This window comes from Proteus genomosp. 6, assembly GCF_040139785.1.
Lineage (GTDB): Bacteria > Pseudomonadota > Gammaproteobacteria > Enterobacterales > Enterobacteriaceae > Proteus.
Genome location: NZ_JBEEVJ010000011.1, coordinates 1 through 115343 on the forward strand (window position 1 = coordinate 1; position 115343 = coordinate 115343).

Below are 115343 nucleotides of genomic sequence, written 5' to 3' on the forward strand. Positions count from 1 at the left end.
GAGCGGGAAACGAGACTCGAACTCGCGACCCCAACCTTGGCAAGGTTGTGCTCTACCAACTGAGCTATTCCCGCATTACCGAACTTGCTGATTTACTTATTTATTTCTGTAAACCGTTGTGCCTTTCGATGCGTTGCATTCTACTGATTTCCTGAATCTAGTCAACACTATATTTGCATCTTTTTGACTGTTCGGTGAATTTTCAGTCATTTCGATCAACCTTCGCGCAAATCTGACCACGCAGCGCTCAAATATTGAAACATTGACCAGAAAGTCAGCACTGTTGCGATATATAATAAAGCGAATCCAAACCATTCTGCTTCAACAGTAGGACGCCATAATAACACAACAAGCGATCCCATTTGTGCGGTCGTCTTCACTTTTCCTATCCAAGAAACTGCAACACTGTTACGTTTCCCTAATTCAGCCATCCATTCTCTTAATGAAGAAATAATAATTTCACGAGCAATCATTGTTGCTGCAGGTAAGGTTATCCACCACTCATGATAGTACTCAGTAATTAAAACAAGTGCTGTTGCAACCATTACTTTATCCGCTACTGGATCAAGAAAAGCTCCGAAGCGGGTAGTTTGTTTCCATCTACGTGCTAAAAAACCATCAAACCAGTCTGTTGCAGCTGCTACCATAAAAATAATAGCGCAAACTAATGGAGCATCTTTGAATGGTAAATAAAACACCAAAACAAAGAATGGGATTAGAGCGACACGAAATAGAGTTAGCCAAGTTGGGATATTTAGTTGCATAGCGTTCTACACGACCTAGAAAAGTGAGAGTTATTAATATGGTGCATCAATACACTTAGTGTTTCAACGCATTAAAAATTTTTTCTGCTAATGCCGTCGAAATTGTGGGGACTTTTGCAATTTCTTCAACACTTGCATCTCGTAAAGCTTGTAGCCCTCCCATATATTTCAACAACATTTGACGACGTTTGGGCCCTACGCCTTCAATAGACTCCAGCGAACTGGTATTTTTTACTTTTGCTCTACGTTGACGATGTCCCGTTATTGCATGACGATGGGATTCATCACGAATATGTTGGATCAAATGTAACGCAGGTGAATCAGAAGGTAACGCCATTCCTTCACCTTCAGGCACAAAAAACAAAGTTTCAAGCCCTGCTTTACGATCACTTCCTTTTGCGACACCAATTAATTTCGGGTGTGATTTGTCCCAATCAACATTAAGAGAATCAAATACCTCTATTGCTTGTGCTAATTGCCCTTTACCACCATCGATAAAGATAACATCTGGAACCTTACTGTCTTCTAATGATTTACCATAACGTCGAGTAAGCACTTGATTCATCGCCGCATAATCATCACCAGGAGTAATACCACTAATATTATAGCGCCTATATTCAGATTTTAATGGGCCATTCATGTCAAATACTACACATGAAGCCACAGTTTGCTCTCCCATAGTGTGACTAATATCAAAACATTCCATTCGTTTTATCTCTTTCATATCAAGAAGAGACATCAAAGAGGTATAACGCTGTGAAATTGTCGATTGCTCGACTTGTTTTGAAGCCAATGCCGTTGCCGCATTTGTTCTAGCTAATTTCAAATAGCGCGCCCTATCACCACGCGGTTTTGTTTGAATTTGAATTTTTCGACCTGCAATTGAAGATATAGATTCAGAAAGAATGGCTTTATCTTCTAAATCAAAATCGAGCAAAATTTCACTTGGTAAAGTACGAATTGCACTGCCTTGTAAATAAAATTGACCAATAAAAGTCTGAACAACTTCATCGATTGAGGTATTTGCAGGAACTTTAGGAAAATAACTCCGACTACCTAACACTTTACCTTGACGGAAAAAGAGAACATAAACACAAGCAATCGCACCATTAAAAGCAACACTGATCACATCAAGATCATCCCCAATATTGGCAACAAATTGTTTTTCTGTTACTTGCCTTACCGCTTGAATTTGATCACGAATGCGAGCGGCCTCTTCAAAACGTAATTCTTGGCTAGCTCCTTCCATACGTTTAACCAATCCATCAATAACTTGCGTATCATCACCTGAAAGAAAAAGTCGCACATAATTAACTTGTTGGGCATATTCTTCATCAGAAACATAACCTTTTACGCAAGGTGCAAGGCAACGCCCAATTTGATATTGCAAACAAGGTCTTGAACGATTGCGATAAACACTGTCTTCGCATTGACGAATAGGAAACAATTTTTGCATTAATGCTAAGGTTTCTCTCACTGCAAAGGAGTTAGGAAAAGGTCCAAAATATTCCCCTTTCGCATGTTTTGCGCCACGGTAGCTAGCAAGTCTGGGGTGTTTATCACCGCTTAAATAGATATAAGGATAGGATTTATCATCTCGCAACAACACATTATAGCGAGGCTGATAACGCTGAATGTAGCTGTGTTCAAGCAATAAAGCTTCCGTTTCTGTATGGGTGATCGTGACATCAATATTTGCAATGCACTTCACTAAAGCTTCAGTTTTACGGCTATTTACCTGTGTACGAAAATAGCTTGAAAGCCTTTTTTTCAGATCTTTAGCTTTGCCGACATAGATTACTGTGTCTGTTGCATCATACATCCGATACACACCTGGTTTATCTGTGACTCGGCTTAAGAATGCTTTGGCGTCAAATTTGTCTTCCACTTTGTAAATGACTCTCTATCTCAATTAACCCATAACGTATTGCTATATGTGTTAATTCTACATCACCTGAAATTTTAAGTTTACTAAACATTCGGTAACGATAGCTATTTACTGTTTTTGTATTAATATTCAACTCACTTGCGATTTGTGTGATTTTCTTCCCTCTAATGATCATCGACATAATCTGCAATTCTCGTTCAGACAGATGATGTAAAGGATTTAATTCTTGCTGTAATTTTGTTAGTGCGATTTCCATCGCTAACTCTTGGCTTATATACCGTTGACCGATACAAACCTGTCGGATAGCTTGCAGAATATTTTCACAAGAAGTATCAGCTACAATAAAACCTTCAATACCCAATTGAAGAAGTGTTATTGATAATATTGAATCTGTTTTTGGTGAAATAACAATAATTTTAATTGATAAAGATGATCGCTTTATTCTTTTTATAGAATCAATTAATGAGACTGAAGGTGCTGAATAAATAATAATAAGATTAACTGAAAATTGTCGGCAATAACGAAATGCATCATTTTCATTATTCACCACCTTTCGGATATTAATTTTTTTAATCTGGCTAAGAAGTGTTTTTATTCCCAAGCTAAATATTTCAACTCGACTTATTATCAATGTATTTATCAATAACTTTTTCCTTTTAAATTACACCATAACAAAGAACATTAAATCAATTCTTCACAGGCGTGAATACAAACATCATACTATAATAAGAAAATAGCAACCCAGCGCTTCCTTTATATTACATTAATATTTATTTAATGAAATAAAATAATAAAAAAGACTCATGTAGAAAAGAGTCTTTAAAAAATCAAAAAATATAAAAAACTAATAAATGAAATTTTATTTATTGAACATGTTCATAATATCTTGTTCTGTTAGCATGGGTGTTTTTTCTACAAAATTATAATAATTAGGTTTGCTATCTATATAAATTTGCATTGTCAGTTTACTTTCTTTTGCATCGGGGAATAATCCTGCTGATACATAGTAAGTATGGGTTTCTTTTAGATGATAAAAAAGATGAGAACCACAATGCTTACAAAATGCTCGTTCTCCCCATAAAGATGAATCATAACGTGTTATATTTTCTTCACCTTCAATCTTCAAATCTGATTTACAATCAATTGAAAAACCAGGGCCACCATTCCAACGCAAACACATACTGCAATGACAAACGCTGAGTGCAGAGATATCTTGCGCTGTCGATAGCTTAACCTTGCCACATAAACATTGACCTTGATGCATTGATACTCTCCTCTTCTTTAGATCATGAAATCATGCATTAATCACTTAAGATTATATGCATGATTTAATTTCAAAGATCAATAAAACGCACATGTAAAAAACGTCTATACTTTTGTATTTTCTCTTTGCTTTTTAGGTGGCAATGGTGAGAAATACCCAATTAATAAAATCAGTATTGCAACACCAATGAAGGCCAATGCTCTGAGCAACCCACTACTTAATGATGTATCAATTAGGAAAAGTTTAGCGATAACTACGGCCAACAGTACGCCACCAATAAACCATTGTGAACGTAACTTCTTACGTGTCGCCATCACCATAGTCACTAACGCAGTAATTGCCCAAATAATGGCTAATACTGTTTGGATAACTTTGGAATTAATTATTGCATAACTCGACCAATCAATATCTGTTGCAAAGACTAGTCCTCTTAATAAAATACCGTTTGCCCACCAGAAAATCATAGCTGGAATAATGTAATTAAATATAATCAAGTTATTTTTCAATAATATTTTATATTTAGGTGACTGTTTTATTACTAATATAAATTTATAGCCAACCCATATTCCAATAACTCCCATTAGATCCATTAAGTTAAATAATGGAATAAATTTAACTCCACTTTCAGTGCCGTCATTAAAGTTTGCAAAGATTAAAGAAAGTGCCAGTAAACCTAAAACAGGAAAAGTGACTACCCAATAAGCATTTTGGTACTCTTTTATCCAATCAACTTTCATTGCTAGTATATAGCTTATTGCAATAAATAAACTTATAACAAAAATTACGCTTGCAAAATGTAAACTCACATAAAGGTACGTAACATCCATTAACCAAATAATTTCAGTAAATAAGAATAGAACAATAAAGATAAGGTGCATACTGTGGATCAATGCTTTATTTATCCTTTGTTTCGGCAATAACGTATTTACCTTAAGCAAGTAAAAACCACTCGCAAAAACTGCTATCCAGATAATCGCACTTAACCAATTATCAATTAACGAGCCTGCAAGATAGATGTACACCAACATAATAAGCGCTGACATCGGCCATAATAAAATAGAACAACTAGCCAACTCAGAAAATTGGGCTTTCTTCCCAGCAAAGAACATGCCCCAACAGCTAATAAGAATAAAAGCAAAGGTAATGGATTTTACTTCTGGAGAAAGCCAATGTTCGCCATATTCTTGTAGAAGTAAAACGCTATATCCCCAACTTACAGCAGAAATAAATAGTGTTACATATCCAATAGTTCGATTATCAAGATTAATAAATTGTGCTCGATACCACAGTACTGCGACGGCAAATACAACGATGACTTGTGTTACAAGCATTAGCCAATCGCCTAGCGAGATAACAGGCATGTTAAATAATAAAACAGAGGAAACCGCAACTAAAATAGTCCCTGCAATCGCAGGTTTCTTTTGCTGCTGTAAAACAGAAAATGCGAGGATCATTACCCCTTCAATTGCCCATACAATCGATGTCCATTCAGCAGAGAATGCAAATGGTACGGCTAAAGTAGCAAAGGTGACAGATAGCATAAAGAAGGCAATTGCCAGTAATTTGCCCTCTTCACGATAACGCTTAAGTGCAAACCAACTTAGTGCGAAATAAGCTAATCCATAAAGTGATGAAGCAATAGCAACACCATATGGCCATTCAGAAGCTAATCGATGTTGGAAGATAAAACCAATTAATGGCGTACCAAATAGTAATGTGGCATCAAAAGGAATATTAAGTTTCAGTTTATTTTTTAATGTTGAAAGTTCCGTTGCAACACCAAAAATCAACCAATTTGCAATTAAAAATAGCTGGCAAGGTAAATAATCAGCATGAGTGTAATTTGGTATTGCCCATATAAAAGCAATACCAAAAGTAAATGCAAAACCAATAAGATTTAATAAACGCCAAACTTGCCAATGGCTGATAATAAGAATACCAATTGAAAGAATAAGATAATAGCTAAACAATGCAACATAATTGCCACTACCCGTAGACAATAATACAGGTGCTAAATAACCACCAAGTGAAGCTAATATAGCTAAACTAATAGCCCGATGAATAACTGCCAAACTTACACTAACCAAACAGATAAACACCATAATAGCGAGAGCAATGCTAATAGGAATAAAATCATAAATTTTAGTCGCAGCAAAAATAGTAATGTAAAACCCACCAATGCCGCCACCTTGCAAAATTAATGCATATATCAGGTTTTTCTTTCTAAGCCACCAGCCAATACCTAATAACGCTAAGCATCCTGTTCCCGCCATCATTAAACGTGTTGATGCTGAGACAAGCTCATTCTCAATACTATATTTAAGTAAATAAGACAGACCAAAAAAGAGTAATAACATCCCTATTTTAGCCAGCGGATTTCCTGTTACTACCCAATTCCAAATAAGCCCCAAGATCGATTTCTGTTGACGTTTTGGACGAGGGTTTAAATTAGGTCTATATTGCGATGCAGGTCTATTTGCTTGAGGTGTAGCATTTCCTAAATTACCTGTTTCAGATCCTGCAAGGCTTGCACTTGCCATATTAGCTCTATTTTCGGCAAGCAGATCTGATGTTGATTTAACAGATGTTTGTTTTGCCTCTTGTTGGTAATGATGGGCAAAACGACTTGTTGCTATCTTAGGTTGATAAGGCTCAGCTCCTTTAGGTGTAGGGGCTGTTGATATTTCTGGCTGATCAGGTTGTTTGTTTTCAAAGTTAATATTATTAACCATAGAAGATTGAACAATTGGATTTTCTTCTTTAGGAGAAACTTTATTAAATGCTGTTTCTTGTGATGCTTGTGCATATTGAGATACAGGCGCGTCTTTATTTTCCGCCTGATTTTTCACATGTTCTGTTGTGTTAATAGGTTCAACTGTTTTAGGTTGATAAGTTGAAGCAGTTGAAATCGTTGATTGAGGCTCTTTTTTTATATCACAAGAGAAATCCTTAACTTCGCTTTTCTGAGCGTCAAGCTCTGTGCGAATATCCGCAGCGTTATCTTTACTTAATAACTTAAATAATTTCTCTTGTTGTTTAGTAAGTTTTTCTTCAAGCTGTTTAATTCGATGTAACAATGAGTTGCTATTTGTATAAGCGTGATATTGCCAATACAAAGATACCACGACAAATATTGTAACGATAAGCACCAAAAAGTCATCCATAAACCTAATCCTTTTGCGTTAAGCATCACATGCTTTTAATCTCTTAACCTTAGTTATACTTTAATTTTCACAGATTTATCTTAGTTTATTCCTAAATAACCTATTTCGAGAACTCTTGATTTAAACCTAGCACATAATTTCGAAAAAAAGGTATGATCGGCAACCTATCTTAATCTTCCATTTATATCGCAAAACACACTCATAATATGAAATTAAATGACGAATTAACTAATGCTATCGCTTCTGTAACAGAAGCCGCAGCTATTGCAGCAATGCCTTGGATTGGAAAACAAAATAAAAATGCAGCAGATGATGCTGCTGTCAGTGCTATGCGTGAACGTTTGAATAACCTGAATATCAATGGTGAAATAGTCATTGGTGAAGGTGAAATAGATGAAGCACCTATGCTCTATATTGGCGAAAAAGTAGGTAATGGGAAAGGCGATAAAATAGAAATCGCGGTTGATCCAATTGACGGTACTCGCATGGTCGCTACGGGTGAAAATAATTCCCTAGCCATTTTAGCCGCAGGCTTTGAAGGCAGTTTTTTACAAGCTCCCGACATGTATATGGAAAAATTAATTGTGGGTAAGCAAGCTGCTGGTGTGATTGATCTTAACCATTGCCTTGAATATAACCTTGATGCGATTGCACAAACATTAAATAAATCTATTGAGCAGTTAACTCTCGCTATTTTAGATAAACCGCGTCACCACGATATTATTAACGATCTACGCGCTAAAGGTATTAATGTTATTACACTACCTGATGGTGATGTTCTAGCCTCTTTATATGCCACAATGCCTAATAACAGTATTGATGTTATGTATGGTATTGGTGGAGCACCTGAAGGCGTAATTAGTGCAGCTATCGCTAAGGCATTAGGTGGTGATATGCAAGCACGTTTAATTACTCGTGATATTGCAAAAGGAAATAGTGCAGAAAATAGAGAATATGCCGTTTCTGAAATTGCTCGTTGTCATAAAATGGGTACTGATGTAAATATTAAATTGTCATTAGACACATTAGTACGTAACCAAGATGTTATGTTTGCCGCAACCGCGATTACCAAAGGTGATTTCTTATCTGGTGTTAATCAACAAGCTCAATATCTACAAACACATTCTTTAGTAATTAATGGTTCAACACACTCATTACGTTATATTGAAAATTATCATTTACGTTAATGCTTAAATTTGTCTTCGTTTCCTTGAGACACAAAAAAGCGGCACCTTATTAAGATGCCGCTAAATTTACTTCAAGGGGTATATTTATTGTTATTTATTCACTTCAGATTTAAGCCAACAAATTGGCTGGATTCTCAACACATAATTTTTTGATAATAGATTTATCAATGCCACGTTGAGCCAATAATGAAAGGAATACATTAGGAACAAATCCCCAGCCATTCCCCCCATTTTTCGCCCACATCTGTTTTAAAAACACATCATGGCTTAATACAATTTGGCTACCATAACCTCGTTCAATTAAAGTTGCGACAGCTTCTACGGTATCCATAACACTTGGTGCCGCACCCTCTTTAGGGAAAGAGATATCCAGACCAATCATATCAAATTCAAGCCAAACACCGCGATCTAACATTTTGCATTGATAATCAATATCTTTACCTGATGGATCAGAATGTGCCAATGAAATCTTAGCGGGATTACATCCCATTTCTGTTAATAGAATATCTAAAACTTCATCACCACGACGTTGCCAACCTGGCATATGAATATTCATCGAAGCATGAGGATTACTGTTTTGTGCAATAGCGGCGGCACGTAGGCTATTTTTCTCACCATCTGTAAAGAATGGAGAAACACCAATTTCACCAATCATACCTGCACGAATATCAGTACCATCAATACCTACATTCAATTCATCATCAATGATTTTTGCCATTGCATCAATATCATCAGCCAGCCGTTCTCCTTCAAACTTTTCAATATAAAGTCCTGAAGAAGCTACAACATTAATACCTGTTATTTCTGCAACTTGTCTTAGTTTTCTAATATCACGTCCAATGGATGAAGAGCCTGTTGCATCAACAATTGTTCTTCCACCTAACTCTTTGAAGTTATTTAATTCAAAAATAACATCTTCGATTGGTTTTTTATCCATATTATCGCAACAACAATATGGATCGTATTTAAGTCCCCACTGAATATCTGCACTCACTTTTTTATCAACTAACACATGCGAGAATTCATAAAAAGGTTCATCAACAACACCTGAGAGATCATTAAAGAGGTGTTCATGGGGCAATGTTAGCCCCATATCTTCTTTTTTCACGGGGCCAGTTACGGTTTGAATATAACCTTTCATTACGATACTCCTACGCTTTTGCTGACTTAGTCGCTCTGAATTCAGGAATTGTTGTTACAATTGCACCCACTAACGCAAATAATGTACCGATGATTGTCACTAAATAAACGGTATTGCCCAATGAAGGTAATAACAAGTCAATTAATACAGAACCTAACAATTGACCCGCTGTTGAAGCAACACCTAACATCAGTAAGCCTAAACCACGTACTAAAATAGCCATTAATGCGATAGACATAAGCCCTAAAGGACCACCTAAATACATCCACCAAGTACCGGGTAATTCAAGAGTGATATGACCTAATGCCATACGAACAATAAGAGCAATCGTTAAAACAGTGAAGCCAACAATAAAGTTCCAAGTGATAGACACCATCATAGAACCTGTTGCTTCTGCAACTTTTGAGTTACCTGCTGGCTGCCAACCGGCTAATAAACCCGCAAGGAAAGGTAAGATTGCTAAATAAATAAATGAGGTTGAGTGCCATTGCGGAGAAACTACAAATAAAGTCGCAACAACAGCTAACACAGCTCCTAATACACGATATGGTGTGAAATATTTTTTCTCATCAACACCAACACCAAAGCGGTCACATAATAAGCCTGATAATAAAAGTGCTGAAATTAATGCTGTTTGGAATGTTGCAATCCCTAATGCACTCGCAGAAGCCCCTTCAGAGAAAACAACCATTGCACCACAAAGACCCGCAAACCAGTTCCATAATGGAATTTTGCGCGTTTTAATTAAACTAGGGATTGAAGCAAATTGCTGGCGATACTGTTTTTTCGACATAATGATAAAAAACATCACCACTAAACCACTGGCAAAAGAGATAACTGCACTGGCGTTACCATCTTTTAAAACATGCCCTAACTGCCCATTCACCGCAGACTGCATTGGTGATAGCATACCTGCTAACACAGTTGCTAACATCAGCAATGGTGTTGATAAATTTTTTGTACTCATAAGATGTTCCTTTTGGATTATTGGCTATGAGTGATTTCTTTTTTTATTTTTCAAGTAATCGGTTTTTTATTAGCGCAGAGCAGCAACTCTGCGCTTTTTTACTTTTTATGACAGTTATTCTTAATTCAAATTAACGAGCGATTTGTTTAAGAATGTTGACCCACATATCGGCATAATGCGGCCATGCTAAAAATTCTTTACTTCCCCAGTGAGGAGAACAGTCACTCATAAAGCAGCCTGTTTTTCCTTTTTCAAACTGACCAAATACCAGTAATGGATCTTCGCCAATATTTAATACAGTTTCTGTATTCTCTTTAGCTGAAACTTTGTTATAGCCAAGGAACATTGGCCATTCACCAAAACCTTTTACGGATGCATGCTCTGCATTAACCGCACTTGCAAATACACCTTCTGGCGCTTCAACACGATCGTCGCCATCCAGCATTTCAACAGGCAGAACTTCTGCAAGTAATGTATTTTTGTAGTTTGCTTTAGCTTCAATACCCATAAATGACAAGTAACCACCAATCATTAATAAACCACCGCCATTAACCACAAACTCTTTAATTAACCCTAATGCGTTAGGGATAACTTTCATGTTATAGAAAGTATCGTTTTGCAGAAGGAACGTATTTGCACCAATATCACTAATAACAATGACATCGTATTTAGCTAATGCTTCAGCCGTTTGAGGGAATGCAACCTGAACGGTATGAGCTGGCATATAATCAACTTCAACACCCTTTTCTCTTAAGCAACTTAATAAGAACGTTGAACCTTCTTCATATTTGCTGGAAGTGAAACTGTCGTAGCCTTTGGAGTGGATCATATGAATGTGCCATGACTCACCAATAAATAAGATTTTCATTTTTATTCCTCTTTCAAAAAAGATTATTTATTCAGGGGATTGGGTGACAATCTGTGAATATGTTGTTTGATTGATGCGATGCATGACATTAATATCTTCAGGCATTTCTGAAGCATTACTCGTCTCAACAGCTAATGATGAAAAAGCTGATGCATAGCGTAACGCATAAGAAAACTGCTTTCCTTTTGCCAATGAGGCAGCGAGTGCTCCATTAAAAGCATCACCTGCCCCTGCTGTATTTTTTACAACTGCCGGATATGCCGGCGAATAAATATACTTATATCCGTCATAAGCTAACGAACCTTTACTACCCAGCGTAATAACCACCTTATTTACGCCTTGCTGATAAATAGAAACTGCAGCATTTTTTGCAGATTCTAAATCAAGTACTTCTATCCCAGATAATAAACTTGCTTCCGTTTCATTAGGTGTTAAAACATCTATCATTGGAAGTAATTCATTAACTATTTTGTTATAAGGTGCTGGGTTAAGAATAATAGGAATATTATTTTCGTTTCCAATAGCAATAATTTCTTTTAATGCTTCAATATTCGTTTCTAATTGAATTAAAATTATATCCGCGTCAATAATTTTATCTTTCTGTATTTTTACTTCATCAGCAGAAATATCCATATTAGAACCCGAGTAAATAGAAATAATATTCTCTCCACTCTCCTCCGATACAAAAATAGACGCTGTTCCTGTTTGATAATTTTCAGTTTGATATATCGTTGACGTTTTTATTCTTGATGACGATATAAAATTAACTGCATAATCACTAAATTGATCAGTACCTATCTTCGTAATAAAATGTACTTGTGCATCAGCATAACTCGCCGCCAATGCTTGGTTACAGCCTTTACCTCCTGGTGAGAAGATAAATTTATTCGATAATAAGGATTCCCCGGCTTCTGGCAATCTAGGAAGATAACTAATCATATCAACATTAAATGAGCCCAGTACGCACACCTTATTTATTGCAGTCTTGTTTGCTAAATCGTTTTTATCAATTTGATCATTACATTCTAGAAATTGTATAATTTCTTTCTTAGCGACTTTATCTAATGTCTCAAATTCTATAAAAGCACCACCATGGCATCTTTTTATAATTCCTTTTTCTGCTAGTGTATTTAAATCTGATCGTATTGTTTCTTTGGTAACATCAAGTTCTTTGGCCAAAACAGAAACTTTTACTGCACCATTACCTTTAATCAGATTAATTATTTTTTTATGACGTTCTGCTTTCATTTAATGTTACCTCTATGGCAACAACTTTAGTTTATTAGTTGTTATGGGATTGTGATTACAATCATATGTTATTTATTAAAAGCAAAAAAAAGCAGAAATACAAAAATAAAAAACAAAAAGAAACAGAAATAAACAATGATAATCGTAAGATTATTTAATAAGTAAATTTAGAATTTATTTATTTTTCAGACAAAGTAAATCTACATATAACGTCATTCCAATCTATTTACCATAAATAAATTTAATTTTATAAATAAGGCATTACAGAAAAATAATTTTATATTTCTGTAAAATATCCGTAATAATGCTTAAATAAAATACAATCTAATTGAATCGAGCAATGCATTAATTATTTTTATCATCGCGGATTTTTAAAACGCATTTGCCATAAAGAAATTCTAATCATTAAATACCAAAGAAAACGATACCCTTTTACCAAAGAACATAAATCACTTAAGTAATGCAAAAGTAATGCTTAAAACATCTTCTATTTTTGTCTTTTCATTTTTGTGATCGAGATATCATTCAATACGTTTACAACACCCTTTTCATAAATAAAATATTGATTATTTATTTCAATCTTTCATTTTATGCACCATTTTTACAGAGAGCTGGCTATTTATCTTTGTCTATATTGCACATCGATTGGTCAAGCTTTGATCTAATTTTGTAAATAAGGAAGGCTTTCTATACGTTTTATCCATTGTTTATAATAATTATTTATATTGTTGAACATCTTTTAATCGGATAATAAATCATAAAAACAAAAATTATTGATACTTAACACCGAAAACAACGCAGTTAAAGTGATTTAATTCTAGCTGTTTTTGTAAAACAACCTTTTCATCAGAAACATTCTGACATACTTCTTTTCTGGTACTTACCTCGTTTCATGCCTAACTTTATTACTAACAGGAAAAACATCAGTGTTCATAGACAAGAAGTACAACGTAAAATAAGGATATATTAATGAAAATAAAATCACTTATCGCAATCTCATTATTAAGCGCTAGTTTTTCTCTTTTTGCCGCAGAGAGTTCGACATCAACTGCCAATATTCAAACTCAAGGAGTTATTCAGGCTCAAAAAGAACTGAATGACTATGAGAAAGTCATGATAGAAAAAGTTTGGATAACGACTGATGCTATCGATGAAAAAGGAAATAAAACTGTGGCCGATAATCCTCAAGTCAGCAACTATTTTGGACTTGCTGAGTATTACCCTAATGGCACTTTTATTATGTTTACACCGGAAGGTAAACAGAAAATGCAAGGTGATTGGTCAATGTCAGATGATGGCAAAATACGTACCTTAGTTGCCAAAGATACTGAGGGTAAAACATTATTCACCCGAGATGTAGAAAATATCACGGTTAAAAATGATGAATATACCTATCGTATTTATCCAAATGCTGATGATCGTAATACCTATTTCGATATTATCCATCACGTTAAAAAATAAATTTAGTACGTTGTTTTACCTGCAAATTAATCCTACTCAATAAGTAAAAAGGGTTACTTATAAAAATAAGTAACCCTCACTTTACTTTATAACCGACTTATCATTTCGCCGAAATAATCGGATAATTAAAGTATGGTCTGAGATTGCCCTTCAATCCAATAAATCACTTCATGCGCTTCTTCTGGTGTTGGTACTTCCAATTTACTCAACATGCGTTCCATTACTTTAACTGGCACGGCTTCGTTTCTTGCATTATTTTGCCTCTGCCACTGCACATAAGGGACTTCAATATAAACCAATCTAATTTTCGCATTATAACGATAAAACAAAGAGATAAGTTGATCTCGCATTTTTCTTGTAATATTGGTGGCATTCCAAACAAAAGGTTTATGCTCTCGTAAATAAAGACGGGCTTGTTCTTTTGCTTGCTGTACTATCCAACCATTAGCATCTCTGTTATCAGGCTTAATATTATGCTGACGACGGAGATCATCTAAACTCACAATCGGAAGATCTGCACAATGTTGGCGAATAAAAGTATCTTTTCCCATACCTGGTAATCCACATAACACCGTAACTTCACTTCCTTTTTCAGGGTAAGGCTCATAATTGCAATCCGTACTATTTTCTGTATAAAAATAGTGAAAGCGAGCATCATCTGAAGGAAATGGAGCAACCTTACGCCAACAATTTAGCTCTTCACAATAAAGCGCAAATAACACAATTTTATCAAAAAGGGCTTGTTTATCTTCACAATCTCGCCCTAAAACATCAGCTTTAGCTAATAATGCCAACAAATAGCAATCTACTCTTAATGATGCAGCAAGCAGCGCTTTTTTAGGATCAGGCTTATCCATCACCCACAACGGCAGCCCATGAAAGCGAACTAAAGCCGCGATCTGCTCTCTATCAGCAAAGCTTAAAGGTACTTTTTCATACAGAAAAAGACGTGTTGTTAATTCCCCTTTACGTGCATGACCCGGTGAAACAATACGCCCCTCTTCTTCGCGTGTTGTAGATCGTTTTTCCACATCATGAAGTAGTGCCGAGATCCATAAAATTTGCTGTTCTCTTTCAGTTAAAGTCTTATATTCTGGCAATGATTTAACTGAATTGATTACTCTTTGTGTATGTATCGCCACATCACCTTCTGCATGATGAATAGGATCTTGCATAACACCAGCCATATCACTAATTTCGTCATACAATCCACAGAGATGTTCCCATGACATTTCAGTGTGTAATTTCTTATGAAGCATCATTGAGACTCCTGTGTTTTTTCCCAAATTAAAGAGGCTCGTCGCCAATTTTTTTTCCAATGAACATCTGTTTTAACGTGATCTTTTCTAACATATTTAAAAACACGATGTGAAAAATCATCTAAAGAAAATGATTGTGCATCTCGTGTAACAATACCTTCCATTGGGCTTGGTTTTTGCGTTAAAACATCATGTGATTGAAAGAAACTTGCCTGTTTCGCTTGTGAAACAATCATATTTTCAAAATCAGTTTTATCCTGACATTTAGGCAGTTTAATTTCTGGCACAGTTGGAAAATCAAACAGAGAAGCATAAAACTGCACTTCTTCCCAACTTAGCCATTTATCTTTATAACGAACCGCAAACACATAAAAATATTCTTCTAGGTGTGCATATTCAATAGAATGAATGGCATATAGATTCTCGCCGAAAATATCTAACTCACCTAAATCATTTTTCATCAATTGCCAACGTTGGCGCAATTGAGATGTCCACGCTGATTGTGTTGGGGTTGCATGCGAGCGTGCAAAAACACCCATTTTATTCAGGCAATTATTTTCTCCATCCAGTTTTTCTGTATGGATAAGTTGTTTTATCTTGCAAATATCCTGCCACCATTGTGCATTTATACGATCGTCGTTTGTTGTGCCTGGTGAAAAAGGATAGTGATAAGTTCTATCATATTTTTGTGATTGATTATTCATTATTTAATACTCATCAAGTAACAGAAGTCCTACCAAATTTAAAAAGAAATTCAGTAAGTTGATTTTTCTGTATTGCACTATTCCTTCAGTGCCTTAATGTGTATTACATAACAACGACCTAAATAATCAAAAGAGAGGGGAAAATAAATTTAGACAGATATTACCTATAACTTTCCAAAAGAGCTAGACAATTAATATACATTTTTATTTGTATTTTTTCTAATTAGTCTTACGCTTGAAATAACTTAAAGATAAATATCACTGTGGATATGGAAAAATATTTTCAGAGTTAATCAGATTTTCAGGAAAAATAAGTGGATTATCTGAAATAAATGGCATATCTAATTTTCGACTACCCGTGGAAATAGAAACCCCAGCTTTTAACCATGCAGTAGCAACTAGCTCAGTGCAATAAACACCCTGTCCTGGGTAAATACTAAATTTTTCACCAACTCGTTCTAATGCAGTTTGCACCGCAATATTTCTAGCTTCTTCACTTCCTTTCACTTGGTAAAAACGAACTGAATTCGGCTTTGCTCGACTAATGAAAAATTCAAGACTATCCACAGTAACGCCATCTTTTATATTGCTATGTTCACTGGGTGTAGAATGGATCACTTGAACACCGTAATCAGAGATCCACAGCAAACCTACATGGCTAAACCCACTTTTATCAACTTGTTTAATTATCTCACTAATAACTTCATCCCCATCCCGAAAGACTAAATCACCATTTTTTAAGTCATGAGGCAAAGCGAGTGCATAAAATGCACCCGCTAAGAATAAAGCTACAATATTAAATATGCGAACAATCACTTGAAAGCAACTTTCCATTTACCATCAACATTAATCATTTCTTGTGCTTTTGTTTTTTCTACACCATCTTTTAAGACAGTTTTTAATGTCACTATTGCGCTCTTTTTATCTTCGCTATATTCAACACTAACAATTTCAACCTTGCTTAAACCACCCTGCTCTTTAACTTGTTTCCCTGTTTCCGCAACAATCATCTTAAACTTGCTATTAAATTGCTCTGCTCTTGGATCTTTTTCCATTTCGCCTAAGTGGATTAATGATACTGCTTTATCTCCATTTCCTTCTGCAATTGCTTCAACGAATGCAACGGCAGCCTGTCCTGGATCATCTGTTTTATCACCACAAGCTGATAACACCATAACTGTAAATATTAAAAACAGAGAACCCACAATTTTCTTTAACATAATTCGCCATCACCATAAAAGTTATTTTAACTAAAAGAAATCTTATATAAAATATTTCCTATATTAAGATATAAGACAGTAAATGCATTATTTAAAATTAATTCAATAAAGAGAGATAACTTACCTTTCCTACCAATAAATTATACGTGATAAAAGTAAGTTTAGGCATATTTTTATATCATTCACTATTTTCAGATAGAGATTAAATGAAACTAAATTAGTTTTGCCGCATATCATAAAAAGAGTAATTTTAATTTGCACAAGAAACCTACTCGTTACATAATGAAAATATCTTATATATTTACCCTTTATAATCAATAAATAAAGAAAAAACATCTCTACTTTAGCTTTTTGCTTTCTTTTTAAGAATATAATTAGGAGCAAATATTAATAATATTGAGTATTAATATTTTTTCGATAACATTAGAATAAAATTATTCTCTATTTATTGTCGAAACTACTTTAATATTTGCTAAATATAATACTTTTTGCCTTAATTTATCTAATTAACAAGCATCATTTAAACTAATATCTCATGAGAAATATCAATTTAATATTACAAATAACAATATTACAACAATTAAGTAGACTAAAAAACAATTCTATTTGTTTTCACAATATATCACAGCGTATTATTGCCTAATATTTAGGTCATTTGCTTATAACACATTGCAAAAAAACACAAATAAACACTAGAAAAATTGTGATCGCATACACTTTTTTGCATCATTAATGCTATTTAAGACAAATAGAAACTGCTTTTTTATCAACAAATAGGTAATCTAGCGGTCTGATTTTGATGACCAAACATGAATAGTTAAAAGGATATTTTATGTTTACTTCACAGCTCATGCTGGTCGGTTATGTGTTGTTGGTAAGTCCTTGTGGAAATGATTCTTGTGATGCAGTTCCTGTTACAGAAACAATTTATACTAAAGATGAATGCACAACACGACTTAACTACTTAAAACAAAAAAGACCTGACCTTATTATTTTCTGTGGAGAAGTCTTGAGAGATCCTGAAGTTACTGATGAAAACCCTTACCTCACCCCACCAGATAGTGCAGACGACGTTTTCAAAATTAAGTAACTAATCTATTCCTAGTTTTATAATTAAGATAAAATACAATTTAATTTGTTTTCTTTTTACGATATACTCTTTGTACTTGAATATGTAAGGACACGTATTAGGAGTCACTAATGTCTATTGCGAAACGTACCAAAGATAAACGCATTGCGTTAGGTTTAACACAATCAGAACTTGCTACTTTAGCGAGTACGACACAGCAATCCATAGAACAGCTAGAAAGTGGTAAAACTAAACGCCCCCGTTTTTTACCTGAATTAGCAAAAGCATTAAATTGTGATTTGGCTTGGCTACTCGAAGGTGAAGAACAACCCAATGCAACTTCTGAAATTCCACCAGAGAATGAATGGCAACCGGTGAGTGAATGGGACAGTAATACCCCTTTAGGTGCCGATGAAGTGGAAATTCCCTATTTTAAAAGTATCGAACTCGCGGCGGGTGACGGTTGTTGTACTAACGAAGATCATAATGGATATAAATTGAGATTTTCAAAAAGCACATTACGCCGTTATGGCGCATCTTCTCAAAACGTTATTTGCTTTTCTGTTTATGGCGATAGTATGTCACCTGTTATTCCCAATGGCTCAACAGTCACTGTCGATACAGGTAACACACGTATTGTTGATGGTGGCATTTATGCTATCGAACAAGATGCCTTGTTTAGAATAAAACTGCTCTATCGTCAACCGGGCGGTAAATTGATTATACGTAGTTATAATAAAGACGAATTTCCTGATGAATCAGCAGAAACTGATTCTGTAAAAATTATGGGGCGTATTATCCATTGGTCAGTAATGGCTTGGTAATCAATAAGCAAAGCAACAATTTCATAGTATAGAATTTTCAGTAACAACTTGTCCTTTAGACAATAAAACCGTTTTATCTGCTAGCGCTCTGATTTCACGAGGCTCATGAGTAACCATGATCATCGTTATTTCCTTAGATTTTAAGGAATCAATTAAATCCCAAAGCTGATAACGTGTTTCCCAATCCAAACTCGAAAAAGGTTCGTCCAGTAGTAACAGTTTGGGTTGGCTAATAAGCGCTCTTGCCAATGCAACGCGTTGTTGCTCCCCTCCTGAAATTTGATGAGGATAACGTGTAGCGAGATGTGCAATTCCCATTTGCTCTAATATCGCCTTTTCTCTCTCCTTGCTTCGTTTCTGTTTTGCACCATATTGTGCTAACCATAAATTTTGTGTCACAGTCATAAACGGAAATAAATAAAGCCGTTGATTTAAATATCGACAAGAGCGTAACCATACTGGTTGTTCATTTATATTTTTATCTGCAAGGTAGATATCACCAGTGTATGAAGTATATCCAGCAATCGCATTTAAAAGCGTTGTTTTACCACTTCCAGATGTACCACTTATTCCTAAACATGTTCCTTTTTCTACGTCCAACGAAATATCTTTTAATATACCCGTTGTTAATGAACGAATTTCTAACATGATCTTTTCCTTTCTCGCTGTAAACGATGTAATGCAAATAACAAAGTAATCGCGATAGCGATAAGAACAAGCGCACAACCTATTGCCAGAGTAAAGTCTCCGCTGGCAATATTTAAATAAATTGCCATAGGCAACGTTTCTGTTTTTAACCTTGTTGCACCAGCTAACATTAACGTTGCGCCAAATTCACCTAAAGCTCTAGAAAATGCAATGATGCTTCCACTCATTAAAGCTGGCCAACACAGTGGTATTTCAATCAAGAAAAATGTTTTTGTTGGCGTTAATCCTAAATTTTGTGCCGTTTGAATATAAGCAGGATCGACAGACTTAAAAGCAGAGAGACTATTTCTCATAATAATCGCGCTTGCGACATAAGTTTGAGCAATAATAATACCCAATGGTGAAAAAAGAGAGCGAGATAATTCAGGAAAAACGCCTGTTAAAGGGCCCTGATTTCCTAACAATAATAATAATCCGATACCGATAACTAATGGAGGAGTAACCAAAGGCAAATCTAATAACGCATCAATAAAACGATGTCCTTTAAAAGGAATTCTTGCCATTGCCCATGCGGCAGGTACACCTAGGATAATTGCTAGACATAAAGAAGTTAACGCTGTACTGAGCGACATGCCAATAGCAAAATGGAATTCAGGATCGGTAATAACTTGCCTCAATTCAACATAAGAAAGTTGGCATATCAATGCAATTAGCGATCCTAAGATCAGAAATAACAATAAAAAAAGTGGAATTAATGCCCATCGAAACACGTTATTTCCTTTTTAAGATAGATATTTATTTTGCTGTAATAATGAAAAAAGCCACCAGTGAGTTGGTGGCGAAAAAACACAATTTATGTGAGAAAAAATCTATGGTTTCGAAATTACAGGAAGAAAACCATAATCAGTAAAAGCCTTTATCCCTTCAGCACGAGTAAAATAATCAGCAAGTAATTGTGCTTCTTTCGGATTTGCTGATGTTTTTAAAACAGCAAGTGTTGCCACTTCTTCTGGGCTACCTTCAGGAACTGGAAGCAAAACGAGTTTATCTTGATTTTTCATTGCATCTGCATACCCAATAATGGCGGCATCCACTTCCCCATTGAGTAAATACATAAGCAATTGTTTAATGGTTGCAGTGCGTACAACAACTTTATCACGTAGTTTATCGCCTTGACCTGATGCATCAATAAGTTGCTCGCCACTTTTTCCTAATGCGATAGCTTTAGCATCACCCATACCTAGTTTTAATGAACTATTCGCAAGATCTTCTAGTGTTTTAATATCACCCACTTTATCTTTACGCACAGCAATAACTGGAATATGGCGAACAATAGAATATTGATTAACTACTTGTCCTTCTTTATTTAACTTTTCCACGTAATCTTGTGAACCGGGAAAAAATAAATCCCCCTGCTTAGTTAAATTAAAGCGTGTTAGTATTTGACCTGAACCGCCATATTCAATAGTAACTTTATTTCCTGTCTCTTTTTCAAATACACTCACAACTTGCTCTACTGGTTGTTTTAATCCAGCGCCTGCATAAAGATGAAGCTCTGCTGCAAATGTATTATGGCAAATTAATCCTAATGCTAGCCCTAAACCAGCAAGAAATTGGCGTTTCATAAAAGTGGTGATCCCGACTATCGTTATATAATTTTTTATATAATGAATGATATAAGTATTTAAGGCAAGAGGCTCATATAAAAAAAGATAAAAATGTTAACAACTTATCATTTTTATCTTTTTCTTTATATGTAAGCTTTACAAAATAGACTGATCAAAACAAATGCTTCAAACACTTTATTTTTATCAGAAATAAGTAAAGCTTAAATAGTGGTTTGCCAACAAATCCTCGCTTTCACGAGGATTTTATTACTAATTGTCTAGCTCTAATAATGCCAGCGCTGTGACTTCATCAATCACAATATCAGTGGCGTAACCTCCTTTTATCGCCCCTATTGTCGCCTGAATATTTTCCACACCACCAGCAATAAAAAGTCTCTGTGTTATTTGTCTTAACTGAGCAAGGCTTATTCCCATTATTCTAAGGTCAATATCAGAAACCAAAGGATTGCCTTGCGCATCATAAAAACGTCCACAAATTACGCCAACAGCACCCAAATCACGATATTGAGCCATTTCACTGCTCGTTAAAACCCCCGTTGTAACCAAAGGATTATCATCTAATGTATTACCCACAACAAAAAGGGCTTTATTACACTGATTTAGCGCTGAAAAATTACGCCTAATAATAGGTTCAGCTTGAAGTTCCATTGCTAGGCGCGCACTAGAAACCACCGCAGGCACATGCAAATTAATACTGCACCCTGACAACTTGTTTGCGATTAACGCGGCTGCTTCTGTTGTTTTAAAATCAGGCTGTGGCGCTACTGCACCTATCATTTGTAGTACGGTGATATTTTTTAATGACTTGGGTGGAAGATAATTACCCAATTTATAAATTGTTCGTCCCCAAGCAACACCTAAAATATCATCGTCATTAATTATCTGAGAAAGATACATTGCTCCTGCTTTCGCTAATCTTTCTCTATTCATATTTAAAGTGTGTTGCGATTTATTCTTTTCTTCATCAGGTAAAATAAGCACATTATTAAGATCGAATTTTGCTTTTATTCTGATGGCATAATCAATCGTAGAAAATACTGATGAATCCAAGTTAATATTTACGAATCCTTTTTCTCTAGCTAGATGCAAATATTTCACGACGGTGACTCGAGAAACACCCATAATATTTGCAACTTCACTTTGGCTGAGTCCGTCTTGATAGTAAAGCCACGCAGCATAGAGAACGGGATCATTATCAAATAAACTCGCGTTTTTTAGCGAATTATTATCCATTTTAAACCCCACAAATTTTTATAAATCTTATGACTAATTAGTTTATTTTATATTAGAGATATTATTGAAGGTAAAAATGCCTTTAGCAAAATTAAGCCTTATAACACAAATAGATAGATTTCATTAATCTAATAATAATATCGGCACCCTGATATTTTTCTTTACTACAAGAACCTTATAATACGTAAAAAGCCCTTAATAATGCCGTAAACATTTCATATCGAGAAAGTTTTTTTTGAAAAAACTGTTTTATTTCGCTAAAAATAAAAATATTAGCTTTAAGTTTTAAAAAGTTTTATTTTGATAAAATTAAAATCACCAAACCTTATTGTTGCTATGAAAGATCGAATTAATTTTAAAAGGAAAAACAATGATAATTGCATACTCAACCGCACCAAATGAAACAATCGCTAATGAAATTGCTCACCACCTCATCAATGCAAAACTTGCTGCTTGTGTGAATTTAATACCTCACGTAAAGTCTATTTATCATTGGAATAATGAAATTGTTGAAGATAATGAAATACTTATGATGATAAAATCCGAAAAAAGTAAACAGCAAAACTTAATTGATACTCTTATCGAAATACATCCTTATGATACTCCTGAAGTAATTATAATACCGATTGAAAATGGTTTTAAAGGTTATCTTAATTGGATCTATACCTCCTTGAATTAAAATAACGTTAAATTTTTAACGAGATCTCTTTTCTAATTCTCTTTTTCAAAAAAATGATAATTAATTGTAAATTAAAGCATCTTATATCATCTCAATTATGAGACAAATAACTCGATGTTAATATTAAGCTAAATTTCTTATTTTTAATCATGACAAGTGTTTTAAATACACTTTATAAGTGTAAATATTTTAATTTCAACTGATGATAATCTAGATACTTAATTAAATTTCGAATATAAAAATATTTATTTTATTAATCTGAATATTTTTAAAAAAAGGGAAAATATAGGCAGAATAGCCTTTAATGCTAAATTAATAAGGTTACCAATATCTTATTCTATTTATTCTCTGCTATAATAAATAGGCTTTCTCTAAATTACATGCAAAAAGGAGTGAGTTGTGAAAACAAACAGAGTCGCAAGACGTATTTTAGGTTTACCTTATAATTTGAGTCGGTCTAAAAAGAAAGTGCGTTTTTCCATTATTGCCTCTGCAAACGCAGAAAATATGCCTGCTGAGTTAAAAAATACAGCTAAAATCTGTTTAAAACAGGATTTTAGAAAGAACGCAGAGCACAAGCGTATATATATGAAGTTAACAGATGCTTACCCAGAGTATCTTGCAACTAATTAATATTTTTATATATCAACGCTATTTAATAAATATTTTTACATTTAGTTTGTATACTTAAAATATTTAAAATAGCATATCCCTTACATTACGTAAGGGATATTAGTTTTCTAGGCTAGTTTATTTTTCTATTAGTTATAAAGCTCTTTTCTTATATTTATAAGAGCAACTTCTGCAATTGAAGGCTCAATTTTTTCAGGCAACAGGCTTAATTGAAATGCTCTCTTAATAGTCTTAATAAGAATTTCACTGCGCTCTAATAATTCATTATAACTAAACTGACCTGCCTTAATTACTAATAATTCATCTCTGTTATCACACCAAACCTTCACTTTACCTTCTTGTGCAATCCCTAATGCAATATAGAGTAATCTAAAGGTATGCATCATATTCTTGCTATCATAACTTCTGCCATGATCGATGTTTTGTTGGTAACGAACATCATTACGTTGCTCAACCCACTGCCAATATTCATGATATTGCTTGCGATATGCACTATAACCTTCTTTATTAAAGCTAAGATAACCTTCTAGTTTTGCTGTTTTAGAAATACTACTTAGCAATACATCATTAGCATTTTCTTTTTTTATTATTCCTTGATAAGGCACTTTATCACCATAATAAATTGCATAAGTATCTTGAGCATGAGTAAGTTTTGCTAACCCAACATTCTCTTGTTTCCAACGTCGATTTTCTAACCAAGTATTGATTAATGTTGTTTTTCCATCTTCAATGACATAACAAAAATCAAGAATAGTTTTTAATTTTTTTTCGACCGGATTTACTATTTTTTTGTTTAGTCCCTGAGCTTTCTTAATCTGCCCTTGTGCATAGCGCACAAATGTTTGAACACAAGTTTTAGACAAAAACCATTCTGGTTTTATCAATGACATTAAAGGATGTCGATAAGTAACCATCTGTTCGGGTGAATTAAGTAACTCTAAAATATTAGGATTAGATGCACACAATAGTTCTATAAATCGTCCAAGTTCATAATAGACTATATCATTGGTTTCATTACTTACTTGTGGTGTGTATTCCAACCCATAAAAAAGATCTTTAGGAAGATAAAAGACACCTTTAATATCTGTATCTGATGTTTCCGTTGCAAGATTATGTGAACGACTTCCAGCAATACTTTCAAATAAAAGGTAAGGTTTTATATCTTCAATAGTCAGTTTCATCTAATTTTTTCCTAAACCAATTATTTAAAATATTATTATCGGGTACTGTTCTCTTGGTTAATTGAACATTTGTCTCTTGCCATAAAAAGATCACTAGATGTTGCATTGCATCTGTTGGCACCCAAGTAAAATGTTCATCTTTATCTGATTTAAATTCTACTAGTTCTTTGATGGCTTTTTGTTCTTCGATAGTTAAAATTTTTATCAGCTTATCCAATTCCATAGGCGGAATGCTACTCATTTTCACTGTCCAATAAGCGGATAAAAGAGAGCGTAACATATAGAACCATTTTTTTAATTTTATTGGCTCTGCACTAATCTCATTTTTAGCGTTATTTTCAGGACAATATCCACTCACAACTTTAGCAATTCCTCTGTAATGATGAACAATCACTTTTGGTTGATAATAGAGTTCTGCAAGCTCAAATAACTCTTTTTGAACATTAGGATATTGTTGATAAATTATTGGCGATTGGAGCCACTCTAATAATATACAATTCGATTTGCGTAATAAGTGTAGAGCTTTGGTAATATCCCAAGCGCCTACATCAAACCAACTATTTTCTATCCATTCGAAGGTTTCTTTAGGTTTATCAATAGAAAGATAAGCATTACGAGGCCGTATAAAAATACCCCGAACATCATAATCACTATCTGTTGAGGCAAATCCCCAAGCTCGACTACCACTTTCTGCAACATAAAGTAATTTAACTTGATGCTCTTGCTCTATTTGCGGTAATTTTTTTAATATCTCATTATGCATGATATCCTTATCTCCTATTTTATTAAATTACAACATCATGTAGATGCTCTTGTTTATAATTCGAGTATTAAACAATAATAACGAAGTTAAAAAAAAGTGATCAATTCAATGTAACTAATAATGGATTTTTCTATGAATAACAATAAATTTAAAAGCATTGCTGAAATTAGAAAAGATAACCTGATTTATATTATTGAACGCTACTACAACGGCAAACAAAAATTACTGGCTAATGCATTAGGTGTAGCCCCAAGTATGATCTCCCGTTACCTATCACCAAAAAATTTAAAAAGTCATCGTGAACTCACCGATCCTATGTCACGTAAAATTGAGTATGTGACTAGAATTAGTAAATATTGGATGGATATAGACCATTTAAAAGAAGGTCATACAGAGCCAGAAAAAGAAGAATACATTCCGACCGAGATCGGAAAAATACTCTCAGATAACATCACAACATTTATGTTAAACGATGGAATAAAATCAAGAGTTAAACTCTCTGTTGATTCGGGTCTTGCACAATCAACGGTTAACCGCATTATTAATTGTGAAGCCAGTGCCACCGCTGAAAGTATTGATGCTATTGCTAAGGCAATGGGGCGTCAGGCTTACGAATTATTAATCCCTAAGAATGATAAAGGCGCTATTTATTACGATAGAAAAGCCTATTCTAAATTACCTTTAAGTGAACAAATATCAATTCAAAACTTTATTGAATTTATTATTTATAAAAATAATCCTACAACTAGTGAATAGATATATATAAAAAAAAGCCACCAGTAACTTACTGATGGCTATTAGTTTTTTAACCTTTATCAACTATTGCTGACAAACGGTATTTTATTCCCACTCAATTGTTGCTGGTGGTTTACCGCTGATATCATAAACAACACGAGAGATACCACTAACTTCATTGATAATGCGGTTAGAAACACGACCTAAGAAGTCATATGGTAAATGTGCCCAATGTGCTGTCATAAAGTCCACAGTTTCAACTGCACGTAATGAAACAACCCAGTCATATTTACGACCGTCACCCATAACGCCCACTGAACGCACAGGTAAGAACACGGTAAATGCTTGGCTTACTTTGTTATATAAGTCAGCTTTATGCAATTCTTCAATAAAGATAGCATCAGCACGACGCAGTAAATCACAATACTCTTTTTTGATTTCACCTAATACACGAACCCCTAAACCAGGACCTGGGAATGGATGACGATAAAGCATGTCGTAAGGTAAGCCTAACTCTAGACCAATTTTACGAACTTCATCTTTAAATAGTTCTTTTAATGGCTCAACTAAACCCAGTTTCATATCATCAGGTAAACCACCCACATTATGGTGTGATTTAATCACATGAGCTTTACCTGTTGCAGATGCGGCAGATTCAATCACATCTGGGTAAATAGTACCTTGCGCTAACCATTTAACTTGTGGCTGTTTAACCGCTTCTTCATCAAAGATTTCAATGAATGTGTGACCAATGATTTTACGCTTTTTCTCAGGATCGTTTTCGCCCTTCAACGCAGTTAAGAAACGTTCTTCTGCTTCAACATGGATAATATTTAGGTCAAATTTACCTTTAAACATTTCCATGACTTGTTCTGCTTCATTCAGACGCAATAAGCCGTTATCAACAAATACACATGTTAAACGTTTACCAATCGCACGGTTTAACAATAATGCAGTCACTGAAGAATCAACACCACCTGATAATGCTAAAATAACGTGATCATCACCAATTTGCTCTTTTAAACGAGCAACAGTGTCTTCAATAATTGCAGCAGAAGTCCACAGAGCATCACAACCACAGATATCTAAAACGAAACGTTTTAAAATCACTAAACCTTGATGGGTGTGTGTAACTTCTGGATGGAATTGAACACCATAAAAACGTTTCTCTTCATTCGCCATAATAGCAAATGGGCAAGTTTCAGTGCTGGCTACTGTTACAAAGTCTGATGGAATAGCAGTAACTTTGTCACCGTGGCTCATCCACACATCTAATAGTGGTTTGCCATCTTCGCTAACTGAATCTTGAATATCATTGAACAGAGCACAAGTTTCACGAATTTCAACTTGTGAATAACCAAATTCACGCTCACCAGAAACTTCGACGTCGCCACCTAATTGCATTGACATCGTTTGCATACCATAACAAATTCCTAATACAGGAACGCCTGCATTAAATACGTATTCTGGCGCTCGAGGGCTGTTGTCTTCAGTAGTACTTTCAGGGCCACCAGACAGAATAATACCATTAGGATTAAATTCACGAATTTGTTCTTCTGTAACATCCCATGCCCAGAGTTCACAATAAACGCCGATTTCACGGATACGACGAGCAATAAGCTGCGTATACTGTGAACCGAAATCAAGGATAAGAATGCGATGATTATGGATATTTGCTGTCATTTGTGGTGAATTCCAAAACAGATAAAGTCATAAAGTTGAAAGGCTTGCTAATTTATAATCAAAACAAGCCTTTCTCGGAATAAATTACATACCTAAGCGATAGTTAGGTGATTCTTTCGTGATGGTCACATCATGGACATGGCTTTCTTGAATACCGGCACCACTGATACGAACAAATTCAGCTTTAGTATTCAATTCTTTAATTGTTGCGCAGCCTGTTAAGCCCATGCATGAGCGTAAACCACCCATTTGTTGGTGAACGATAGTTTTTAATAAACCTTTATAAGCAACACGACCTTCGATACCTTCTGGTACTAATTTGTCTGCTGCATTGTCAGTTTGGAAGTAACGATCTGATGAACCTTTAGACATCGCACCTAATGAGCCCATGCCACGATAGGATTTATAAGAACGGCCTTGGAATAGTTCGATTTCGCCCGGAGATTCTTCAGTACCTGCAAACATTGAACCAACCATCACGCAAGCTGCACCTGCTGCTAATGCTTTTGCGATATCGCCAGAGAAACGAATACCACCATCTGCAATAACAGGAATGTTACGATCTTTCAGTGCTTCAACTGCATCTGCAATAGCGGTAATTTGTGGTACACCAACACCAGTTACGATACGTGTTGTACAAATTGAACCAGGACCAATACCAACTTTAACCGCACTTACACCTGCATCTGCCAGTGCTAAAGCACCTTCTGCGGTTGCAACGTTGCCACCAATGATAGGGAGATTTGGATACAATGCACGAGTATCACGAATGCGCTGTAATACGCCTTCAGAATGACCGTGAGAAGAGTCAATAAGTAAAACGTCAACGCCAGCGGCAACTAATGCTGCTACACGCTCTTCGTTACCTGCACCTGCACCAACAGCAGCACCTACACGTAAACGACCGTGTTCATCTTTACATGCGTTTGGTTTACGTTCTGCTTTTTTGAAATCTTTTACAGTGATCATACCTTTCAGATGGAAGTTGTTATCAACCACTAAGGCTTTCTCTACACGTTTTTCATGCATTCTTTGCATGACAACATCTCGTGCTTCGCCTTCTTGTACTGTCACTAAGCGCTCTTTTGGTGTCATTACCGCAGTAACTGGTTGGTCTAAATCAGTAACAAAACGAACATCACGACCAGTAATAATACCCACTAATTCGTTGTCATTAGTCACAACTGGGTAACCCGCAAAGCCATTGCGTTCAGTCATTGCTTGAACTTCACGTAAAGAAGTTTCTGGTGTTACGGTGATAGGATCAGTGACAACACCACTTTCATGTTTTTTCACACGACGAACTTCTTCAGCTTGGCGTTCGATAGACATGTTTTTGTGGATAAAACCAATTCCACCTTCTTGAGCTAATGCGATAGCTAAAGGCGCTTCAGTCACAGTATCCATTGCAGCAGACAGCATAGGAACATTTAGGCGGATTGTTTCAGTCAGTTGAGTAGACAAGTCGGCAGTATTAGGAAGAACAGTGGAGTGTGCAGGAACTAACAAAACATCATCAAATGTAAGTGCTTCTTTTTTAATTCGTAACATAGCAATATCTCACCAAGGCGGCTTTTAGGAAATAGAAAATATTGCCGCGGAATTATACACACCGTAATCGGTTGCTTCTAGCTTTTTTTCAAAATTTTTATTGATCCTGCCACTAACTTAGGTAGTATCAATCAATTAAGTCTTTGTTTTAAAATTTGATCTGGCTCACATGACACTACCGATAAACAATAATATTTTTACTGTTAGCCGTCTAAATAAGACCGTTCGCCAGTTATTAGAAATGGAAATGGGTCGCATTTGGATCAGCGCTGAAATTTCCAATTTTACTCAACCTTCTTCTGGTCACTGGTATTTTACGTTAAAGGATACGAATGCCCAAATCAGAGCGGCGATGTTTCGTGGGCAAAATACTAAAGTTACTTTTCGCCCTCAGCATGGTCAGCAAGTTTTAGTTCGCGCAACAATTACATTGTATGAGCCACGAGGCGATTACCAATTGATTGTTGAGAGTATGCAACCTTCTGGTGACGGGCTATTACAACAACAATTTGAGCTATTAAAACAAAAACTCAGTGCGGAGGGGTTATTTGATGCAATTCATAAAAAACCCCTGCCATCTCCCGCTAAACAAATTGGTGTTATCACTTCATCAACCGGAGCAGCACTACACGACATCTTAAATATTCTTCGTCGTCGTGATCCTTCTTTGCCAGTGCTTATCTACCCAACCGCTGTTCAAGGTGCTGAAGCGCCTATGCAGATTGTTCATGCCATCGAACTTGCTAACCGCCGTAAAGAGTGTGATGTTTTAATTGTTGGTCGTGGTGGCGGTTCGTTAGAAGATCTCTGGGCATTTAATGATGAACGCGTTGCTCGTGCTATTTTTGCCAGTGAAATTCCAATTGTAAGTGCAGTTGGTCATGAAACCGATGTGACCATTGCTGATTTTATTGCCGACCTTAGAGCGCCAACCCCTTCTGCGGCGGCAGAACTCATTAGTCGTAACAAACTTGAGCTATTGCGCCAACTACAATCACAGCAACAACGCCTTGAAATGGCGATGGATTACTATTTAGCGAAAAAATTACGCGCAATAACACAGCTCCATCATCGTTTACAGCAACAGCATCCTCATTTACGTCTTGCTCGTCAGCAAAATGTATTAGCTTCCACACAACAGCGTTTAGTCACTAGTTTTCAGCGGCTATTGCAAGCCAAGCAACATCAACAAACACAACTACAAAAACGCCTTAATTACCAAGAGCCTAGTTCACAAATTCAAGCATTACTTCGCCAACAACAGCAGTTGATTTACCGTATGAGAGAAAGTATTTCACTACAGTTATCTCGTCAACGTGAACAATTCGCTATTAGTTGCTCTCGTTTAGAAAGTGTGAGTCCTCTCGCAACACTTTCTCGCGGTTACAGTATTAGCGAAACAGAGTCTGGAGAAGTGCTGAAAAATACCAAACAAGTGAAAATTGGCGATCCGTTGAAAACACGCGTTGAAGATGGTTGGATCACCAGTGAAGTAGTTAAAACACAAAAGATAAGAGCTAAACGTAAAACAACACCTAAAAGTGACGATTAACTTAAATATTATTGTTTAGTGAAACCGTGATACAAAAAACGGCACCAATCTTCCTTTGATGCCGTTTTTTATTATTTATACTTTAAAATAATCATTACGTTACATTAAAAACGTACTTCTCCTGCAAAAAGATAACTTCTGCCACGGGCAGTTTGTGTATTTGCACTCGGATCTTGCATAATCGGCGCTGAATTACTTCTATCAAGCGCATTAGAATAGTTTTTATTCATTAAATTATGCACGGCAAATTTTAAAGAAATATTTTTATTAATTCTGTAATTACTATAAACGTCGACAACCGTTGGGATATCATCTTGCTGTACCATTGGTACTTTACCTGTATCGTAATCTACCCCTTCTGGTGAGGATTTACGTGCTTTTCCCGTTATTTGGATCACAGTGCCTAGTTCTAATGACTGGTCATCAAAGAAGCGAACACCAGTATCAATAGTGGCATAATATTTAGGTAATTCAGAAGCGGGCGTTTGCCCAAAGTCTGTACTGGCAATCGAAGTCGGCTGTGAAGTTCGTTGATCACTGTATGAAAGGTTAGTGTAAAACACCCCTGCGTCATAATTTGCTTGTAGCTCATAACCACGTAAAGTCACAGGATCAAGGCTATTGGTGTACAAGAAAATATTCCCATCGTATTCTATCCCCGCGTAATCCTCGCCAGTTAAAGAACCGTCATTTTTACAACGCACCCCACCTTTACATACCAAATAAGAATCACTGGAAATGTAGTCTTTGATTTTTGTGTGATACCACAATCCTTTAAATCGTAAACTATCACCTTCCATCATTAAATCTGGGTGATAACTATTAAAACCAATTTGGACGGTATCGGCTTTTTCACTTTTTAAAAATGGATTCATTGAAGCACCACCTTCATTGGCAAAAAAGATCTCTTGTGATGTCGGTGCCCTCATGGTGTGTGCATAGCTTACAAAAGGCTGAAATTCAGGAATAATTTCGGCAGAAAACAACATGCCTGGATCCCAATTTCTATCATGGCGACTGAGGTTCATTTCACCTTCGGGGAAACATGCGGCTCGTGGATCACAAGCGGGTTTTCGCCCTTTAATATGATAATCGACATAATTTAAATTAAGGTCGAGAGTATAAATATCATATTCAAATTTCATTTGTGAAAAGAAGCTGGTTAAATCATTTTTTCCTTGAGGTGCAAACGTATTATATTCAACCATATTTTGTGCTTGCCACGGATCAGTAGAAGGTGCAATAACACTGCGTTTGTATTCTGTTGACATTAATTTTGTGCCCAGTGTTAATGCCATATCCAATTCATCATAATTAAAGCGGCTGGTATTTTTAGCGACTAGTGAATCAGATATATTTTTTGCATTTGCTTCACGTAAACTCACAAGAGAATCACCCGCAAACTTTTGCGATGCTTGACTATGGCTAAGCAGAATTTCGCTATCAAATAGATCATTTAATGGTGTATAGCGATATTTTGCATAATAATCTTTAGCATCAATTTTACGGCGATTAAAATCATTGTTATAAAAACGACCACTTAATTCTAATTCATGAGAATCATTTGGTTTTATATTTATTTTGGTAAGTTCTGAGTGTGGTCTTTGATTAAATTCTTTACTTGTAGAAAATTCTTCACTATTAAAGCCAGCGCCATTTTTATAAGACGATTCTATTTTATGTCCACTTAACGCAAGCATTGCACCAACAGAACCATTATCATTAAATAATGAACGCTGCCCTGCAAAAGCAACCATACCGTTATAACCTAAGCCATTTGTACCACCAGCTGCTTTACTTCTGACACCCCAAGTGTGTCCTTGAAATAAAATATCTTCTACACCAATAGTTTTAAAATTAGCACTTCCTGCCAGGGCATTAATACTATTTTCACCGTCTTGTTGACCACGAGAAATATCGATTTGAATAATAAAATTCGGATCGATCATGCTATTAAATTGGTTGTAAGGTTGCGCGCCATGCGCATATTGGCTAGGTGATGTGCTATACATAGTTTGAGTGACACCATCAACCATCATATTAACGCGACCAAAACCACTTAATCCGCGAATATTAACACCAATGCCCGGCTGACTCACATCCATTTGAGTATATGTTCCCGGCGTTGAACGTAATGTTTGTTCAACAGATTCAAGATTATTAATTTCACCAATAGAGCTATAAGCACCCGGTTTTCCCAATGCTTTTTGTTCAGGCGTTTCTTTTTGTGCTGATGAAACTTTTAAGCTACTAAATTGAATCGCTTTATCTGTTTCAGATGCAATGGCAAGATGATTAACACCCGAAAATAAAATAAGAGTGCTAAGTATTTTCCTTGTAAATTTCATAATAAACCTATTCTTTATTTTTATTTAAATAGGCTCACGTTGCTTTATATAAAGTAATTAAACTAGAAAATATTATTATTGTTATGTTTGCTTTAAATAATAGCGCTGTCTCCCTTAAAGAGAGACAGGCTAATTTATTAAACTGATTTACTATTACTGATTATTCTATTTTATATTTTGAGCTTTAAAATAGACTTCAGGCTGTTCTAACATCAGAATAAAGGCATATTCTTTTGCTGTGTCACGTAAACGATTAAAACGCCCTGATTTACCACCATGCCCTGCACTCATATTAGTTTCAAGTAATAGCAGATTATTATCTGTTTTTAATTCACGCAATTTCGCAACCCATTTTGCAGGCTCCCAATATTGCACTTGTGAATCATGTAACCCTGTTGTGACTAATAAATGAGGGTATGCCTTGGCAACCACATTGTCATATGGGCTATACGATTTTAGGCGGAAATAAACGTCTTTATCCGCAGGATTTCCCCATTCTTCATATTCCCCTGTTGTTAAAGGAATTGAAGCATCAAGCATTGTTGTCACAACATCCACAAATGGAACTTGAGATACAACACCTCGATATAATTCAGGTGCCATATTCACAACGGCGCCCATTAATAATCCGCCCGCACTGCCACCCATAGCGTAAACGTGTTTGGGTGCTCCGTAACCTTTGGCAATTAGATATTTAGTGGCATCAATAAAGTCTGTAAAAGTATTAACTTTATGTTCCATTTTACCTTGGTTATACCAGCGTTTACCTAATTCACCGCCACCACGCACATGCACAATGGCATACACAAAGCCTCGGTCTAATAAGCTTAAACGAGGTGAACTAAACGAAGGATCGATGCTACTACCGTAAGAGCCATAGCCATAAATTAAGATAGGATTTTCACCTTTCTTAAATAAGTCTTTGCGATAAACCAATGATACGGGAACTTCAACACCGTCTTGTGCTTTTACCCAGATACGCTCGCTTTCATATAAATTGCGTTCAAAGCCTTTCACTTCTTGCTGTTTAAGCAATTGCTTTTGATGCGTTTGCATATTCCATTGATAAGTTGAAGAAGGCGTTGTCATGGAAGTATAACCAAAGCGAAGCTCTTCGCTATCTGCTTGAGGGTTAAAACCTAGCCATGCCATATAAACAGGATCGTCAAAGGTCACATTTGTCGATTGACCTGTTTTCCAATCAATTTGACGTAATGACACTAGTCCTTGTTTTCTTTCTTCCACAACTAACCAGCGATTAAAGAGATCAAAACCTTCTAAATCGACCTCTTTTTGTGGTGCAATGACGGTTTCCCAAGGCTTATCGATTGATGCCGTTTTATAAAGACCAAACAATTCACTCTCATGATTCGAACGAATATAGAATTCACCATTAAAATGGTCGATATCATATTCACGCCCTTCTTGACGCGCAGAGAATATTACCATTGGTTTTTCTGGCGCATTCGCATCAATTAAACGAGATTCTGAGGTTGTTGAGCTTTCAATAGAGACAAGAATGTAATCTTCAGATTTACTTTTACCCATCCATGTATAAAAGCGATCGTCGTTTTCTTCGAAGATTTTGACATCTTGTTTACGATCAGTGCCATATTGATGGCGATAGATTTGATAAGGCAGTAAGGTTTGCGGATCTTTATCAACATAAAATAGTGTTTTGCTGTCGTTTGCCCACACAAGATTTGCTGAGATATTGGTTAACACATTCTCTTTCCATGTATTATCCGATAAATCTTTATAGGCAACATTATAGTTTCTGCGCCCTTCTTTATCTTCTGCAATAGCGATACGTTTGTTATCTGGGCTGATTGTCAAATCACCTAATTGATAGAATTCGTGCCCTTTAGCACGTTCGTTTCCATCAACGAGAACTTCCCATTCACCTTCGCTATTTACTGGTTTACGCTGATAAATAGGGAAATCTTTACCTTCTTGATAAATAGTACGATAAGTATAGCCATTATAAATATAAGGCACTGATTCATCGTTTTGAGCCATACGGCTCACCATTTCATTAAAGAGCGTTTCTTCGAGCGCCTTGCCTTCTTTCATCACTGATTCAGTATAGGCATTTTCAGCATTCAGATAATCAAGCACGTTAGGATCTTTACGTGAATCATCTCTTAGCCAATAGTAATTATCGGTGCGCGTGTCTCCATGTTCTGTCATCACATGAGGCACTTTATTCGCTTTTGGTGGCATCACTAGTGAGTCCTTCTGATTTTGAGCCAATGCAGGTGTTGCTGAAATTAACAATGCCATGATCACACTCGTTAATTGCAACGTCATCCGTTTTTTTGTTGCGACTAGCATAACGTTTTATTTCCTTTTTGACCTGTCGTTAGAACGTTAGTGTAGAAAACTCAATTGGCATTTCAACCATTATTTTACCTTTCGACAATAACTCAATTGGCGGTATCGGTAAGGGCTCTGCACGTTTGAGTACTCGTTGTGCTTCTCTGTCTAAAGAACGCACGCCACTACTAAGAATTAATTCACTCGATATGACATAACCTTGTTCATCAACAATAAAGCGTACTTTAGAAATCCCTGTTCTACCTTTACTTTTAGCTTCTTCGGGATAGGCTTTATAGCGATTAAGATGCCCTTTTGTTTTAGCTTGCCATAATGCTAATGCGCTTTCTGTGCTATCTGAATCGCTATCATAATTTGCACTAACATCATTAGATTGCTGTTTCGCCGCAGAGCGACTGCTTGATGGTGCTGATTGGCTAGACACATTTTCGCTAATAGTAGGCGCGGGCTTTACCGGAGAGGTTATAGGTGTCACTTTAGCTGTTTGCTCTACATTGACTCTTTTTTTAGGTTTTTCGAGCAAAATATCTGCATTTTCATTCACAATCAGATCAGGCTGTTTTTCAGCAATATCTTGCTCTACCTTTTTTTGACTTGCTACCGCCAATTGTTGATCGACGCCTACAACCTGTTTTTCATCACTGAGTGCTTGTACGTTTTCACTTAAACTCATCATTACAGCTAATTCTGGCTCTTGTATAAGTACCGTATTCTCTTTATTGAAATAAAAATAAGCCATGACAAAAATAGCATGTACACCGAGAGCCAAAATAAATGCTTTAGAACTACAAAGCTGAAATTTTGGCATTTGATCCATACAAGAAGAAATAAGCATATTCGTGTTATCAATAAATTAAGGTAAGGCGACAGGTGTTATCCAAAGATAATCGGCATGAACGGAAGTCACATCACTTCCCTCTTCCGTCATTATCACCACAGTTACTTTTTCATTCGGCGCTAGATCAGCAACGTGTAAAGGTACACCCATTACTTTTGTGGCATGAAAAGAGCCAGCAATTAACAGAGCGGGTGTCGGAGCATCTAATAAACTTTTAGCCATTGCACGATCACGCAATTGCTGAATAACCGTCATTTTTTCTGCTTGTGTTTTATCAAGCTCACCGCCATGAGAAAGCTCAATTGTTTTTTGAATAAGTTGGCGAACAGATGTATCAGTTGAATGCACACCATCAATAATAGGAGGATTTTTATACGCACTAGATATTTCACTGCGATCAATATTTGCCGCTAATAAAGGATAATCAGCGCTTAGCCCTGCTTTAACTATATTGCCATACCATTTCCAAGGCCAACCTGAATTCCATTTTAATGCAGCCATTAGTCGCTCATCTCGTAGATATTCAGATCCTGAATAACGTTTCTTTGTGTTATCCACTAATGATTGCTGGCTTGGCGTTAGCATCTCAAGTAAAACCGCTCCTTGAGGGCGTTTTTTAGGTAGCTCTGTCATTAACCAATATTCAATATCATGATGATAAGCATTGTCATGTTTTTCACCAATAATCACATGTGATTGACTTGCTAATCGTGTTAACAGTGTGTCTGCTGTGATGGATTGCCCAGTCTGAGTATCAATGATGTTTGCTGACTGAATAATTGCCAGATCTACGGTTGATACAGGTTGTTTTTCTATTGAATGACATGCTGAAAGACTTATTAATGAAACTAGTAGTAAGATCCTTTTTGATATTGAGAAAAACATAATCATCCTATTAGTTATATATACCTACTTTAGTTAGACGCATAGGTTAATATTGTTGCTAATAATTATCAATATCATTCTTATATTAATTTGTATTTAACATTATTTGTGCTGATTTGATGAGCATAAAAAACCCCCGATAATCGGTTGTCCAACTATCGGGGGTCACTTCAATAAAAGGCGCTTTATGAATGGAATTATTTAATTAGTAACAATTAATTTTGAGATTGTGCCTGAGCTTCCACAACAGCTAATGCCACCATATTCACGATACGACGTACTGATGCAATTGGCGTCAAGATGTGGGCAGGTTTAGCAACACCCATTAATACTGGTCCTACTGTCACACCATCAGAGCTTGTCACACGCAGCAAGTTATAGCTAATACGTGCAGCTTCCATTGTTGGCATAACTAATAGGTTTGCAGCGCCTTTTAATGGACTATCTGGCATCACATCACGGCGAATAGATTCTACTAATGCTGCATCTGCATGCATTTCACCATCAATCTCTAATTCAGGTGCACGTTGCTTGATTATCTCTAACGCTTTTCTGAGTTTGATTGAAGATGGGCTATCAAATGAACCGAAACTTGAACGAGAAACCAGCGCTGCTTTTGGCTCGATACCAAAGCGACGAATAGTATCAGCAGCCATAATCGTAATATCGGCTAGTTGTTCTGCGGTCGGATCTTCATTAACGTAAGTGTCTGTAATAAAGGTGTTACCACTTGGCAATAGCAGAGCATTCATTGCTCCTGCGGTTTCCATTCCTTCACGTAAGCCAAACACATTTTTGTAGATTTCAAAATGTTCAGAATAACTACCCACAGTACCACAAATCAGGCCATCTGCTTCACCTCGGCGAACCATAATGGCACCAATAAGTGTTGGATTGCCAATCATTGCACGGCGAGCTTGCTCTTGTGATACACCGCGACGTTTCATGATTTGGTGATATTCTTGCCAATACTCTTTGAAACGTGGGTCGTTTTCATTATTCACCACCTCAAAGTCTTTACCAGCTTTAATGTGTAAACCCAATTTCTGAATACGCATTTCAATCACACTAGGACGACCAATTAAAATTGGAGTGGCTAATCCTAATGTTACTAATTCTTGCGTTGCATGCAGTACGCGGTTTTCTTCCCCTTCTGCTAACACAATGCGTTTTTTCTCTTTTTTCGCTTGCGAGAAAATAGGTTTCATAAATAAGTTCGTTTTATAAACAAACTCATTAAGGTGTTCAATATAAGCAGAGAAATCTTCAATTGGACGAGTTGCAACACCTGAATCCATCGCCGCTTTTGCAACTGCTGGCGCAATTTTCACAATCAAACGTGGATCAAACGGTTTCGGAATAATGTATTCAGGACCAAAAGAGAGTTCCTGATCACCATAGGCAGAAGCAACTTCTTCGTTTTGTTCCGCGAGTGCTAATTCTGCAATAGCATGAACACAAGCGAGTTTCATCTCTTCATTAATTGCTGTCGCACCAACGTCTAATGCGCCACGGAAGATGAATGGGAAACACAATACGTTATTAACCTGATTTGGGTAGTCAGAACGCCCTGTACAGATAATCGCATCTGAACGTACAGCTTTTACTAACGGCGGTAAAATTTCAGGTTCTGGGTTTGCAAGCGCGAGAATAAGTGGATCGCGAGCCATTTTCTTGACCATTTCTTGCGTTAATACGCCAGGCCCTGAGCAACCTAAGAAAATATCAGCATTATTAATAACGTCATCTAATGTACGAGTACCGTTATCTTCGATTGCATAAGCAGCTTTGGTTTCTGCCATATTAGCTTCACGTCCACGGTAGATAACCCCTTTAGAGTCACATACAGTGATGTTTTCGCGTGTTAGCCCTAAAGCAACTAATAAGTTCATACAAGCAATAGACGCGGCACCTGCTCCTGATACCACTAATTTTACTTTACTAATTTCTTTTTTAATAATACGCAAGCCATTGAGAATTGCGGCTGTAGAGATAATCGCTGTACCATGCTGATCATCATGGAATACAGGAATGTTCATTTTCTCACGCAGTTTTTTCTCAATATAGAAACACTCTGGTGCTTTAATATCTTCGAGGTTAATACCACCAAATGTTGGCTCTAATGATGCGATAATATCAACGAGTTTGTCAGGATCTGTCTCATTAACTTCAATGTCAAAAACATCAACGCCAGAAAACTTCTTAAACAAAACGCCTTTACCTTCCATCACAGGCTTACCTGCTAAGGCACCGATATTTCCAAGTCCAAGTACCGCAGTACCATTTGAAATCACCGCGACAAGGTTACCTTTGGCTGTGTAGCGATAAGCAGCAAGAGGATCTGCTGCAATTTCTAAACAAGGAGCGGCGACGCCTGGTGAATAAGCTAATGCTAAATCACGTTGGGTTATGAGTGGTTTTGTTGGTGTTACTGTGATTTTGCCAGGTACGGGAAATTCATGAAAATCTAGAGCGCTTTGTTTTAATTTGTCTTCCATCTTCATATCCTTTGTATCAATAGGGTAAGGGCTTCGTTAGTATAATGGTAATGGAGCGTTAAATCATGACGGCTCCGACACTTTTTTCAAATTAGTAAACAAGATTTATTATAAACAATTAATACCTAGTTATAGGTATATTATTAACACTATTTAATTTCACCGGTGTAATAAACTCGAACAGAAAAAAGACAATATTTGTTTATTATTTACCAGATATTAAATTAACATTTAAAATAATTAATTTTTTTATATTGTTTAAAAAAACAATAACTATTTTCACTTTTTGATTATTTTTTAAATAGCCTTATCTCTGCACAACTCATTGTAACTATAAAGATTTTATAGAATTAGATTTTTTGTTAGTCGTTTTGGTTATTTTCTTTTTTACCCGTAACAATAATTGGTGTAATATTGCGAACCGTCAATTTTATTTTCTTATTGTTTTAATAAGATGTCTGATTCTAATTTTTATTCCTCATTTGGAATTTACTTTTTTATTTTCTGCTATTGGAAAGATTACGCACATTATTATTTTTTTTTAGGGAGAGGGGTTATGCCTAGCTACTCAATTATGATAGTGGATGATCACCCTATCATGAGATATGGATTACGGCTATTGTTAGAAAAAGACAAGGACTTTGTCGTAGTAAGCGAAAGTGGCAATGCTCAAGAGGCTGTAACCGCTGCAAAACAGTTAAATCCAGACTTAATTATGATGGATTTAAATCTACAAGGGCGTTCAGGTATCGATATTATTCGAACACTTCGCCGCTCTGGTTTAACATCTTATGTTCTTGTTTTATCCGTTTCTGATTCACGTAATGATGTTTACGCTGCGTTGGATGCTGGCGCAAACGGTTATCTTTTAAAAGAGTGTGAGTTAGACATGCTATTACTTAGCCTACGCAAAGCAGCTGTTGGGCATCCTGTTTATAGTGAGCGAGTGTGGCAATATATTCAACTTAGGCAAAACTATTCTGATCCACTTTCAGCATTGACTAAAAGAGAGTTGGATGTTCTTCATGAAGTGTCTGCTGGAATGAAAAATAAACAAATTGCTGAGAATTTATTTATTTCTGAAGAAACAGTGAAAGTCCACATTCGTAATATTTTAAAGAAACTGCAAGTCACTTCTCGTTTAGCTGCCAGTCTTATTCTTATTAAGCATCAGTACTAAACGCTTTACCCCGACACAAGGTCGGGGTAATCAGAGCTATTATTGAATATTCTGCTTAGTGCTATATTAAATCATCTCTACTCAATAGGAACTGGATAACTTAATACTTTAAAATGGTTATCTGGTAATTTTTCGATATTTAACTGATACAGCTCTCGATTTATTCCATTAATCACAATATCAAGTTCGCTAAAAGCGGATTGTATTTCTTCATTGGTTGCCCATGAAGGAATACCTTTTACACCATAATAAAAATAAATTTTACTTTTGCCTGATCCTATCGGTTGGATCTCTTTAATTTGGCTAATGAACAGGTGACCATAACAGAAGTCTTGATAAGGTTGCCATGCTCTGCGCCCTTTTTCACTGAGATTGAACACCCATTCTTCTCCATTTGCGGTTTGTTCAATCAATCCTGCCTCAACTAATGCATGCATTCTTTCTAGCACCCAAGGTGCATCATCTTCATTGCTGTACACAGGCCATTTCCCTTCGCCCAAACACAATAAATAATCACTGTTAAAAAAAGCCTCTAAGGCTATTTTATACTCATCAACTTTTTGACTGTCATTTTCTTCATCTGCCCAGCTAAAAGAAGAAAGTAAAAGCAATATAAGACTCAGTGAAATACTTTTCATATTCTCTTTTACCAACGGAAATCTTTATTCGTATTTGTATTACTCTACGCTACACAATTCGTTACACTAACGTGACAGTTTAATATCCGATATATTTTATAATGTAAATAGGATTTTTCACTACAACAAAAGCTGTTATTTTGGAATTGTATAACACTCATTCTCATCAATACTAATATTACGTATTGTCATATAAGGAAAATATCATGTCCACGACAAACCTGACATATACCATGTACGGCATAAAAAATTGCGATACAATCAAAAAAGCACGTAAATGGCTAGATGATAATCATGTTCCCTACACGTTTCATGATTACCGCAAAGAGGGTTTGACGGAAGCATTATTACGCACCTTTACAGAAAATTTAGATTGGCAGACACTTGTGAATAAAAGAGGAACAACTTGGCGTCAATTATCTGATGAAGAAAAAAACGCAATCACTGATGTTACCTCTGCAATCTCACTTATGTTAGATAAACCCGCGATCATTAAACGCCCTATTCTTGTGTCATCAGACAACCGCTTTGTTGTTGGTTTTGATGTCAATGATTATTCGTCCTTTACAGGAGCCTAATTTTTATGTCCTGTCCTGTTATTGAGCTTGCACAACAACTGATTTCGCGTCCCTCAATCAGCCCTGATGATCAAGGTTGTCAGCAACTGATTATCGATAGGCTTGCCCCTCTTGGTTTTACGATTGAAAGAATGCCTTTTGGTGAAACTGAAAATCTCTGGGCTTGTCGTGGTGGTGAAGGCGAAACACTAGCTTTTGCTGGTCATACTGATGTTGTACCAACAGGTGATCTTGATTTGTGGGATAACCCGCCTTTTGAACCATCTATTCGTGATGGTATGTTATATGGACGCGGTGCGGCGGATATGAAAGGCTCGCTTGCCGCCATGATTGTCGCTGCTGAACGTTTTGTTCGCTCTTATCCTGATCACCGTGGACGACTAGCCTTTTTAATTACATCGGATGAAGAAGCCAAAGCCGCAGACGGCACAGTTAAAGTCGTACAATCGTTAATGTCACGTGGCGAACGTCTCGACTATTGCCTTGTGGGTGAGCCTTCAAGCCAACATCATTTAGGCGATATGGTAAAAAATGGTCGTCGAGGCTCAATAACAGCAAATTTAATTATTCAAGGTGTGCAAGGTCATGTCGCTTACCCTCACCTTGCAGAAAATCCTATTCATCTTGCCTCCCCTTTTATCCAAGAGCTCGTTAATACTGTTTGGGATGAAGGTAACGAGTTTTTCCCAGCAACCACAATGCAAATTGCTAATATCCATGCAGGTACAGGCAGCAATAATGTGATCCCTGGTGAGCTGTTTATTCAATTTAATTTCCGCTTTAGTACTGCCATTACAGATGAAGAAATTCGCCAACGTACAGAAGCGTTACTACAAAAGCATCAACTTCGCTATCAGTTGGAATGGTCTTTATCTGGTCAGCCTTTTATTACTGGGCAAGGTAAATTACTTGAAGCTGTCCGTTACTCCGTTAAGCATTACACCAATTTAGAGCCAGAGCTTTCCACCAGTGGAGGCACTTCTGATGGTCGATTTATTGCCCAAATGGGCGCGCAAGTTGTCGAATTAGGCCCTGTTAATGCAACAATTCATAAAGTTAATGAGTGTGTTAATGCGGCAGATTTACAACAGCTTAGCCGAATTTATCAGCGGGTTATGGAGCAACTTATTTTATGATAACGCCTTTAATGCTAACTGGCCGTTCTACTGATCATTTAGTCACTTTATCTGGTCAGCATCGCTTACAATTTAATGCCACTAAAGCTTTTTTAGCATTACAACAACAAGCCACAAAAGCAGGCTTTAAATTAATGCCAGCCAGCTCTTTTCGTGATTTTAATCGCCAATTAGCTATATGGAATGGAAAGTTTGAAGGTACTCGTCCTGTTTTAGATGCACAAAGCCAGCCAATAGATATTCATGCATTATCAGATGGTGAGCGCTGTATCGCTATTTTAAAATGGTCAGCATTGCCTGGTGCAAGTCGCCACCATTGGGGCACTGAGATTGATATTTACGATCCTTTTCGTTTACCTGAAGGGCAATCATTACAATTAGAACCTTGGGAATACGAAGATGGTGGCTATTTTGCAGAGCTTAATGAATGGTTAACAGAGAATATGTCAGTGTATGACTTTTATCGCCCTTTTACTCATAAAGAGAGCGATATTGCTTACGAGCCATGGCATATCAGTTATTGGCCTCTTTCCCATGAAGCTTCTCTTGCTTATACACCTGATATTCTAAAATCTGTGTTAGAAGAAGAGAATATTTATGGTAAACAGTGGCTATTAGCTAATCTTGACGAAATATTTGCACGTTACATTGTTTTGCCTGAATAACGTTATTTTTCACATGGGACTTCTTGTTGATCATTAACAGGAAGTCTCCACATAAATATCAACAAACACACTAAGATTATCAGCAATAATATTCTGACCCAAAGCATAGACACTAGCCACAGTGAAATCGCAAAGGTAATTAAGATCACTAAGATAGCTTTAGGTTTCGCCCCTTTAGGCATAGCGTGATAAGTTTGCCAATATCGTAAATAAGGACCAAACCAAGAGCGATAAAGTAACCAATAATGGAAGCGCTTCGATGAACGAGAAAAACACCATGCAGCAAGCAATAAGAAAGGTGTAGTGGGTAACACAGGCAAAATAACACCTAATGTAGCTAATCCAACACATAACCAACCTGCTATAATCAATAATATCCGTTTCATGCTGTGCTTTTCCAACCTATGCTTTATTGTGTTATTTTATAGAGTAAATAAAAAAGATCCTCATTCTCAACAACAATTTTAAAATATAAGGCTTATTTATGCACTGGATTGCTGACTATTGGTGGGTAATTTTAATTCTTTTAGTAGGAATTATCATTAACGCTATTAAAGATATGAACAAAATCGATCCCAAGCAATTTCTTAAAAATAAGCGAAAGTTGCCTCCACATCGTGATTTTAATGATAAATGGGATGATGAAGATGATTGGCCTAAACAAAATCAAAACAAGAAGGATGAGAATAAGTAGCTAACCACTGTTGATAACGCGATGTTAATTGAGGATCTTTTTCAGCCATTAATTGCGCACATTGCTCTCTTAATTGCTTAGTTAAGACTTTTTTTCCTGATAAAGAAAACTCAGCCACACACTGCTCGACTGACTTATTGTCTACAAAAAAAGCCACTAATAACGGGTAGTGTTGCTCATAACCTGCTAAAAAATTAGCAACACTCTCATAAACAGTCAGTGCTGGACGATGAGCAAATGCAAAACCCGCCATCACTAACCAACGGTCTTGTGATGTAGCGATATGATTTGGTATTAAATTATCCGCTAAGCAGAGCTTGGTTTGCTGTTCTATCTGCGGATATTGCAAAGCAAAAGCACGTAAAGACGAGCGTAATAACTGTTCGCCTTTTTCTGTTAGTGGATAAATTGCCATTGCAGCGTAGCATCCACTGCTTGCCTCTTTATGTACCCCTAAGCGCACTATTTGAAAGCCACATTGCATCCAAAACTGTGCTAACACTTCGGTATAACCAAAGCTCACCGAAAGATAATCAATAGTCTGTTTTTGACTCTCTTTTACAATATTAGCAATTAAAGTTGCGGCAATTTTTTGGCGTCGATATTGAGGTAAAACAGCAATGCGGCTAATACGCAATGAGTTCAAACACATTGCATCGGGTGTTAAACCATAAGTTACTAATGATTGAGCAACCAGATTACCTCTTGGCCTACGAGTACCTAGCCAGACATCATAAGCAAGTTCGAAAGGTAATCCTCCTTCTTCGATACACCACACAGCACCCACGATTTTTTTATTGATTGATGCTGACCAATAACGCTGCTTTTGACCATCAAGTAAACGTCGTAGATCAAGTGGCGTTGTTCGATAATGCGCACTGGTAAGTAACTGATAAAAATCATGTAGTTGTAAAATATTGTTATGCCAATTTCCTTGAAGCTGGTGGATATCGACTCCACCTTGTTTCTGACGCTCGAAATCAGACTCAAGCTCATCAAGCAATAACAACTGATTAAGCCAATTTTCTAATGGACAATCTTTAGCCCAACGAATTGGTGTTTGTAATTGATAGGTATGCAAATTAGGAATGTTGTCTCCTAATTTCAGCATAAAACCTCGCCCTGTTCCTTCATAGCCTTGTACTGTGGTTGTCATTAAGACATTAGAGAAATAACCACACAGCATTTTTAGTTGTGCAATAGGCAAAGAAGCAGCCTCATCAATAATCAGCCAATCACTTTGAATTTCGTTATTTATACACAGCGCTAATAAATTATCAGGAGAGTAAAATGAAATAGCTTTATTGGTGTGTGAAGATAAAACATCTGTACTATTTTTAGCAGGTGCACATACCAGTACATTTCCTTGATATTGATCGATAAACATTCCCGCCAGCGCTGACTTTCCTCTGCCTCTTGGTGCAATAACACTCCAAATACCCGATGTCGATAATAGCAAATTATCTAAAATTACTTGCTGTTCTGCGGTTGGTTTACCTTGTGGAAGTGCCCAAGGTTTAGCCATTTCAATCAATTTGGGTAATTGAAATGGCGTTGATTGTTGCCAGACAATTGCTTTGTCATCACCTAAAGTGATGTTTTTTAGCCATGCCATAAAATTTGGTGTTGAAAGCACACCTTGAGCATCATTCCATCGCTGACTATCGTTATCGGTATAACTGTCCCAACGTTCAATATCAGGCAAGCACAAAATCAATACACTACCTGCTTTTAATGTGCCCGTTAACATGGCTAAAGCATCAGTATTAAATCCTTCATTAGCATCAAAAACCGCATGTAGGAACTCACGTCCCAATAGGCGAATAGCTTGTTCAGGTAAAATAGCATGGGGTTGATTGGAAGAAATAGTGACCCAATCACCTTGGCATAATTGAGTAATTTGCTGGATCTGTGCCGTTTGCCATGCTGGTTCACCCGCTAATAGCAGTAACTGGCGTTGCCCTAATTGAGCTAATTTTTGCTGATATTGATGTAAATGAGACAATGGCACAGCTAGGATTTACCGATTAACAATGAAAGAATACCAGCTGCAATTAATGGTCCAACAGGCACACCTCGGAAAAGTGCGACACCAATGACTGTTCCCACTAATAAGCCAGCAACCGTTGAAGGCTGGTTATTCATTAGAGAAACGCCCCGTGCGCCTAACCAAGAAACCGCGATACCTATCGCAATTGCTAGTAATGATTTCCAGTTTAAAAATGAGTTAAGAACTTCTTGCCCTGAAATACGTCCTGTTGCTATGGGTGTCATTACCCCAATGGTCAAAATTAAGATCCCGATAGTCATGCCATATTTTTCAACAACAGGAAAATATTGATTTAGAGGTGTGATTTTAATCACTAGCAAAGCAAGCATTGCTAACGTTACAGTCATATTATGACTAATAATGCCAAGTCCTGCGAGAACCAGCAAAATTAATAGTGAGGGATCAACGTTACTCATGTTTGTTCCTAAGCCTTTCTCTTTATAGCGTTAATTATCTTTTATTTACCGACAAATGGTATTAGTTCAAAGACGAAGAAGCAAATGTATCGCAAGATTTAATACTGCCACTGTTATAGCCTCTCATAAACCAAGTCTTGCGCTGTTCTGCTGTGCCGTGTGTAAAACTATCGGGCACTACATAACCTTGCTGTTGTTTCTGTAACTTGTCATCACCTATCGCTTGCGCCGTTTTGATCGCAGTTAATAAATCGCTTTCATCAATACGACCTTCACCTGCAATAAAATGTCCCCACATTCCAGCAAAACAGTCTGCTTGCAACTCTAATTTTACAGATAAACGATTTGCCTCTGCTTTTGAACGCGCCATTTGTTGTTTTTCACGCATTTGATTAGTGATACCTAATAAATGCTGAACATGGTGCCCTACTTCATGTGAAATAACATAACCTTGAGCAAATTCACCGCCACCACCTAGGCTATGTTTCATTTCATTATAAAAAGAGAGATCGAGATAAATCTTTCTATCCGCGGGACAATAAAAAGGTCCCATTATTTTTGTACCTGTACCGCATTGCGTTGTGGTGCTGTTGGTATATAAAACAAGTTTAGGATAGCTATATTGTTTGCCTGCTTGTGCAAAAATAGTTTGCCAAAAATCTTCTGTACTGGCTAAAACGACGCTACTAAAATCTGCGGCTTCATTATAAAGGGCACTTTGTTGTTCGTTGCGTTGTGGCGATTGGTCGGTTTCACCCGTTAATGAGTTAAAGTCAAATCCCATAAAACTGGCTATCACTAAAACAATAATAACCACAAACCCATATTTAGTGCGTAACAAAAGTGCAATTAATCCTAATGGGAGATTGCCACCGCCTGATGCGGGAGAAGATTGCCCTCTTCTATCTTCAACATTGTCACTTCTTCGGCGATCATTCCAACGCATAACTTATCCCCACATTTTAAATAGACGACTTTAGATTTATTATGAACAAATTTATCACTTGATTTGAGATAATAACAAATAATTGCAATCTCTATTCCCTATTTTTTAAGAGCAAGATAATAGAGACTATCAGAGTAAGCTAGTACCCGTTGTCACAACGAAAAAAATAAGCATCATAAGGAATTAAAACTGCTTTTTTAACGATTTCATCATAGAATTCTTATTTCTTGCCTTTGTATTTTTTCTTCACTAATAAATAGATAATTTAATGACTCGAACTCAACGTTTACTCACTTTATTGCAGATTTTAAAAGAAAATCGCTATCCGATAACGGCAGAGGTATTAGCAGATAAATTACAAATTAGTGTCAGATCTATTTATCGTGATATTGAGTCTTTACGTAATCAAGGTGCAGAAATTACGGGTGAAGCAGGTATAGGTTATCAGCTAAAATCAGGTTTACTCCTACCGCCATTAACCTTTGATATTAATGAACTTGAAGCACTTATTTTAGGTTTACGTTGGGTAGAAAGTAATACAGATAAAGAGTTAAGTCACTCGGCGTTACGGGCAATTAATAAAATCAATGCTGTAATAACAACACAGCATCAAACATTGCTTGAACAAAATACATTGTTTGTTCCCACTAACCGAATTATTGAAGTTGATCATACCATTGCTAAAGATATGCGTTTTAGTTTACGCGAAGAAAAAAAAGCCAAAATAGATTATAAAGATGCTCAAAAACAATTAAGCACTCGAATTATTTGGCCTATTGCTGTGGGTTACTTTCAAGATTCACAAGTGATTGCTGCATGGTGTGAACTACGCCAAAGCTATCGCCATTTTAGGCTCGATAGAATTATCTCTTATGAAGTATTAAGTGAGAATTTGCCTTACCCTAAAAACTATTTACTCTCTCGATGGAAAAAAGAGATCCTCAAAGAGGCTCCTGACAAAAACTGACGCACCGTTTGCGTAATATCTTCCTTGCTGTTCGCTGTTCTTTGTTTAGCTATAGTTTCAGTTTAAACAACTTCATATTAATCAACACAGTAAGGAAACATTATGAGTGAACTTATTCTTTATACTAATACAATGTCTCGCGGTAACACCGTTGAACTTTTCTTAAAAATATTAGATGTGTCTTATCAGCGTGTTGAATTAGAATATGGCGAACCAATGCGCACCCCTGAATATCTTGCTATTAATCCGATGGCAAAAGTTCCTGCATTAGTCGATGGCGAAACCGTTGTTACAGAGACAGCGGCAATTTGTGCTTATTTAGCAGATAAGTTTATTGAAAAAGGATTTGCTCCTGCCCTTAATTCACCTGAGCGTGCTGCTTATTATCGTTGGTTCTTTTTTACAGCAGGCCCTATTGAATCTGCATTTACGGTGAAAGAGCTTGGTATTGAACTTAATGAAGAACAGCAAAAATCATCTGGTTTTGGTTCTTTTGAACGCGCTTTTCATTGCTTAGAAACGGGCTTAGCCAGCGCCAAACCTTATCTTTGTGGTAAAAATCTGACTGCCGCTGATATTTATGTGGGTTATTTCCTTATATTTTTGTGCAAGTATGCGCTTATCCAGCCTACACCTCTGATTAATCAATATATTGATAGCCTTGCGCTTAATAATGAGATTAAACAATTATTAGAAAGCTTAGGATTACGATAAATTTTCTTATTATTAAACATAATTCAATCAAGCTATCTGTATAGTTGCTTAATTATGTTCTTTAATACATTTTCATTTAAAACGTGATATTTAAAACAAAAGGTCAGCTTTTAAGCTGACCTTTTCTAATTACATCTTGTTTAACTTGACGTAATCGTTTGCGTATTTAGTCTAAAGAAACACCGATTCGACGTGCAACTTCTTCGTATGCTTCAATTAATCCGCCTAAGCTTTGACGGAAACGGTCTTTATCCATTTTATCTAAGGTGTTTTTATCCCATAGACGGCTTCCATCAGGAGAGAATTCATCTCCTAATACAACTTTGCCATGAAATAGACCAAACTCAAGTTTAAAATCGACTAAAATAAGTCCTGCTTTATCAAAGAGTTCGCTAAGGACATCGTTTGCTTTATAACTCAAACGTTTCATTTCTGCGAGGTTTTCTTTAGACACCCAACCAAAGGTTTCACAATAAGATTCATTGACCATAGGATCATGACGAGCATCATCTTTCAAGAATAAATCAAAGATTGGTGGATTTAAAAGTGTACCTTCTTCGATACCTAAACGTTTGACTAATGATCCCGCTGCACGATTACGGATAACGCATTCAACAGGTACCATATCGAGTTTTTTTACTAGCACTTCATTATCAGAAAGCAAACGTTCCATCTGCGTTGGGATACCCGCTTCTTCCAGTTTATTCATAATGAAATGGTTAAATTTGTTATTTACCATTCCTTTACGATCAAACTGTTCAATACGTTGGCCATCTAACGCTGATGTATCATTTCTGAATTCAAGGATAAGAAAATCAGAAGATTCAGTGGCGTAGACCGTTTTGGCTTTTCCACGATACAACTCAGCTTTTTTCTGCATCTGACACACTCCAAAGATGTGATAGGTTTAACAAGAAATTTGCTTCCCATACTCTACTCTAGATTAGATAAAAAAGCTTTTAAAACGTGAGTACTATCACTAAAAAATCTCAGCGACAACGCATTGCTCACAACGTTTTTTTGTTGAAAACCACACCATAATTAGAAATCATATTTCAATTAATTCTATTGAATAACTGCGCTAATAACTAAAGTTATCATAATCAATATAAAGAGTGGTTTAGTAAAATTAGGATATATAAAATATAAAAAGTCAGAATAAGAATAATTATAGATTATATCACCTTATTATTTCTATTTTCAGATGATATTCTTAATAGACCTTAGATCTGTTTCAGATTACATCTATTTTGAGTAATCAATAATAAAAAAACCAGATTAATTTCTTTTTATTGAAAATTAATCTGGTTATCAATATTAGCATTAACAAGTTTTAATGACTTATCTCTTATCTATTTTTATATTAAAAAAATTCAGGTTATCTCGTAATAACATAATGCTTAATTAAATAATAAAACAGTAGATCTCATAAGCAAACCAACCTAATAAAGCGCCGGCAGGTAAATCAATTAAGTAATGTTGTTTTGTAAACATGCAAGATAATGCAATAAATAATGGGAATAAGAAAACCCATGGTCCTAAAGTTGCATAAGCAAGACACGCTGTGAGTGTTGCAACAGAAACGTGCATACTTGGGAAGCAGTTTGAGGAATCATCAAAATACTGAACAAACTTAAGAAATTTCTCTGACGCTGTTTTTCCTGGGTTTAAGGTACGCCAATGTACTGGGGTTGCAACAGGGAACACAACAAAGAAAAACATTTGCATAACTAACAAAACAATATAACTAAAAACAATCATAATAAATTGTCTTGAGTCTTGAATGATCCAATTGAGATATAAAATTGCGGGATAATATAAAAAGCTATAGATCCATGACCACCATGGCCAGAAAGGGATCTTTTCATCAATCGGTGAATTAATAATTTTCACTTCTCTCAATGTATATCGTTGAGTAAAAAAATAAAATTGATAAACACCTACAATAAGTATCCCACTTAATATCAAGTGAATAATCATATCACCTGCACTCATAAATACTCCTTCATATAGTCAGAGAATGCTTTGTTATTTTTATTTAAGAATAAGAATTGACGCAATATTGCATAAAATTAAGCGTATTGCATTAAGATTAATATTATTAATAAATTTAAATTAAACCCTATCATTAAAAGAGCATTCAATTAATGATGTTTAATTTAAATTAATACAATTAAGTTAAGATCATAAAAAAGCCGCACAACATATATTGTGCGGCTTCTCATATTTTTAAAGAAGAATACTTATTTTACAGGCTTACTGAAAGCAGCTTTCAGTGCAGCAACCATTTGATCATTTTGTGATTGTGTTAATGGTTTACCTTTATCACTGATAAATTGTAAACTACTGCGGTTATTTAAATCGCCGACTTGTAATTTATAATCCGCTTCTTCAACAGTTGGTCTATCAACACCTAACGCACTCCAGTTTGCACTGCTCATTCCTTTATAGGTTACTTCAATTGAACCTTTAGAACGTGTGCGATCGCCCATCTTCATACCAACACTTTCTAATGCAATAGGTAATCTATCCCAAACCACATCAAATGGTGCACGAACGATGATCACTGGAAGGCCAGCATTATCACTGCCGCTTTGGACATCGATAATACCTTGTATGTTGCTGCTTGCCGTATTTTCGCTTAAATTACGCATACGGTTTAAGCCATCAACCAATTCGTTAAGCATTAAAATATTATAACGCTTCACTTCAGCCGGATCAGTCATTTCAGTTTCGCCTTGGCGTAAACCTTCATTAGTCACTGTTAACGAAATAACATTACCTGACTGAGCAATTACTAAACGCTGACGTGTTTGGAAAGGTACGTTTTCATCAGCACGTAACCATGTGATCCAATCAGTATGGAGCTCTTTTTGTCCAGCATCACTTTTAACAATCGCAATACCTTTCTCTTTTAAGATAGAGCTAACTTGTTCATATAGTGTTGTGTTTTCAGGTGAGTTTGGTAATAGCAAACGGCTGTTATCTGCATTATTTTCACTACGAGAACCACTTAATAGATTCAATGCTTGAGTTGGTGGACGAATATCAAGCGCTAAACCAACAGGTTCAGTTCTTTTAGGGGTTGGAATGTCATATTCCCCATTTTGCAAAGGCAACACCATACCCGCCGGAATCGCTAAATTCTTTAGCCCTGCTGTCTCTAAATAAGACTCATCACCACTGACCTGACGTTTATAGCGCTGATCACTTGAACAGGCTGCCAGTAAGACCACCAGCGACAGACCCGCGACTTTCATAATCTTTGATTTATGCAATAGTGTTGCCATTAAAATTCCCTAAGTTTTACAGTATTCCCGCTGTTAACAGCGCTTTCTCAACAATTTGCTGACCTGATGATGTCAACGGAGTCATAGGTAAGCGCAATGTGGCGTCTTCAATCAATCCAATACGTTGACACGCCCATTTAGCTGGGATTGGATTAGGTTCAACAAATAACTGATGATGTAAGTCCATCAGACGTCGGTTAAGTTCACGCGCTTTCGCAAACTCACCCGCATTTGCTAATCGACATAATTCTACCATCTCTGACGCAGCAACGTTAGCAGTAACCGAAATAACACCCTGACCGCCAAGTTGCATAAAGTCTAATGATGATGCGTCATCACCACTTAATAAGATAAAACTATCATCATTAACCAACTCTTGGATTTGACTAACACGACTTAAGTTCCCTGTCGCCTCTTTAATTGCCACAATATTATCCAACTTGGCTAAACGTGCAACAGTTACAGGCAATAAATCGCATCCAGTACGACCCGGTACATTATACAGGATTTGTGGTAACTCGGTGCTTTCAGAAATCGCTTTAAAGTGCTGATATAACCCTTCTTGTGAAGGTTTATTATAATATGGCGTTACACTTAAACAACCTGCAATACCTTTATTTTCAAACTGTTGTGTAAACCAGACTGCTTCAGATGTTGCATTAGCGCCCGTACCGGCAATGACAGGAATACGCCCATCAGCCATATCTAATGTCATTAAAACGACATCAACATGCTCGTCATGACCTAATGTTGCAGATTCTCCAGTTGTACCGACAGAAACAATTGCAGCACTGCCTGCCTTAACATGATAATCAACTAATTTACGTAAACTAACCCGGTCAACGTTGCCTTTTGCGTCCATTGGTGTCACCAATGCCACCATACTGCCTGTAAAATTAAATTCGTTATTCACCATAATCATTGCTCCGAGATAGACGTATACTCAATGGTACTCATTCATTGCTCTATTGAAAACTACTTAACTCTAGGTTTCTAATGAAATTTGCTAATATTCTTTGATATGAATTAAAGAGATATAATAATTGAAGATAGTGAGCAAGGGATCTTGGCAGAAATCGAAATTTGTGTTTACCTGTTAAGAATAAACTGAAAGTCAAAAGGAACCTTATTTTGCCCATACCTGATAAACATTTTCTCGTCATTACTGCATTAGGTGCTGACCGTCCTGGTATTGTTGATACCATTACACAATTAGTCAGCCAATGCGGATGTAATATCGAGGACAGCCGACTTGCGATGTTTGGTCAAGAGTTTACGTTTATCATGCTACTTTCAGGTGGCTGGAACGCTATTGCACAGTTAGAAGCGTTGTTGCCCATTAAAAGTGCGGAACTGGATTTATTGACCGTAATGAAAAGAACGACCAATGGTGCACCAATTACCTATCCTTCAACAATTGCAGCGAAAGTTGATATTGAAGATGCGCCCGGTATTGTAGAACGCTTTACTAATCTATTTAGCCAACATAATTTTAATCTTGCTGAATTAATATCTAAAACACATCCATCAGAAGATGGCTCACCTGCCCGTTTAGAAATACAGATTACGGCGCATAATCCATTAGATGATCATGGTATTGTTATTAATGAGAAATTTAATCAATTATGTACAGAGCTGAACGCTCAAGGCACAATAAGTATCGTAAATAGTCTGATGATGAAACAGTAAAAAATGGAGAATGACCTAATGAACCCATTAAAAGCCGGTGAAAAGGCGCCTCAATTCAGTCTGCCCGACCAAGATGGAGAAACGATTAATTTATCTGATTTCGCTGGCCAACGTGTGCTCGTTTATTTTTACCCTAAAGCAATGACACCAGGTTGTACAACCCAAGCTTGTGGCTTACGTGATGAAATGGATGCACTAAAAAAAGCCAAAGTTGAAGTATTAGGTATCAGTACAGATAAATCAGAAAAACTTTCCCGTTTCGCTGAAAAAGAGATGTTAAATTTTACGTTGCTTTCAGATGAAGATCATAAGATCGCAGAAGAGTTTGGTATCTGGGGAGAAAAGCAATTTATGGGAAAAACTTACGATGGTATTCATCGTACAACATTCTTAATTGATAAAAATGGTGTTATCGAACACGTATTTGATAACTTTAAAACCAGTAACCACCATCAAGTCGTTCTCGACTATCTCGCTCAACATCCATAATTAATACTTCGAATTGATAAGATAACAGACAGCTTACACTGTCTGTTTTTTTATCTGTTTTTTATTAATATATTCAATGAGGTACTTAGCTTTTCTTTATATTTTGCTCATTCGCAATTTCATCGGGTAATGCATGCAATACTGCTTTTATCAGCGTTGCTAATGGAATAGCAAAGAAAACGCCCCAAAATCCCCACATTCCACCGAATATAATCACTGATAATATAATGACTAACGGGTGCATATTTACGGCTTCAGAATACAGAATTGGTACTAATAAATTACTATCTAATCCTTGAACAACAAGATAAGCGATAAATAACGCCCAGAAATCAGAGCCTAATCCCCACTGCGATAATGCAATCACAATAACTGGGATTGTTGCTAAAACAGCACCAACGTAAGGAACTAAAACAGAAACACCGACAATAACAGCAAGTAATACAGAGTAGCGTAAGTCAAAGAAAGCAAATACAAAATAAGTGAAAATACCCACAATTATCATTTCAGTGACTTTACCGCGAATATAATTGGTAATTTGCTGATTAACTTCAATCCAAACTTGTGCTGCCAATATTCTGTTTTTCGGCAAAACACGACGAACCGCATTAAGCATCTGTTGCTTATCTTTAAGTAAGAAGAAAGTCATTAAAGGAACAAGAATAAGATAAATCGACAGTGTAATAATTCCGATTAACGAAGCTAAAGATACTTTTAATACAGATTCAGCCACCGTTGAGAACTTGCTGCGTAAATTTTCTGCCATCATATCAACGATGCCGGCATCCATTAATGCAGGGAAGCGATCGGGTAATTCATGTGCAAATGCATTGAACTTATTGATCATATTTGGGATATCTGAAATCAGCGTCATCCCTTGTTGCCACACCGTTGGCGCTAAAATCAAAATAACAATGGCACTAATACCGATAAAGAGTGTCAGAATTATCGATACTGCCCATATACGGGCACATCCTAATTTTTCAAGTAAATGAGTTGGCCACTCTAAAAGATAAGCAAGCACAATTGCCACCAATAAAGGAGCAAGTATGCCACTGAAAAAATACAGAATTGAAAAGCCGGCAATCAAAATGACCACAAGGGCGATAACTTGTGGATCAGCAAATCGGCGTTTGTACCATTGAACAAGCAAGTCCAGCATGAAAATAAAGATCCTTTATAATAATCAGAACAATAGAGCTATATGTATTCATTTACATAAGCAATAATCTTTTGACAGATTTTACGTTAGGTTTTGCTATCATACATCATTAATTATTAATTATTCGTTAAGATAGCCATCAGGATACAGTTGTATGAAACTCAGACTTAAAAAACCCTTAGTCGCGCTTCTTGTTTCTGCGTTGCTATCAACATCAGTAGTGCCAGCGAATGCTGCGATTGATATTGAAGACTCTTTACCTGATATGGGAACGACCGCAGGTTCAACATTAAGCATCAATCAAGAAATTGCTATGGGTGATTACTATACTCGCCAACTGCGAAATAGTGCACCATTAGTTTTTGACCCATTACTCTCTAACTATATTAATAATTTGGGACAAAAACTGGTTTCTAACGCCAGCTCAGTCAAAACCCCTTTTCACTTCTACTTAGTTAACAACCCCAATATTAACGCCTTTGCTTATTTTGGAGGAAACATTGTTTTGCATTCTGCCCTCTTTCGATATAGCCAAACAGAAAGTGAATTAGCTTCTGTTATGGCTCACGAAATCACACACGTTACTCAACGACATCTAGCGAGAATGCTTGAAGATCAGGCTAAAACAACACCTCTTGCTCTTGCAGGTGTATTAGGTTCTATTTTGATATTTATGGCAAACCCGAATGCAGGTCTTGCAACCTTTACGGGAAGTATGGCGGGTATGCAGCAAAATATGATCACATTTACACAAATGAACGAGCAAGAAGCAGACCGTATCGGAATACAGACACTCTATCGAGCAGGATTTGATCCCAAAGGGATGCCTGACTTTATGCAAATTCTTGCTGACCAAGTACGATATAGCTCTAAACCGCCTGAAATGTTATTAACGCACCCCTTACCTGATAGCCGTTTATCCGATGCAAGAAGCCGAGCCAGTCAATTTCCTGCTCGGCAGGTTCCACAGTCAGCTGACTTTCTGTTTGCTAAAATGCGTGTATTAACCATGCTGACGAAAAACCCAACATCAGAGAATGCATTACAAACGATACTTGATCAGTTTAAGCAAGGTACTGCTCTTGAAAAGTCAGCCGCAAATTATGCGCTAATACTGCTCTATTCTCGTGATCGCAAATTTGATGACGCAAGAAAATTGCTCACTCCGATGTTAGAAAAAGAACCCAACAATATTTGGCTTATTGATGCCATGACAGATATCGATTTAGAACAAAACCGTGCAGGTGATGCGGTCGCAAGATTACAACTCGCATTAAAGCAAAGGCCCAATAACAATGTCCTTATTGCCAACTTAGCGAACTCATATATGCATAATAAGCAATATAACGAAGCTAATCGCCTACTTTATCGTTATACCTTTGATAACCCAAACGATCCTATTGGCTGGCAATTAATGGCAGAAAATTCAGCCAAACAAGGTGATAGAGCTCATGAATTAGCTGCTTATGCGGAAGATTTAGCACTCAGAGGTGACTTTGAAACAGCGATCCGTTACTTAGGTGATGCAAGCAGACAAGTTAAGCTGGGTAGCAATGATCAAGCTCGCTTTGATGCTCGCATAGACCAATTAAGAAAAATTCAGCAAAGAGACAGCCAATTTAAATAAGGGACAATCATGACCAAAAAAGTGACGATTTATCATAATCCACGCTGTTCAAAAAGCCGTGAAACCTTACATTTACTCGAAGAAATGCAAATAACGCCTAATGTTATTCACTATCTAGATACAGCACCTTCAGTAACGGAGCTTAAAACACTGCTCAAAGCATTAGGTTTTAATGATGCAAGAGAGTTAATGCGCACAAAAGAAGAAATTTATAAAACGCTAAAACTGGCTGATGAAACATCACAAGATGCATTAATTCAAGCAATGCATGAAAACCCTAAACTTATTGAACGCCCTATTGTGGTTGTCGGTAATAAAGCCCGTTTAGGCCGTCCACCAGAGCAAGTAAAAGAACTGTTTATTTAATCTTCAAAATTTAAAGCCCATATTTATGTTCTTACATATATGGGCTTCTCTCTATTTACTTCACTATTAATCCCGCAACCGTTTACTCTCTTTTCTCAATTAATAAATAAATTATTAAATGTTGTTAAATTGTAAACATTACAATTAGCAAAGTGTTTCTTATTTCCACAATAGAAAAAAAACAATCGTTTTATGCTTTCAAAATTTTTCATCTCAACCTCATATTTTTTATGAGTAAGAAATCGCCATTTTTGAAAACTTCTATCGAGATCACACGACATCGTATAAACTCACAATTATAAGAAAAAAATAATCATGTGTTTCATTTATATTGTGACTCAAGTCTCTTTACACAAATGCATTCCTACATATCATGGATATCAGAAAATATGATAGCAGAATTGATAAACAATAAATTCTTGCCAAAATATTTTTTCATTATCATCCAAGAAAGAAATTAACAAAAAACACACATTTAAAACAATACTGCAACACAGCAATAAGCTTTCAATTTGTTATTTACTCTATCTCTTCTTTTATTGTTGTTTTTTTAACTTGATAACAATTAGTCAGTGTGAAACGAAGTTGTAGATGTATATGAAATAAACAACGTTATAGCCAACATTATGGGCAATTAAAACTAACCAATCGCCATTATTGGTGTCGGGTGATTGCTAGGCTAATAGGAAAACAGATGAATATCGTACTTAGATTAAAACTTGTCTCATTCCTCCAGTTCTTTATATGGGGATCTTGGCTTGTAACATTTGCCTCGTATCTCTTTGGAGAGCTGCATTTTAAAGGTAGTGATGTTGGGCTTATTTTCAGTGCTCTTGGACTTGCCTCACTTATCGCACCCGTCATCATGGGATTTATTGCAGATAAAATAAACAACCGCAAATTAGTGTTTATTACCCTGCATATTTTTTCTGCATTAGCATTAGTGTTAATGTCGCAAATGACGACAGTAACCACACTATTTTTTGCAACTTTATTACATTTATTGTTCTTTATGCCAAGTATCTCAATGGCAAACAGCATCATTTTCGAACTGTTAGAACAAAAACATTTAGAGCCTAATAACTATTTCCCTAAAATTCGTGTTTACGGCACTGTTGGTTTTATTGCAGCCATGTGGGTTATTAGCTTCTTAGGTTTAGGTAATAGTTACCACCAGCTCTTCGTTGCAGCGATCGCTTCTATTGTTTTAGCTATATTTGCAATGTTCTTACCTGCAACTAAAGCAGCTGACAAAAATGAAACTAAAGCCGAAGAAGTGGCATTTAGTATCACTAATATCTTGCAAGTATTTAAAAAGAAAAATGTCGTTGTTTTCTTATTCTTCGCAACACTGTTAGGATCTGTACTGCAAATTACCAATACCTTTGGTGTGCCATTCCTACAAGATATCGCACAATCTCCAAATGCAGATGATTCATTCTTTGCACGTTATCCTTCTGTGTTCTTATCTATTTCACAGATTTCAGAAGTCGTATTTATTCTATTTCTGCCACTGTTATTAAAACGTGTAAGAATCGAAACGATCGTTTTATTCAGTATGGTTGCTTGGATCTTACGTTTCGGCTTCTTTGCCTACGGTGACTACACATCACTAGGTCAAATCGTCTTATTGTTATCAATGATTGTGTATGGTTGTGCATTCGACTTCTTTAATATCTCTGGTTCACTGTTCTTAGAAAAAGAGATCCCTTTACAATATCGTTCAACAGCACAAGGTATGTTTATGACCTTAGTGAACGGTTTTGGTACTTATTTAGGTGCAATGTTAAGTGGCTGGGTCATTGATTTATATACCACCAATGGTGCGGTTGATTGGAAATCATTCTGGTTAATCTTCACTGGCTACACGGTTGCAATCACTGCACTTTATCTGATTTTCTTACTGGTTCCTCAGAAGAAAGCCAAAGTAGTAGAAGCAAACTAATTATTTAACCCTCCTCCTTTATTGTTTGTGTCTCTCGCCGCTTGCCTTGTATAAAGACAAGCGGTTTTTTTATCTTGTGTTTTTATTAGAAAAGACAAAAATAGAAAATTCACCCTTAATAAATAACAAATATTTGTTACCTTCAATGGGTGTTGAATTTGAAAAAGAGAGGTAGGATTGAGATTATTCGCCTCACCTAACGAGATGAGTGAGGCTATTTAAAGTTTGAGTATATCTTTCACAAATGGGATGGTCAGTTTACGTTGAGCAACAATAGAAGCGTGATCAAGTTCATCAAGCATTTCAAATAAGGTGCGCATTTTTCTATCTAAACGTTTTAATACAAAACGACCCACATCTTCAGGTAATTCAAACCCACGAAGTTTTGCTCTTAATTGCAGCGCCTGAATTTTTTCTTCGTCACTTAAAGGTTGCAAACGGTAGATTTGCCCCCAATCAAGGCGAGATGCTAAATCAGGAAGTTGTAACTCTATTTGGCGAGGCGGTCTATCCCCTGTAATTAATAAACAGGTTCGTCCATGCTCTAAAACACGGTTATAAAGGTTAAATAAGGCGAGTTCCCACTCTTCATCACCAGCAATACACTGAACATTATCAATACAAACTAAGGATAAATGTTCCATGCCTTCAAGAACATCGGGAACAAAATAGGCACGTTTATCAAGGGGAACATACCCAACAGCATCACCTTTTAATGAAAGCTCAGCACAAGCGGCATGTAATAGATGGCTCTTTCCACCTCCGTCACGGGACCAGAAATAGATATAACTGCCATGAGATTGATGAATGGCGGTTCGAATTGCCGCGACTAACGACGCGTTTTCCCCTGCATAAAAGCTATCGAATGTCTCATCATCGGGCAGAGATAGTGGTAATGATAGCTGTGACGGCGTATTCAGAAGCACCTCACCTGAATAGTTTAATAAACGTGGTGATTCTAACACAAATTCTCACAAGGTCAGAACCAATATTAAAAAAGCACATTGCACTGATTAAGATAACAGCAAGATCACCGAGATAAGCCTATTTTATATACTCCTATCACCTCATTGAAGGGTTTCCTAACTGTACCTCGAGTTATTTAGAGCCAAATCAGAAAGCATTCCGTGTTTAATTAGTTTTACTTTATTATCTGAATTTTAATTTCGCAACATCATTACCAGAAGGTTGCTGATAAATGTCGAGCTTAAAATATTTGGCTGATGCATTTATATACTCAAAAATTTCAGATTGAGTTTCTTCATATTCAACCCAAGTGGTTGCACGAGTAAAACAATATAACTCTACAGGTAGTCCCATTGGTGTAGGTGGCATTGTTCTGATCACTAAATACATATCAGGTCGAACATCACCACGCATTTTTATCCAATTTAGCATGTACTTACGAAATAACTGTAAGTTAGTCACGCCTTTTGTTTCTAACCACTCATTAATATCGCCAATTTCTTCTTCTTTTCCTTCAAGCATCGTTTCTATGCTTTTACGAAGCGGCGCTGTATTTTTTAATTCTAATACTAACTCTTGCGTTGCAAATGAAATCGAAGATTGGTCAATATAAAAACTACGTTTAATCCGACGCCCTCCCGATGAAAACATCGGTTGCCAGTTAGTATATTTTTCGGTCAAAAAGTCTTTGGTTGGAATACGGGAAATTGTATTATCCCAATTACGTACAGTGATCGTATGTAATGCGATATCAATAACCTCACCGCTGATATTACTACTGGGTAATTCAATCCAATCATAAAGCTTTAATACTTTTCCGTTAGAGATAAGAATATTGGCAACAAAAGAGATAAGTGTATGCTGAAAAACAAACATTAACACCGCAGCAATGGCACCAAAGCTTGAGATAATAATAAGTGGTGATTGCTCAGTAAATAACGCAATAATCAGGATAAAAGAGATAATCCAGACCACAATTTTGGCAATTTCAATATAGCCTTTGATGGAATTATTTCGATGCCACGCTTTTTTAGCGTGCCTAATATTGAAGATATCAAGAGCGTTATTAAGCAATGAAGCGATATTGATGATAATAAAGGCGCGAGCAACCGTTTCAAAGATAATATTCATTTCAGCTGAAAAAGACGGTAGTAGCTGATTAATATAGAGAACAAGTGTAACTGCAACAATAGATGCGCTCTTTTTAGCAATATCTTCTATGGTTTCTTCATCTGAAAGCTCAGTAAATAAAAAAAGTAAACGCTTTGCTATTCGGCGGAAAATCATTTTGGCGAGAAACCACACCACCAGCAACACAATAACTAAAAATATTGTGGTAAAAATCTGCTTTGATGTAATGAAATCATAAATTTCAATCAGCTTTTCCATAAATTACGTTATACCTTTTTTGAAACACCCCAACCTTAAAACGAATATCACTTAAATAGCAGATAAAATGCCTATTTCGCATAAGAACAGACCCCCATTGTCTCATTTATTTTATTTAAATAAACATCATGATTGAATTAATCATGCTTTTCTAAGTTTTTAATACTTAAAACATCAAAAATCTTAGTTTTTAATATGACATAAAAATAAAACACAATAAAAAAGGTGGAGATCATCCACCTTTTTTATTAATTTCAGCATATTGCTTTAGATTTACTTAATCGATTACTTTTTGTTTGCTGTACCACTAACCGATTCAATGGTGTTATCTACTAATTCTGTTTCAGGGCGAACAACACTCACTAATTTAAAGATCAAGCTTAAAACAATACCCACGATGGTTGCTAATGCCATGCCTTTTAATTCAGCAGCACCAATTTGAATGGAAGCACCACTCACACCGACAATCAGAATAATGGCAGTTAATATCAAGTTTTGCGGTTTATTATAATCCACTTTTGAATCTAACAAGACACGAATACCTGATGCACCAATAACACCGTAAAGCAGTAATGAAACCCCACCCATAACAGGAACAGGTACAGCAGCGATAGCCGCAGCCAGTTTACCGACACAAGATAATAAGATAGCGAGAATTGCCGCACCACCAATAACCCATGAGCTGTAAACCTTAGTGATAGCCATAACACCAATGTTTTCACCATAAGTGGTATTAGGTGTTGAACCAAAGAAACCCGAAATAATGGTAGAGAAACCGTTTGCGAACATAGAACGATGTAAACCTGGGTTTTTCATTAAATCGCGTTGTACAATATTTGCTGTAACAACAAGGTGCCCAACGTGCTCAGCAATAACAACTAATGCGGCAGGTAGAATAATAAAAATAGCACTCCATTCAAAACGCGGTGAATAGAATGTCGGTAGTGCAAACCAGTTAGCTTCTTTAATTGGTGTAATATCAACAACGCCCAAGAAGAAAGAGAGTGCATAACCTGCTAATACCCCAATAAGAATAGGAATAATAGCAAGGAATCCTCTAAACATCACAGAGCCTAAGATAGTCACACCTAAAGTCACCATAGAAATAAGCAGTGTCTGACTATCAACTGGTGCATCTGCACTTGGTAATAATCCTGCCATTCCCGCAGCGGTTCCTGCTAATTCAAGCCCGATGACGGCAACGATTGCGCCCATTGCCGCAGGCGGGAACATCACATTAATCCAGCCTCGCCCTGCTATTTTGACAATACCAGCAACGATACAAAATAACACACCACAGACGATGAATCCCCCAAGTGCTAATTCATACCCTAAAGGTAACAACAAAAGCACAGGTGAGATAAACGCAAAACTTGAACCTAAATAAGCAGGAATGCGTCCTTTACAAATAAAGAGATAAAGCAGGGTTCCGATCCCGTTAAATAATAATATTGTTGCCGGATTAACTTTAAATAAAATTGGCACAAGTACGGTGGCGCCAAACATTGCAAACAGATGCTGAAGACTCAACGGGATTGTTTGTAATAATGGTGGGCGCTCTTCTACCCCGATTGCACGACGAGTCATGCTTACGACCTCTCTTTAATATGAATGTGAAATTGGTTTGTATATTTCTAACTATAGAACAAGATAATTAGGTTCAAAAAAAAGCCGACTATCAAAGTCGGCTTAATTATTATTTTGTACCAAATATCTTATCACCAGCATCGCCAAGACCTGGAACGATGTACCCGTGCTCATTAAGATGGCTATCAATAGATGCAGTATATAATTCCACATCTGGATGAGCTTCTTCTAATGCCTTAATACCTTCTGGAGCAGCAACCAGTACTAATACTTTAATTGAAGTACAACCCGCATTTTTTAATAAATCAATTGTGGCAATCATAGAGCCGCCTGTTGCTAACATAGGGTCAACAACAAGAGCCATACGCTCTTCAATATTGGATGCTAATTTCTGGAAGTAAGGGACAGGTTTTAATGTTTCTTCATCGCGGTAAACGCCAACTACACTGATTCGGGCACTAGGAATATTTTCTAATACTCCGTCCATCATCCCGATACCTGCACGGAGGATAGGAACTACTGTGATTTTTTTTCCTTTAATCTGTTCTATCTCTACCGAACCACACCAACCTTCTATTGTTACCGTCTCTGTTTCTAAATCGGCGGTAGCTTCATACGTCAGTAGACTGGAAACTTCTGAAGCCAGTTCACGAAAGCGTTTAGTGCTTATATCATGATCTCGCATCAGCCCCAATTTATGTTGAATGAGTGGGTGTTTTACCTCAACGATCTTCATAATTTCTCCTAATGTACGACGCAGCCTGACAAAAAAATCGCGAGATTATACCGCTTTTTTGCCAACATTCCATCGTTTTTCTATTGATATTGATCAAGCGCACAGCTTTTAACCACACCAACATGAATAATTGTGACCTATAAAGAAGATCCTCGCAAACGTTTGCTTTGCCTGTTAGAATAGCGCCCGCACACATTTTTTCTTAACAGCAACTTGCCGTGAGGGCTCTACGTGACTAACAAATCCTCTCTCAGCTATAAAGATGCCGGTGTCGATATTGATGCAGGTAATGCTTTAGTCGATCGTATCAAAGGTGTAGTAAAAGAAACCCGCCGTCCTGAAGTTATGGGGGGTTTAGGTGGCTTTGGCGCACTTTGTGCAATTCCATCTAAATACCGCGAACCTATTTTAGTTTCAGGCACAGATGGCGTAGGAACTAAACTTCGCCTTGCGATGGATTTAAATCGCCATGATGACATCGGGATTGATTTAGTCGCAATGTGTGTCAACGATTTAATTGTTCAAGGTGCAGAACCCCTTTTCTTCCTTGACTACTATGCCACAGGAAAATTAGATGTCGATACCGCAGCACGCGTAGTAACAGGTATTGCAGAAGGTTGTAAGCAATCTGGTTGTGCATTAGTCGGTGGTGAAACTGCTGAAATGCCAGGAATGTATCACGGTAATGATTATGATATCGCAGGCTTTTGTGTCGGCGTGGTTGAAAAATCAGAAATTATCGATGGCAGCAAAGTTAAAGCTGGCGATGCTCTAATCGCTTTAGCATCAAGTGGTCCTCATTCTAATGGTTATTCATTAGTCAGAAAAATTCTTGAAGTCAGCAATACACAAGCTGAAAACACATCCTTAGGCAATAAATCATTAGCTGATCACCTATTAGCCCCTACTCGTATTTATGTAAAGTCACTACTTTCATTAATTGAAAATGTGGATATCCATGCTGTGGCACATATTACAGGTGGCGGATTCTGGGAAAATATTCCTCGTGTATTACCTGAAAATACGCAAGCGCGTATTGATAGTAAAAGCTGGGAATGGCCACTGGTTTTTAAATGGTTACAAGATGCGGGACAAGTCAGCACACATGAAATGTATCGCACCTTTAACTGTGGTGTTGGATTGTTAATTGCCGTTAACCCAAATGACGTTGAAAAAACATTAGCACATCTTGCTGAGTGTGGTGAAAACGCATGGTTAATTGGTGAAATTGCGCCACAAGCTGCGGGTGAAGCACAAGTTATTATTAACTAATGAAAACATGTGAATGAAAAATATTGTCGTCCTCATCTCAGGAAACGGCAGCAACCTACAGGCGATTATTGACGCCTGTAGGGCAAATAAAATCACGGGTAATGTGGTTGCTGTCTTAAGTAATAAAGCTAATGCGTATGGTCTTGAACGGGCAAAACTTGCTGATATTCCAGCATATTTTGTTGATCCAACTCTATATAATGACAGAGCTGATTACGATAAAGCATTAATTGAAAAAATCGATGCTTATCAGCCCGACATTGTGGTTTTAGCCGGTTTTATGCGTATTTTATCGCCTGATTTTGTGACTCATTATCAGCATAAATTATTAAATATTCATCCTTCTTTACTTCCTAAATATCCCGGATTACACACTCATCGCCAAGTTTTAGCGAATAAAGACTCTTTTCATGGCGTTACCGTCCATTTTGTTACAGAAGAACTTGATGGTGGTCCCATGATTATTCAAGCTCGCATTCCTGTTTTACCAGATGATACTGAACAATCATTACAAACAAGAATACAAGCAGAAGAGTATCGTATTTATCCATTAGCGATCGGTTGGTTAGCTGACGAGCGATTAAAAATGCAGAATAATCAAGCCGTTCTCGATGATATTGCGCTTTTCGACAACCTTGATTGACTATTTCGTTTAAGATAAAAAGTCACATTGTGCTACACTGTAGCCCGCGTGACTTTTTTTATGTCACCCTTTTCTCTTTTTATTCAATGCATTCACCGAGGTGCTTATGTCCGGTGGTAAGAAAGTTCCACCTATAAAATTACGTCCTCTCGAACGAGAAGATCTCTCTTTTGTCCATCAACTTGATAATAACGCCAGCGTTATGCGCTATTGGTTTGAAGAGCCTTATGAGGCTTTTATCGAGTTAAGCGACCTTTATGAAAAACATATTCACGACCAAAGTGAACGCCGTTTTATTGCCGAAAGTGACGGCACTAAAGTTGGACTTGTCGAGTTGGTTGAAATTGATTATGTTCACCGTCGTGCTGAATTCCAAATTATCATCGCTCCTGCGCACCAAGGCCATGGATATGCTGCACGCGCGGCGAAACTTGCGATGGATTATGCATTTTCTGTACTTAATTTATACAAACTCTATTTAATCGTCGATAAAGAGAATGCTAAAGCGATTCATATTTATGAAAAGCTTGGCTTTAAAAAAGAAGGTGATTTAATAGATGAGTTTTTTGTTAACGGTGCCTACCGTTCTGCGATTAGAATGTGTACTTTCCAAGCACCTTATTTTGAACAAAAAGCCAAAGAGGCAAAACCCGAGAATTTTGTTAAACCGGGTGCGACTATTAAGCAACACGTCTGATTTATTCAGATATTAAGTTTTAACTTTAACCCTTGTTGGAGTTCAGATGTCCCAGGAACGACTCTATATTGATAAAGAGATCAGTTGGCTTGCGTTTAATGAACGTGTATTACAAGAAGCGGCTGATAAAAGAAACCCGTTAATTGAAAGAGTCAGGTTTCTGGGGATCTATTCAAATAATCTTGATGAGTTTTACAAGGTTCGTTTTGCCGATGTAAAACGCCGTATTTTGATTAATGAAGAACGTGGCTCACGCTCTGCGTCAAGCCATGCTCGTCATCTTATAAAGAAAATTCAATCAAAAGTAGCTAAAGCCGACCAAGAGTTTGATGCTTTATATAATGATTTGTTACTTGAAATGGCGCGAAACCAAATCTTTTTAATTAATGAACGCCAAATCTCGCCTAATCAACAAATCTGGTTACGCCAATATTTTCGTCAAAATTTAAGAAAACACATCACGCCTATTTTAATTAATCCTGAAACAGACTTGGTTGAGTTTCTTAAAGATGACTACACCTATTTAGCGGTTGAAATTGTGCAAGGGCAAATTATTCATTATGCCCTGTTAGAAATTCCGTCAGATAAAGTACCTCGTTTTGTTATTCTGCCGACAGACCAAGGGCGTAGTAAGAAAAAATCCATGATTTTATTGGATAATATTTTACGCTACTGTCTTGATGAGGTGTTTAAAGGCTTCTTTGATTATGACTCATTAAGTGCTTATTCCATGAAAATGACGCGAGATGCAGAATACGATCTTGCAACAGAAATGGAATCAAGTTTACTTGAAATGATGTCATCAACATTAAAACAACGCCTTACCGCAGAGCCTGTCCGTTTTGTTTATCAACGCGATATGCCTGATGAAATGGTGGCGTTGCTGCGCAGTAAATTAGGTTTATCGAACAATGACTCCGTCATTGCTGGTGGTCGTTATCATAATTTTAAAGATTTTATTAACTTCCCAAATGAGGGTAGTAAATTTCTATTAAATAAGCCTATTCCACGTTTACGCCATATTTGGTTTGATAACTTCCGTAATGGCTTTGATGCAATACGTGAGCGTGATGTTTTGCTCTATTATCCTTATCATACCTTTGAGCATGTGTTGGAATTGTTGCGCCAAGCCTCTTTTGACCCAAGTGTTATCTCAATCAAAATCAATATTTACCGTGTTGCTAAAGACTCTCGAATTATTGATTCGATGATCCACGCTGCGCATAACGGCAAACGTGTCACGGTAGTTGTTGAGTTACAAGCACGTTTTGATGAAGCAGCGAATATCCACTGGGCAAAACGCCTGACTGAAGCGGGCGTTCACGTTATTTTCTCTGCACCGGGCTTAAAAATTCACGCGAAGTTATTTATCATTTCACGTTTAGAAAATGGTGAAATCATTCGCTATGCTCATATCGGTACGGGGAACTTTAACGAAAAAACAGCGCGTCTTTATACTGACTATTCACTATTAACGGCTAACACTGAAATTACCAATGAAGTACGTCGCGTTTTTAGCTTTATTGAAAACCCTTATCGCCCTGTCACCTTTGAGCATTTAATGGTTTCGCCACAAAACTCGCGCACCCTTTTAAATCAATTAATCACCAATGAAATTCACAGTGCACAAGCAGGGCATCCTGCGGGTATTACATTAAAAGTGAATAATTTAGTTGATGAAGAATTAGTTAATCGCCTTTATGACGCTTCAGAAGCAGGCGTAAAAGTACGACTGTTAGTTCGAGGAATGTGTTCTTTAGTGCCTAATCAGCCGGGATTTAGTGAAAACATTCAAGTAACCAGTATTGTTGACCGCTTTTTAGAGCATGATCGTGTTTATGTTTTCACCAATAAAGGGGATGAAAAAATCTTTCTCTCCTCTGCCGATTGGATGACGCGAAATCTTGATTATCGCATTGAAGTTGCAGTAGCTTTGCTTGATCCCCAACTTAAACAGCGCGTTCTTGATATACTGGATATTCAATTTAATGACACCGTAAAAGCACGTTATATCGATAAAGATTTAACAAATAGCTATGTTCCTCGTGGAAATAAACGTAAGATCCGTTCCCAGCTTGCTGTCTATGAGTATATTAAATTGTTAGAACAACCCGGTTCACGAGCGTAATTTTATGCCTTTATCACAAGATGACTCTTCACCACGTCCTTTAGAAATTGCGGCTATTGACCTCGGTTCTAATAGTTTTCATATGATAATTGCGCGTGTTGTTAATGGCGCATTACAAGTCTTAAGTCGTTTAAAACAGCGAGTTTATCTTGCTGATGGACTTGATGATGATAACGAATTAAGCGAAGAGGCTATGTTACGTGGGCTCTCCGCCCTTTCCCTTTTTGCTGAAAGGTTACAGGGTTTTCCCGCAGAAAATGTCACCGTCGTGGGAACACACACTTTGCGTGTCGCCACTAATGCGAAAGTCTTTCTTCAACGAGCCAAAGAAGTTATTCCTTATCCTATTGAAATTATTTCAGGGCATGAAGAAGCTCGACTTATTTTTATGGGAGTTGAGCACACTCAATCTGAAAAAGGTCGAAAGCTCGTTATCGATATCGGTGGTGGCTCAACAGAATTGGTTATTGGTGAAAATTTTGAGCCAATTTTAATCGAAAGCCAACGCATGGGTTGTGTCAGTTTTAGTCGTCAATTTTTCCCAGAACAAAAAATTAGCGAATCTGCTTTTCGTAAAGCACGAGAAAAAGCAGCGCGTAAAATGGAAAAAATTGCATGGCAATACAAAATGACTGGCTGGGATGTGGCTTTAGGGGCATCAGGAACAATTAAAGCGGCTCATGAGATCTTAGTTGAGTTTGGTGAAAAAGACGGTGTTATTACTCCAGAACGCCTACTTATGCTCACTAAACAAGTTTTACGATTTAAGAAATTTAAAGATATCGCCCTTCCAGGTTTATCCGATGAACGTAAACATGTTTTTGTGCCAGGTTTGGCGATTTTATGTGGTATTTTTGATTCATTAGGATTAAAAGCCCTACACCTATCTGACGGTGCATTACGTGAAGGTGTGCTTTATGAAATGGAAGGCAGATTTCGCCATCAAGATATCCGCCAGCGCACAGCTAAAAGCCTTGCAGAACACTATAATATCGATAGAGAACAAGCAAAACGTGTTCTTGAAACTATGCAATCTCTTTACGCTCAGTGGGCACAGCAAAATCCTAAGCTAGTTCGCCCTGATTTAGAGGCTATTTTAGTTTGGGCTGTTATGTTACATGAAGTGGGATTAAGTATTAATTTAAGTGGATTACATCGCCATTCTGCTTATATTCTTTCAAATACTGATTTACCTGGCTTTAATCAAGAGCAACAACTGTTATTAACAACTCTCGTTCGCTATCACCGAAAGGGGATCAAGTTAGATGAGTTACCTAAATTTAATCTTTATAAAAAGAAACAGTATTTTCCACTCGTACAAATACTAAGATTAGCAACTTTACTTAATAATCAGCGACAATCGACGACAAAACCTGCATCTTTGCGTTTAGTTACAGATGAAAATCATTGGACGCTTTATTTTCCTGCAAATTATCTTTCTGATAACACATTGATGGAATTGGATTTAGAAAAAGAACAAGAACATTGGCAGTCAGTTCCGGGGTGGAAACTGGATATAAAAGAGGAATCTGCTTAACAATATGATATTATACAGAAAAAGACGCTAGTCAATGCGTCTTTTGTTGCATCTATCATACAACAACTATCACATAACAACATAGGTTTGATTTGTGACGATAATATGAACATCACCAACGCAATATTGTTCAAGATTCATATTTTTTATACGGAGAAGACCGATAATCATCCTAAAATGGAATAATTAGTGTCAATGGTTATCTCCCTCGTAAGAATTAAAAAGGAATAACATGTCTCAACCAGCTATCAACAATGATACTGCGGCTGCCATCAATCCGTATTCACAAAAAGTGGCACACCTGCGTCAGCAAATTTTGAGCATCTTTCTCGAAGATGATCATTTTGTTGAAACCGTTTTAGGTGAAGCAAGTGAAAATGATAGGCTGAGCCACCATGAACTTCATGAAAAAATCACCACTGTTAGAGAATTACTACAAGATCTACACGCGGCAGATATTGCAGATATTCTTGAAGCCCTTCCCTATGACGAACGTCTCGCATTGTGGCATTTGGTTGATAATAATGAACGTGGTGCTGTTTTAGTCGAAGCTTCTGTCGCCGTTTGGGACAGCTTAATTAAAGATATGACTGACCGTGAATTATTACGATCGGTCGCCACATTACATGTGGATGAGCAAGCGTACATCGCAGAGCACTTACCTCGCGATACGATGCGTCGACTTCTTACCTATTTAGAACCAAGTCTGCGTAATAGAATAAGAGAAGTTCTTCAATATCCAAAAGACAGCGTCGGCCAGATGATGGATTTTGAGTTCGTCACTGTGCGAGGTAATGTTACGTTAAAAACGGTACAGCGCTATCTACGCCAACGGGGTTCTATTCCTGAAGCAACGGATAAAATTTTCGTTATTGATAATAAAAATCATCTGTTGGGCGAGCTTCCATTAACCACTGTTTTGACGCAATCTCCTGATAAGCTTGTCTCTGATGTAATGAAAACAGACACCGTGAGCTTTATGCCAGAAGAAAAAGGCGAAGACGCGGCGGGTGCGTTCGAACGTTACGACTTAATTTCTGCGGCTGTTGTTGATAGTAATGGTCTTCTAATGGGGCGATTAACTGTTGAAGATATCGTTGATAACATGCATGAAGAGAGCGATACCAATCTTCGTCGTATGGGTGGTTTGAGCCCAGAAGAAGACGTCTTTGCACCAGTCGGACAAGCGGTTAAAACACGTTGGACTTGGCTTGCTATCAACTTATGTACTGCTTTCGTTGCCTCTCGTGTTATTGGCGTGTTTGAACACACCATTTCCCAATTAGTCGCTTTAGCAACACTGATGCCAATTGTTGCTGGTATTGGGGGAAATACAGGTAATCAGACTATCACAATGATTGTCCGTGCATTAGCTCTACACCAAATTCAAACTGGAAGCTTTTCTTTCTTAATTTTAAGAGAACTTGGTGTTGCCTTTATCAATGGTATTGTGTGGGGAGGGATCATGGGAATTGTCACCTTCCTTCTCTATGGTGACCTTGCAATGGGTGCCGTGATGACAATGGCAATGGTGCTCAACCTGTTAATGGCTGCCATTATGGGCGTATTAATACCAATGACGATGATAAAATTCGGTAAAGATCCTGCCATTGGTTCAAGCGTTATGATAACCGCTATTACGGATACAGGTGGTTTCTTTATCTTCTTAGGTTTAGCAACTATCTTCTTAGTTTAAGACATTTTCTCATTACACTAACGCCACTGATAATAAAATGCAGTGGCGTTTTTTATATCAATCAAACAAATATTAAGCCGTTGTTGATAGGTAATAATAGACAAGCAACAATGCAATAACCAATGAAGTAATAAAAGTCTTTTTAACAGAGGCACTTAATAGATAACTGCCATTTTGATTGGCGTCATTAAGCATGGCTTTTAGTACTAAACCACCACCTAATGCAACGATAGAAAGTGATGCGAACAAAATAATTGCAGCTAAAAGAACAGCACTCATTGAAATAGAGACCATAAATCCTCCGACAGTTCAATTTGACTTACTGATGTAATTATAACCAACAATCACTTTTTTGACGCTTATTTTTGTTTTTATTTCTAATTCGACAATAAAATTCAAAAAAATCACACAATGCATAAAAACACAAAAATATGATTATACACACAAGATTTATTGGCATTGAATTTCAATTTCATTGATATTTTTGAAATTTAAGTTTATCAAAAATATTTTTAACATATAGCAGAATATTCTAGTAATCTATTTTCTATCAGATCATATCTTTCATTATTGATGAGAATAACTTTCTTAATTATCTAATAATTACTTTATTAACGAAAAATAATAAATTAAATTATGACTGAATTTATTATTCAATTTATAATTTAAATCGTAATAAATATATTCAATATAATATCTATTTTATTTGATAATATCGAAATTTCACTTATTAATAAGCATTGTAATATTTTTACAATATATCAACAAAGAAAATAAAATAAGAGTTTAATATTAAGTATCCACAATTAAACCACATAAAAACACAAGAAATGATAATAATAAAGTTCATTTCGTTGTTTTAATTTCATCTATTTACATTATTAAGAGCTTCCTGTTATAACTTAAACCATCATCACAACATTATTCTTTCTCGCATAAATAGCCTATAAATAACCATTCGATGTTATTTATTTTCACCCTATTTTATTCGTTAATTTTCAAAGAATTTACTTGTGATCTTATTACGCATTATTTTTTTATCACGATGATTATTATAGGTTGTAATTATGACATCACAATCACACTCCACTCAGCCGTTGAGTCAACCTACGGCAAGACCATTGAACCGCAACGACTATAAAACGTTGGGTTTATCCTCGCTAGGGGGAACGTTGGAGTTCTATGATTTCGTGATCTTCGTATTCTTTACGAAAACATTGAGCCACTTGTTCTTTCCCGGTGATAACGCCTTTATTGCACAAATGCAGACATTAGGTATTTTTGCTGCTGGTTACCTTGCCCGCCCTTTGGGTGGCATTATTATGGCACACTACGGAGATATTATTGGACGTAAACGCATGTTTACCTTAAGTATCTTCTTAATGGCTGTACCAACATTAGTTATTGGTTTATTACCAACTTATGCCAGTATTGGTGTTGCTGCACCATTATTGTTGTTATTAATGCGCATTATGCAAGGTGCGGCTATTGGTGGTGAAATGCCAGGTGCTTGGGTGTTTATCGCAGAGCACACGCCAAAACAACGTTATGGCTTAGGTGTAGGAACATTAACCTCAGGCATTACAGGCGGTATTTTATTAGGTTCAATCGTGGCAATTATCGTTCAACGTAGCTATACCAGCCAAGAAGTAAATGACTTTGCATGGCGTATACCGTTTATTTTAGGTGGCGTATTCGGTTTGATTTCTGTCTACTTACGTCGCTTCTTACAAGAAACACCTATCTTTAAAGAGATGGCTGCAAAAAAAGCCTTAGCACAAGAAATGCCTGTGGTTTCAGTTATTAAAAATCACAAGCAAGCGTGCTTAATTACTGCTGCATTAACATGGTCTTTATCAACAGCTATTGTTGTCACCATTTTGATGACCCCCGGTGTCATTGTTGAAGGGATCTACAAAATTGATAGAACGACATCATTAGAAGCGAACTGCGTTGCAACATTAACCTTAACCTTAGGTTGCATATTCTGGGGTTGGATTAGTGACAAATTAGGAACACGCGCGTCAATGACATTATCATGGGGTGGTTTGATTGTTACTGCATTCCATTTCTATGGCAGTTTAGATGCAGCAATGTCAGGTTTTCAGTTAGCGTTTAACTATGGTTTGATGGGCTTTTTTGTCGGGGCGATTGCAACTACACCTATCGTTAGCACAAGAGCATTTCCACCATCAATTCGTTTTTCTGGTTTGTCTTTTGCTTACAATATGGCTTATGCCTTATTCGGTGGATTAACGCCGATGTTAACAGGAATATGGTTAGAAAAAACTGCAATGGCAGGTGCATATTATGTTGCAGGCGTATCATTATTAGCTATTGCAGTCGCTTTCTTACCTTTAGCTTATAAAGGTTGGACGGCTGTAAAACCCACCACAAGAGAAAAAGATGTTGCATTGCAGATTGATAAAGTGATCAGTTAGGCCTTTATCAATATCACAAAATCGTTCTACCAGTCCCCTTATACAATACCGCCCTTAATCAGAGCGGTATTTTTTTCTTAAAATTTTATTTTTAAGAGCACAAATTACTGTGTCATTTTACTTAGCATCGGTGCGGTGATCAGCATTAGAACCGCGATAACACCTGTTACAATACCAATTTGTAAGAAGACACTGCTATAAATTTCTAATGAAGCATGAGCACTTTGTACGTCTTCTGGTACTGCCATTAAACTCGCAACTTTACCTGCAATAATTGCAGCGGCTGCCGAAGTTAAGAACCAAGCGCCCATAATAAAGCCCATTAAACGCTGTGGTACAAGTTGAGCAACCATCGCAAGACCTAGGCCAGAAATCATCAGCTCACCAATACTTTGGAAACCATAACTTGCGACCAACCACCATGAAGACACAATACCTGCTTCATTTGCCATGCTAGCACCTAATGGCAGAACTAAGAATGCGGTCGCACTCAAGAACATACCCACAGTGAATTTATATGGCATAGGTAGTTTATCACCCATAAAGTTATATACAGCCGCTAGTAGCGGGCTTGCTAACATGATCCAGAATGGATTAAGTGATTGGAATTGTTCAGGTTCAACGCTGAAACCTAAGATTGAGTGCTCAACGTTATGGATCGCGAAGAAGTTTAAAGAAGTTGGCATTTGATCGTAAAGAACGAAGAATACAACCGCTTCAACCATCAGCAAGAATGCAACAATCATCTTACGGCGAGCCGCACCCTTCATCATGAACGTTTCACGCGCAAAAATCAGGATGATACCTAATGAGATGATTGCTAAAGACCAACTTGCCACTTCATTATTATGTAGCAACCAAGTGGATACAGCGACCAGTGCAACAATACCCACCAGCGTTAATAATAATTTTGAATAGTTAAGCGGTTCAAAGTCAGGTCTAGAACCTTTATCTTTTATCCAACCACGACAAACAACAAAGTTTGCTAGTGTGATCAGCATACCCACAACACTCAGTGCAAATGCAACATCCCAACCATAATTAGCCGCCAACCACGGTGTCGCTAACATGGAGAAGAAAGAACCCACATTGATAGACATGTAGTACATGGTAAATGCACCGTCTAATTGCGGATCGTCTTTCTCATAACAGGTTGCTAATAATGAAGATGGGTTAGCTTTAAATAAACCATTACCTACTGCAATCGTTGCAAGTCCCCAATAAATCACGTCTTTATCGTGATCAGAGAATGCCACCATTGCATAACCAATTGCCAGTACGATTGCACCAAGAATAATAACCCTTTTAGTACCAAGGACTTTATCCCCAAGCCATCCACCGATAGCAACAAAACCATAGACCAACGCGGTAAATGCAGCAAAAACAGTGATAGCTTCCGCTTCACCCATGCCCAGCATTTTAACCAAGTAAACGGCCATGATCCCTTGAAGACCGTAATAGCCGAAACGTTCCCATAACTCGATTGAGAAGATAAGATAAAACGCGCGAGGCTGTTTAAATGCATTCAGGCTCGGTTTTTGTCCATCGTCAGGTGTGTTTGCAGTTGACACTAAAAACCTCTAATTATTCTATTACGCCTTTATATTTAGGCTAATTTTTTACAAAAATTTCGTTATTTAAGACAGAGTTAAAGCTCGGTGAATTTCATACTGGATTGTTATTCTTTGAAAAGAGTTCAACGCAGAGAAAAACAAGGTTGGCATTCTATCACTGGAAAGCATAATTATCTAAGAATTATAACTAACTATTGCGTTTTATCATAGTTACAGGCATTTGTACAAAATAGTTATGCGATTAAAAAAACATCAAACAAAATAACTCACTGATAATCAATAATTTATTTTTCACTTAATTATCCCTATATAAACAATTAAGCTACGCTACTGTTTACCTATATTTTGCTAAATTAGTTCTTATTGAATAACAACGGTAAAATAAGGCCAGTAGCAATTTGTTTTAACTGATTAAAATAACGCCAACAAAACACATTCCTTGACTTAATTTCCATATTTCCTCCATTTTTAACTGTGAAGAAACAGGTAGAATGTCACCATTCCAGATTTTCATTTCAGTATTTCTGATTAGCTAGTTGCCAGTGGGATCACAAAAGTAATGAATAAAAACAAAAATGCTAAAAAAAGAGTTTCTCTCATTATCGCTTTAATCGTCGTAATCGCAGGTGGTTACGCCTATTGGCAATTTAATGCAGCAAAAACAGCGTCGCCCGAAAATAAAGGGACTCAAGCAACAAACACCCAGAGTCGAGGTATATCTGGATCTCGTCGTCCTCCTTTGCCGCCTGTTCAAGTTGCAACATCAACACAAGAAGATGTCCCTCAATTTTTATCTGCTTTAGGTACAGTAAAAGCCACTAACAGCGTGACCGTCACTAGCCGTGTTGAAGGTCAATTAATGGCGCTACATTTCACCGAAGGCCAACAAGTTCAAAAAGGCGATCTCTTAGCTGAAATTGACTCGCGCCCTTTTGAAGTACAATTAGCCCAAGCCAAAGGACAGCTAGCAAAAGATCAAGCCACATTAGCAAATGCACGCCTTGATTTAGTGCGTTATCAGAAATTAGCGAAAACTAACTTAGTCTCACAACAAGAGTTAGATAATCAGCAAGCTTTAGTAAAACAATCTGAAGCCAGTATTCGTATTGATGAAGCCACTATCAGCAATGCACAACTGCAATTAACCTACAGCAAAATCACGGCACCTATTTCAGGCCGAGTGGGTTTAAAGCAAGTTGATGTAGGAAACTATATTTCTGGCGGTTCATCCACGCCTATCGTTGTTATCAATCAAATGGACCCTGTTGATGTGCTTTTTACTTTGCCAGAACAAGATTTAGCGAATGTTATTCAAGCACGTAAAAACAATGCAGATTTGCCTGTTACGGCGTTAGATAGAAATAATCAATTTGAATTAGCACAAGGCACACTATTTAGTGTTGATAATCAAATTGATGCAGCGACAGGCACCATAAAGTTAAAAGCCCGTTTCCCTCAACAAGAAAATACACTATTCCCTAATCAATTCGTGAATGTACGCCTTTACGTCACCACGTTAGAAAAGGCAGTGGTTATTCCTAATGCAGCATTGCAAATGGGGAATGAAGGTCACTTTGTCTGGGTTGTTGATAGCGAAGATAAAGTGAGCAAATTACGTGTTGAAGTTGCATTACAAAATGCAGAAAAAGTGGTTATCGCTTCGGGTTTATCAGCAAATCAACGTGTTGTAACCGATGGTGTGGATAGATTAACACAAGGTGCAAAAGTCGATATCGTGACACCAACAGCACCAAAAAATAAAGAAAATGACCGTGTTGTCGCGGAGAAAGCGTAATGACAGAAAAAACACACGGTACAGGTGGCGGTCCTTCTCGCTTATTTATTCTGCGCCCTGTTGCAACAACTTTATTTATGGTTGCCATACTGTTAGCGGGTATTGTTGGCTATCGTATGTTGCCAGTGTCTGCCTTGCCAGAAGTCGATTACCCAACAATTCAAGTTGTTACACTCTATCCTGGTGCAAGCCCTGATGTAATGACATCCGCGGTTACCGCGCCATTAGAGCGTCAATTTGGGCAGATGTCTGGATTAAAACAGATGTCGTCACAAAGCTCTGGTGGTGCATCAGTGATCACACTGATGTTTCAACTCACATTACCATTAGATGTTGCAGAGCAAGAGGTACAAGCTGCGATAAATGCAGCGACTAATCTGCTACCATCCGATTTACCTTATCCTCCGATTTACAGCAAAGTCAATCCGGCTGATCCGCCTATTTTAACCTTGGCGGTTACTAGCTCAACATTACCAATGACACAGTTGCAAGATATGGTTGAAACCCGTATTTCGCAAAAAATCTCACAAGTTAATGGCGTGGGTTTGGTGGCACTAGCGGGTGGTCAGCGCCCCGCTGTTAGAGTCAAACTCAATGCACAAGCCGCAGCATCTTACGGTTTAGATAGCGAAAAAATTCGTGTAGCAATCAATAATGCGAACATTAACTCAGCGAAAGGGAGCCTTGATGGGCCAACTCGCTCTGTGACGTTATCTGCTAATGATCAGATGAAATCATTAGAAGATTACCGCCAATTAATCGTTACCTATAAAAATGACGCACCAATCCGTTTATCTGATATTGCCACTATTGAACAAGCACCTGAAAACAATCAATTAGGAGCATGGGCGAATAATGAGCAAGCGATTATTATTAATGTTCAACGACAACCTGGTGTCAACGTTATTGATACCACTGATAATATTCGTAATTTATTGCCGGATTTAGTCTCTAATTTACCAAAATCCGTTAATGTTGAGATCTTAACAGACAGAACGACAACGATCCGCGCTTCAGTTAAAGATGTGCAGTTTGAACTTGGTTTAGCTATCGCCCTTGTGGTAATGGTCATTTATCTCTTTTTACGTAATGGTGTCGCAACCTTAATCCCAAGTATTGCCGTACCGCTTTCATTAGTAGGTACGTTTGCGGTGATGTATTTTTGTGGATTCTCTGTCAACAACCTCACTTTAATGGCATTAACCATTGCCACAGGCTTTGTTGTCGATGATGCCATTGTTGTGATTGAAAATATTTCCCGTTATCTCGAACGTGGTGATAAACCGTTAACAGCCGCTTTAAAAGGAGCTGGTGAGATTGGCTTTACCATTATTTCACTCACTTTCTCTCTGATTGCCGTACTGATCCCCCTATTATTTATGGGAGATATTGTTGGTCGTCTATTTAGAGAGTTTGCAATCACCCTTGCTGTTGCCATTCTAATCTCTGCGGTGGTTTCGCTCACATTAACGCCAATGATGTGTGCTCGATTGCTAAAACCTGAAAATGAAATCAAACACAACCGTTTTGAAATGGCGTGCGAGCGTTTTTTTGAAAAAATGATTGCAGTGTATGCAGTTTGGCTCAAACGTGTTTTAAACCATCAATGGATAACGCTTGGCGTAGCACTTAGCACATTAGTACTAACCGTATTGCTATATATGTTTATTCCTAAAGGCTTCTTCCCATTACAAGATAACGGGCTATTGCAAGGCACCATTGAAACCTCACAATCTATTTCTTACCAAGCAATGGTAGAAAAACAGCAACAGGTCGTTGATAAATTAATTGATGATCCTGCTATTGATAATATTGCTAGTTTCGTGGGTATTGATGGAAGCAACGCAACCTTAAACACCGGTCGTTTACAAATTACGTTGAAGCCTCTTGATCAGCGTGAAGATCGGATAGATGTGATTATTCCTCGTTTACAAGAGCGTATTGCTTCTATTTCAGGAATGACTCTCTATCTACAACCAACTCAAGATTTAACGATTGATACGCAAGTTTCTCGTACTCAGTATCAATTTACGCTACAAGCAACATCATTAGATGAATTGGCCTCTTGGGTACCCAAACTCTCTCAAGCATTAAAAGATAGCCCTGAATTGACTGATATTAGCAGTGATTGGCAAGATAACGGCATGATGGCGTATATCAAAGTGGATAGAGACTCAGCAAGCCGTTTAGGTATTTCAATGAGTGATATTGATAATGCACTTTATAATGCGTTTGGTCAGCGTTTAATTTCCACTATCTACACTCAAGCAAATCAGTATCGCGTGGTATTAGAACAAAATATTCGCAACGGAGATGGATTACAGGCACTTTCAGCCGTGCATTTAACGGGTAAAGATGGTGCGATGGTACCTTTATTATCTATTGCATCCGTAGAGCAACGCTTGGCACCGCTCTCTATTAATCATCAAGAACAATTTCCTTCAGCAACATTCTCATTTAATGTCGCGGAACAATCCTCTCTTGAAGAAGCGGTGAATGCAGTGAAATTGGCTGAAGAGCAGATTTCTATGCCAAAAGATATTACCACCCAATTCCAAGGGGCGACACTGGCATTTGAAAGCGCGCTTTCGAGTACTTTGTGGCTGATTATCGCGGCAATTGTAGCAATGTATATTGTATTAGGCGTGCTATATGAGAGTTTTATTCACCCTATTACTATTTTATCTACACTGCCAACAGCGGGTGTTGGGGCATTACTTGCTTTAATTGCAGCAGGCAATGAGCTTGATATTATTGCGATTATTGGGATCATCTTGCTTATCGGGATCGTAAAGAAAAATGCGATCATGATGATAGACTTTGCCCTTGCCGCTGAACGAGAACAAGGTTTAACGCCTTACGAAGCTATTTATCAAGCGTGTTTATTACGTTTCCGCCCAATCTTAATGACCACAATGGCGGCGCTTTTAGGTGCTTTACCTTTAATGTTGAGTACAGGTGTAGGGGCAGAATTACGTCAACCATTAGGGGTTTGTATGGTTGGAGGCTTAATTATGAGCCAGATCTTAACCCTATTTACGACACCGGTAATTTATCTGTTATTTGATAAATTATCGCTCTATATCAACCGCAATAAACACGTTGAAAATAATAACGGGGCTGTATCATGAAGTTCTTCGCCCTCTTTATTCAACGACCTGTAGCAACCACGTTGCTCAGTTTAGCAATTTCACTTTGCGGTGTATTGGGCTTTATGTTACTTCCTGTGGCGCCTTTGCCACAGGTGGATTACCCCGTTATTAATATCAATGCCTCATTGCCTGGGGCATCTCCTGAAACGATGGCATCCTCTGTTGCTACGCCACTTGAGCGCTCTTTAGGGCGTATCGCGGGGATTGATGAGATGACATCAAGCAGTTCGCTAGGGAGTACCAATATCACACTGGTTTTCGATTTAAATAAAGATATCAATACGGCGGCACGAGATGTACAGGCGGCATTAAATGCATCACAAAGCTTGCTACCTTCAGGGATGCCAAGCCGCCCACGTTATTATAAATCGAATCCTTCTGATGCACCGATTATGATTTTAACGCTCACCTCTGACACACAAAACACGGGTGAGCTTTACGATTTAGCATCAACACGATTGGCACAAAAAATCTCACAAATTGAAGGCGTCAGTGAAGTTTCTGTCGGTGGCGGTTCACTACCTGCGGTTCGTGTCGCCCTTAATCCTGATGCATTGTTCAATCAAAACGTAAGCCTAGATGATGTCAGAAAAGCCATAAACCAAGCTAATGTGCGACGACCTCAAGGCTTTGTGAATAATGATGATAATCGTTGGCAAATTCAAACCAATGATGAACTAAGCAAAGCCGCTGAATATCGTCCAATTATTGTGCATTACAATCAAGATGCGGTTGTGCGTCTAAGTGATGTGGCACAAGTGACTGATTCCGTACAAAACGCACGCGCTGCGGGTATGAGTGGCGGTGAGCCTGCTATCTTGTTGGTTATTCGCCGTGAAGCAGGTGCAAATATTATTGAAACCGTTAATCGTATTCGTGATGAACTTCCTGAATTGCGTGAGCTTATTCCTGCCAGTGTTGATTTAAAAGTTGCACAAGATAGAACACCGACTATTCGCGCATCCCTAGCTGAAGTTGAACGTGCGTTAGCCATTGCGGTGGCGTTAGTCATTTTAGTGGTGTTCTTATTTTTACGCTCAGGTCGCGCCACTCTGATCCCTGCTGTTGCTGTACCCGTTTCATTAATTGGTACATTTTCAGCGATGTATCTCTGTGGCTTTAGCTTAAACAACCTTTCATTAATGGCATTAACGGTTGCTACAGGTTTTGTGGTTGATGATGCGATTGTCGTACTTGAAAACATCTCTCGTCATATCGAAAATGGTTTAAAGCCTAAACAAGCCGCACTAAAAGGTGTCGGTGAAGTGGGTTTTACCGTACTTTCGATGAGTATTTCTCTTGTTGCCGTTTTTATTCCATTACTGTTAATGGATGGTCTTGTTGGGCGATTATTTAAAGAATTTGCCATTACGTTAACGACAGCAATCGCTATCTCTTTGTTTGTTTCGTTAACGCTAACCCCCATGATGTGCGCACATTTATTAAAAGGAATGAAACCGAAAGCACAGTCGCATTTACGAGGTTTTGGTAAGTTACTTTTCCGCGCCCAACAAGGTTACAGCGTCACATTACAAGCTGCATTGCGCCATAAACGCTGGGTTATGACGATTTTTCTCGCAACCTTGGGCTTAAATGTTTATTTATATATTAGCGCGCCCAAAACCTTTTTCCCCGATCAAGATACAGGTCGATTAATGGGATTTGTGCGAGCGGATCAGAGTATTTCATTCCAGTCGATGAAAGAAAAAATGGCTCGCTTTATGCAGGAAATTAATGCGGATAAAGACGTGGATAGCGTGACTGGTTTTACTGGTGGCGGTCGCATTAACAGTGGGTTTATGTTTATCTCCCTCAATCCGTTGTCAGAAAGAACTGACAGTGCGAATCAAGTTATTAATCGTTTACGCACAAAATTAGCGAATGAACCCGGAGCTAACCTCTTTTTAATGCCCGTACAGGATGTAAGAGCGGGTGGGCGTCAAGCCAATGCCAGTTATCAATTTACATTATTAGCCGATGATTTAAGCGAGTTGCGTAAATGGGAGCCTATTGTACGTAAAGCCTTAGGCGAATTACCTGAGCTTGTGGATGTTAACTCAGATAAAGAAGACAAAGGCGCTGAAATGGCTCTGACTTATGATCGCGATACGATGTCGCAATTAGGTATTAATGTCAGTGATGTGAATAATCTACTTAACAATGCCTTTGGTCAACGCCAGATCTCCACCATTTATGCGCCATTAAATCAGTATAAAGTGGTGATGGAAGTGTCTGAACAATATACCCAAGATGTCTCTGCATTAGATAAAATGTATGTGGTCAATTCACAAGGTGAACGTATTCCATTATCCGCATTCGCCAGTTGGTATCCTGCTAACGCACCATTAAGTGTGAATCACCAAGGATTATCCGCAGCGTCAACTATTGCTTTTAATATACCTGAAGGCTATACGTTAGCTGATGCCATTAATTCTATTGAACGCACAATGACTGAATTGGGTGTACCCAATACGGTAAGAGGCACATTTGCGGGCACTGCACAGGTTTTCCAAGAAACCATAAAGTCACAGCTTATTCTTATCTTGGCAGCAATAGTCACGGTGTATTTAGTGTTAGGTGTGCTGTATGAAAGCTATATTCATCCGCTAACCATTTTATCTACCCTTCCTTCTGCGGGCGTAGGTGCGTTATTGGCGTTACAGCTTTTCGATACCCCCTTTAGCCTAATTGCACTTATCGGCATTATGTTGCTTATTGGTATTGTGAAGAAAAACGCCATTATCATGGTAGATTTTGCAATTACCGCACAGCGTGAAGGTAAATTGTCTGCCAAAGAGGCGATTATTCAAGCCAGCTTATTGCGTTTTCGTCCTATTATTATGACGACACTTGCGGCGTTATTTGGTGCTTTGCCGTTAATGTTAGGCAGTGGTGATGGTGCAGAATTAAGACAACCTTTGGGTATTACCATCGTCGGTGGCTTATTAATGAGCCAGCTATTAACGCTCTATACCACCCCTGTTATTTATCTATTTTTTGATGGATTGCGTGAACGTTGGCAACAACGACGTATCAGCAAAAAAGAGGCAAATGCATGAAATTGAGAAGCAAGCTGTTTCTGGTGATTTTCGCAACGTGCATGGTGGTTGTCTTTGCTATGCATATTGGTATTCGTAGTAGCTTTCAACAAGGCTTTATTGGCTATATCAAGAAAAACAGTGAACAGCGAGCAACTCATATTGCAGAAGCCTTAACTGAACAATATGAATTAGCTGGTGATTGGCATTTTTTATACAAAGATGAACATTCTGTCTATCAAATATTAAGAACCATTGATCAGATAAGCCAAAGTGGTGATGGCCCTCCGCCTCGCGGTTGGCGTACACAGTTTTGGATTGTAGATAAAGACATGAAGCGCTTATTTGGACATGACAATCAATTTCCCGCAGAGACATTTAAAAAACCTATTACCTTTCACGATGAAATTGTTGGATGGGTGATTGTCAGTGCCGCAGATAAAATCAGTAGTGAAGCCGATATCAGTTTTGATAAGCAACAACTGCGTACCAGTTGGATTATTGCAGGTGCAACTGTTCTGTTTGCACTGCTAATCACATTGGTTCTTTCTCGCAGCATGATACGCCCTGTTAAGCGTTTGGTTGAAGCAACCCATAAACTGGCTGCTGGCGATTTCTCTGTTCGGGTTCATCCTACTAGTAAAGATGAAATCAGCCAACTCGCCACTGATTTTAACCAACTTGCCAGTACATTAGAAAAAAATGAGCAAATTCGCCGTGATTATATGGCCGACATCTCTCATGAATTGCGAACACCACTGGCTATCTTAAAAGGTGAGCTTGAAGCATTACAAGATGGTGTGAGAAAACCTACAGCCGAAACCTTAAATTCTCTGTTATTTGAAGTGACGAATCTGACTAAACTCGTCAATGATCTCCACCAGCTTTCATTATCAGATAGAGGCTCTTTAACCTATCGCAAAGACTTTGTTGATATTAATGAAGTAATTTTATTAGCGGTAGCCTCTTATCGTCACACTTACCAAACCAAAGATATTGCCCTATTCACCGAGTTAGATGATTTATCGTCGCTGATTGTACAAGCCGATCCAGATAGGCTTATCCAGCTTTTTCACAATCTGTTAGAAAATAGCGTTCGTTATACCTATTCTGGAGGTCAATTACATATCAGTACCAAGAAAGGCCATAATAGTGTGCTAATTTCATTAGAAGATAGCGCACCAGGGCTTGATGAATCGCAATATAAAGCGGTTTTTCAGCGTTTTTATCGTGCTGAAAGTTCACGAAATCGAGCAAGTGGTGGGTCTGGATTAGGGCTTGCGATTTGCGAAAATATTATTGAAGCTCATAATGGTAAGATAAGTGCCATGCCTTCCTCTTTAGGTGGCATGAAAATCCTTATAGAATTACCTGCATATTCTGATGATAATTAAGCCTTATCATTTTGCGCTAATAATTATTGAGCTGATAAATGACAACGACTGAATCACCCTATTCAATCCTAATTGTTGAAGATGAACCCAAACTTGCACAATTGCTCATTGATTATCTGCAAGCATCAGGTTATCAAACACATTGGTTAGCCGATGGCGCGGAAGTCAGCCATTGTGTAAAACAGCAGCACTATGATTTAGTTTTGTTAGATCTTATGTTACCTGTAAAAGATGGCATCACAATTTGTAAAGAGTTGCGCCAATTCTCCGACATTCCCATTATTATGGTCACTGCCAAAACAGAAGAAGTCGATAGATTATTAGGTCTTGAAATTGGTGCTGATGATTATATTTGCAAACCATATAGCCCAAGAGAAGTGGTCGCCAGAGTCAAAACGTTATTGCGTCGTTTTTATCGTCCTCAAGATATTGTTCAGAGCGATAAGTTAGTTGTGATTGATGAACAGGCTTATCAAATCCAATACAATAATAAAATTCTCGATTTAACCACCGCTGAATTTCGCCTATTAAAGGCCTTAGCCACACAACCAGGCAAGATATTAACGCGAGATCAGCTTATGGATCATCTTTATGATGATTACCGCATTGTGACGGATAGAACCATTGATAGTCATATTAAAAACTTACGACGTAAACTTGAGCAACTTAACGATCAAATTGAATTTATTCGCTCAATTTATGGTCAAGGTTATCGTTGGGAAACCCAAGCTTACCGTTTTCGATGATATTTTTTCAGGAATACATTGAACCTCGCTACACTTAAGCGCTAGAATCCACCCCTTTATGATATACCCCTACCCAATGTGTGGGGGGACTGACTTGAAATCAGAACCAGGAAATTAACCATGTTTACACCCGAATTGCTCTCTCCTGCTGGCTCATTAAAAAATATGCGCTATGCATTTGCTTATGGCGCAGACGCCGTTTATGCAGGTCAGCCACGTTATAGCTTACGTGTGCGTAATAATGAGTTTAACCACGAAAACCTTGCTAAAGGTATTCAAGAAGCCCACGAATTAGGTAAGCGCTTCTATGTTGTGGTTAATATCGCACCTCATAATGCTAAATTAAAAACCTTTATCCGTGACTTAAAACCCGTCATTGATATGGGCCCTGATGCGCTGATTATGTCTGATCCGGGTTTGATCATGATGGTACGAGAAGCCTTCCCTGAAATGGATATCCACCTTTCAGTGCAAGCCAATGCCGTTAACTGGGCAACCGTAAAATTTTGGCGTCAAATGGGATTAACTCGCGTGATCCTTTCTCGTGAACTCTCTATTGATGAAATTGCTGAAATTCGTAAGCAAGTTCCTGATATGGAATTAGAAGTTTTCGTTCACGGTGCATTATGTATGGCTTACTCAGGCCGTTGCCTGTTATCTGGTTACATCAATAAGCGTGACCCGAACCAAGGTACATGTACTAATGCTTGCCGTTGGGAATATAAAGTCGAAGAAGGCAAAGAAGACGAGGTTGGTAATATCGTTGAAAAATACACACCAATCCCAGTTAAAAACGTTGAGCCTACTTTAGGTGTTGGCGCGCCAACAGACAAAGTTTACTTAATCGAAGAAGCAAAACGCCCTGGTGAATATATGACTGCGTTCGAAGATGAACACGGTACTTATATCATGAACTCTAAAGACTTACGCGCGATTGAACACGTTGAGCAATTAACTCAAATGGGTGTACATTCGCTGAAAATTGAAGGTCGTACTAAATCCTTCTATTACTGTGCCCGTACTGCACAAATGTATCGTCGTGCAATTGATGATGCAGTTGCCGGTAAACCTTTTGATCCAACGTTGCTAACTACATTAGAAGGCTTAGCACACCGCGGTTATACAGAAGGTTTCTTACGTCGTCATACCCATGATGCGTACCAAACTTATGAATATGGTTATTCTGTCTCTGACACTCAACAATTTGTCGGTGAATTTACAGGTAAACGCGTAAACGGTTTAGCTGAAGTTGATGTTAAAAATAAATTTGTTTTAGGTGATAGCCTAGAATTAATGACACCAACGGGAAATATTCAATTTACGCTAGAAGCGCTGTTTAACAAAAAACAGCAGCCAACGGATGTTGCACCAGGTAATGGTCACATGGTTTATTTATCTGTTCCTGAAGATGTTGATTTAGATTTTGCACTGCTGATCCGCAACCTACAAGGTACAACAACACGTCAACCACATAAAATTGATGCGGTAGAAGTGAAGTAAAGCGTCATAATCTGATTTAAAGTGGTCAATTTCAAATACAGATCACATCAATAATGATTTGTTTACCGTATCATCAGTTCCGAAAAATAAAGAACTAGAATGAATACAGTAAGACTAGGAACCACCTCCTTGGCAAATCCAATCTCCCTTGGATTTGCCTTTTCTTTTTGTCCCCTTCTTATCAATCCCCCTTTTGTATAAAACCACACTCCTTTTTTCGTTATCATTTGTAAAAAACATAGTAATTTTCTCGATATCCATTACCTTTAAAAGAGTGATTCAATTAAAGGAACTCATCAATGAGTAAAATTAGTTTGCTAATCATTAATGGAAAAAGCGCGAATAATAGCGCATTGAGAAAAGCCGTTTGCCAATTACGTGATGAAGGTTTTGATCTCCAAGTGAGAGTGACTTGGGAATCGAGTGATGTGCAACGTTTTGTACAAGAAGCTATTGATATAAATGCTGAAACTGTTATTGCAGCTGGTGGTGACGGTACAATTAATCGTGTTGCATCTGAATTAATTCATCTTTCACCTTCATCTCCTCCCACTCTAGGTATTATTCCATTAGGCACAGCAAATGATTTTGCGATCAGCGCACAAATCCCTCGTGATATGGAAAATGCACTTAATTTAGCCGTTAAAGGTCGCGCTGTACCAATTGATGTTATCGCTGTGAATAAGACTCACTATTTTATCAATATGGCATCAGGCGGCTTTGGAACAAAAATCACAACAGAAACCCCTGAAGCCTTAAAATCAGCATTAGGTGGGGTCGCCTATTTTATTAATGGCCTTTTAAGTATTGACTCTTTAAAAGCGGATCATTGCACAATTGAAGCTGAAAATTTTCACTGGGAAGGTGAATCACTGATTTTAGGTATTGGTAATGGTCGTCAAGCAGGAGGAGGACAACAACTCTGCCCCGAAGCATTAATTAACGACAATAAACTCAATATCACCATTGTTGAAGCACACGAATTACTCCCTTCTCTTTTGAATAGCCTGTTTGATCGTAAAAAAAACGACAAGATTATCGAGCGCGACAGTCGCTGGGTAAACATTAGTGCTTCTCATGAAATGGTATTTAATTTAGATGGAGAACCACTTTTAGGGAATAAATTTGAATTTATTGTGTTACCTGAAGCGATCCACTGCCGGTTACCGCCTCAATGTGACTTGTTATCTTAGTGTAGATAAATGACAATCACTCTCATCTCATCATGAACTGGAGTATGTAATGACTGATATAGTAAGTTTGTTAGGTGCTGATGCAAAATCATTATTAGAACATCGTTGCCAAACCATCCCAAGCGAAAATCTCTACCTACCAGGTTCTGACTTTGTTGATCGTGTTATGATTGATAACAATCGCCCTAATAGCGTGTTACGTTCAATGCAAACCCTGTTTAATCACGGACGTTTAGCGGGAACGGGCTATCTGTCTATTCTACCTGTTGACCAAGGTGTTGAGCACTCTGCCGCGGCCTCTTTTGCCGCAAACCCACTCTATTTTGATCCAAAAAATATTGTTGAGTTGGCTATTGAAGCGGGTTGTAACTGTGTTGCCTCTACTTATGGTGTTCTTGCTTCTGTTTCTCGTCGTTATGCACACAAAATTCCTTTCCTTGTGAAGTTAAACCACAATGAAACCTTAAGCTACCCAGCGCAATATGACCAAACACTGTATGCCAGTGTAGAACAAGCCTTTGAAATGGGTGCTGTTGCAGTGGGTGCGACCATTTACTTTGGTTCACAAGAAAGCCGTCGCCAAATTGAAGAGATTTCAATGGCCTTTGAACGTGCTCATGAATTAGGTATGGTCACCGTATTGTGGGCCTATTTACGTAACCCTGCATTTAAAAAAGACGGTGTTGATTACCATGCAAGTGCAGACTTAACAGGTCAAGCGAACCATTTAGCCGCTACAATTGGTGCGGATATCGTTAAACAAAAAATGGCTGAAAATAACGGTGGCTTTAAAGCGATTGGTTTTGGTCATACTGATGAACGTGTTTACACCAAACTCACCACTGAAAACCCAATTGATTTAGTTCGTTATCAATTAGCAAACTGCTATATGGGTCGTGCAGGGTTAATTAACTCTGGTGGCGCTTCAGGTAATAATGACCTTGAAGATGCTGTACGCACTGCGGTTATCAATAAACGTGCGGGTGGTATGGGTTTAATTTTAGGTCGTAAAGCCTTCAAAAAATCAATGAAAGATGGCGTTGCGCTAATTAATGCAGTACAAGATGTTTATCTAAATAAATCTGTCACTATTGCTTAAAAAAACAATTCTGCGACACGCTAAAGCCCCTTTTATAGGGGCTTTTTTACATCACCACCAGCGATGAAAATGGTGTACAGGACCAAAACCTTGTCCAACCTCTAAACTGTCGGCATGTTCTAATGCTTGTTGTAAATAGGCTTTTGCTTGTTCAACACAAATTTGCCAGTTAGAAACTTGAGGACGAATAGCGGCCAAAGCGGCTGAAAGTGTGCATCCTGTCCCATGCGTATTTTTTGTATTAACGCGTTTTGAGGTAAATCGCCACTCACCTTCTTGAGTAAACAACCAATCAGGGCTTTCATTTTCGGTTAAATGCCCGCCTTTCATCAACACGGCTTTGCATCCTTGTTTTAGCAATGCATAGCCTTGTTGCTTCATCATTATTTCATCTTGAGCAACTTCACAACCTAGCAGTGCTGCCGCTTCAGGTAAATTAGGCGTGATCAAATCAACCAGAGGCAAAAGCTGAGTAACCATTTTATTAACCGCATCAGGCTGTAATAGAGGATCACCACTTTTTGCAATCATCACGGTATCAAGTACAACAAAAGGGATCGCATATTGCTGAAGTTTGTCGCAAACCACATCAATAATTGAGGCATTAGAGAGCATGCCAATTTTGGCACTATCAATTCGAACATCAGACAAGACAGCATCTAATTGAGCTGCAACAAAATCAGGGGATAAATCATAGACACTACGGACACCACAGGTATTTTGGGCAACCAGTGCCGTCATTACGGTTGTGCCATATACACCCAGTGCGGAAAATGTTTTCAGATCGGCCTGAATACCTGCACCACCACTAGGGTCGGTGCCTGCGATAGACAATGCATTGAATCTCACTGATTAACTCCTCCTTTCACCAGTTACAGAAAAGTCGGACTCTGTTAATCAGCAGAGTTACCTTGACTTCCCTACGCTGGCATTATCCAGATCAGGTTATACGGGTTCATCTCAGCCATAAGGCGCCCCGAGCCAAAGCCTGTAAATTCAGGCGATAAGGAGTATCGCATGCTCAAGATAAAGAAGCTAGTTTGATAGCTCATCTCAATCTATCGATTCTCTATTGTTGAGAGTTGTGATTCAGTAAGATAAATCAGCTAAGGTTGTATATAATAAATACTAAGCCGATGGCTTCTATTGCATGACACATCAATTTAAGGAATATATTTCAGCTATATTTAAATAATAAGAATAAAATAAATTATTTTGTTCGTTTTAACGACAATCGATATATTATCTGCTAGATGAGGTATTTATAATGCATTTCTGGACAATCACACAATGCGGAGGGGCTAAATGAAAAATGAACCATCGCAACAGAATAATGGACAATCAATGCCTTATCTTATTCCTGATGCAGATTTTAATGAAAAGTTGAAACTACCAGCTAAAAATATTGAACATACACTTCAGTTTCTCACTCAAGGTGTAAAAGATGTTGATTTGGAAGGTTTTGACATTCCAATAGGATACCGTTTAGTTAAATCATTACGTAAAGATCAGTACAGGCTTGTCACTACAGACAAAGAAAGTGAAACAGCCTATCTTGTTGAGCTTAGATTCCGACAAGACATAGTTTATGGAAAAACAACATGCACTCAAATAAAAGTGTGGCGTTCCCGTATACCTAAACATCGTAATGCTATAAGAGAATTACCTCGTACTTTTTTCTGTAATCTTTTAAAAGTTCATAATATCGTTGTTACTGATGAAGAACAAACCTCTGATGGTAAAGGTTTTTGGATTGATATGATTTTATGGGCTTTTAGTAAAGGTCATTATATTTATGCCTCAGATGGAACAGAAGAAGATAGACCATTACACTTAATTAACAGTATTGAAGATTTCTACAATAAGTGGGACGCTTTCTGCTGGGGTAAGGATCGTGATACTCATACTCACCGACTCCTTGTTATTAGCCAAGAAAAATTATCTCAATAAATGCTTTCTTCACGTTGAGAGAGTGTAAGCAACAATTCTTTAATTTGCACTCTTTCAACATAGGATTGTCTGTATAAAAAACAGACAACACTCCTGTTGTTAGCGCTTAAACCTAAACGTTTTATAAACCAACCTCTGTTTTTTTCTTTTTTTTATTTAACTCTTCTTATTCGTTACTCTATTATCCGCTGGAAATTAATCTCTTTTTATAACCTAATGTTATTGATATTAAATTTATCTCAATATTTTCATTAAGTCATAAAAATAGCTATTTTATGGAATTTTGCTGTTGAAAATGACCAACCTAAAATTATTTCTCTTTAACCTTATTTATCAGCTATTTATTAGCAATCTAATAAAAACTTAATTTTTCATTAAAAACAATACATTATTATAAAGATAAACAGCATTTAATATCAGACAAAATTACATCCATAAATATAATAAATCTATTTATTTTCTTTATAACCGATTCTTATCCCTTAAGATTTTATTTAAGAAGTAAAGTTTCAGATACCTCTTATCTTAAATACTTGTCGATTAAATAACACTATTAATAATGTTTATTTGTCATCACCAGAATCACTGTTTATGCCGTACTCGGAGTTATATTATGTCATCATCCTATTTTCACCCTAGCGTATTAGCCACAACGCTGTTGTCTCTTGCATTAACAACGTCTGCTTTCGCTTCTGAAAATAATTCCAATACCCATCAGATTATTACGACAGAAAACCAACAAATCACCAGCAATCCATCTCAATCTAATAATGAAGAAAGCTACTGGGGAAAATTCAAACGTAATGTCAATCAAACTTGGGACAATGACCAATATAACTACTATTTGCCTGTATGGACTTGGCATAATCGTTTTACTTACGATAAAGAAAAAACGGATCGCTATAACGAAACACCTTGGGGCTTTGGTATGGGTAAATATCGTTATGACAACGATGGTGATTGGCACTCTCTTTATGCGATGGCATTTATGGACTCAAATAACCGTGTACAGCCTATTATGGGTTATGGTTTTGAGAAAATGTGGTATCCCGGTGATAAAGACGGGTTTCGTATGGGCGCAGGTTTTACACTAAGTATTACAGCGCGCCATGAATACAACTATATTCCTATGCCACTCCCGTTACCGTTAGTTTCTGTCGGTTACGGACATCTTTCATTACAAGCCACTTATGTGCCTGGTACTTATAACAATGGTAACGTGTTATTTGCTTGGTTACGTTGGCAGTAATTTTTTATTTTTTCCGTTCAGAATAATTGCAAATGATAAAAATAGAACATAAAAAACGCATCTTAATGATGCGTTTTTTATTATCCAAATAAGTCAGTAATATTTAAATATCTTGGCTTACTTGAGTGCTATTAGGTGTTTTCTTCATGCGGGAAATCTTAAATCCAACCCATAAGAACGCAATCCAGAATGGCATTAAAATCACCGAAATATTCACTTGTGGCATAAATAAGATAATCACTAAAATCATGCATAAGAAAGCCAGGCAGATATAGTTACCATATGGATACCAAAGTGCTTTAAAGAAAGGCTCTACACCCTCTTTTGTTTTTGCCGCTCTGAATTTTAAATTCGCTAAACAGATCATGATCCAATTAAGTACTAACGTGGTTACAACCAACGCCATTAATAGTTCTAGTGCCTGATCAGGTAATAAATAGTTAACTAAGATACCTAATGAAGTCGCAATTGCTGACAATAGTAACGACACTACCGGTACACCACGTTTATTAATGCGAGAAAGCGCATGTGGCGCATTACCTTGTTTTGCCAAACCATAAAGCATACGACTATTAGAATAAACACCACTGTTATAAACAGACAGTGCAGCAGTTAATACCACGGCATTTAAAATATTCGCGATTAAGAAATTATCCAAGTTATGGAAAATCAGAACAAATGGGCTTTCACCTTTCACAACTTGAGTCCAAGGATAAAGTGAAAGTAACACTAACAATGAACCGATATAGAAAATTAAAATACGATAAACAACTTGGTTAGTCGCTTTTGGGATGCTCACTTTTGGGTTTTCAGCTTCAGCCGCAGTGATCCCCACCAGCTCAAGTCCACCAAAAGAGAACATCACAATGGCTAATGCAGACATGAACCCCGTAAAACCATGAGGGAAAAAGCCTAGCTCCCATAAATTGCTAACCGAAGCTTGAGGGCCACCATTACCACTTGCCAGTAAGTAGCTCCCAAATAAAATCATACCAACAATCGCTAATACTTTAATAATGGCAAACCAGAACTCTGTTTCACCATACATCTTAACGTTGATCAAATTGATTAAGTTGATTGCCACAAAGAAGATAGCAACGGAAACCCAAACAGGAATATCAGGTAACCAATAGTTAATGTATTTACCTGCTGCTGTTAATTCTGCCATACCGACAAGAATAAACATCACCCAATAGTTCCAGCCAGATAAGAAGCCAGCAAATGGGCTCCAATATTTATTAGCAAAGTGACTAAACGAACCCGCAACTGGCTCTTCGGCAACCATTTCGCCTAATTGACGCATGATCATAAACGCAATAAAACCACCAATAGCATATCCTAATATTACTGATGGGCCTGTCATATTAATAGTTTGCGCTATACCAAGAAACAGACCAGCGCCGACAGCACCACCCAGCGCAATTAGCTGGATATGTCGATTTTTCAGACCGCGCTTAAGTTCTGTCTGTTGCGACTCTCTCGCCATACATCCTCTTCTCTTTATTATTTTATCAACTTAACGTGTAAACTAATATTTACGATTTTGTTTATTTCAAGCCACCATTAAAACACTATTCTGACTTGAATAACAAATACATTTTATGCTAGGCGAAAAATAATAAGAAAAGCTATCTTTTAGTGATGCTTAGAGGGGAATAATGTGGTAAAGCGACAAAGACCTTGTTGGAAATCCTCTCCTCGATCGCAAAAATTATCTAAAGCCACAAGATAGAGGCCAAAGGTAATGACTAATGCAATAATTAAGCTAATAATTATTTTCTTTGCGTTCAATTTAAAATCCTTTAAATACATTTTGTTAGTATGACTTATCACATTATAAGCATTCGCTTAAATACGATAACAAGACAGGGAGTTGTTGTTATAAAATTCGCAATCAATTATCTCTATGAGTAAATTTAGCATAACTTTCATTATGAAAGGTAAACGCTTCCTCGACAGACTTCAGATAATTTGCATTATTTCGCTCTAAACTGTATGTAAAATGACCTTATATTATTTAAGTACACATTTTGCCAACGATTAGAGATAGCTATCCATTAATATGGATTTCTCTGTCTGCTATTTTTTGTATAAGATTAGGGAGTTAATTTTGATTTTTACCTTAACTTCATTGATAGAATGGAACTGTAATGCCACAAGATAATCATCTCGCATTGGTTTGCGCCCTAAGTAAATGGATTGAGGAGCATTTAGGCCGTGTTATCCATCTTGAAGAGTTGGCGGCTTATTCTGGGTATTCTCTTTGGCACATGCAGAAAATCTTTAAAGAAGTCACGGGCACCTCTTTAGGAAAGTATATCCGTCAGCGTAGATTAGCTGGAGCTATTCACTTATTACGTACCAGTGAGCGCTCTATCTTCGATATCGCCCTTGATTTCGGCTTTGGTTCACAATCTCACTTTACTTATATGTTCCGTAAAGAGTATGGCATCACGCCTTTCGACTTTCGGCAAAATCAAGAGATCGTTTTAGAAACCAAACAGCCTTTACATTTACAATCACCTTGTTGTGATTAACCCTTCCATTTATGTGGCATTATACAGATAGCCTTTAATGTCACATAAATAATACTCAAGCTATGTGATGATAGACCGCTTCGCCCTTCCTTTATCATAATTGCTTTTATTTAATATGGGGATGCTAATGAGTATTAAGCTTATCGCGATTGATTTAGATGGAACCTTGCTTAACAAACAACACGAAATTACGCCAGAAGTAAAACAAGCAGTTCAGCGAGCAAAAGAGGCGGGAGTTAAGATTGTATTAGCTTCAGGACGCTCCTTCAATGGCATCTATCCCTATTTAAAAATACTCGGTCTTGATACCTCTGATTGTTACTGCATCAGCAATAATGGTAGTCAAATCCATCAAGCAGATAATGGTGAAGTGATTATTCAAGATCTGCTCAATTTTGAAGATTATCTCTATTTTGAAAACCTTGCTCGTGAGATTGGCGTCCATTTTCACGTTATCAGCGATAATAAGATTTATACTACCAACAGTCATATTAGCCATTTCACCTGCCAAGAAGCCTTTTTATCTTGGACTCCGCTTTATTATCGTCCACTGAATGAAATGCAAACTGATATGTATTTTAGTAAGTTTATGATTGTTGATGCACCTGCCGTTTTGGATAATGCTATTCAATATCTTCCTACTAATATTTATGAACAATACAGCATATTACGTAGTGCCCCTTATTTTATTGAAGTATTAAATACCAATGTCAATAAAGGGAGTGCGGTTAAAAAAGTTGCTGAACATTTGAAAATCACACCAGAAAAAATCATGTGTATTGGTGATCAAGGTAATGATTTGGCAATGCTAAAATATGCGGGTTTAGGTATTGCGATGGGAAATGCGCCTGAAGAAGTGAAGAAAGTCGCTAAATTCGTCACACTTTCTAATGAAGAGCACGGTGTTGCAGTAGCTATCGATAAATTTATTTAAACACGATCTTTTTTGTGTTTTATCGCGAATGTCTACAAAATTATATAGCAATTGTGATCCTCAGCAGAGGATCACACTGCTTTTCGACCAAAAACATAGCCTTTTATTATTCTATAATTACTGTTAAATGAGCGTTAAATCTGCCTTTCTTCTTACATATCCTTCAGAATTTGTTACTATCAATTCACTTTTCGTTATTCAAACTGCATTTTCACAACATATTAAGCTGTTAATTAGGCTAGATATAGAATAACAAATATAAATCATTAATATATTTTCTTCACAGACAGGTAGTTTTAGTTATGCTTTCTACAAAAGACATGCTCGTTCTTGGGATGATGGTTTTCGCACTCTTCCTTGGCGCTGGCAATATTATTTTCCCTCCTATGGCGGGTTTCCAATCAGGAAGCCTCTGGTTTAGTACATCTTTAGGTTTCCTGGTTACAGGTGTCTTACTCCCTTTTCTTACCTTGGTTATCGTCGCAATTCGTGGACGTGGAGAGCGCCTTTCTGTTGATTTGCCTTCATGGGTGGCTGTGATTTTCTGGGTAGCACTGTATCTTATCGTAGGTTCTACTTTTGCGATGCCTCGTGTCACCAATACTGCTTATGAAATGGGTTTCTTACCTTTAGGGCTTATTGAGAAAAATACGGCAACACACCTTACTTTCGCACTTGTTTTCAATATCACAAGTATGTTTTTCATGCTCAAACAAGGCACAATGATAAGCGCCATTGGTAAGTTTATGACACCAGCACTGTTAATTCTGCTGGTGGTTGTGGGCATTGCTGTTGTGGCTAAACCGATTTCCCCAATTGGTGAACCAACAGGCCTTTATGCGGTAAATGGCTTCTTCTCTGGCTTTATTGATGGTTACCAAACCATGGATGTCCTCTCTGCTATGGCATTTGGTGGTATCGTTGCTCGTGCTTTATATACCAAAGGCATTACTGAACCACGCCAGATCGGTTTTATTACCATAAAAGCAGGCATGATTTCAGTCTTACTATTAGCAGCACTTTATCTGTGCCTTTTCTACTTAGGTGCAACAAGCCACTCTGTTTCTGTTTTTGCTGATCCAGCACTCAATGCTACTAACGGTGGCCAGATTTTCTCACGTTATGTTGATGCGTTATTTGGCTCTGTGGGTACTTGGTTGATGGGAGGTATTGTTTTATTAGCCAGTATGACAACACTTGTCGGTGTAACAAGTGCTGCGGCAGACTACTTTGCGACATTCCATCACCGTTTAGGCTATCGCTTTTGGGTTGTGGTATTTACATTAATGACCACCGTCGTATCAACGTTTGGTCTTGATACACTATTACGAGTGACTATTCCTGCATTATTAATGATTTATCCAACATCAGTCACATTGGTATTACTGCAATTTATTCGTAATAAATTAAAAGCGCCTCGCTTTACCTATCGCTTTACAATTGCAATCATTGTTTTGATGAGCCTTTTCGATACGTTGAAACAATTGAAATGGTTAAATGCTGATTTACTGCAATTATTTAGCTATATCCCACTGTCTGATTATGGCTTAGGTTGGGTATTACCAGGTGCGATTGCATTTGTGATCTCGCTGGTTGTTAGCTTAAATTTTAAAGAAGAAAATCTTCCAATAGAAAATACAGCGAAATAACCAGCATATATCACCTAATTTGTAATGCTGATTATAAGTTGATAAAAAAAGCGTCTTCCAAATTTTATATTGGAGACGCTTTTTGCTTTTCTATTACCTGCATTTTTACTATCTATTCAGTACAGCTTATCACAGGAAACTTTAAGTTCGGTATTTCTCAATCAATGCCTTTAAAATCGCCTCTGATTGAGCATCAGGAATACCATCTGCTTTGCTCGACCTAAAATGCATTTGAAAAGCCTTCACTACTTTTTGTGCATTATTATCTAACACACCATTCGTTGGTGTTTGATAACCATATTGCTGTAATAACTTTTGGAAGTTCGCGACATCAACAGGCTCTGAAGGATCTCTACCTGCTAAATAAGTTTTCACTAATTGCTTATCAGGCCAAGCACCTATACCTTGACTGGCTAATCTTTCCCAAGGAAATAAAGGACCCGGATCAACTTTTCTGAGAGGTGCAATATCACTGTGACCCAAAACGTTTTGAGGTTCGATATCATAACGGTCAATAATATCTTTCATTACCGCTGAAATCGTCACGATTTGATCCGCTGTATAAGAATACCAATACCTAAACTTGCCATTATCACGGTAACCCAGATTGACTATCTCGATCCCAATAGAGCAATTATTTAAGCTAGTTGCGTCTCCCCACTGACTAATGCCCGCATGCCATGCAATTTGCCTTTCATCCACTAATGAAGTAATCACTGGCTTTCCATCAATAGATGAAGGATGTGTAGGGATCAAATAGTGACTACTGACTCGCCCCCCAGTAAGAACCTTAAGCGAGCGTTCATCATCTAGCGCGGTATAGTGCATCACCAGATATTTTACGCAGTCATTTGCTTCCTGCTTATTAGGAATAACTTTAACTATATATTCACCTCTATCAATAAATACTGGTTGTTTGGCACAACTGGTTAGGAGGCTTATTGCAATAAGTAATCCTATATAATACCGACTAGACCTCATTTCTGATCCTTGATTGATTATTCCCAAAGTTAAATTGTAATAAAAAAACCCATATTAAAGAATATGGGTTCTGCGTTTTGACTCTTTTTTATTAGTGCTTTAGTTATTGCTCACTTTTTCACATCGAACTAAAGGTTCATCAGGAACAATATTCTCGTCCCAAATTCCTTCCTCAATGTCATCTTGTAACTCTGGATATTGGCGAATATCAAATGTCGGCAGTAAACCTGCTTGTCGTTGCTGGTTATAATCTTTAACTAATTTTAAGGCGACACCAGAAAGCAAGATAATTGCAATTAAATTAGTCATTGCCATTAATCCCATTGAGAGATCGGCCATTTTCCAAACAAGAGGCATATCCGCTAAAGCGCCAAACATCACCATAGCTAAAACCGCTGAACGTAAAAGAAATAGCCCTGTTGTGTGATTACGTCCAAGGAAAATCATATTACTCTCAGCATAAGCATAATTGGCAATAATGGAGGTAAAAGCAAAGAAGAAAATTGCAATTGCAATAAAAGTACTTCCCCAACCACCCACACTAGATGACAAGGCTAATTGTGTTAATTGAATACCGTTAATACCTTCAGGATAACTGTCTAGTACACCTGATGATAAAATGATCACCGCAGTGGCACTACAAATAACCAAGGTATCCATGAAAACACCTAGCATTTGAATATAGCCTTGAGATGCGGGATGCGGTGGATAAGGTGTTGCTGAAGCAGCCGCATTCGGTGCAGAACCCATACCAGCTTCATTAGAAAAGAGACCGCGTTGAATACCTTGTGTCATCGCTTGGCTAATACCGTAAGCAATGGCACCAGCAGCCGCTTCTTGTAATCCAAAAGCACTTTTAAAAATTAAAATGAAAACTTCGGGTAAGCGTTCAATATGATCTGCAACAACCCAAAATGCTAATAATAAATAAGCTGTTGCCATGACAGGAACAACTAATTCAGCAACACGAGCAATCCAACGCAGGCCACCAAAAATAATAAATCCGCTGGTGAGTACTAAAAAGATCCCCACATAGAGTGGATCAAAATTAAAGGCAGAAGCTGTAGCTTGAGCAATCGAATTCGCTTGAACAGCATTAAAAACTAAGCCAAAAGCGATAATTAAGAAAATGGCGAAGAGAACCCCCATCCAGCGCATTTTCAGTCCTTTTGTCATATAATAAGCAGGACCACCACGGTAGTTACCATCATCATCTTTTGTTTTATAAAGTTGTGCGAGTGTACTTTCTATTAATGATGTCGCCATACCAATTAAAGCGACTACCCACATCCAAAAAATAGCGCCAGGGCCGCCCGCAGTTAAAGCAATCGCGACTCCCGTCAAGTTTCCAGTACCTACACGCGCAGCTAGACTGGTGCATAATGCCTGAAAGGAAGAAATCCCTGATTTATCTGACTTATGGCTATTTTTTAAAATAGAGAACATATGACTAAAATGTCGGATTTGTATAAATCCAGTACGGATAGTAAAGTAAATACCTACTCCAAGAAGTAAGTAGATAAGAACATATCCCCATAAAATGTTATTCGCAAAGTTTATTAGCCCTGTCAAATCAATCCCCTTATGTAATAACGTATATAACCTATCCTTACATCGCTATTGAAATAAAAAAGTAAGCAGATATCGTGTAATTGAGTCAATTACTGATCCGAATCCGTCTTAAAGTAATATCAAAAATTACTGTGTGAAAAGCGAACTAAATGTAACACAATATTGCGTGATATGTATATTTTTTGTTTATTTTTTTACATGTTATTATTTTAATTTAATTATATCGTTAACTAAAATGAACAATATTGAAAAGATAAAAAACCATACATATCATTAGGATAAATAATTATTTCTTTATTTTATTAACTCAGAAAAGTAAAGTAAATACTTTAGTCATTAAGTTAATCAGTCATTTTAGAAAAAAGAACAAACAGATTAAAAAAACATCAATTAATAATCTTTTCTATTTATCTAAAATAAGATTTAAATGAACTATTAAAGTGTTTAATTAAGATTTTCTTTAATGTCAGATTTAAAATTTCAGTAATTAACATTTAAGAAATAAAGATTTTTATAACAATTAACAATAAATATTTTATATTGTCATGTCAATAAAATGCTTTAATATTAATAATATATTAAAATAAGATAAAAATAAACTTTACATCTTTATTTTATCATACTTTCCTAATGCATTAATTCTAGCATGGTTTGTTATCTTTCATTTTTAATGAATACTGTTGATTGCTTTCTCTTCTCTTTTTTATTCACTAGCTATTCATTAATAACCTTATTCTTTTTTGAACATTAATTAAAGTTTAATAACCTTTATTTAATATTAATAAAAAAATGTAGAATCACGTAAGTTTACCTATTAACCATTTGGTTAATTTTATTTATACTATGTTTTTCCCTGGTGTTGTATTAATTTTCGCCCTGTTTCCCCAACAGGGCATTTTTTTATCTCAATATTTCAGTGCCTTATCATAACTCATTGTCAAATAATACAAAATAAAAACACATGAAATATCTCATTAATAAATTAACATTATTTACCTATTTTTAATGCAAAATCCATCACTCTTTTCATTGATCTAAATCAAATTAAACATTCATATTATTTACTCTTTTCAGAGATAAACTGCTTTTTTCTCTATTTTAAAATCTATTTAATAAGGATTAAAAATGCTCATTTTATCATTAGCCTTATTTGAATTACTCATAAAGTGGTATAACAATTCAAGAAGGATAGACTTTTATTGTTATATTTAATGACCTTGATTAAAAATCGACCCAAATAAAGCACATCATTTTTACTACACATTAATGACTAATATCTTTATTTACTTGCATTAATAAGCACGCTCTTTTACCTTACTTATATTGTTATAGAGGGAAAGATAATGAGTTATAACCTTTCAGAATTAACACAAGAAGAAAAAGATAAGCTAAATATAAGCTTAGCCGCTTCAGGCGTTGCTTTTAAAGAGCGCTATAACATGCCCGTTGTAGCAGATGCTGTTTTAAGAGAACAGCCTCAAGCTTTTCAAGCCTTCTTTCAAGAAAGGCTGGTATTTTATCGTGCAAGAAGCCAACACTATTCTCGTTTACCTTATGACCCACCGGTAAAAAAATAGTCAAACACTCTCCGTTATTTTGATAATGGTAAAAAAAAGAGATAAACCTTGGTTTATCTCTTTTTCTTTCAATCGATTAACTACAACTCACTATCACCTATCTATTATTTAGGGGAAACATAAGTAATAGTATTGTCATCACAATTGACTTGAACATTGTAACGAAGATCTGTTCTCGCCCCTCTTACATTCAATACCATCTGATAGTTATTATCCATCTTGATAACTTCATTAGCATTAATACTTGCAACAGGTTTTGATCCTAATGCATTTTTATCATCTTGCCAGCGAGGTAAACGATTTTGTAAATAATCATTTTTTACTCTTGTAACAAGTTGATTGTTATCTAAATTAACACAACTCGAAAATGGTGCAGAGCGCACAATATCTTTATTCACATTTTCGATATTTTCTGCAAATGCTCCAAAAGAAACGGCAAGTAAAAGACCTGCACCAAGTATCCCTGTTTGACTCACAAGCTTGCTTAATTTCATATAACCTCCCGAAAATATCCCTTAAAACAGGATGTGTTTTCATTAAGCATAGCATATGGTTAATAACACAATTGTGACATTTGTTAAAAAATTGTTTTATTCATTTTCATCATCAAATACAATAGAAACAGATTCACGGGTCGCGTGTTTCTCTCTTAACTCTTGAGCTACTAGTTGGATAGCCTCTCCACTGCTCATTCCCTCAGCCATAAGAGATTGGATTTTTTCTACCGCTTTTTGTTGCTCTTCATGTGTTAATGTAGGCATTCCTAGAAACATAATGTTACTCTTATCTTTATTAACGTCTATTTTGTATTTACATGAATGTAATCTTTTTGATTACAATTTATTGTGCAAATAATACAACACACTTTGTTTACATGGTCATAAGATGGATATGCAATTACAACAACGCGAACTAACTTATACCCCTGATCTAGCATTGCGGGTATTTTCTCCTATTGCGTCATTGCCTTGGTCTAGTTTACTTCATTCTGGCTTTGCCGAACATCCTCATAATCGTTTTGATATTGTTGTCTCCGATCCTGCTGTGACTTTAGAAACTCGCAAACAAACGACAACGATTAAAGAAAAAAACGGTACGGTCAAACGTTCCAAAAAAGATCCCTTCACTCTCATTCAATCTGCGTTGGACCAATTCGATTTTCACCCAGAACAAAGTGATTCATTGCCTTTTTTGGGTGGCGCTTTAGGTATCTGGAGTTATGACTTAGGTCGTCGTTTTGAAAATCTACCTGAAATAGCGAAAAATGAACTTAGTTTCGCAGATATGGCAATTGGTATTTATGATTGGGCACTTATTGTCGATCACGACTTAAAAAAAGCCACTTTAATTAGCTATCACAATATTGATGAGCGCTTACAGTGGTTAGAAAGCCAAACTTCCACAGCTCTTGATTCACAATTCACCTTAACAACAGATTGGCAATCAAACATTAGTAGTGATGAATATAACGAGAAAATAGCTAAAATTCATCAATACTTACTTTCGGGTGACTGCTATCAAGTTAATTTAGCTCAACGTTTTTGTGCAAGCTATACAGGCAGTGAGTGGAACGCATTCTTAACATTGAATCAAGCTAATAAGGCACCTTTTTCTTCGTTTATGTGTTTGCCAAATAACTTTGTGATTAGTGTTTCACCTGAACGTTTTATTCATTTAGTTGATAATAAAATTGAAACACGTCCTATAAAAGGCACACTACCTCGTAAAACATCGCCAAAAGAAGATGATGAACAAGCTCAATTATTAGCAAATTCACGTAAAGATCGCGCTGAAAACTTAATGATTGTAGATTTGATGCGTAATGATATTGGCAAAGTTGCAGTAACAGGTTCTGTTAAGGTTCCTGAATTGTTTGTTGTCGAGCGTTTCCCTGCAGTACACCATTTAGTCAGTACCATCACCGCAGCACTTCCTGAGCATTTAAAAGCAACGGATCTATTAAGAGCAGCTTTCCCTGGTGGTTCAATTACCGGAGCGCCGAAGATCAGAGCTATGGAGATCATTGAAGAATTAGAGCCACATCGTCGCCATGGATATTGTGGTGCAATTGGTTATATCAGTTTTTGTGGCACAATGGACACCAATATCAGCATTCGCACTTTATTAACTGAAAAAAATAAAATTTACTGTTGGGCAGGCGGTGGTATTGTTGCTGATAGCGTTGCTGAAAAAGAGTACCAAGAAACATTCGATAAACTTGGGCAAATATTAACTGTTTTAAGTGAGTCTACTATCGATGACACCCATTGATACTTTTATCAATCGTTTTCAACTCACATTACCTGATGACAAGGTAAATCAGCCTCTTCATGCCCAAAAATCGGCAGCCGTCTTGCTGCCGATTATCAATAAACCTAACCCAACATTATTATTAACTGAGCGTGCATCAACGTTACGCTCTCATGCAGGGCAAGTCGCTTTACCCGGCGGTAAACGCGATCCTGAAGATAGCAACCTTATTGCAACAGCTCTAAGGGAGGCGCATGAAGAAGTGGCTATTCCACCCCATGCCGTATCCGTTATTGGTCAATTAGCCCCTTTGCAAAGTTCTAGCGGATATTTAGTTACCCCTATTGTGGGTGTTATTCCTGCGGGTTTACCTTTACGCCATAACCCTGCTGAAGTCGCCTCTATCTTTGAAATGCCACTAAGCCATGTACTTAATGCCCAACATTATCAACCACTAGATTTTCATCGTGCTGGTGAAAATCATCGTATCTACTTTTATCCCTATAATGGACATCTCGTCTGGGGATTAACCGCCGCTATTTTACATAGACTCGCTTTACATATTACTTAACACGCTATTTTATATTCAGCTTGTGCTTTTTATCATCGCCTTCACAACTCTACTTAGCTATTTTAAAAAAATGTTGTAAACTACATCATTAACGGGACGATATAATCGTAAAAACGATCCCTTTACTATAAATAACTATATTTCATTCTTTTTAACCCTCTCTCTTATTATTAAGGAGTCTGACGTGATTAGCGTTTTCGACATGTTTAAAGTGGGCATCGGACCATCTAGCTCTCACACCGTAGGGCCAATGAAAGCGGGTAAAGAATTTGTCGATGATTTAGTCAGCCAGGAATTGATTGCGTCTGTCACTCGCGTAGCTGTTGATGTTTACGGCTCCTTGTCTTTGACAGGCAAAGGTCACCATACTGATATCGCAATTATTATGGGGTTAGCAGGTAATGCACCAGCTACTGTCGATATTGACAGCATTCCCGGTTTTATTCGTGAAGTTGAAGAAACTGGCAAGCTATCATTAGCAAACGGCTTAAAAGTGGTCGATTTCCCAGCAGAAAGTATGCATTTTAGCAATGACAACCTGTCATTACATGAAAATGGTATGACAATCCATGCTTTTGCTGGCGACAAAGAAGTCTATAGAAAAACGTACTACTCTATTGGTGGTGGTTTTATCGTTGATGAAGAAAACTTCGGTAAATCAACATTAAACAGCAAGCCTGTTTCATACCCTTATGCTAGCGCAGAAGAGCTATTAAAACACTGTAAAGAAACGGGTTTATCCATTTCCAGCTTAATGATGAAAAATGAGCTGGATCTGCATACTCAAGCAGAAATTAATGCTTATTTCGCTGATGTTTATAAAACAATGCAAGAGTGTATTGAACACGGTTTAAATACAGAAGGCGTATTACCAGGGCCATTACGTGTACCTCGTCGTGCTGCTGCATTAAATCGCTTATTGACATCAAGCAACAGCCTGTCAAACGATCCAATGAAAGTCGTTGATCTGATCAATATGTTTGCACTGGCGGTTAATGAAGAAAACGCAGCAGGTGGACGCGTTGTAACAGCACCAACAAATGGCGCATGTGGTATCGTTCCTGCTGTATTGGCTTACTACGATCGTTGCATCGAACCTGTTACACAAGAAATCTACTTACGCTATTTCTTAGCATCTGGCGCAATTGGTATTCTTTACAAAATGAATGCTTCTATTTCTGGTGCAGAAGTAGGTTGCCAAGGCGAAGTTGGCGTAGCTTGTTCAATGGCAGCTGCGGGTCTTGCTGAATTATTAGGCGGAAGTCCAGAACAAGTCTGTATCGCTGCTGAAATCGGTATGGAACACAACCTTGGTTTAACTTGTGACCCTGTTGCAGGCCAAGTTCAAGTTCCTTGTATTGAACGTAATGCCATTGCTTCTGTTAAAGCCGTTAATGCCGCGCGTATGGCAATTCGTCGTACCAGTGAACCTCGTGTTTCTCTCGATAAAGTCATTGAAACTATGTATGAAACGGGTAAAGACATGAATGCTAAATACCGCGAAACATCGCGCGGTGGTCTTGCAATCAAAGTACAGTGTGACTAATTAATACTATTTAGACGAAAAGCCATTCATTTTGAATGGCTTTTTTATTTCAGCTACTTTATTTTTAATCATCGCTTAACCCTTAGATAACTAAAGAAAATAATTATTAAATATACATTTGAAATTAAGCAATCTATCTTTTTATAATTTAAAACTTTTTATTTTTATATATTAAATTTCATCACTAAATATACTTATTAAATATAGGCTCATTTAATATTCATTTAATTTTGTAGGAAATAGAGCTTATAATTTTTAGGTGTACTCATTTCTATAAAATATTAATTTCTTATTATAAAAATAATTAAAACCCATTATTTATTATATGGTTAATAATTCATCATGTTGAATCTTATCATTTTTTTAACATTTAAAGATCGTTTAAAATATATTTAAAGCAATCTGATTTAATAATGATAATTATTATCAATATCATCTTTGAAATATAATAAATAATATGTTGCCTTTCGAAAATAATATGTTATCTTCTGCACCAAGTCATTGGGGAGTAGCCTGTCTTAAAATAAGAATAATTATTTTAAGAAATCTGTATCAACATACTCGCTTATTTTCATCTAGCGTGGTGCAGATGCCGTAATACGGTTGGCAAGACCATAGACACATAATTGTACTTCTTTGGTTGGGGGTCAATTGTGTGTATATGGAAATACCCCAACCGAGGCTTTATTATGAGTTTCTACGCTACTATCATTCTCGCCCTTGCCCTTTCTATGGACGCATTTGCTGTTGCTGTCTGTAAAGGAGCCACATTACACAAACCTCGTTTTCGCGAAGCACTCCGCACTGGATTTATATTCGGTATTATTGAAGCCAGCACACCCGTTATTGGTTGGGCGATAGGCTTATATACTAGCCAATATATTATTCAATGGGATCACTGGGTTGCCTTTGGATTACTGTTTGTTCTTGGTAGCCGGATGATTTACCAAAGCTTAAAACGTGGCGATGATTGTCCTTGTGAAGAAGAAGCCCCACAACGCCACGGCTCACTGTCTTTAATCGCCACAGGTATTGCTACAAGCCTTGATGCAATGGCAATTGGTGTCGGTTTAGCGTTCCTTCAAGTCAATATTGTTCATACCGCAATGACGATTGGTATGATGACCATGATCATGGCTACGCTGGGTATGCTAATTGGGCGCTACATTGGCCCAGTACTTGGAAAAAAAGCAGAAATTATTGGCGGGATCGTATTAATTGCTATCGGCTTTAATATTGTATTCGAACACTTAGAATTATTTATGTACGCCAAATAATCGCTAATAAAGCATATTAAAAAGCTTAGGTTTGAAATATCACGACCTAAGCTTTTTTATTAACTTAATAAAATATTGTTATTTCACATTATTAAGCATGACGTTGATAGACTCGAATTAAAAAGTCTGTTTCACATTCAAAGTTTTTACTTTCCGCTAATGTCTGTTTTACTTCTTCGCTTGCACGCCATGCAAACGGCGTCATTTGTAATAAATCAAAAGCCTGCTTACCGTTTAAATTCATCATATAAGCAACCTGATGTTCAGACACTTTATTAAATCCATCAAAATGTTCTTCTTTTAATGGATGAAGATGTACTTCTGAATAAATCAGTGCTTTTAACTGATAAAGGTGACGAGGGGCTGGTGTAACAGTAATAATATAACCATTGTGCACAATGACTCTTGCTAATTCATCACTGTTACAGGGGGCGTAAATACGCACAACTGCATTTAAAGAAGCATCACAAAAAGGTAAACGTTGACTTGAAGCTACACAAAAATGAATGGATGAATAACGTTTAGCTGCATATTTAATTGCAACCTTAGAAACATCTAAGCCATAAACTTGTGGATTATGTAATTTTAGATTTTGATAAAATTGATTGGTGTAATAACCTTCACCACAACCAATATCCAATACAACACTGTTATCTTCAGGCAATAATGTTTGTATTAACTCAGCCACTTTATCTCGCATTGGCTGGTAAAAACCTGCATCTAAAAACTCACGGCGTGCGTTAATCATTTCAGCACTATCACCAGGCTCTTTTGAGCGTTTAAATTGCACTGGCAACAAATTGACATACCCTTCTTTAGCACAATCAAATTGATGATTATTTTCACAGACCCAACTGTGAACTTGAAGAGAAAGCGCCTGATAACATAATGGACATTGATAAGACATAGTAATATTTTTGTATAACCCAGAATAGAATTGGGAGAGATAATAACATACCTCTCCCAATCTTGCGGAAAACCTTACTCTTTATTTTTAATCTTAAGTCATGCTTTCTATGCTGAGTAGCTTACTAAGCACAACTTATAGGCGAATTAAGTTCGTTTTAGTTTTTCAGTGTTAGCGATAAATAACGCAATAACTAACAACAATATTGCACCTGATTGAATTAGCGTATCAACGGAGTCTTTATGCTCAACAATAATGAGTCGTACTATTGCTGTTATTCCGATATAAATAAAATACCTTAATGGGAAATGCCCACCAGATAAAAAATACTTAACAATAAGTGCAATAAACTCAAAATAAAGAAAGTAGATCAAAATACCTTCTAATAATTGATAAGACGACTCTTCTGCACCTAAATTAAATAATAATGAAGCAATTACATATGTTTCTTTGATAAGAAAACTGACCAATACAATCGCTAAAATAAGTAACCCAATATTAAGCACCCACTGTAATATAGTGGCAATACATTTCAGTAAGTCTTCGCTTGATTTTCTCATATAAACTATAACCTAGTGGGATCATTCCGTGATGTGTAAAAATAATAAAAGATCTATTAGACAATTTTACTAAATTTTAATGGATTTACGCATTCACCACACCATTTTTTTATCTTTTAGAGCCAAAAAACCAAGAATAATGATGCAATAATCGCAATATTTACTTTTAAATTTCAACTTGTAAGCCGATTTATTTATACTTAATTTAAGGGCTAATTTATTGAAAAGGCACACTATGGCTAACAAATACCTCGTTGCAATTGATTTATTAGAAGATAGCAGAATTCAGCGCATGATCGAAGATATTCACTTCCTAGCTAGGAAACCAGAAAATTATTTCCATTTCATTACAGTTATGCCTAATTTGCGCTCTTTAGAAGCTTATGGGCTTAATTGTGACAGCTCGTCGGTCATTGAGAAAAAGCAACAAGCTTTAGTTTTATTGACTGAAAAATTAGAGCAATGCGTAAAACAACAATTTAACTTACCCAAAGAGCAATACCAATGCCATGCCGTTATTGGTACACCTAATTATAATATTCTAGAGTTAGCAGATAAAATTGATGCAGATACCATTATTATTGGTTCAAGTTCACGCAATAAACGTAATATTTTACTGGGTTCAACAGCGGATTATATTGTAAACAATACGTCGCGTTCAGTAATGGTTATCCGCAAATAAAATCACCAAAACACTTTCCTTTTGGCAATAAAGTTATATTATTTATTGCCAATAAGTATTCGACTATTCTCTTCATTATAAATAGCACTAAATGCACTTTAATTTTTTTGTTTCAATAGCTTATTTTGTTAGAATGCAAACCAAAAAAACAAAAATTTCGTCTCTTTCAATAGACTTCGTTCTATTAAATACTACTCAAAAGATAAAGATTGTCCTGCATTGAAATCTTTCGCATTAAGATATTTTCGCCCTAATACCCCAGTGCAATGGCATCCATACACATCAATATTTTCATCTATGGCTTTTTTAGCACGCTGTAAATCAAATGGTGTTGCACAACGTAAATGCAATCCCCCGACAATCGCTTGAATTTGGTTATTTCCGGTTATTTTTTTCGCGTGCTCAATGATAGATTCAATACCAGAATGACTACAACCAGTGATAATCACTAGGCCTTTTTTTCCTTGCCAAACAAGAAAACTATCATCAAGAACATAATCATCTTCTTCACCTGATTCATGAATAATAACACCATAGCGTTTATTCACTTGACGTTGAGTCACTTGTCCCGAATAGATAAAACTTTTTTCGATTACTAACGGTGCTTGTGTTAATTCAAAAGAAAACTGCGCTTCGAGTTTTGCTCGATCAAATAAAGGTGCTAAACGTTTAAATTTAATATTTTTATTACCTAAAAAAAGGGTTGAATAACGAACAGAAAATAAATGAGGATGGGCGATAATTCGTGGTTTATGGGTGAAAAAATCTGCTGACAAATGTGTAAGTCCACCAAAATGATCATAATGCCCATGAGACACAACAATCGTTTTCAATGTGGTTAAATCAATACCCATTTTTTTTGCATTTGAAATAAAGGTAAGGTCTTTTCCAGTATCAAAGAGAATTTTAGCTTGGCACTCATCATCTTCTAACAATAATGATAAACCAGGATAATGGTTAAGTTCAGGATTAATCGATTTGTTTTCTAGTAATGCGGTGATCGTTAACATAGGGATTTTTTAATTATTATCAGGAGATAACGTAATAGTAATTAAAAAAAGAATTTGTTCCAAATATAAAAGCTGCTGATTTGTGCGATTGCTTTACCTTTTTAATCGCATAATCGCTGTTACGTGTGAACAAAACATAACAGCGATATCACTAAACTCTGCAAATATTCTTATTTTTCACTTATAAACACATTAGAGTTATCTTACGGCTCTATTATCTTACTACCATAACAGAACGTTTTGCATAACGTGTAATATCTGCGGCGGTTGAACCGATATGATAAGAATCATCTTCAGGATTATGCGAACCAATCACAATTAAATCCGCATTCACCTCATCAGCAATCTGCAATATTGCATCTCGTGGTGTACCAATACAAATGTGAGTTTGCATTCTGTCATCAGGTAAATCAAAACGTTCGATTATTTTTTTAAGCTCTTTTTCCGCTGACGTTTTTAAGCATCCTTGATCTAATTGATCGCCATTCATAACAAGTCGATAATAAGAAGATTGTGGAAGTTTAGGTAACACATACAAAAAGTGAACATAAGGATCTTCATTTTTTGCAATATTTTCCACTAACGGAATTGCTTTGTTCATCAGGTTATCTTCATCAATATCAATGGGAACCAAAATATTCTTATACATACCGTCTCCTTTTATTTTAATTGTAGGATAGTGTATTTTTAAAAAATTGCCGGATATAGTTAACATATTCTAAAAATATTTTAACTCACTTGAATGACACCTAATTTTTAATTAAAAAAATAGCCCTATCATGGATTGATAAGGCTATACATTTAATAAAAAAAGAATGCGTAATTTATTTTTCTATTGCCATTTTTTGTTTACGTTTTTTAACGTACTGATAGCCAATTGCTAATGCAATAAACCATAATGGAGTCACACTTAATGCTTGGCGAGTATCATGTTCAAAAGCGAGTAGCAACGTCATAAATGCAAAAAATGCAAGACACAGCCACGACATAATAATTCCCAAAGGCATTTTATAGATAGACTTTTCATGCAATTGTGGGCGTTTTTTACGATATGCCAAATAAGAGCATAAAATCATACTCCAAATAAACATAAATAATAACGCAGAGACTGTTGTTACCAAGGTAAATACGTGCATAACATCAGGAATAAAGTAGATTAATATAATTCCACATGACAAACATAAGCTAGTAAATAACAGTCCATTGGCAGGTACTGCACGTTTAGATAATTGGCTAAACTGTTTTGGTGCTTCGCCTTCTTTAGATAAACCGAATAACATTCGGCTTGTGGAAAATATCCCACTATTTGCAGAAGAGGCTGCTGCCGTTAATACCACGAAGTTTACTAAACTTGCAGCTGCGGGTATTCCTATCATAACGAATAACTCAACAAATGGGCTTTTATCCGCCAAAATAGAACGCCATGGAGTTACCGACATGATAATTGCTAATGCTAATACGTAAAAAGTAATAATACGGATAGGAATAGCATTGATAGCTTTCGGCAAGGATTTTTCTGGATCACGAGTTTCTGCAGCCGCAGTCCCGACTAATTCAATCCCAACAAACGCAAAAATAGCAATTTGGAATCCAGCAAAAAATCCACTTAACCCTTTAGGGAACATTCCCCCATCATTCCAAATATTCTCTAGTGCTGCTGTATGTCCTGCTGGCGATTCAAACCCAATACTGATAAGAACAATACCAACAATAATTAAAGAGACAATTGCGGTTATTTTTATCATGGAGAACCAAAATTCCATTTCTCCGAAGAGTTTGACTGTTGCTAAATTTAAAATAAGCAATGTCAGCACACAAATAAAGGATGTTCCCCATTCAGGAAAATTAGGAGCCCAATAACTAATATAGGACGTTATAGCGACGATATCGGCAATACCCGTAATGACCCAGCAAAACCAATAAGTCCAGCCGACAAAAAAACCAGCCCACGGCCCTAATAAATCACCAGCAAAATCACTAAATGACTTATATTCTAAATTTGATAACAACAGCTCGCCCATCGCTCTCATCACAAAGAACAAGACAAAGCCAATTATCATATAAACAAAAATAATTGATGGTCCAGCTAACGAAATGGTTTTCCCTGATCCCATAAATAGACCAGTACCGATAGCACCACCAATAGCAATTAATTGAATATGACGATTTGTTAGCCCGCGCTGTAGAGTGGCATTTTTCACTCTAGCGGGAGGAGAAATTTCTGTTTGATCTTCCATACAATACCTGAAGTGTTTTCATATTTTCGATGTTGTTTTTACCGCTATTTTATTTTTTGACGCGGTAATATGTTTGCGAAATTATTGTGACACAAATCTCAGTATAAGTAATGAAAAGATCACTTTTAGTAAAATGAATGATGCTTTGATAACCAGATAAGATCCTTTCTTTAATTTAATCGGCGATATTTTATCCATTTAAAAAAAAATCAAAATAAGCACTTGACCATCGCATTTGAGAGGAGAATAATCAGCGCATCGGGTTGTTAGCTCAGTCGGTAGAGCAGTTGACTCTTAATCAATTGGTCGGGAGTTCGAGCCTCCCACAACCCACCAATTTTAAGCTGATAAATCAGACATTTATGCCACTTAGAAATAAGTGGCTTTTTTGTATCTGGAAGAAAGTGGCGACAAAATGGCGCATTTATCTTAATCTAGAAACTCAAAATAATACGGTAATTAAAAAATAACATTGGCTTATATTTCATTCAATTTTTAT

At 37.0% G+C, this 115343-nt stretch carries 100 protein-coding genes, 2 tRNA genes and 2 riboswitches; of the genes, 47 read left to right on the plus strand and 55 right to left on the minus strand.

Annotated elements, in window-relative coordinates; all coding sequences use genetic code 11:
• Position 1: 1 nt before the first annotated feature.
• The 6 genes from ABN212_RS13755 to ABN212_RS13780 all read right to left on the minus strand — a co-directional run bounded on the left by ABN212_RS13755 (position 2) and on the right by ABN212_RS13780 (position 7080).
• Positions 2-74: transfer RNA gene (locus ABN212_RS13755), tRNA-Gly, on the minus strand.
• A gap of 141 nt (positions 75-215) precedes the next feature.
• Entirely contained in the window at positions 216-764 is a 549-nt protein-coding gene (gene pgsA / locus ABN212_RS13760; protein WP_075674025.1) for a CDP-diacylglycerol--glycerol-3-phosphate 3-phosphatidyltransferase, read from the minus strand.
• A 55-nt stretch (positions 765-819) separates the two neighbouring features.
• Positions 820-2652 carry an excinuclease ABC subunit UvrC gene (gene uvrC / locus ABN212_RS13765; RefSeq protein ID WP_196574360.1) on the minus strand — a complete coding sequence of 611 codons (1833 nt, stop codon included), beginning with the start codon at positions 2650-2652 and terminating at the stop codon, positions 820-822.
• Positions 2636-3295, minus strand: a complete 660-nt coding sequence (locus ABN212_RS13770; RefSeq protein WP_198619909.1) for a LuxR C-terminal-related transcriptional regulator — start codon at positions 3293-3295, stop codon at positions 2636-2638. Before ABN212_RS13770 ends, uvrC begins: the two co-directional genes overlap by 17 nt.
• Positions 3296-3511: 216 nt before the next feature.
• Complete coding sequence (locus tag ABN212_RS13775) at positions 3512-3916, minus strand: GFA family protein (protein ID WP_198619908.1); 405 nt, start codon at positions 3914-3916, stop codon at positions 3512-3514.
• A 104-nt stretch (positions 3917-4020) separates the two neighbouring features.
• Positions 4021-7080, minus strand: coding sequence for a DUF2339 domain-containing protein (locus tag ABN212_RS13780; RefSeq protein WP_349443316.1), 3060 nt, complete (start codon positions 7078-7080; stop codon positions 4021-4023).
• 206 nt (positions 7081-7286) lie between these two features.
• On the opposite strand from ABN212_RS13780, the gene glpX reads away from it, so the two are divergent.
• On the plus strand, positions 7287-8267 hold the full coding sequence (gene glpX / locus ABN212_RS13785) for a class II fructose-bisphosphatase (RefSeq protein ID WP_160230428.1): 981 nt from the start codon (positions 7287-7289) through the stop codon (positions 8265-8267).
• A gap of 109 nt (positions 8268-8376) precedes the next feature.
• On the opposite strand, the gene ABN212_RS13790 is transcribed toward glpX, so the two are convergent.
• From ABN212_RS13790 to ABN212_RS13805, 4 genes are all read right to left on the minus strand, one after another.
• Positions 8377-9408, minus strand: a complete 1032-nt coding sequence (locus ABN212_RS13790) for a methylphosphonate esterase (RefSeq protein ID WP_075674019.1) — start codon at positions 9406-9408, stop codon at positions 8377-8379.
• A 10-nt stretch (positions 9409-9418) separates the two neighbouring features.
• Positions 9419-10375 carry a DMT family transporter gene (locus ABN212_RS13795; protein WP_075674018.1) on the minus strand — a complete coding sequence of 319 codons (957 nt, stop codon included), beginning with the start codon at positions 10373-10375 and terminating at the stop codon, positions 9419-9421.
• A 130-nt stretch (positions 10376-10505) separates the two neighbouring features.
• Positions 10506-11243 (minus strand): glutamine amidotransferase, encoded by a 738-nt coding sequence (locus ABN212_RS13800; RefSeq protein WP_006532984.1) that lies wholly within the window; start codon positions 11241-11243, stop codon positions 10506-10508.
• Between the two features lie 27 nt (positions 11244-11270).
• Positions 11271-12491 carry a PfkB family carbohydrate kinase gene (locus ABN212_RS13805; protein ID WP_109373588.1) on the minus strand — a complete coding sequence of 407 codons (1221 nt, stop codon included), beginning with the start codon at positions 12489-12491 and terminating at the stop codon, positions 11271-11273.
• Between the two features lie 969 nt (positions 12492-13460).
• Between ABN212_RS13805 and ABN212_RS13810 the strand changes: the two genes are divergently transcribed.
• Complete coding sequence (locus ABN212_RS13810; protein WP_349443317.1) at positions 13461-13952, plus strand: DUF4822 domain-containing protein; 492 nt, start codon at positions 13461-13463, stop codon at positions 13950-13952.
• A gap of 125 nt (positions 13953-14077) precedes the next feature.
• Here ABN212_RS13810 and ABN212_RS13815 read toward each other — a convergent pair whose 3' ends face one another.
• From ABN212_RS13815 to ABN212_RS13830, 4 genes are all read right to left on the minus strand, one after another.
• A complete protein-coding gene (locus tag ABN212_RS13815) occupies positions 14078-15214 on the minus strand; it encodes an AAA family ATPase (RefSeq protein WP_198619905.1) in 1137 nt (378 codons plus the stop codon).
• The gene (locus ABN212_RS13820) at positions 15211-15915 is read right to left on the minus strand and encodes an RNA ligase family protein (RefSeq protein WP_349443318.1); all 705 of its coding nucleotides are present in this window, start codon (positions 15913-15915) and stop codon (positions 15211-15213) included. Before ABN212_RS13820 ends, ABN212_RS13815 begins: the two co-directional genes overlap by 4 nt.
• 258 nt (positions 15916-16173) lie before the next feature.
• Positions 16174-16749 (minus strand): YiiX/YebB-like N1pC/P60 family cysteine hydrolase, encoded by a 576-nt coding sequence (locus ABN212_RS13825; RefSeq protein WP_232806269.1) that lies wholly within the window; start codon positions 16747-16749, stop codon positions 16174-16176.
• A complete protein-coding gene (locus ABN212_RS13830; RefSeq protein WP_196532529.1) occupies positions 16728-17135 on the minus strand; it encodes a DUF4878 domain-containing protein in 408 nt (135 codons plus the stop codon). The genes ABN212_RS13825 and ABN212_RS13830 overlap by 22 nt, the downstream gene beginning before the upstream one ends.
• Positions 17136-17967: 832 nt before the next feature.
• Here ABN212_RS13830 and ABN212_RS13835 point away from each other — a divergent pair.
• Together ABN212_RS13835 and ABN212_RS13840 are read left to right on the plus strand one after the other, a co-directional pair.
• Positions 17968-18225 carry a hypothetical protein gene (locus ABN212_RS13835; RefSeq protein WP_006532995.1) on the plus strand — a complete coding sequence of 86 codons (258 nt, stop codon included), beginning with the start codon at positions 17968-17970 and terminating at the stop codon, positions 18223-18225.
• A 110-nt stretch (positions 18226-18335) separates the two neighbouring features.
• Positions 18336-19028: an XRE family transcriptional regulator gene (locus ABN212_RS13840; protein ID WP_109373592.1), complete on the plus strand. Its 693-nt coding sequence runs from the start codon at positions 18336-18338 to the stop codon at positions 19026-19028.
• A 21-nt stretch (positions 19029-19049) separates the two neighbouring features.
• Here ABN212_RS13840 and ABN212_RS13845 read toward each other — a convergent pair whose 3' ends face one another.
• The 4 genes from ABN212_RS13845 to ABN212_RS13860 form a co-directional block, all read right to left on the minus strand.
• On the minus strand, positions 19050-19676 hold the full coding sequence (locus ABN212_RS13845) for an ABC transporter ATP-binding protein (protein WP_160230432.1): 627 nt from the start codon (positions 19674-19676) through the stop codon (positions 19050-19052).
• On the minus strand, positions 19670-20446 hold the full coding sequence (locus ABN212_RS13850; protein WP_109401741.1) for an ABC transporter permease: 777 nt from the start codon (positions 20444-20446) through the stop codon (positions 19670-19672). The genes ABN212_RS13845 and ABN212_RS13850 overlap by 7 nt, the downstream gene beginning before the upstream one ends.
• Before the next feature lie 99 nt (positions 20447-20545).
• Positions 20546-21301, minus strand: coding sequence for a molybdate ABC transporter substrate-binding protein (modA, locus tag ABN212_RS13855; protein WP_196532527.1), 756 nt, complete (start codon positions 21299-21301; stop codon positions 20546-20548).
• A gap of 252 nt (positions 21302-21553) precedes the next feature.
• Complete coding sequence (locus tag ABN212_RS13860; RefSeq protein WP_099075600.1) at positions 21554-22537, minus strand: sugar-binding transcriptional regulator; 984 nt, start codon at positions 22535-22537, stop codon at positions 21554-21556.
• A 370-nt stretch (positions 22538-22907) separates the two neighbouring features.
• Here ABN212_RS13860 and cutA point away from each other — a divergent pair, with 370 nt between their 5' ends.
• Both cutA and sra read left to right on the plus strand, forming a co-directional pair.
• Complete coding sequence (gene cutA, locus ABN212_RS13865; protein ID WP_198619902.1) at positions 22908-23216, plus strand: divalent-cation tolerance protein CutA; 309 nt, start codon at positions 22908-22910, stop codon at positions 23214-23216.
• A 399-nt stretch (positions 23217-23615) separates the two neighbouring features.
• Positions 23616-23849 (plus strand): stationary-phase-induced ribosome-associated protein, encoded by a 234-nt coding sequence (gene sra / locus ABN212_RS13870; RefSeq protein WP_109373597.1) that lies wholly within the window; start codon positions 23616-23618, stop codon positions 23847-23849.
• A gap of 128 nt (positions 23850-23977) precedes the next feature.
• On the opposite strand, the gene ABN212_RS13875 is transcribed toward sra, so the two are convergent.
• Positions 23978-25030, minus strand: a complete 1053-nt coding sequence (locus tag ABN212_RS13875; protein WP_198632196.1) for a DNA polymerase beta superfamily protein — start codon at positions 25028-25030, stop codon at positions 23978-23980.
• Positions 25014-25793 carry a nucleotidyltransferase domain-containing protein gene (locus ABN212_RS13880; RefSeq protein WP_198632197.1) on the minus strand — a complete coding sequence of 260 codons (780 nt, stop codon included), beginning with the start codon at positions 25791-25793 and terminating at the stop codon, positions 25014-25016. The genes ABN212_RS13875 and ABN212_RS13880 overlap by 17 nt, the downstream gene beginning before the upstream one ends.
• A 132-nt stretch (positions 25794-25925) precedes the next feature.
• On the opposite strand from ABN212_RS13880, the gene ABN212_RS13885 reads away from it, so the two are divergent.
• Complete coding sequence (locus ABN212_RS13885) at positions 25926-26549, plus strand: XRE family transcriptional regulator (RefSeq protein ID WP_198632198.1); 624 nt, start codon at positions 25926-25928, stop codon at positions 26547-26549.
• Positions 26550-26633: 84 nt separating this feature from the next.
• On the opposite strand, the gene guaA is transcribed toward ABN212_RS13885, so the two are convergent.
• Positions 26634-28211 (minus strand): glutamine-hydrolyzing GMP synthase, encoded by a 1578-nt coding sequence (gene guaA, locus ABN212_RS13890; RefSeq protein WP_349443319.1) that lies wholly within the window; start codon positions 28209-28211, stop codon positions 26634-26636.
• Between the two features lie 84 nt (positions 28212-28295).
• Positions 28296-29762 carry an IMP dehydrogenase gene (guaB, locus tag ABN212_RS13895; protein ID WP_109373637.1) on the minus strand — a complete coding sequence of 489 codons (1467 nt, stop codon included), beginning with the start codon at positions 29760-29762 and terminating at the stop codon, positions 28296-28298.
• Positions 29763-29931: 169 nt separating this feature from the next.
• On the opposite strand from guaB, the gene xseA reads away from it, so the two are divergent.
• A complete protein-coding gene (gene xseA, locus ABN212_RS13900) occupies positions 29932-31314 on the plus strand; it encodes an exodeoxyribonuclease VII large subunit (protein WP_349443320.1) in 1383 nt (460 codons plus the stop codon).
• 104 nt (positions 31315-31418) lie between these two features.
• On the opposite strand, the gene ABN212_RS13905 is transcribed toward xseA, so the two are convergent.
• The 5 genes from ABN212_RS13905 to maeB all read right to left on the minus strand — a co-directional run bounded on the left by ABN212_RS13905 (position 31419) and on the right by maeB (position 40220).
• Positions 31419-33662 carry a TonB-dependent receptor gene (locus tag ABN212_RS13905; RefSeq protein WP_198619862.1) on the minus strand — a complete coding sequence of 748 codons (2244 nt, stop codon included), beginning with the start codon at positions 33660-33662 and terminating at the stop codon, positions 31419-31421.
• Between the two features lie 165 nt (positions 33663-33827).
• Complete coding sequence (locus tag ABN212_RS13910; protein WP_198619861.1) at positions 33828-35996, minus strand: S9 family peptidase; 2169 nt, start codon at positions 35994-35996, stop codon at positions 33828-33830.
• Between the two features lie 28 nt (positions 35997-36024).
• On the minus strand, positions 36025-36807 hold the full coding sequence (locus ABN212_RS13915; RefSeq protein WP_232797462.1) for an energy transducer TonB family protein: 783 nt from the start codon (positions 36805-36807) through the stop codon (positions 36025-36027).
• A 45-nt stretch (positions 36808-36852) separates the two neighbouring features.
• Positions 36853-37722, minus strand: coding sequence for a ChaN family lipoprotein (locus tag ABN212_RS13920; protein WP_196532492.1), 870 nt, complete (start codon positions 37720-37722; stop codon positions 36853-36855).
• 215 nt (positions 37723-37937) lie between these two features.
• Positions 37938-40220 (minus strand): NADP-dependent oxaloacetate-decarboxylating malate dehydrogenase, encoded by a 2283-nt coding sequence (maeB, locus tag ABN212_RS13925; protein WP_196532491.1) that lies wholly within the window; start codon positions 40218-40220, stop codon positions 37938-37940.
• 556 nt (positions 40221-40776) lie between these two features.
• Between maeB and ABN212_RS13930 the strand changes: the two genes are divergently transcribed.
• Positions 40777-41400 carry a response regulator gene (locus ABN212_RS13930; protein WP_069368881.1) on the plus strand — a complete coding sequence of 208 codons (624 nt, stop codon included), beginning with the start codon at positions 40777-40779 and terminating at the stop codon, positions 41398-41400.
• Positions 41401-41477: 77 nt separating this feature from the next.
• Here the strand turns inward: ABN212_RS13930 and ABN212_RS13935 are convergent, their stop codons facing one another.
• Positions 41478-42038 (minus strand): hypothetical protein, encoded by a 561-nt coding sequence (locus ABN212_RS13935; RefSeq protein WP_100160343.1) that lies wholly within the window; start codon positions 42036-42038, stop codon positions 41478-41480.
• A 206-nt stretch (positions 42039-42244) separates the two neighbouring features.
• Between ABN212_RS13935 and ABN212_RS13940 the strand changes: the two genes are divergently transcribed.
• The 3 genes from ABN212_RS13940 to ABN212_RS13950 are packed head-to-tail and all read left to right on the plus strand — an operon-like array spanning position 42245 to position 44417.
• Entirely contained in the window at positions 42245-42616 is a 372-nt protein-coding gene (locus tag ABN212_RS13940) for an ArsC family reductase (protein WP_109373644.1), read from the plus strand.
• Between the two features lie 5 nt (positions 42617-42621).
• Complete coding sequence (dapE, locus tag ABN212_RS13945; protein WP_109373645.1) at positions 42622-43752, plus strand: succinyl-diaminopimelate desuccinylase; 1131 nt, start codon at positions 42622-42624, stop codon at positions 43750-43752.
• Positions 43749-44417 carry a M15 family metallopeptidase gene (locus ABN212_RS13950; protein WP_349443321.1) on the plus strand — a complete coding sequence of 223 codons (669 nt, stop codon included), beginning with the start codon at positions 43749-43751 and terminating at the stop codon, positions 44415-44417. Before dapE ends, ABN212_RS13950 begins: the two co-directional genes overlap by 4 nt.
• A gap of 2 nt (positions 44418-44419) precedes the next feature.
• Here ABN212_RS13950 and ABN212_RS13955 read toward each other — a convergent pair whose 3' ends face one another.
• The gene (locus ABN212_RS13955) at positions 44420-44803 is read right to left on the minus strand and encodes a DUF454 family protein (protein WP_109373647.1); all 384 of its coding nucleotides are present in this window, start codon (positions 44801-44803) and stop codon (positions 44420-44422) included.
• 98 nt (positions 44804-44901) lie between these two features.
• Between ABN212_RS13955 and ABN212_RS13960 the strand changes: the two genes are divergently transcribed.
• Entirely contained in the window at positions 44902-45111 is a 210-nt protein-coding gene (locus ABN212_RS13960; protein WP_109373648.1) for a YpfN family protein, read from the plus strand.
• Here the strand turns inward: ABN212_RS13960 and ABN212_RS13965 are convergent.
• The 3 genes from ABN212_RS13965 to ypfJ form a co-directional block, all read right to left on the minus strand.
• Positions 45074-47122, minus strand: a complete 2049-nt coding sequence (locus ABN212_RS13965; RefSeq protein WP_349443322.1) for a tRNA(Met) cytidine acetyltransferase TmcA — start codon at positions 47120-47122, stop codon at positions 45074-45076. The two genes, ABN212_RS13960 and ABN212_RS13965, sit on opposite strands and share 38 nt — an antisense overlap.
• 2 nt (positions 47123-47124) lie before the next feature.
• Positions 47125-47577, minus strand: a complete 453-nt coding sequence (locus ABN212_RS13970; RefSeq protein WP_006533030.1) for a DUF441 domain-containing protein — start codon at positions 47575-47577, stop codon at positions 47125-47127.
• 61 nt (positions 47578-47638) lie between these two features.
• Positions 47639-48523 carry a KPN_02809 family neutral zinc metallopeptidase gene (gene ypfJ / locus ABN212_RS13975; RefSeq protein ID WP_198619858.1) on the minus strand — a complete coding sequence of 295 codons (885 nt, stop codon included), beginning with the start codon at positions 48521-48523 and terminating at the stop codon, positions 47639-47641.
• A gap of 268 nt (positions 48524-48791) precedes the next feature.
• On the opposite strand from ypfJ, the gene ABN212_RS13980 reads away from it, so the two are divergent.
• Positions 48792-49490: a helix-turn-helix transcriptional regulator gene (locus tag ABN212_RS13980; RefSeq protein WP_198619857.1), complete on the plus strand. Its 699-nt coding sequence runs from the start codon at positions 48792-48794 to the stop codon at positions 49488-49490.
• Between the two features lie 102 nt (positions 49491-49592).
• Complete coding sequence (locus ABN212_RS13985; protein WP_198619856.1) at positions 49593-50204, plus strand: glutathione S-transferase family protein; 612 nt, start codon at positions 49593-49595, stop codon at positions 50202-50204.
• A gap of 166 nt (positions 50205-50370) precedes the next feature.
• On the opposite strand, the gene purC is transcribed toward ABN212_RS13985, so the two are convergent.
• From purC to dapA, 4 genes are all read right to left on the minus strand, one after another.
• The gene (gene purC / locus ABN212_RS13990; protein WP_088495303.1) at positions 50371-51084 is read right to left on the minus strand and encodes a phosphoribosylaminoimidazolesuccinocarboxamide synthase; all 714 of its coding nucleotides are present in this window, start codon (positions 51082-51084) and stop codon (positions 50371-50373) included.
• Between the two features lie 524 nt (positions 51085-51608).
• On the minus strand, positions 51609-52199 hold the full coding sequence (locus ABN212_RS13995) for a phosphatase PAP2 family protein (RefSeq protein ID WP_349443323.1): 591 nt from the start codon (positions 52197-52199) through the stop codon (positions 51609-51611).
• 248 nt (positions 52200-52447) lie between these two features.
• Positions 52448-53494 (minus strand): outer membrane protein assembly factor BamC, encoded by a 1047-nt coding sequence (gene bamC, locus ABN212_RS14000; protein WP_109373653.1) that lies wholly within the window; start codon positions 53492-53494, stop codon positions 52448-52450.
• A 16-nt stretch (positions 53495-53510) separates the two neighbouring features.
• Positions 53511-54410 (minus strand): 4-hydroxy-tetrahydrodipicolinate synthase, encoded by a 900-nt coding sequence (gene dapA, locus ABN212_RS14005; protein WP_198619854.1) that lies wholly within the window; start codon positions 54408-54410, stop codon positions 53511-53513.
• Positions 54411-54625: 215 nt separating this feature from the next.
• Between dapA and ABN212_RS14010 the strand changes: the two genes are divergently transcribed.
• Both ABN212_RS14010 and bcp read left to right on the plus strand, forming a co-directional pair.
• Positions 54626-55183: a glycine cleavage system transcriptional repressor gene (locus tag ABN212_RS14010; RefSeq protein WP_088495300.1), complete on the plus strand. Its 558-nt coding sequence runs from the start codon at positions 54626-54628 to the stop codon at positions 55181-55183.
• An 18-nt stretch (positions 55184-55201) separates the two neighbouring features.
• Positions 55202-55672, plus strand: coding sequence for a thioredoxin-dependent thiol peroxidase (bcp, locus tag ABN212_RS14015; RefSeq protein ID WP_151435413.1), 471 nt, complete (start codon positions 55202-55204; stop codon positions 55670-55672).
• Between the two features lie 85 nt (positions 55673-55757).
• Here bcp and ABN212_RS14020 read toward each other — a convergent pair whose 3' ends face one another.
• A complete protein-coding gene (locus ABN212_RS14020) occupies positions 55758-56834 on the minus strand; it encodes an AI-2E family transporter (protein ID WP_109373655.1) in 1077 nt (358 codons plus the stop codon).
• Positions 56835-56988: 154 nt separating this feature from the next.
• On the opposite strand from ABN212_RS14020, the gene ABN212_RS14025 reads away from it, so the two are divergent.
• The 3 genes from ABN212_RS14025 to ABN212_RS14035 all read left to right on the plus strand — a co-directional run bounded on the left by ABN212_RS14025 (position 56989) and on the right by ABN212_RS14035 (position 60772).
• Complete coding sequence (locus ABN212_RS14025; RefSeq protein ID WP_198619853.1) at positions 56989-58461, plus strand: M48 family metalloprotease; 1473 nt, start codon at positions 56989-56991, stop codon at positions 58459-58461.
• A gap of 9 nt (positions 58462-58470) precedes the next feature.
• Positions 58471-58827: an arsenate reductase (glutaredoxin) gene (gene arsC, locus ABN212_RS14030; protein WP_109373657.1), complete on the plus strand. Its 357-nt coding sequence runs from the start codon at positions 58471-58473 to the stop codon at positions 58825-58827.
• A gap of 694 nt (positions 58828-59521) precedes the next feature.
• The gene (locus ABN212_RS14035; RefSeq protein ID WP_198632203.1) at positions 59522-60772 is read left to right on the plus strand and encodes an MFS transporter; all 1251 of its coding nucleotides are present in this window, start codon (positions 59522-59524) and stop codon (positions 60770-60772) included.
• Between the two features lie 218 nt (positions 60773-60990).
• Here ABN212_RS14035 and hda read toward each other — a convergent pair whose 3' ends face one another.
• From hda to upp, 4 genes are all read right to left on the minus strand, one after another.
• Positions 60991-61698, minus strand: a complete 708-nt coding sequence (gene hda / locus ABN212_RS14040; protein WP_006533048.1) for a DnaA inactivator Hda — start codon at positions 61696-61698, stop codon at positions 60991-60993.
• A 223-nt stretch (positions 61699-61921) separates the two neighbouring features.
• Positions 61922-63127: a mechanosensitive ion channel family protein gene (locus ABN212_RS14045; protein WP_088495294.1), complete on the minus strand. Its 1206-nt coding sequence runs from the start codon at positions 63125-63127 to the stop codon at positions 61922-61924.
• Positions 63128-63412: 285 nt separating this feature from the next.
• On the minus strand, positions 63413-64714 hold the full coding sequence (uraA, locus tag ABN212_RS14050; protein ID WP_109373660.1) for a uracil permease: 1302 nt from the start codon (positions 64712-64714) through the stop codon (positions 63413-63415).
• Between the two features lie 109 nt (positions 64715-64823).
• A complete protein-coding gene (upp, locus tag ABN212_RS14055; protein WP_023581896.1) occupies positions 64824-65450 on the minus strand; it encodes a uracil phosphoribosyltransferase in 627 nt (208 codons plus the stop codon).
• A gap of 231 nt (positions 65451-65681) precedes the next feature.
• Between upp and purM the strand changes: the two genes are divergently transcribed.
• The 6 genes from purM (at position 65682) to mgtE (ending at position 73423) form a co-directional block, all read left to right on the plus strand.
• The gene (gene purM, locus ABN212_RS14060; RefSeq protein ID WP_349443324.1) at positions 65682-66722 is read left to right on the plus strand and encodes a phosphoribosylformylglycinamidine cyclo-ligase; all 1041 of its coding nucleotides are present in this window, start codon (positions 65682-65684) and stop codon (positions 66720-66722) included.
• A gap of 13 nt (positions 66723-66735) precedes the next feature.
• Positions 66736-67365, plus strand: coding sequence for a phosphoribosylglycinamide formyltransferase (gene purN / locus ABN212_RS14065; RefSeq protein WP_198619851.1), 630 nt, complete (start codon positions 66736-66738; stop codon positions 67363-67365).
• Between the two features lie 106 nt (positions 67366-67471).
• Positions 67472-68062: a spermidine N1-acetyltransferase gene (gene speG, locus ABN212_RS14070; protein WP_088495291.1), complete on the plus strand. Its 591-nt coding sequence runs from the start codon at positions 67472-67474 to the stop codon at positions 68060-68062.
• A 46-nt stretch (positions 68063-68108) separates the two neighbouring features.
• Entirely contained in the window at positions 68109-70190 is a 2082-nt protein-coding gene (gene ppk1, locus ABN212_RS14075) for a polyphosphate kinase 1 (protein ID WP_196532480.1), read from the plus strand.
• A 4-nt stretch (positions 70191-70194) separates the two neighbouring features.
• Positions 70195-71727, plus strand: coding sequence for an exopolyphosphatase (ppx, locus tag ABN212_RS14080; RefSeq protein WP_196532479.1), 1533 nt, complete (start codon positions 70195-70197; stop codon positions 71725-71727).
• Positions 71728-71959: 232 nt separating this feature from the next.
• Positions 71960-73423, plus strand: coding sequence for a magnesium transporter (gene mgtE, locus ABN212_RS14085; protein WP_109373665.1), 1464 nt, complete (start codon positions 71960-71962; stop codon positions 73421-73423).
• Between the two features lie 72 nt (positions 73424-73495).
• Here the strand turns inward: mgtE and ABN212_RS14090 are convergent, their stop codons facing one another.
• Positions 73496-73717: a hypothetical protein gene (locus tag ABN212_RS14090; protein ID WP_198619849.1), complete on the minus strand. Its 222-nt coding sequence runs from the start codon at positions 73715-73717 to the stop codon at positions 73496-73498.
• 773 nt (positions 73718-74490) lie between these two features.
• Here ABN212_RS14090 and ABN212_RS14095 point away from each other — a divergent pair.
• The gene (locus ABN212_RS14095; RefSeq protein ID WP_109373667.1) at positions 74491-75864 is read left to right on the plus strand and encodes an MFS transporter; all 1374 of its coding nucleotides are present in this window, start codon (positions 74491-74493) and stop codon (positions 75862-75864) included.
• 104 nt (positions 75865-75968) lie between these two features.
• Here the strand turns inward: ABN212_RS14095 and dtpA are convergent, their stop codons facing one another.
• Positions 75969-77435 carry a dipeptide/tripeptide permease DtpA gene (gene dtpA, locus ABN212_RS14100; RefSeq protein ID WP_109374225.1) on the minus strand — a complete coding sequence of 489 codons (1467 nt, stop codon included), beginning with the start codon at positions 77433-77435 and terminating at the stop codon, positions 75969-75971.
• A gap of 562 nt (positions 77436-77997) precedes the next feature.
• On the opposite strand from dtpA, the gene ABN212_RS14105 reads away from it, so the two are divergent.
• From ABN212_RS14105 to fbaB, 8 genes are all read left to right on the plus strand, one after another.
• Positions 77998-79233 (plus strand): MdtA/MuxA family multidrug efflux RND transporter periplasmic adaptor subunit, encoded by a 1236-nt coding sequence (locus ABN212_RS14105; protein WP_198621026.1) that lies wholly within the window; start codon positions 77998-78000, stop codon positions 79231-79233.
• Positions 79233-82364: an MdtB/MuxB family multidrug efflux RND transporter permease subunit gene (locus tag ABN212_RS14110; protein WP_349443325.1), complete on the plus strand. Its 3132-nt coding sequence runs from the start codon at positions 79233-79235 to the stop codon at positions 82362-82364. The genes ABN212_RS14105 and ABN212_RS14110 overlap by 1 nt, the downstream gene beginning before the upstream one ends.
• Positions 82361-85444 carry a multidrug efflux RND transporter permease subunit MdtC gene (gene mdtC / locus ABN212_RS14115; RefSeq protein WP_198621024.1) on the plus strand — a complete coding sequence of 1028 codons (3084 nt, stop codon included), beginning with the start codon at positions 82361-82363 and terminating at the stop codon, positions 85442-85444. The genes ABN212_RS14110 and mdtC overlap by 4 nt, the downstream gene beginning before the upstream one ends.
• The gene (gene baeS, locus ABN212_RS14120) at positions 85441-86817 is read left to right on the plus strand and encodes a two-component system sensor histidine kinase BaeS (protein WP_198621023.1); all 1377 of its coding nucleotides are present in this window, start codon (positions 85441-85443) and stop codon (positions 86815-86817) included. The genes mdtC and baeS overlap by 4 nt, the downstream gene beginning before the upstream one ends.
• Before the next feature lie 38 nt (positions 86818-86855).
• Positions 86856-87563 (plus strand): two-component system response regulator BaeR, encoded by a 708-nt coding sequence (gene baeR / locus ABN212_RS14125; protein ID WP_198621022.1) that lies wholly within the window; start codon positions 86856-86858, stop codon positions 87561-87563.
• Positions 87564-87683: 120 nt separating this feature from the next.
• Entirely contained in the window at positions 87684-89063 is a 1380-nt protein-coding gene (gene yegQ / locus ABN212_RS14130) for a tRNA 5-hydroxyuridine modification protein YegQ (RefSeq protein WP_109374219.1), read from the plus strand.
• A 299-nt stretch (positions 89064-89362) separates the two neighbouring features.
• Entirely contained in the window at positions 89363-90256 is an 894-nt protein-coding gene (gene yegS / locus ABN212_RS14135; RefSeq protein WP_349443326.1) for a lipid kinase YegS, read from the plus strand.
• A 49-nt stretch (positions 90257-90305) separates the two neighbouring features.
• Positions 90306-91355 (plus strand): class I fructose-bisphosphate aldolase, encoded by a 1050-nt coding sequence (fbaB, locus tag ABN212_RS14140; protein WP_006533078.1) that lies wholly within the window; start codon positions 90306-90308, stop codon positions 91353-91355.
• Positions 91356-91406: 51 nt separating this feature from the next.
• Here fbaB and thiD read toward each other — a convergent pair whose 3' ends face one another.
• Positions 91407-92204 (minus strand): bifunctional hydroxymethylpyrimidine kinase/phosphomethylpyrimidine kinase, encoded by a 798-nt coding sequence (thiD, locus tag ABN212_RS14145; RefSeq protein WP_109374217.1) that lies wholly within the window; start codon positions 92202-92204, stop codon positions 91407-91409.
• A 51-nt stretch (positions 92205-92255) separates the two neighbouring features.
• Positions 92256-92344, minus strand: a riboswitch (TPP riboswitch).
• Positions 92345-92660: 316 nt separating this feature from the next.
• Here thiD and ABN212_RS14150 point away from each other — a divergent pair.
• Both ABN212_RS14150 and pagP read left to right on the plus strand, forming a co-directional pair.
• Positions 92661-93305: a hypothetical protein gene (locus ABN212_RS14150; protein WP_196573928.1), complete on the plus strand. Its 645-nt coding sequence runs from the start codon at positions 92661-92663 to the stop codon at positions 93303-93305.
• A gap of 613 nt (positions 93306-93918) precedes the next feature.
• Entirely contained in the window at positions 93919-94554 is a 636-nt protein-coding gene (pagP, locus tag ABN212_RS14155) for a lipid IV(A) palmitoyltransferase PagP (RefSeq protein WP_160230446.1), read from the plus strand.
• 103 nt (positions 94555-94657) lie between these two features.
• On the opposite strand, the gene ABN212_RS14160 is transcribed toward pagP, so the two are convergent.
• A complete protein-coding gene (locus ABN212_RS14160) occupies positions 94658-96040 on the minus strand; it encodes an amino acid permease (protein ID WP_109374214.1) in 1383 nt (460 codons plus the stop codon).
• 149 nt (positions 96041-96189) lie between these two features.
• Complete coding sequence (gene mgrB / locus ABN212_RS14165; RefSeq protein ID WP_229096604.1) at positions 96190-96366, minus strand: PhoP/PhoQ regulator MgrB; 177 nt, start codon at positions 96364-96366, stop codon at positions 96190-96192.
• Between the two features lie 338 nt (positions 96367-96704).
• Here mgrB and ABN212_RS14170 point away from each other — a divergent pair, with 338 nt between their 5' ends.
• From ABN212_RS14170 to brnQ, 3 genes are all read left to right on the plus strand, one after another.
• On the plus strand, positions 96705-97091 hold the full coding sequence (locus ABN212_RS14170) for a helix-turn-helix domain-containing protein (protein ID WP_006533085.1): 387 nt from the start codon (positions 96705-96707) through the stop codon (positions 97089-97091).
• Between the two features lie 127 nt (positions 97092-97218).
• Positions 97219-98025 (plus strand): sugar-phosphatase, encoded by an 807-nt coding sequence (yidA, locus tag ABN212_RS14175; RefSeq protein ID WP_349443327.1) that lies wholly within the window; start codon positions 97219-97221, stop codon positions 98023-98025.
• 302 nt (positions 98026-98327) lie between these two features.
• A complete protein-coding gene (gene brnQ, locus ABN212_RS14180; RefSeq protein ID WP_198621016.1) occupies positions 98328-99674 on the plus strand; it encodes a branched-chain amino acid transport system II carrier protein in 1347 nt (448 codons plus the stop codon).
• Positions 99675-99815: 141 nt separating this feature from the next.
• Here the strand turns inward: brnQ and ABN212_RS14185 are convergent, their stop codons facing one another.
• Complete coding sequence (locus ABN212_RS14185; RefSeq protein ID WP_198621015.1) at positions 99816-100655, minus strand: N-acetylmuramoyl-L-alanine amidase; 840 nt, start codon at positions 100653-100655, stop codon at positions 99816-99818.
• Between the two features lie 99 nt (positions 100656-100754).
• The gene (locus ABN212_RS14190) at positions 100755-102227 is read right to left on the minus strand and encodes an alanine/glycine:cation symporter family protein (RefSeq protein WP_198625734.1); all 1473 of its coding nucleotides are present in this window, start codon (positions 102225-102227) and stop codon (positions 100755-100757) included.
• 1343 nt (positions 102228-103570) lie between these two features.
• Here ABN212_RS14190 and ABN212_RS14195 point away from each other — a divergent pair.
• Entirely contained in the window at positions 103571-103804 is a 234-nt protein-coding gene (locus tag ABN212_RS14195; RefSeq protein ID WP_100160381.1) for a DNA polymerase III subunit theta, read from the plus strand.
• Positions 103805-103908: 104 nt separating this feature from the next.
• Here the strand turns inward: ABN212_RS14195 and yebF are convergent, their stop codons facing one another.
• Together yebF and ABN212_RS14205 are read right to left on the minus strand one after the other, a co-directional pair.
• Entirely contained in the window at positions 103909-104298 is a 390-nt protein-coding gene (gene yebF / locus ABN212_RS14200; RefSeq protein WP_198621013.1) for a protein YebF, read from the minus strand.
• A 96-nt stretch (positions 104299-104394) separates the two neighbouring features.
• Positions 104395-104577, minus strand: a complete 183-nt coding sequence (locus ABN212_RS14205) for a YoaH family protein (protein ID WP_109374208.1) — start codon at positions 104575-104577, stop codon at positions 104395-104397.
• A gap of 112 nt (positions 104578-104689) precedes the next feature.
• Here ABN212_RS14205 and pabB point away from each other — a divergent pair, with 112 nt between their 5' ends.
• The 4 genes from pabB to mntP all read left to right on the plus strand — a co-directional run bounded on the left by pabB (position 104690) and on the right by mntP (position 109448).
• Complete coding sequence (pabB, locus tag ABN212_RS14210) at positions 104690-106075, plus strand: aminodeoxychorismate synthase component 1 (protein WP_349443328.1); 1386 nt, start codon at positions 104690-104692, stop codon at positions 106073-106075.
• The gene (locus ABN212_RS14215) at positions 106062-106625 is read left to right on the plus strand and encodes a CoA pyrophosphatase (RefSeq protein ID WP_109374206.1); all 564 of its coding nucleotides are present in this window, start codon (positions 106062-106064) and stop codon (positions 106623-106625) included. The genes pabB and ABN212_RS14215 overlap by 14 nt, the downstream gene beginning before the upstream one ends.
• Before the next feature lie 184 nt (positions 106626-106809).
• Entirely contained in the window at positions 106810-108171 is a 1362-nt protein-coding gene (locus tag ABN212_RS14220; RefSeq protein ID WP_160230451.1) for an L-serine ammonia-lyase, read from the plus strand.
• 491 nt (positions 108172-108662) lie between these two features.
• A riboswitch (yybP-ykoY riboswitch) is annotated at positions 108663-108801 on the plus strand.
• Between the two features lie 59 nt (positions 108802-108860).
• A complete protein-coding gene (mntP, locus tag ABN212_RS14225) occupies positions 108861-109448 on the plus strand; it encodes a manganese efflux pump MntP (protein ID WP_109374204.1) in 588 nt (195 codons plus the stop codon).
• A gap of 91 nt (positions 109449-109539) precedes the next feature.
• Here the strand turns inward: mntP and rlmA are convergent, their stop codons facing one another.
• Positions 109540-110355, minus strand: a complete 816-nt coding sequence (rlmA, locus tag ABN212_RS14230; RefSeq protein WP_198621011.1) for a 23S rRNA (guanine(745)-N(1))-methyltransferase — start codon at positions 110353-110355, stop codon at positions 109540-109542.
• A 146-nt stretch (positions 110356-110501) separates the two neighbouring features.
• A complete protein-coding gene (psiE, locus tag ABN212_RS14235; protein WP_023581865.1) occupies positions 110502-110915 on the minus strand; it encodes a phosphate-starvation-inducible protein PsiE in 414 nt (137 codons plus the stop codon).
• 235 nt (positions 110916-111150) lie between these two features.
• Here psiE and ABN212_RS14240 point away from each other — a divergent pair, with 235 nt between their 5' ends.
• On the plus strand, positions 111151-111597 hold the full coding sequence (locus ABN212_RS14240; protein WP_198621010.1) for a universal stress protein: 447 nt from the start codon (positions 111151-111153) through the stop codon (positions 111595-111597).
• 191 nt (positions 111598-111788) lie between these two features.
• On the opposite strand, the gene ABN212_RS14245 is transcribed toward ABN212_RS14240, so the two are convergent.
• The 3 genes from ABN212_RS14245 to cycA all read right to left on the minus strand — a co-directional run bounded on the left by ABN212_RS14245 (position 111789) and on the right by cycA (position 114844).
• The gene (locus tag ABN212_RS14245; RefSeq protein ID WP_349443329.1) at positions 111789-112607 is read right to left on the minus strand and encodes an MBL fold metallo-hydrolase; all 819 of its coding nucleotides are present in this window, start codon (positions 112605-112607) and stop codon (positions 111789-111791) included.
• Positions 112608-112821: 214 nt separating this feature from the next.
• The gene (locus ABN212_RS14250) at positions 112822-113256 is read right to left on the minus strand and encodes a universal stress protein (protein ID WP_100160390.1); all 435 of its coding nucleotides are present in this window, start codon (positions 113254-113256) and stop codon (positions 112822-112824) included.
• A gap of 175 nt (positions 113257-113431) precedes the next feature.
• Positions 113432-114844 (minus strand): D-serine/D-alanine/glycine transporter, encoded by a 1413-nt coding sequence (gene cycA / locus ABN212_RS14255; RefSeq protein ID WP_198621008.1) that lies wholly within the window; start codon positions 114842-114844, stop codon positions 113432-113434.
• Between the two features lie 260 nt (positions 114845-115104).
• On the opposite strand from cycA, the gene ABN212_RS14260 reads away from it, so the two are divergent.
• A tRNA-Lys gene (locus ABN212_RS14260) sits at positions 115105-115180 on the plus strand.
• The last annotated feature ends 163 nt before the right edge of the window (positions 115181-115343 follow it).

Bases quoted from the DNA above. Each gene is read 5' to 3' on its own strand.
- bamC (WP_109373653.1), bottom strand. From the start codon at position 53,494: ATGGCAACACTATTGCATAAATCAAAGATTATGAAAGTCGCGGGTCTG.
- ABN212_RS13830 (WP_196532529.1), bottom strand. From the start codon at position 17,135: ATGTTAAAGAAAATTGTGGGTTCTCTGTTTTTAATATTTACAGTTATG.
- ABN212_RS13810 (WP_349443317.1), top strand. From the start codon at position 13,461: ATGAAAATAAAATCACTTATCGCAATCTCATTATTAAGCGCTAGTTTT.
- ABN212_RS13985 (WP_198619856.1), top strand. From the start codon at position 49,593: ATGAGTGAACTTATTCTTTATACTAATACAATGTCTCGCGGTAACACC.
- dapE (WP_109373645.1), top strand. From the start codon at position 42,622: ATGTCCTGTCCTGTTATTGAGCTTGCACAACAACTGATTTCGCGTCCC.
- ABN212_RS13775 (WP_198619908.1), bottom strand. From the start codon at position 3,916: ATGCATCAAGGTCAATGTTTATGTGGCAAGGTTAAGCTATCGACAGCG.
- ABN212_RS13940 (WP_109373644.1), top strand. From the start codon at position 42,245: ATGTCCACGACAAACCTGACATATACCATGTACGGCATAAAAAATTGC.
- ABN212_RS14150 (WP_196573928.1), top strand. From the start codon at position 92,661: ATGAAAAATGAACCATCGCAACAGAATAATGGACAATCAATGCCTTAT.
- pagP (WP_160230446.1), top strand. From the start codon at position 93,919: ATGTCATCATCCTATTTTCACCCTAGCGTATTAGCCACAACGCTGTTG.
- ABN212_RS13950 (WP_349443321.1), top strand. From the start codon at position 43,749: ATGATAACGCCTTTAATGCTAACTGGCCGTTCTACTGATCATTTAGTC.
- modA (WP_196532527.1), bottom strand. From the start codon at position 21,301: ATGAAACGCCAATTTCTTGCTGGTTTAGGGCTAGCATTAGGATTAATT.
- ABN212_RS13790 (WP_075674019.1), bottom strand. From the start codon at position 9,408: ATGAAAGGTTATATTCAAACCGTAACTGGCCCCGTGAAAAAAGAAGAT.
- brnQ (WP_198621016.1), top strand. From the start codon at position 98,328: ATGCTTTCTACAAAAGACATGCTCGTTCTTGGGATGATGGTTTTCGCA.
- ABN212_RS13885 (WP_198632198.1), top strand. From the start codon at position 25,926: ATGAATAACAATAAATTTAAAAGCATTGCTGAAATTAGAAAAGATAAC.
- rlmA (WP_198621011.1), bottom strand. From the start codon at position 110,355: ATGTCTTATCAATGTCCATTATGTTATCAGGCGCTTTCTCTTCAAGTT.
- psiE (WP_023581865.1), bottom strand. From the start codon at position 110,915: ATGAGAAAATCAAGCGAAGACTTACTGAAATGTATTGCCACTATATTA.
- guaB (WP_109373637.1), bottom strand. From the start codon at position 29,762: ATGTTACGAATTAAAAAAGAAGCACTTACATTTGATGATGTTTTGTTA.
- ABN212_RS13795 (WP_075674018.1), bottom strand. From the start codon at position 10,375: ATGAGTACAAAAAATTTATCAACACCATTGCTGATGTTAGCAACTGTG.
- glpX (WP_160230428.1), top strand. From the start codon at position 7,287: ATGAAATTAAATGACGAATTAACTAATGCTATCGCTTCTGTAACAGAA.
- ABN212_RS14240 (WP_198621010.1), top strand. From the start codon at position 111,151: ATGGCTAACAAATACCTCGTTGCAATTGATTTATTAGAAGATAGCAGA.
- ABN212_RS13800 (WP_006532984.1), bottom strand. From the start codon at position 11,243: ATGAAAATCTTATTTATTGGTGAGTCATGGCACATTCATATGATCCAC.
- mgrB (WP_229096604.1), bottom strand. From the start codon at position 96,366: ATGTATTTAAAGGATTTTAAATTGAACGCAAAGAAAATAATTATTAGC.
- ABN212_RS13995 (WP_349443323.1), bottom strand. From the start codon at position 52,199: ATGAGTGCAGGTGATATGATTATTCACTTGATATTAAGTGGGATACTT.
- purC (WP_088495303.1), bottom strand. From the start codon at position 51,084: ATGCAGAAAAAAGCTGAGTTGTATCGTGGAAAAGCCAAAACGGTCTAC.
- ABN212_RS13960 (WP_109373648.1), top strand. From the start codon at position 44,902: ATGCACTGGATTGCTGACTATTGGTGGGTAATTTTAATTCTTTTAGTA.
- ABN212_RS14020 (WP_109373655.1), bottom strand. From the start codon at position 56,834: ATGCTGGACTTGCTTGTTCAATGGTACAAACGCCGATTTGCTGATCCA.
- ABN212_RS14105 (WP_198621026.1), top strand. From the start codon at position 77,998: ATGAATAAAAACAAAAATGCTAAAAAAAGAGTTTCTCTCATTATCGCT.
- maeB (WP_196532491.1), bottom strand. From the start codon at position 40,220: ATGGAAGACAAATTAAAACAAAGCGCTCTAGATTTTCATGAATTTCCC.
- arsC (WP_109373657.1), top strand. From the start codon at position 58,471: ATGACCAAAAAAGTGACGATTTATCATAATCCACGCTGTTCAAAAAGC.
- ABN212_RS13820 (WP_349443318.1), bottom strand. From the start codon at position 15,915: ATGAATAATCAATCACAAAAATATGATAGAACTTATCACTATCCTTTT.
- ABN212_RS13920 (WP_196532492.1), bottom strand. From the start codon at position 37,722: ATGTTTTTCTCAATATCAAAAAGGATCTTACTACTAGTTTCATTAATA.
- ABN212_RS14215 (WP_109374206.1), top strand. From the start codon at position 106,062: ATGACACCCATTGATACTTTTATCAATCGTTTTCAACTCACATTACCT.
- pgsA (WP_075674025.1), bottom strand. From the start codon at position 764: ATGCAACTAAATATCCCAACTTGGCTAACTCTATTTCGTGTCGCTCTA.
- upp (WP_023581896.1), bottom strand. From the start codon at position 65,450: ATGAAGATCGTTGAGGTAAAACACCCACTCATTCAACATAAATTGGGG.
- ABN212_RS14035 (WP_198632203.1), top strand. From the start codon at position 59,522: ATGAATATCGTACTTAGATTAAAACTTGTCTCATTCCTCCAGTTCTTT.
- yegQ (WP_109374219.1), top strand. From the start codon at position 87,684: ATGTTTACACCCGAATTGCTCTCTCCTGCTGGCTCATTAAAAAATATG.
- ABN212_RS13915 (WP_232797462.1), bottom strand. From the start codon at position 36,807: ATGCCAAAATTTCAGCTTTGTAGTTCTAAAGCATTTATTTTGGCTCTC.
- ABN212_RS14245 (WP_349443329.1), bottom strand. From the start codon at position 112,607: ATGTTAACGATCACCGCATTACTAGAAAACAAATCGATTAATCCTGAA.
- ABN212_RS14170 (WP_006533085.1), top strand. From the start codon at position 96,705: ATGCCACAAGATAATCATCTCGCATTGGTTTGCGCCCTAAGTAAATGG.
- guaA (WP_349443319.1), bottom strand. From the start codon at position 28,211: ATGACAGCAAATATCCATAATCATCGCATTCTTATCCTTGATTTCGGT.
- ABN212_RS14090 (WP_198619849.1), bottom strand. From the start codon at position 73,717: ATGGTCTCTATTTCAATGAGTGCTGTTCTTTTAGCTGCAATTATTTTG.
- ABN212_RS14160 (WP_109374214.1), bottom strand. From the start codon at position 96,040: ATGGCGAGAGAGTCGCAACAGACAGAACTTAAGCGCGGTCTGAAAAAT.
- ABN212_RS14185 (WP_198621015.1), bottom strand. From the start codon at position 100,655: ATGAGGTCTAGTCGGTATTATATAGGATTACTTATTGCAATAAGCCTC.
- mntP (WP_109374204.1), top strand. From the start codon at position 108,861: ATGAGTTTCTACGCTACTATCATTCTCGCCCTTGCCCTTTCTATGGAC.
- ABN212_RS13860 (WP_099075600.1), bottom strand. From the start codon at position 22,537: ATGGATAATAATTCGCTAAAAAACGCGAGTTTATTTGATAATGATCCC.
- ABN212_RS13930 (WP_069368881.1), top strand. From the start codon at position 40,777: ATGCCTAGCTACTCAATTATGATAGTGGATGATCACCCTATCATGAGA.
- pabB (WP_349443328.1), top strand. From the start codon at position 104,690: ATGGATATGCAATTACAACAACGCGAACTAACTTATACCCCTGATCTA.
- ABN212_RS13935 (WP_100160343.1), bottom strand. From the start codon at position 42,038: ATGAAAAGTATTTCACTGAGTCTTATATTGCTTTTACTTTCTTCTTTT.
- baeR (WP_198621022.1), top strand. From the start codon at position 86,856: ATGACAACGACTGAATCACCCTATTCAATCCTAATTGTTGAAGATGAA.
- cycA (WP_198621008.1), bottom strand. From the start codon at position 114,844: ATGGAAGATCAAACAGAAATTTCTCCTCCCGCTAGAGTGAAAAATGCC.
- ABN212_RS14250 (WP_100160390.1), bottom strand. From the start codon at position 113,256: ATGTATAAGAATATTTTGGTTCCCATTGATATTGATGAAGATAACCTG.
- cutA (WP_198619902.1), top strand. From the start codon at position 22,908: ATGATAATTGCATACTCAACCGCACCAAATGAAACAATCGCTAATGAA.
- xseA (WP_349443320.1), top strand. From the start codon at position 29,932: ATGACACTACCGATAAACAATAATATTTTTACTGTTAGCCGTCTAAAT.
- ABN212_RS14045 (WP_088495294.1), bottom strand. From the start codon at position 63,127: ATGGAAAAGCTGATTGAAATTTATGATTTCATTACATCAAAGCAGATT.
- mdtC (WP_198621024.1), top strand. From the start codon at position 82,361: ATGAAGTTCTTCGCCCTCTTTATTCAACGACCTGTAGCAACCACGTTG.
- speG (WP_088495291.1), top strand. From the start codon at position 67,472: ATGTCCGGTGGTAAGAAAGTTCCACCTATAAAATTACGTCCTCTCGAA.
- ABN212_RS13815 (WP_198619905.1), bottom strand. From the start codon at position 15,214: ATGATGCTTCATAAGAAATTACACACTGAAATGTCATGGGAACATCTC.
- ABN212_RS13910 (WP_198619861.1), bottom strand. From the start codon at position 35,996: ATGCTAGTCGCAACAAAAAAACGGATGACGTTGCAATTAACGAGTGTG.
- uraA (WP_109373660.1), bottom strand. From the start codon at position 64,714: ATGACTCGTCGTGCAATCGGGGTAGAAGAGCGCCCACCATTATTACAA.
- baeS (WP_198621023.1), top strand. From the start codon at position 85,441: ATGAAATTGAGAAGCAAGCTGTTTCTGGTGATTTTCGCAACGTGCATG.
- yegS (WP_349443326.1), top strand. From the start codon at position 89,363: ATGAGTAAAATTAGTTTGCTAATCATTAATGGAAAAAGCGCGAATAAT.
- yebF (WP_198621013.1), bottom strand. From the start codon at position 104,298: ATGAAATTAAGCAAGCTTGTGAGTCAAACAGGGATACTTGGTGCAGGT.
- ppx (WP_196532479.1), top strand. From the start codon at position 70,195: ATGCCTTTATCACAAGATGACTCTTCACCACGTCCTTTAGAAATTGCG.
- ABN212_RS13780 (WP_349443316.1), bottom strand. From the start codon at position 7,080: ATGGATGACTTTTTGGTGCTTATCGTTACAATATTTGTCGTGGTATCT.
- ABN212_RS14205 (WP_109374208.1), bottom strand. From the start codon at position 104,577: ATGTTTCTAGGAATGCCTACATTAACACATGAAGAGCAACAAAAAGCG.
- ABN212_RS14195 (WP_100160381.1), top strand. From the start codon at position 103,571: ATGAGTTATAACCTTTCAGAATTAACACAAGAAGAAAAAGATAAGCTA.
- ppk1 (WP_196532480.1), top strand. From the start codon at position 68,109: ATGTCCCAGGAACGACTCTATATTGATAAAGAGATCAGTTGGCTTGCG.
- ABN212_RS13845 (WP_160230432.1), bottom strand. From the start codon at position 19,676: ATGTTAGAAATTCGTTCATTAACAACGGGTATATTAAAAGATATTTCG.
- purN (WP_198619851.1), top strand. From the start codon at position 66,736: ATGAAAAATATTGTCGTCCTCATCTCAGGAAACGGCAGCAACCTACAG.
- ABN212_RS13875 (WP_198632196.1), bottom strand. From the start codon at position 25,030: ATGAAACTGACTATTGAAGATATAAAACCTTACCTTTTATTTGAAAGT.
- ABN212_RS13825 (WP_232806269.1), bottom strand. From the start codon at position 16,749: ATGGAAAGTTGCTTTCAAGTGATTGTTCGCATATTTAATATTGTAGCT.
- ABN212_RS14110 (WP_349443325.1), top strand. From the start codon at position 79,233: ATGACAGAAAAAACACACGGTACAGGTGGCGGTCCTTCTCGCTTATTT.
- ABN212_RS13805 (WP_109373588.1), bottom strand. From the start codon at position 12,491: ATGAAAGCAGAACGTCATAAAAAAATAATTAATCTGATTAAAGGTAAT.
- ypfJ (WP_198619858.1), bottom strand. From the start codon at position 48,523: ATGCGTTGGAATGATCGCCGAAGAAGTGACAATGTTGAAGATAGAAGA.
- fbaB (WP_006533078.1), top strand. From the start codon at position 90,306: ATGACTGATATAGTAAGTTTGTTAGGTGCTGATGCAAAATCATTATTA.
- ABN212_RS13980 (WP_198619857.1), top strand. From the start codon at position 48,792: ATGACTCGAACTCAACGTTTACTCACTTTATTGCAGATTTTAAAAGAA.
- mgtE (WP_109373665.1), top strand. From the start codon at position 71,960: ATGTCTCAACCAGCTATCAACAATGATACTGCGGCTGCCATCAATCCG.
- dapA (WP_198619854.1), bottom strand. From the start codon at position 54,410: ATGGTGAATAACGAATTTAATTTTACAGGCAGTATGGTGGCATTGGTG.
- ABN212_RS14095 (WP_109373667.1), top strand. From the start codon at position 74,491: ATGACATCACAATCACACTCCACTCAGCCGTTGAGTCAACCTACGGCA.
- yidA (WP_349443327.1), top strand. From the start codon at position 97,219: ATGAGTATTAAGCTTATCGCGATTGATTTAGATGGAACCTTGCTTAAC.
- ABN212_RS13905 (WP_198619862.1), bottom strand. From the start codon at position 33,662: ATGAAATTTACAAGGAAAATACTTAGCACTCTTATTTTATTTTCGGGT.
- ABN212_RS13880 (WP_198632197.1), bottom strand. From the start codon at position 25,793: ATGCATAATGAGATATTAAAAAAATTACCGCAAATAGAGCAAGAGCAT.
- ABN212_RS13970 (WP_006533030.1), bottom strand. From the start codon at position 47,577: ATGAGTAACGTTGATCCCTCACTATTAATTTTGCTGGTTCTCGCAGGA.
- ABN212_RS13955 (WP_109373647.1), bottom strand. From the start codon at position 44,803: ATGAAACGGATATTATTGATTATAGCAGGTTGGTTATGTGTTGGATTA.
- ABN212_RS13840 (WP_109373592.1), top strand. From the start codon at position 18,336: ATGTCTATTGCGAAACGTACCAAAGATAAACGCATTGCGTTAGGTTTA.
- bcp (WP_151435413.1), top strand. From the start codon at position 55,202: ATGAACCCATTAAAAGCCGGTGAAAAGGCGCCTCAATTCAGTCTGCCC.
- ABN212_RS13835 (WP_006532995.1), top strand. From the start codon at position 17,968: ATGTTTACTTCACAGCTCATGCTGGTCGGTTATGTGTTGTTGGTAAGT.
- ABN212_RS14025 (WP_198619853.1), top strand. From the start codon at position 56,989: ATGAAACTCAGACTTAAAAAACCCTTAGTCGCGCTTCTTGTTTCTGCG.